This window comes from Microvirga puerhi, from assembly GCF_020089865.1.
GTDB classification, from domain to species: Bacteria; Pseudomonadota; Alphaproteobacteria; order Rhizobiales; family Beijerinckiaceae; genus Microvirga; species Microvirga puerhi.
Genome location: NZ_JAIRBM010000011.1, coordinates 1 through 113,490 on the forward strand (window position 1 = coordinate 1; position 113,490 = coordinate 113,490).

At 61.6% G+C, this 113,490-nt stretch carries 106 protein-coding genes and 2 pseudogenes (1 of these 108 only partly in view); 65 read left to right on the top strand and 43 right to left on the bottom strand.

The features are described 5' to 3' along the window. Positions 1 to 319: 319 nt before the first annotated feature. From K9B37_RS15055 to K9B37_RS15065, 3 genes are all read right to left on the bottom strand, one after another. Positions 320 to 1,492, bottom strand: a complete 1,173-nt coding sequence (locus K9B37_RS15055; RefSeq protein WP_224314154.1) for a flagellin N-terminal helical domain-containing protein — start codon at positions 1,490 to 1,492, stop codon at positions 320 to 322. A gap of 633 nt (positions 1,493 to 2,125) precedes the next feature. Further along, complete coding sequence (locus tag K9B37_RS15060; protein WP_224314156.1) at positions 2,126 to 3,301, bottom strand: flagellin N-terminal helical domain-containing protein; 1,176 nt, start codon at positions 3,299 to 3,301, stop codon at positions 2,126 to 2,128. A gap of 486 nt (positions 3,302 to 3,787) precedes the next feature. After that, the gene (locus tag K9B37_RS15065) at positions 3,788 to 6,073 is read right to left on the bottom strand and encodes a DUF1217 domain-containing protein (RefSeq protein ID WP_224314158.1); all 2,286 of its coding nucleotides are present in this window, start codon (positions 6,071 to 6,073) and stop codon (positions 3,788 to 3,790) included. A 345-nt stretch (positions 6,074 to 6,418) separates the two neighbouring features. Between K9B37_RS15065 and K9B37_RS15070 the strand changes: the two genes are divergently transcribed. From K9B37_RS15070 to K9B37_RS15085, 4 genes are all read left to right on the top strand, one after another. Further along, the gene (locus K9B37_RS15070; protein ID WP_224314160.1) at positions 6,419 to 8,110 is read left to right on the top strand and encodes a methyl-accepting chemotaxis protein; all 1,692 of its coding nucleotides are present in this window, start codon (positions 6,419 to 6,421) and stop codon (positions 8,108 to 8,110) included. 581 nt (positions 8,111 to 8,691) lie between these two features. Then, positions 8,692 to 9,660 carry an HlyD family secretion protein gene (locus tag K9B37_RS15075; protein WP_224314395.1) on the top strand — a complete coding sequence of 323 codons (969 nt, stop codon included), beginning with the start codon at positions 8,692 to 8,694 and terminating at the stop codon, positions 9,658 to 9,660. After that, positions 9,660 to 12,386, top strand: a complete 2,727-nt coding sequence (rbbA, locus tag K9B37_RS15080; protein ID WP_224314162.1) for a ribosome-associated ATPase/putative transporter RbbA — start codon at positions 9,660 to 9,662, stop codon at positions 12,384 to 12,386. The genes K9B37_RS15075 and rbbA overlap by 1 nt, the downstream gene beginning before the upstream one ends. Before the next feature lies 1 nt (position 12,387). After that, a complete protein-coding gene (locus tag K9B37_RS15085) occupies positions 12,388 to 13,572 on the top strand; it encodes an ABC transporter permease (RefSeq protein ID WP_224314164.1) in 1,185 nt (394 codons plus the stop codon). Between the two features lie 242 nt (positions 13,573 to 13,814). On the opposite strand, the gene K9B37_RS15090 is transcribed toward K9B37_RS15085, so the two are convergent. Both K9B37_RS15090 and K9B37_RS15095 read right to left on the bottom strand, forming a co-directional pair. Next, positions 13,815 to 14,297 (bottom strand): nucleoside deaminase, encoded by a 483-nt coding sequence (locus tag K9B37_RS15090; protein WP_224314166.1) that lies wholly within the window; start codon positions 14,295 to 14,297, stop codon positions 13,815 to 13,817. 25 nt (positions 14,298 to 14,322) lie between these two features. Next, positions 14,323 to 15,348 carry a putative antibiotic biosynthesis monooxygenase gene (locus tag K9B37_RS15095; RefSeq protein WP_224314168.1) on the bottom strand — a complete coding sequence of 342 codons (1,026 nt, stop codon included), beginning with the start codon at positions 15,346 to 15,348 and terminating at the stop codon, positions 14,323 to 14,325. Positions 15,349 to 15,827: 479 nt separating this feature from the next. On the opposite strand from K9B37_RS15095, the gene K9B37_RS15100 reads away from it, so the two are divergent. Then, positions 15,828 to 16,493 (top strand): AraC family transcriptional regulator, encoded by a 666-nt coding sequence (locus K9B37_RS15100; protein WP_224314170.1) that lies wholly within the window; start codon positions 15,828 to 15,830, stop codon positions 16,491 to 16,493. 90 nt (positions 16,494 to 16,583) lie between these two features. Here the strand turns inward: K9B37_RS15100 and K9B37_RS15105 are convergent, their stop codons facing one another. From K9B37_RS15105 to K9B37_RS15140, 8 genes are all read right to left on the bottom strand, one after another. After that, the gene (locus tag K9B37_RS15105; RefSeq protein WP_224314172.1) at positions 16,584 to 17,414 is read right to left on the bottom strand and encodes an inositol monophosphatase family protein; all 831 of its coding nucleotides are present in this window, start codon (positions 17,412 to 17,414) and stop codon (positions 16,584 to 16,586) included. Positions 17,415 to 17,503: 89 nt separating this feature from the next. Then, positions 17,504 to 18,262, bottom strand: a complete 759-nt coding sequence (locus tag K9B37_RS15110) for an inositol monophosphatase family protein (protein ID WP_224314174.1) — start codon at positions 18,260 to 18,262, stop codon at positions 17,504 to 17,506. A gap of 87 nt (positions 18,263 to 18,349) precedes the next feature. After that, positions 18,350 to 18,973, bottom strand: coding sequence for a protein-tyrosine phosphatase family protein (locus K9B37_RS15115; RefSeq protein ID WP_224314176.1), 624 nt, complete (start codon positions 18,971 to 18,973; stop codon positions 18,350 to 18,352). A gap of 98 nt (positions 18,974 to 19,071) precedes the next feature. After that, positions 19,072 to 20,199 (bottom strand): ABC transporter ATP-binding protein, encoded by a 1,128-nt coding sequence (locus K9B37_RS15120; RefSeq protein ID WP_224314178.1) that lies wholly within the window; start codon positions 20,197 to 20,199, stop codon positions 19,072 to 19,074. 35 nt (positions 20,200 to 20,234) lie between these two features. Next, the gene (locus K9B37_RS15125) at positions 20,235 to 21,473 is read right to left on the bottom strand and encodes an ABC transporter substrate-binding protein (protein ID WP_224314180.1); all 1,239 of its coding nucleotides are present in this window, start codon (positions 21,471 to 21,473) and stop codon (positions 20,235 to 20,237) included. Positions 21,474 to 21,521: 48 nt separating this feature from the next. Further along, the gene (locus K9B37_RS15130) at positions 21,522 to 23,357 is read right to left on the bottom strand and encodes an ABC transporter permease (protein ID WP_224314182.1); all 1,836 of its coding nucleotides are present in this window, start codon (positions 23,355 to 23,357) and stop codon (positions 21,522 to 21,524) included. Between the two features lie 231 nt (positions 23,358 to 23,588). Beyond that, positions 23,589 to 24,638 (bottom strand): LacI family DNA-binding transcriptional regulator, encoded by a 1,050-nt coding sequence (locus tag K9B37_RS15135; protein ID WP_224314184.1) that lies wholly within the window; start codon positions 24,636 to 24,638, stop codon positions 23,589 to 23,591. A 136-nt stretch (positions 24,639 to 24,774) separates the two neighbouring features. After that, a complete protein-coding gene (locus K9B37_RS15140; protein WP_224314186.1) occupies positions 24,775 to 26,481 on the bottom strand; it encodes an SMP-30/gluconolactonase/LRE family protein in 1,707 nt (568 codons plus the stop codon). A 103-nt stretch (positions 26,482 to 26,584) separates the two neighbouring features. Here K9B37_RS15140 and K9B37_RS15145 point away from each other — a divergent pair, with 103 nt between their 5' ends. The 7 genes from K9B37_RS15145 to K9B37_RS15175 are packed head-to-tail and all read left to right on the top strand — an operon-like array spanning position 26,585 to position 33,432. Next, positions 26,585 to 27,844: an ABC transporter substrate-binding protein gene (locus K9B37_RS15145; protein ID WP_224314188.1), complete on the top strand. Its 1,260-nt coding sequence runs from the start codon at positions 26,585 to 26,587 to the stop codon at positions 27,842 to 27,844. 55 nt (positions 27,845 to 27,899) lie between these two features. Next, positions 27,900 to 28,814 (top strand): carbohydrate ABC transporter permease, encoded by a 915-nt coding sequence (locus tag K9B37_RS15150; RefSeq protein ID WP_224314190.1) that lies wholly within the window; start codon positions 27,900 to 27,902, stop codon positions 28,812 to 28,814. After that, positions 28,811 to 29,674, top strand: coding sequence for a carbohydrate ABC transporter permease (locus K9B37_RS15155; protein WP_224314192.1), 864 nt, complete (start codon positions 28,811 to 28,813; stop codon positions 29,672 to 29,674). The genes K9B37_RS15150 and K9B37_RS15155 overlap by 4 nt, the downstream gene beginning before the upstream one ends. Before the next feature lie 10 nt (positions 29,675 to 29,684). After that, positions 29,685 to 30,425: an SDR family NAD(P)-dependent oxidoreductase gene (locus K9B37_RS15160; protein ID WP_224314194.1), complete on the top strand. Its 741-nt coding sequence runs from the start codon at positions 29,685 to 29,687 to the stop codon at positions 30,423 to 30,425. Between the two features lie 4 nt (positions 30,426 to 30,429). After that, positions 30,430 to 31,605, top strand: a complete 1,176-nt coding sequence (locus K9B37_RS15165; RefSeq protein WP_224314195.1) for a mandelate racemase/muconate lactonizing enzyme family protein — start codon at positions 30,430 to 30,432, stop codon at positions 31,603 to 31,605. Between the two features lies 1 nt (position 31,606). Further along, positions 31,607 to 32,359 (top strand): SDR family NAD(P)-dependent oxidoreductase, encoded by a 753-nt coding sequence (locus K9B37_RS15170; protein ID WP_224314197.1) that lies wholly within the window; start codon positions 31,607 to 31,609, stop codon positions 32,357 to 32,359. A 17-nt stretch (positions 32,360 to 32,376) separates the two neighbouring features. Next, entirely contained in the window at positions 32,377 to 33,432 is a 1,056-nt protein-coding gene (locus tag K9B37_RS15175; protein WP_224314198.1) for an ABC transporter ATP-binding protein, read from the top strand. A 230-nt stretch (positions 33,433 to 33,662) separates the two neighbouring features. Here the strand turns inward: K9B37_RS15175 and K9B37_RS15180 are convergent, their stop codons facing one another. The 6 genes from K9B37_RS15180 to K9B37_RS15200 form a co-directional block, all read right to left on the bottom strand. Beyond that, positions 33,663 to 34,994, bottom strand: a complete 1,332-nt coding sequence (locus K9B37_RS15180; RefSeq protein ID WP_224314200.1) for an HlyD family type I secretion periplasmic adaptor subunit — start codon at positions 34,992 to 34,994, stop codon at positions 33,663 to 33,665. After that, on the bottom strand, positions 34,995 to 36,767 hold the full coding sequence (locus tag K9B37_RS15185; RefSeq protein ID WP_224314202.1) for a type I secretion system permease/ATPase: 1,773 nt from the start codon (positions 36,765 to 36,767) through the stop codon (positions 34,995 to 34,997). It lies immediately after the preceding gene. A gap of 461 nt (positions 36,768 to 37,228) precedes the next feature. Continuing rightward, complete coding sequence (locus tag K9B37_RS24650) at positions 37,229 to 37,357, bottom strand: hypothetical protein (protein WP_255616627.1); 129 nt, start codon at positions 37,355 to 37,357, stop codon at positions 37,229 to 37,231. 1 nt (position 37,358) lies between these two features. Continuing rightward, positions 37,359 to 38,408: a cytochrome d ubiquinol oxidase subunit II gene (cydB, locus tag K9B37_RS15190; RefSeq protein ID WP_224314204.1), complete on the bottom strand. Its 1,050-nt coding sequence runs from the start codon at positions 38,406 to 38,408 to the stop codon at positions 37,359 to 37,361. A gap of 9 nt (positions 38,409 to 38,417) precedes the next feature. Continuing rightward, positions 38,418 to 39,854 carry a cytochrome ubiquinol oxidase subunit I gene (locus K9B37_RS15195; protein ID WP_224314206.1) on the bottom strand — a complete coding sequence of 479 codons (1,437 nt, stop codon included), beginning with the start codon at positions 39,852 to 39,854 and terminating at the stop codon, positions 38,418 to 38,420. A 270-nt stretch (positions 39,855 to 40,124) separates the two neighbouring features. Then, positions 40,125 to 41,273 carry a DNA topoisomerase IB gene (locus K9B37_RS15200; RefSeq protein ID WP_224314208.1) on the bottom strand — a complete coding sequence of 383 codons (1,149 nt, stop codon included), beginning with the start codon at positions 41,271 to 41,273 and terminating at the stop codon, positions 40,125 to 40,127. Positions 41,274 to 41,430: 157 nt separating this feature from the next. Between K9B37_RS15200 and K9B37_RS15205 the strand changes: the two genes are divergently transcribed. The 8 genes from K9B37_RS15205 to K9B37_RS15240 all read left to right on the top strand — a co-directional run bounded on the left by K9B37_RS15205 (position 41,431) and on the right by K9B37_RS15240 (position 49,680). After that, positions 41,431 to 42,600, top strand: coding sequence for a glycosyltransferase family 4 protein (locus K9B37_RS15205; RefSeq protein WP_224314210.1), 1,170 nt, complete (start codon positions 41,431 to 41,433; stop codon positions 42,598 to 42,600). Then, a complete protein-coding gene (locus K9B37_RS15210; protein ID WP_224314212.1) occupies positions 42,597 to 43,247 on the top strand; it encodes a class I SAM-dependent methyltransferase in 651 nt (216 codons plus the stop codon). The genes K9B37_RS15205 and K9B37_RS15210 overlap by 4 nt, the downstream gene beginning before the upstream one ends. 121 nt (positions 43,248 to 43,368) lie before the next feature. Then, positions 43,369 to 43,899 carry a Fur family transcriptional regulator gene (locus tag K9B37_RS15215; protein ID WP_224314214.1) on the top strand — a complete coding sequence of 177 codons (531 nt, stop codon included), beginning with the start codon at positions 43,369 to 43,371 and terminating at the stop codon, positions 43,897 to 43,899. Between the two features lie 63 nt (positions 43,900 to 43,962). Next, positions 43,963 to 45,252, top strand: coding sequence for a flavodoxin-dependent (E)-4-hydroxy-3-methylbut-2-enyl-diphosphate synthase (ispG, locus tag K9B37_RS15220; RefSeq protein WP_224314216.1), 1,290 nt, complete (start codon positions 43,963 to 43,965; stop codon positions 45,250 to 45,252). A 190-nt stretch (positions 45,253 to 45,442) separates the two neighbouring features. Beyond that, complete coding sequence (locus tag K9B37_RS15225) at positions 45,443 to 47,371, top strand: potassium transporter Kup (protein ID WP_439651737.1); 1,929 nt, start codon at positions 45,443 to 45,445, stop codon at positions 47,369 to 47,371. Positions 47,372 to 47,442: 71 nt separating this feature from the next. Beyond that, entirely contained in the window at positions 47,443 to 47,985 is a 543-nt protein-coding gene (locus tag K9B37_RS15230) for a GNAT family N-acetyltransferase (protein WP_224314218.1), read from the top strand. A 64-nt stretch (positions 47,986 to 48,049) separates the two neighbouring features. After that, positions 48,050 to 48,649 (top strand): class I SAM-dependent methyltransferase, encoded by a 600-nt coding sequence (locus K9B37_RS15235; RefSeq protein WP_224314220.1) that lies wholly within the window; start codon positions 48,050 to 48,052, stop codon positions 48,647 to 48,649. Positions 48,650 to 48,762: 113 nt separating this feature from the next. Beyond that, positions 48,763 to 49,680, top strand: coding sequence for a DMT family transporter (locus tag K9B37_RS15240; protein ID WP_224314221.1), 918 nt, complete (start codon positions 48,763 to 48,765; stop codon positions 49,678 to 49,680). Positions 49,681 to 49,791: 111 nt separating this feature from the next. Here the strand turns inward: K9B37_RS15240 and K9B37_RS24930 are convergent. Beyond that, positions 49,792 to 50,169: pseudogene (locus K9B37_RS24930) on the bottom strand (GNAT family N-acetyltransferase); the annotation flags it as partial. A 2-nt stretch (positions 50,170 to 50,171) separates the two neighbouring features. Beyond that, the gene (locus tag K9B37_RS15250; protein WP_224314223.1) at positions 50,172 to 51,098 is read right to left on the bottom strand and encodes a polyprenyl synthetase family protein; all 927 of its coding nucleotides are present in this window, start codon (positions 51,096 to 51,098) and stop codon (positions 50,172 to 50,174) included. Here K9B37_RS15250 and mtgA point away from each other — a divergent pair. From mtgA to K9B37_RS15265, 3 genes are all read left to right on the top strand, one after another. After that, complete coding sequence (mtgA, locus tag K9B37_RS15255) at positions 51,097 to 51,876, top strand: monofunctional biosynthetic peptidoglycan transglycosylase (RefSeq protein ID WP_224314225.1); 780 nt, start codon at positions 51,097 to 51,099, stop codon at positions 51,874 to 51,876. The two genes, K9B37_RS15250 and mtgA, sit on opposite strands and share 2 nt — an antisense overlap. A 154-nt stretch (positions 51,877 to 52,030) precedes the next feature. Further along, positions 52,031 to 52,216 (top strand): 50S ribosomal protein L32, encoded by a 186-nt coding sequence (gene rpmF / locus K9B37_RS15260; RefSeq protein ID WP_224314227.1) that lies wholly within the window; start codon positions 52,031 to 52,033, stop codon positions 52,214 to 52,216. Between the two features lie 193 nt (positions 52,217 to 52,409). Continuing rightward, positions 52,410 to 54,047: an EAL domain-containing protein gene (locus tag K9B37_RS15265; protein ID WP_224314229.1), complete on the top strand. Its 1,638-nt coding sequence runs from the start codon at positions 52,410 to 52,412 to the stop codon at positions 54,045 to 54,047. Between the two features lie 41 nt (positions 54,048 to 54,088). On the opposite strand, the gene phaR is transcribed toward K9B37_RS15265, so the two are convergent. Then, entirely contained in the window at positions 54,089 to 54,676 is a 588-nt protein-coding gene (phaR, locus tag K9B37_RS15270) for a polyhydroxyalkanoate synthesis repressor PhaR (protein WP_224314399.1), read from the bottom strand. A 244-nt stretch (positions 54,677 to 54,920) separates the two neighbouring features. On the opposite strand from phaR, the gene K9B37_RS15275 reads away from it, so the two are divergent. The 3 genes from K9B37_RS15275 (at position 54,921) to yddG (ending at position 57,958) form a co-directional block, all read left to right on the top strand. After that, positions 54,921 to 56,099: an acetyl-CoA C-acetyltransferase gene (locus K9B37_RS15275; RefSeq protein ID WP_224314231.1), complete on the top strand. Its 1,179-nt coding sequence runs from the start codon at positions 54,921 to 54,923 to the stop codon at positions 56,097 to 56,099. A gap of 171 nt (positions 56,100 to 56,270) precedes the next feature. Then, positions 56,271 to 56,996 (top strand): acetoacetyl-CoA reductase, encoded by a 726-nt coding sequence (gene phbB / locus K9B37_RS15280; protein ID WP_224314232.1) that lies wholly within the window; start codon positions 56,271 to 56,273, stop codon positions 56,994 to 56,996. Between the two features lie 89 nt (positions 56,997 to 57,085). After that, on the top strand, positions 57,086 to 57,958 hold the full coding sequence (yddG, locus tag K9B37_RS15285) for an aromatic amino acid exporter YddG (protein ID WP_224314234.1): 873 nt from the start codon (positions 57,086 to 57,088) through the stop codon (positions 57,956 to 57,958). Here the strand turns inward: yddG and K9B37_RS15290 are convergent. Together K9B37_RS15290 and gloB are read right to left on the bottom strand one after the other, a co-directional pair. Then, on the bottom strand, positions 57,939 to 58,691 hold the full coding sequence (locus K9B37_RS15290) for a GNAT family N-acetyltransferase (RefSeq protein ID WP_224314235.1): 753 nt from the start codon (positions 58,689 to 58,691) through the stop codon (positions 57,939 to 57,941). The two genes, yddG and K9B37_RS15290, sit on opposite strands and share 20 nt — an antisense overlap. A gap of 76 nt (positions 58,692 to 58,767) precedes the next feature. Beyond that, positions 58,768 to 59,535 carry a hydroxyacylglutathione hydrolase gene (gloB, locus tag K9B37_RS15295; protein ID WP_224314400.1) on the bottom strand — a complete coding sequence of 256 codons (768 nt, stop codon included), beginning with the start codon at positions 59,533 to 59,535 and terminating at the stop codon, positions 58,768 to 58,770. 126 nt (positions 59,536 to 59,661) lie between these two features. Between gloB and K9B37_RS15300 the strand changes: the two genes are divergently transcribed. From K9B37_RS15300 to K9B37_RS15315, 4 genes are all read left to right on the top strand, one after another. Further along, entirely contained in the window at positions 59,662 to 60,432 is a 771-nt protein-coding gene (locus tag K9B37_RS15300) for a class I SAM-dependent methyltransferase (protein ID WP_224314237.1), read from the top strand. A 131-nt stretch (positions 60,433 to 60,563) separates the two neighbouring features. After that, a complete protein-coding gene (locus tag K9B37_RS15305; protein WP_224314402.1) occupies positions 60,564 to 60,986 on the top strand; it encodes a YciI family protein in 423 nt (140 codons plus the stop codon). A 108-nt stretch (positions 60,987 to 61,094) separates the two neighbouring features. Further along, positions 61,095 to 61,520 (top strand): VOC family protein, encoded by a 426-nt coding sequence (locus tag K9B37_RS15310; RefSeq protein ID WP_224314239.1) that lies wholly within the window; start codon positions 61,095 to 61,097, stop codon positions 61,518 to 61,520. A 136-nt stretch (positions 61,521 to 61,656) separates the two neighbouring features. After that, entirely contained in the window at positions 61,657 to 62,919 is a 1,263-nt protein-coding gene (locus K9B37_RS15315) for an RNA polymerase sigma factor (RefSeq protein ID WP_224314404.1), read from the top strand. A gap of 8 nt (positions 62,920 to 62,927) precedes the next feature. Here K9B37_RS15315 and K9B37_RS15320 read toward each other — a convergent pair whose 3' ends face one another. Continuing rightward, positions 62,928 to 63,554 (bottom strand): TetR/AcrR family transcriptional regulator, encoded by a 627-nt coding sequence (locus K9B37_RS15320; RefSeq protein WP_224314241.1) that lies wholly within the window; start codon positions 63,552 to 63,554, stop codon positions 62,928 to 62,930. 109 nt (positions 63,555 to 63,663) lie between these two features. Here K9B37_RS15320 and K9B37_RS15325 point away from each other — a divergent pair, with 109 nt between their 5' ends. The 4 genes from K9B37_RS15325 to K9B37_RS15340 all read left to right on the top strand — a co-directional run bounded on the left by K9B37_RS15325 (position 63,664) and on the right by K9B37_RS15340 (position 67,775). After that, on the top strand, positions 63,664 to 64,065 hold the full coding sequence (locus K9B37_RS15325) for a DUF2306 domain-containing protein (RefSeq protein WP_224314243.1): 402 nt from the start codon (positions 63,664 to 63,666) through the stop codon (positions 64,063 to 64,065). A gap of 114 nt (positions 64,066 to 64,179) precedes the next feature. Beyond that, positions 64,180 to 65,133, top strand: coding sequence for an acetyl-CoA carboxylase carboxyltransferase subunit alpha (locus K9B37_RS15330; protein ID WP_224314245.1), 954 nt, complete (start codon positions 64,180 to 64,182; stop codon positions 65,131 to 65,133). Between the two features lie 64 nt (positions 65,134 to 65,197). Then, a complete protein-coding gene (locus K9B37_RS15335) occupies positions 65,198 to 66,283 on the top strand; it encodes a D-alanine--D-alanine ligase family protein (RefSeq protein WP_224314246.1) in 1,086 nt (361 codons plus the stop codon). Positions 66,284 to 66,452: 169 nt separating this feature from the next. Continuing rightward, complete coding sequence (locus tag K9B37_RS15340; protein ID WP_224314248.1) at positions 66,453 to 67,775, top strand: L,D-transpeptidase family protein; 1,323 nt, start codon at positions 66,453 to 66,455, stop codon at positions 67,773 to 67,775. A 57-nt stretch (positions 67,776 to 67,832) separates the two neighbouring features. Here the strand turns inward: K9B37_RS15340 and K9B37_RS15345 are convergent, their stop codons facing one another. From K9B37_RS15345 to secA, 4 genes are all read right to left on the bottom strand, one after another. Beyond that, positions 67,833 to 68,306 (bottom strand): EVE domain-containing protein, encoded by a 474-nt coding sequence (locus K9B37_RS15345; RefSeq protein WP_224314250.1) that lies wholly within the window; start codon positions 68,304 to 68,306, stop codon positions 67,833 to 67,835. 10 nt (positions 68,307 to 68,316) lie between these two features. Further along, positions 68,317 to 68,688 carry a VOC family protein gene (locus K9B37_RS15350; protein ID WP_224314251.1) on the bottom strand — a complete coding sequence of 124 codons (372 nt, stop codon included), beginning with the start codon at positions 68,686 to 68,688 and terminating at the stop codon, positions 68,317 to 68,319. Between the two features lie 117 nt (positions 68,689 to 68,805). After that, complete coding sequence (locus K9B37_RS15355; RefSeq protein ID WP_224314253.1) at positions 68,806 to 69,495, bottom strand: helix-turn-helix transcriptional regulator; 690 nt, start codon at positions 69,493 to 69,495, stop codon at positions 68,806 to 68,808. A gap of 137 nt (positions 69,496 to 69,632) precedes the next feature. After that, positions 69,633 to 72,428 carry a preprotein translocase subunit SecA gene (gene secA, locus K9B37_RS15360; protein ID WP_224314255.1) on the bottom strand — a complete coding sequence of 932 codons (2,796 nt, stop codon included), beginning with the start codon at positions 72,426 to 72,428 and terminating at the stop codon, positions 69,633 to 69,635. A 249-nt stretch (positions 72,429 to 72,677) separates the two neighbouring features. On the opposite strand from secA, the gene K9B37_RS15365 reads away from it, so the two are divergent. After that, positions 72,678 to 73,565, top strand: coding sequence for a peptidylprolyl isomerase (locus K9B37_RS15365; RefSeq protein WP_224314257.1), 888 nt, complete (start codon positions 72,678 to 72,680; stop codon positions 73,563 to 73,565). A 104-nt stretch (positions 73,566 to 73,669) separates the two neighbouring features. On the opposite strand, the gene K9B37_RS15370 is transcribed toward K9B37_RS15365, so the two are convergent. Further along, entirely contained in the window at positions 73,670 to 73,885 is a 216-nt protein-coding gene (locus K9B37_RS15370; RefSeq protein ID WP_224314258.1) for a hypothetical protein, read from the bottom strand. 184 nt (positions 73,886 to 74,069) lie between these two features. Between K9B37_RS15370 and argJ the strand changes: the two genes are divergently transcribed. After that, positions 74,070 to 75,311 (top strand): bifunctional glutamate N-acetyltransferase/amino-acid acetyltransferase ArgJ, encoded by a 1,242-nt coding sequence (argJ, locus tag K9B37_RS15375; protein ID WP_224314260.1) that lies wholly within the window; start codon positions 74,070 to 74,072, stop codon positions 75,309 to 75,311. A 10-nt stretch (positions 75,312 to 75,321) separates the two neighbouring features. On the opposite strand, the gene K9B37_RS15380 is transcribed toward argJ, so the two are convergent. Further along, positions 75,322 to 75,618 (bottom strand): hypothetical protein, encoded by a 297-nt coding sequence (locus K9B37_RS15380; protein ID WP_224314262.1) that lies wholly within the window; start codon positions 75,616 to 75,618, stop codon positions 75,322 to 75,324. A 293-nt stretch (positions 75,619 to 75,911) separates the two neighbouring features. Between K9B37_RS15380 and mutT the strand changes: the two genes are divergently transcribed. Both mutT and K9B37_RS15390 read left to right on the top strand, forming a co-directional pair. Then, the gene (gene mutT, locus K9B37_RS15385) at positions 75,912 to 76,325 is read left to right on the top strand and encodes an 8-oxo-dGTP diphosphatase MutT (protein WP_224314264.1); all 414 of its coding nucleotides are present in this window, start codon (positions 75,912 to 75,914) and stop codon (positions 76,323 to 76,325) included. A gap of 10 nt (positions 76,326 to 76,335) precedes the next feature. Then, positions 76,336 to 77,268: a DMT family transporter gene (locus K9B37_RS15390; protein WP_224314266.1), complete on the top strand. Its 933-nt coding sequence runs from the start codon at positions 76,336 to 76,338 to the stop codon at positions 77,266 to 77,268. Between the two features lie 3 nt (positions 77,269 to 77,271). Here the strand turns inward: K9B37_RS15390 and K9B37_RS15395 are convergent, their stop codons facing one another. Then, positions 77,272 to 77,985 carry an alanyl-tRNA editing protein gene (locus K9B37_RS15395; RefSeq protein ID WP_224314267.1) on the bottom strand — a complete coding sequence of 238 codons (714 nt, stop codon included), beginning with the start codon at positions 77,983 to 77,985 and terminating at the stop codon, positions 77,272 to 77,274. A 121-nt stretch (positions 77,986 to 78,106) separates the two neighbouring features. Between K9B37_RS15395 and K9B37_RS15400 the strand changes: the two genes are divergently transcribed. Beyond that, positions 78,107 to 78,610, top strand: a complete 504-nt coding sequence (locus K9B37_RS15400) for an Mpo1 family 2-hydroxy fatty acid dioxygenase (RefSeq protein ID WP_224314269.1) — start codon at positions 78,107 to 78,109, stop codon at positions 78,608 to 78,610. Between the two features lie 7 nt (positions 78,611 to 78,617). On the opposite strand, the gene K9B37_RS15405 is transcribed toward K9B37_RS15400, so the two are convergent. Both K9B37_RS15405 and K9B37_RS15410 read right to left on the bottom strand, forming a co-directional pair. Beyond that, complete coding sequence (locus K9B37_RS15405) at positions 78,618 to 78,983, bottom strand: DUF427 domain-containing protein (protein ID WP_224314271.1); 366 nt, start codon at positions 78,981 to 78,983, stop codon at positions 78,618 to 78,620. 70 nt (positions 78,984 to 79,053) lie between these two features. Next, positions 79,054 to 79,932, bottom strand: a complete 879-nt coding sequence (locus tag K9B37_RS15410) for a methyltransferase domain-containing protein (RefSeq protein WP_224314273.1) — start codon at positions 79,930 to 79,932, stop codon at positions 79,054 to 79,056. A gap of 142 nt (positions 79,933 to 80,074) precedes the next feature. Between K9B37_RS15410 and K9B37_RS15415 the strand changes: the two genes are divergently transcribed. The 7 genes from K9B37_RS15415 to nhaA all read left to right on the top strand — a co-directional run bounded on the left by K9B37_RS15415 (position 80,075) and on the right by nhaA (position 84,818). Then, positions 80,075 to 80,818, top strand: coding sequence for a ComF family protein (locus K9B37_RS15415; protein WP_224314275.1), 744 nt, complete (start codon positions 80,075 to 80,077; stop codon positions 80,816 to 80,818). A gap of 40 nt (positions 80,819 to 80,858) precedes the next feature. Continuing rightward, positions 80,859 to 81,116, top strand: coding sequence for a glutaredoxin 3 (gene grxC / locus K9B37_RS15420; RefSeq protein ID WP_224314277.1), 258 nt, complete (start codon positions 80,859 to 80,861; stop codon positions 81,114 to 81,116). 13 nt (positions 81,117 to 81,129) lie between these two features. Beyond that, entirely contained in the window at positions 81,130 to 81,993 is an 864-nt protein-coding gene (locus tag K9B37_RS15425; protein WP_224314279.1) for a carbon-nitrogen hydrolase family protein, read from the top strand. A gap of 48 nt (positions 81,994 to 82,041) precedes the next feature. Continuing rightward, positions 82,042 to 82,485 carry a DUF1178 family protein gene (locus tag K9B37_RS15430; RefSeq protein WP_224314280.1) on the top strand — a complete coding sequence of 148 codons (444 nt, stop codon included), beginning with the start codon at positions 82,042 to 82,044 and terminating at the stop codon, positions 82,483 to 82,485. Between the two features lie 32 nt (positions 82,486 to 82,517). Next, complete coding sequence (locus K9B37_RS15435) at positions 82,518 to 82,940, top strand: hypothetical protein (RefSeq protein WP_224314282.1); 423 nt, start codon at positions 82,518 to 82,520, stop codon at positions 82,938 to 82,940. 79 nt (positions 82,941 to 83,019) lie between these two features. Next, entirely contained in the window at positions 83,020 to 83,541 is a 522-nt protein-coding gene (locus K9B37_RS15440) for a metallophosphoesterase family protein (protein ID WP_224314284.1), read from the top strand. Between the two features lie 53 nt (positions 83,542 to 83,594). Further along, on the top strand, positions 83,595 to 84,818 hold the full coding sequence (gene nhaA, locus K9B37_RS15445) for a Na+/H+ antiporter NhaA (RefSeq protein ID WP_224314285.1): 1,224 nt from the start codon (positions 83,595 to 83,597) through the stop codon (positions 84,816 to 84,818). Here the strand turns inward: nhaA and ubiG are convergent. Next, the gene (gene ubiG, locus K9B37_RS15450; RefSeq protein ID WP_224314287.1) at positions 84,791 to 85,534 is read right to left on the bottom strand and encodes a bifunctional 2-polyprenyl-6-hydroxyphenol methylase/3-demethylubiquinol 3-O-methyltransferase UbiG; all 744 of its coding nucleotides are present in this window, start codon (positions 85,532 to 85,534) and stop codon (positions 84,791 to 84,793) included. The genes nhaA and ubiG overlap by 28 nt on opposite strands. A gap of 143 nt (positions 85,535 to 85,677) precedes the next feature. On the opposite strand from ubiG, the gene K9B37_RS15455 reads away from it, so the two are divergent. The 7 genes from K9B37_RS15455 (at position 85,678) to K9B37_RS15485 (ending at position 95,360) form a co-directional block, all read left to right on the top strand. After that, positions 85,678 to 86,916, top strand: coding sequence for an aspartate kinase (locus K9B37_RS15455; RefSeq protein WP_224314288.1), 1,239 nt, complete (start codon positions 85,678 to 85,680; stop codon positions 86,914 to 86,916). 91 nt (positions 86,917 to 87,007) lie between these two features. After that, complete coding sequence (ptsP, locus tag K9B37_RS15460; RefSeq protein ID WP_224314290.1) at positions 87,008 to 89,275, top strand: phosphoenolpyruvate--protein phosphotransferase; 2,268 nt, start codon at positions 87,008 to 87,010, stop codon at positions 89,273 to 89,275. After that, positions 89,275 to 90,354, top strand: a complete 1,080-nt coding sequence (prfA, locus tag K9B37_RS15465) for a peptide chain release factor 1 (RefSeq protein WP_224314292.1) — start codon at positions 89,275 to 89,277, stop codon at positions 90,352 to 90,354. Before ptsP ends, prfA begins: the two co-directional genes overlap by 1 nt. Beyond that, positions 90,351 to 90,764 (top strand): FosX/FosE/FosI family fosfomycin resistance hydrolase, encoded by a 414-nt coding sequence (fosX, locus tag K9B37_RS15470; RefSeq protein ID WP_224314293.1) that lies wholly within the window; start codon positions 90,351 to 90,353, stop codon positions 90,762 to 90,764. Before prfA ends, fosX begins: the two co-directional genes overlap by 4 nt. Then, entirely contained in the window at positions 90,761 to 91,621 is an 861-nt protein-coding gene (gene prmC, locus K9B37_RS15475) for a peptide chain release factor N(5)-glutamine methyltransferase (RefSeq protein WP_224314295.1), read from the top strand. Before fosX ends, prmC begins: the two co-directional genes overlap by 4 nt. Positions 91,622 to 92,021: 400 nt before the next feature. Beyond that, complete coding sequence (locus tag K9B37_RS15480) at positions 92,022 to 92,960, top strand: DUF4167 domain-containing protein (protein ID WP_224314296.1); 939 nt, start codon at positions 92,022 to 92,024, stop codon at positions 92,958 to 92,960. A 189-nt stretch (positions 92,961 to 93,149) separates the two neighbouring features. After that, positions 93,150 to 95,360, top strand: a complete 2,211-nt coding sequence (locus K9B37_RS15485) for a patatin-like phospholipase domain-containing protein (RefSeq protein WP_224314297.1) — start codon at positions 93,150 to 93,152, stop codon at positions 95,358 to 95,360. A gap of 5 nt (positions 95,361 to 95,365) precedes the next feature. Here the strand turns inward: K9B37_RS15485 and K9B37_RS15490 are convergent, their stop codons facing one another. The 3 genes from K9B37_RS15490 to K9B37_RS15500 all read right to left on the bottom strand — a co-directional run bounded on the left by K9B37_RS15490 (position 95,366) and on the right by K9B37_RS15500 (position 96,840). Beyond that, on the bottom strand, positions 95,366 to 96,148 hold the full coding sequence (locus tag K9B37_RS15490; protein ID WP_224314300.1) for an MOSC domain-containing protein: 783 nt from the start codon (positions 96,146 to 96,148) through the stop codon (positions 95,366 to 95,368). Between the two features lie 98 nt (positions 96,149 to 96,246). Then, entirely contained in the window at positions 96,247 to 96,519 is a 273-nt protein-coding gene (locus K9B37_RS15495) for a hypothetical protein (protein ID WP_224314301.1), read from the bottom strand. Beyond that, on the bottom strand, positions 96,520 to 96,840 hold the full coding sequence (locus tag K9B37_RS15500) for a hypothetical protein (RefSeq protein WP_224314303.1): 321 nt from the start codon (positions 96,838 to 96,840) through the stop codon (positions 96,520 to 96,522). A 180-nt stretch (positions 96,841 to 97,020) separates the two neighbouring features. Between K9B37_RS15500 and clpB the strand changes: the two genes are divergently transcribed. Beyond that, the gene (gene clpB / locus K9B37_RS15505; protein WP_224314305.1) at positions 97,021 to 99,645 is read left to right on the top strand and encodes an ATP-dependent chaperone ClpB; all 2,625 of its coding nucleotides are present in this window, start codon (positions 97,021 to 97,023) and stop codon (positions 99,643 to 99,645) included. A gap of 73 nt (positions 99,646 to 99,718) precedes the next feature. Here the strand turns inward: clpB and K9B37_RS15510 are convergent, their stop codons facing one another. Then, a complete protein-coding gene (locus K9B37_RS15510) occupies positions 99,719 to 100,009 on the bottom strand; it encodes a GIY-YIG nuclease family protein (protein WP_224314307.1) in 291 nt (96 codons plus the stop codon). Positions 100,010 to 100,186: 177 nt separating this feature from the next. Here K9B37_RS15510 and K9B37_RS15515 point away from each other — a divergent pair. The 6 genes and pseudogenes from K9B37_RS15515 to K9B37_RS15540 all read left to right on the top strand — a co-directional run. After that, positions 100,187 to 100,294: pseudogene (locus K9B37_RS15515) on the top strand (transcriptional regulator); the annotation flags it as partial. Positions 100,295 to 100,452: 158 nt separating this feature from the next. After that, positions 100,453 to 101,337 carry an alpha/beta hydrolase gene (locus K9B37_RS15520; RefSeq protein WP_224314309.1) on the top strand — a complete coding sequence of 295 codons (885 nt, stop codon included), beginning with the start codon at positions 100,453 to 100,455 and terminating at the stop codon, positions 101,335 to 101,337. Positions 101,338 to 101,423: 86 nt separating this feature from the next. After that, complete coding sequence (locus K9B37_RS15525; RefSeq protein WP_224314310.1) at positions 101,424 to 102,152, top strand: DUF4142 domain-containing protein; 729 nt, start codon at positions 101,424 to 101,426, stop codon at positions 102,150 to 102,152. Between the two features lie 142 nt (positions 102,153 to 102,294). Next, positions 102,295 to 102,855: a hypothetical protein gene (locus K9B37_RS15530; RefSeq protein ID WP_224314312.1), complete on the top strand. Its 561-nt coding sequence runs from the start codon at positions 102,295 to 102,297 to the stop codon at positions 102,853 to 102,855. A gap of 203 nt (positions 102,856 to 103,058) precedes the next feature. Next, complete coding sequence (locus K9B37_RS15535; RefSeq protein WP_224314314.1) at positions 103,059 to 104,147, top strand: TRAP transporter substrate-binding protein; 1,089 nt, start codon at positions 103,059 to 103,061, stop codon at positions 104,145 to 104,147. 88 nt (positions 104,148 to 104,235) lie between these two features. Beyond that, positions 104,236 to 104,400 (top strand): hypothetical protein, encoded by a 165-nt coding sequence (locus K9B37_RS15540; protein WP_224314316.1) that lies wholly within the window; start codon positions 104,236 to 104,238, stop codon positions 104,398 to 104,400. A 60-nt stretch (positions 104,401 to 104,460) separates the two neighbouring features. Here K9B37_RS15540 and K9B37_RS15545 read toward each other — a convergent pair whose 3' ends face one another. After that, positions 104,461 to 105,330: a DMT family transporter gene (locus K9B37_RS15545; RefSeq protein ID WP_224314318.1), complete on the bottom strand. Its 870-nt coding sequence runs from the start codon at positions 105,328 to 105,330 to the stop codon at positions 104,461 to 104,463. 184 nt (positions 105,331 to 105,514) lie between these two features. Here K9B37_RS15545 and K9B37_RS15550 point away from each other — a divergent pair, with 184 nt between their 5' ends. Beyond that, on the top strand, positions 105,515 to 106,405 hold the full coding sequence (locus tag K9B37_RS15550) for a YihY/virulence factor BrkB family protein (RefSeq protein WP_224314320.1): 891 nt from the start codon (positions 105,515 to 105,517) through the stop codon (positions 106,403 to 106,405). A gap of 81 nt (positions 106,406 to 106,486) precedes the next feature. On the opposite strand, the gene K9B37_RS15555 is transcribed toward K9B37_RS15550, so the two are convergent. Together K9B37_RS15555 and K9B37_RS15560 are read right to left on the bottom strand one after the other, a co-directional pair. After that, positions 106,487 to 108,436 (bottom strand): bifunctional 2',3'-cyclic-nucleotide 2'-phosphodiesterase/3'-nucleotidase, encoded by a 1,950-nt coding sequence (locus K9B37_RS15555; protein ID WP_224314322.1) that lies wholly within the window; start codon positions 108,434 to 108,436, stop codon positions 106,487 to 106,489. 74 nt (positions 108,437 to 108,510) lie between these two features. Further along, positions 108,511 to 109,665, bottom strand: coding sequence for a trans-sulfuration enzyme family protein (locus K9B37_RS15560; protein ID WP_224314323.1), 1,155 nt, complete (start codon positions 109,663 to 109,665; stop codon positions 108,511 to 108,513). Positions 109,666 to 109,735: 70 nt separating this feature from the next. On the opposite strand from K9B37_RS15560, the gene K9B37_RS15565 reads away from it, so the two are divergent. Next, positions 109,736 to 110,245, top strand: coding sequence for a TspO/MBR family protein (locus tag K9B37_RS15565; protein WP_224314325.1), 510 nt, complete (start codon positions 109,736 to 109,738; stop codon positions 110,243 to 110,245). Positions 110,246 to 110,249: 4 nt separating this feature from the next. Here K9B37_RS15565 and hpt read toward each other — a convergent pair whose 3' ends face one another. Next, the gene (gene hpt, locus K9B37_RS15570) at positions 110,250 to 110,816 is read right to left on the bottom strand and encodes a hypoxanthine phosphoribosyltransferase (protein WP_224314327.1); all 567 of its coding nucleotides are present in this window, start codon (positions 110,814 to 110,816) and stop codon (positions 110,250 to 110,252) included. A 312-nt stretch (positions 110,817 to 111,128) separates the two neighbouring features. On the opposite strand from hpt, the gene ftsE reads away from it, so the two are divergent. The 3 genes from ftsE to K9B37_RS15585 form a co-directional block, all read left to right on the top strand. Beyond that, a complete protein-coding gene (gene ftsE / locus K9B37_RS15575; protein ID WP_224314329.1) occupies positions 111,129 to 111,833 on the top strand; it encodes a cell division ATP-binding protein FtsE in 705 nt (234 codons plus the stop codon). 4 nt (positions 111,834 to 111,837) lie between these two features. Further along, positions 111,838 to 112,806, top strand: coding sequence for a cell division protein FtsX (locus K9B37_RS15580; protein WP_224314331.1), 969 nt, complete (start codon positions 111,838 to 111,840; stop codon positions 112,804 to 112,806). Between the two features lie 137 nt (positions 112,807 to 112,943). Further along, positions 112,944 to 113,490: the 5' portion of a YdcF family protein gene (locus K9B37_RS15585; protein WP_224314333.1), read on the top strand. 155 nt of this gene lie beyond the right edge of the window; the window shows 547 of its 702 coding nt (coding positions 1–547); the start codon lies at positions 112,944 to 112,946; its stop codon lies off the right edge, out of view.

Below are 113,490 nucleotides of genomic sequence, written 5' to 3' on the forward strand. Positions count from 1 at the left end.
AAGACTGTTCGCGCTCACGCGAACGACAGAGGCCCGGTGGAAACACCGGGCCTTTTTCATGCCGTCATGCCGCAACGCGCGTCTTGGCATAGGTAGGCACGCGTGCCTCGAAATCGGCAAGCCATGCGATAGGCTTCGCGCAACACGTATTGTCAGGCAACTGTGCCTCCTCACTCCCCGGGGCAGGTGTCGCTTCATCATGTTGTTTCCGAACACCATGTGGCGCAATGGTCTTTGAGACGAGCTGTCTAGAACAAAGAAAGCCGCGCCCCGAAGGGCGCGGCCAGTGATTGCGCTAGAGTCCTTGTCGGACGCGATCTTAGCGGAACAGCGACAGAACGGTCTGCGTGCTGCCGTTGGCGATGCTGAGCGACTGAACGCCAAGCTGCTGCTGAACCTGCAGAGCCTTCAGGCGGGTCGACTCTTCTTCCATGTCCGCATCAACCAGCGTGCCGATCGAACGCTCGTTCGCCTTGATCAGCGAGTCGACGAACGTCGTCTGCGAAGCGATCTGCGACTTGTTCGCACCAAGCGTCGTCGCCGCCTCGGTCATTGCACCCAGGGCCTTGTCGACCGCCGCCACGAAGGCGCGCAGCTGAGAGAGGTCCTGGTTCTGGATGTTGGAAATGTTGATCTGATCGACCGCCACCTCGTAGTGCTTGTAAGCGCCGTCCTCGTCCTTGCCGAGAACGCCCCACTCCTTGTTCAGGATGCCGCCTTCGCCGTCGACCGCCGCAACAGCAGCCTTGTTGGCCGTGTCGATGGCGTCAGCGTAGTCTTTCTTGGCGGTGTTGTAGGTGGTCTGCGCCGTGTCGAGAGCGGTCTTGGCAGCAGCGTCCTTCGTGCTGGATTCCCAGGTTGCCTGAGCGGTCTTCCAGGTGTCCTGAGCCGTCGTCCAAGTGGTCTTGTCGGCCGTGATGTCGGCATCGGCAGCAGCCGCTGCGTCCGCAGCCACGGTCTTCTTGTCGTACAGCTTCGTGTCGTCGACCGAGATCGTGATCGTGTCGACTGCAACGTTACCGTTCTCACGAGTAAACGACGCGACGATCTTACGGTCGGAGACGTAGTTGCCGGCATTTCCGTCAGTGGAAAGCCAGTTTTCGCCCGACACCACCGAAGCGTCAGCGGTCTGCTTCAGCTCCTTCAGCTTGGCGTCGATTTCGGTCTGGATCTTGGCGCGGTCGACGTTCGGCGACAGAGCAGCCGTCAGTTTCGACTGGATGTCCTTCAGAAGGTCGATCGAGCGATTCATGCCGTTGAAGGCGGTATCGACCGAGTTCGCACCGAGGCCGAGAGCGTCCTTCACCGCACCGAGCGAGCCGTTGTCGGCGCGGATGGTGGTGGCGATCGACCAGTACGCTGCGTTGTCCGAAGCGTCACCCACCTTCAGACCGGTGGAGATCCGGCTGCTGGTCTGGTCGAGTTGTCCTGCGATGCTTTTCAGCGTCGTCAGGGCGGTCATGGCAGAGGTATTCGTCAGAAGGCTAGACATGTGAGTTGTCCCTAAGAATGCAACACGTTTTGGCGGGACATACCGGACTTGCACCGGTATAGCAGGGTTGCGTCATGCAATTGAGCGTTCCCGAAGGATCGATGCTCAACCTGCTATATACTCAGAGACAGCGGCATCAGAAGCGGCTGGTAGAGGTCCGAAGACCCTCTAAATGTGTCAAACAGGCTGTATCTTGTCAATCCGAGGCCCTGGACGGCCCGGAACTTGGTAAATGAAAGCTTATGATCGGACTGTCCTTGAGGCCGCCAGCGACCCACGTCGCAACTAAACCGAGTCGCGCCATATGCCTGTCACACCTTCTGACTGGCGATGATCTCTCGGATTAACGGATTCTTAAAAACTTTAATTTCACCGCGATGAGAATGCCGAAGAGATCCAACCTTTGAGAGCTCATCGAAGGAGCGTCGCAATGTGCTGACTGCGAGGCGGGTTCTGTATCGGAAGGCGCCAATCGGCAAAGTCAGGAATGCAGAAGAGCTCATTGATCCGATAGCGATACGAACTTGCTTCCTTAGCTTTACATGAAACGCGAGTACAAACTGGAGCGGGTCTGCAAAAAGCAAGGGCCACGCTTCACCGAAGCGTGGCCCCTTCGTAAGATGTTGACAGCGCTTAGCGCTGGAACAGCGACAGAATGCTCTGCGTGCTGCCGTTGGCGATGCTGAGAGCCTGAACGCCAAGCTGCTGCTGAACCTGCAGAGCCTTCAGGCGGGTCGACTCTTCTTCCATGTCCGCATCAACCAGCGTACCGATCGAACGCTCGTTCGCCTTGATCAGCGAGTCGACGAACGTCGTCTGCGAAGCGATCTGCGACTTGTTCGCACCAAGCGTCGTCGCTGCGTCGGTCATCGCACCCAGAGCCCGGTCAACCGCCGCAATAAAGGCGCGCAGCTGAGAAAGGTCCTGGTTCTGGATGTTAGCGATATCGATCTGGTCGATCGCCACCTCGTAGTGCTTGTAAGCGCCGTCCTCGTCCTTGCCGAGAACGCCCCACTCCTTGTTCAGGATGCCGCCTTCACCGTCGACCGCCGCAACAGCAGCCTTGTTGGCCGTGTCGATGGCGTCCGAATAGGTCTTCTGAGCGGTGTTGTAGGTGGTCTGCGCCGTGTCGAGAGCGGTCTTGGCGGCAGCGTCCTTCGCGCTGGAGTCCCAAGTCGCCTGAGCGGTCTTCCAGGCGTCCTGAGCCGTCGTCCAAGTGGCCTTGTCGGCCGTGATGTCGGCATCGGCGGCGGCCGCTGGGTCCGCAGCCACGGTCTTCTTGTCGTACAGCTTCGTGTCGTCGACCGAGATCGTGATCGTGTCGACGCTGATTTTGCCGTCGATACGGGTGAACGAAGCCACCACCTTACGGTCGGAGACGTAGTTGCCGGCATTTCCGTCAGTGGAAAGCCAGTTTTCGCCCGACACCACCGAAGCGTCAGCGGTCTGCTTCAGCTCCTTCAGCTTGGCGTCGATTTCGGTCTGGATCTTGGCGCGGTCGACGTTCGGCGACAGAGCAGCCGTCAGTTTCGACTGGATGTCCTTCAGAAGGTCGATCGAGCGATTCATGCCGTTGAAGGCGGTATCGACCGAGTTCGCACCGAGGCCGAGAGCGTCCTTCACCGCACCGAGCGAGCCGTTGTCGGCGCGGATGGTGGTGGCGATCGACCAGTACGCTGCGTTGTCCGCAGCATCGTTGACCTTCAGACCGGTGGAGATCCGGCTGCTGGTCTGGTCGAGTTGTCCTGCGATGCTTTTCAGCGTCGTCAGGGCGGTCATGGCAGAGGTATTCGTCAGAAGGCTAGACATGGAGTGTCCCCTTAGATGTGTAGAATGACGGGGACAGACCCAGACATGGGCTATCCCTCAGGCTTCATTGCTAGGGACATACCGGATTCACACCGGTATAGCAGGACAGCATCATGCCATTGAGCAGACCCACGAGGTGGCCGGGTCAACCTGCTATTTGCTCCCTTCTATGACCTGAAGCTTGCGTGAAGCTGACCTCATTTGCAGGCCCTCTCGTGAGGCCGTCACTTAAGCCACTACAAGCAAACCATGTATGCCCTCTGCCATGTCCCAGAGCGCAGTGCTTGAGAAACGACCAAACAAACTTGGAAAACGTTCGGGTCTCGATGAGTACAACTTCTCAAGCTCGGTCTATTTCTCAAGAAGACCAACGCTGCTAATGGCATTATGCCCCTCGGACCTCTGACCGAAGGGTAAGAATTACGCAATGCTTTATGGCAAGACTAACCCGACAGGATCGAATCTGCTATTTCCGAATGCCGCGCTTCAGTAATAGCGAGACGCCCGAAGTTGGGAGAAACTTACCATGGCATCGACACTTATGTCGCTTCCGTCGCCGCCTTGAAAGAGTGCCATTACTGGCGAGGAGGCAGTGCCATTCTCTAGATCGTATCGAACACTGAAGCGTCCGAGGAACTTTTCAAGTTTCTCCGGATCCTTGAAGTCCGCAAGATTGAGCCGATTCTTGAGAAGTTCTGCCTGTTGGTCGATCGGCGCTTGCGCCATTTCGTCGGGCAGTCCAAGAGCCTTGAACACAACCTGCTGAAGCGCACGATCCGCTAGGATGCCATAGACCGATGTAAGGCCGGGTGCCTTTCGCTGAAAATATAAGGCGAGGCGCAGTCCATCGTTCTCCTCTCCGGATTGCTTCTCGAGAGTCTGGCGCGTATGCAACTCGATGATGTTCAAGACGCTCCGCAAGGACTGCGCCTGCCCCCCCGATCGCTGCACAATATTTCCGTCAGCGTCGAAATTGAACGATGCTGCCAGTTGTGCATAGCGCTTGTCCTGCAGCTTATTGGCAAAGCTTTCCGGATCATCGAGATCGCTTTTCAGAAGCCGCTCCATAAAATCCGCTAGCGTATCCGGCAACGTAACGCCGAATGCACTCATAACATATGTCAGCAGGCGCTTATCCTTGAGCAGATCATCCAGTGAGGAAACGCGATCGATCTGCTCTCGATAATAGGCTGTCTCAGCCTTCGCGTCATCCAGGGTCTGGCCACGGTCCGTCGCACCTACAAGGTAGGCACTGGCCGTGGCAGAGATCTCACCTTCTGATTGAGCCACAAGCGCTGCCCGGATCTTGCCGTCAGCGCTAAAGTTGAAAGCGTCAGCCAAACCGATGTAGCGGCTATCTCTCGTCTGATTGGCATAGCTCTTTGGATCGGACAGATCGCTTGTCAGAACCTGACGAATGGTCGACTTCGACTCTGTCTTTGGATCAAGCCCGAACGCCTCCAGAACATAGTCATAGAGAATGAAATTATTGAGCAATCCATCGACATCTTCGACAGTACCAATCATATTCTTATAGAATGCTGTTCTGCCGCTGTCCTTTTGCTGATCGGCATCGTCATAAGCCGCCATATACGTGACCGTCACCTCGGCAAGTTCATTACGTCCCAGCATCGTTTGGCCCGCAAGCACTGTCCCATCGGCCTGGAAATTGAACAGCCGTGCAAGCTTCCGATAAATGTCGTTATTGGACTGATTGGCAAAGCTCTGAGGATCGTTCAGATCACTTGTCAGCGCCTTGGCGATACTCTCCCTTGCCGCAGTACTGTCTTCAATGCCGAACGCCGTTTCGAGGTAACTCAAGAGCCTACCGTCGCTCATGAATTCCGTAACCGAGGTGATCTGAGGCGCCTTGCTCTCAAAATACTCGGTGTTCCATTGCGCAGCCAAAGGAGTGACACGGCTTGACGAGGAAAGCACATAGGCCTCAGTTACGGACTTGATCTGAACTTCCGTTTGTGCCGGCGTTCCGATGGGAAGGGTACCGTCCGTTCTGAAGTTAAACGAGCTTGCGAGTGTCTCAAGCGCCTGGACAACCTCAGAATAGGCCGGATCCTTGATAGAGTTAAGATAGCTTGCCGGATCAGAGGGATCGCTCGTCAGGACCTGTTTCATGATCCGCGCGGAATAATAGGTCGGATCGATCCCAAATGCCTTGAGAGAATACTCAACCAAACGCCTATCGTTGGCGAAGTCGTCGACGTTCGTAATCTTGCCGACGGCCGACTTGTAATATTCCGTCTCGCTCTCGACAGCGTTTGCTTTATTGATGATCTGCTGGTTGTAGAGGCCGATCATATCGTCCTCTTGCCTGTCCGTCTGCACATCGGGCTTAGCGAAGGAAGTTCCATCCGGCGAGAATTGGAAAGCCTTTGCGAACCCGCGATAGCGCTCGTCCGACAGTCTGTTGACGAAACTATTGTCGTCGCTCAGATCGCTCTCTAGCACCTTCTTCATAAACGCCTTGGCATAGATCATATCGTCCAGGCCGAAGGCTTCCATAGCGTATTTATACAGGCGATGATCTGCGAGGAATTCTTTGACCGAAGTAACTTTGCCGATGTTCTCTTTATAATATTTGGTCTCGCGCGCGACAGCTGCTTGGCCCGAAACCCGGTCAAGGCTCTGCTGGAGATTCTTGTTGAGCAGCTTGTAGTCCAAATATGTCGAAAGCATCACTATCCCGGCGATAGATCCCTGAACGGTATCAAGTATACGTCCGCTCCCTTGCCCGAGGCTGATGCCGAAATCCAATGATAGAACGTCTCAGAAGACTCAGGTGAATTGGCATGAAATGCCTGAGCCGAGGCAGGAAGTTAGCAAGACGATTGCCTCTCCGTCTTGCTGCGAACAAAGTTCATACTCTCGTAAGCGTTCTACTTGAACAGAACGTTCACGTAATCCAAGCTCGATGCCTTTGAATGTAATCCTATCTGCATTCGCGCCAATCAACCGTCATATTTACTTACCGACTCCAGCAAAAGCATCACATCTTTAAGAGTATGTTCACGCCGCCTGGAGATATTGAGTCGCCTGACTTGTCGCGCCTGTGGGGGGCGCGTGCTTCCTGCAGCGTAGCGGGCAGGCCACTGACATCAAATGAAAACTCTCAATAATCTCGGACTTCTCGTGAAGCTGGTGATTCCGGCCATAATTTTCGTCGCAATCACGATCAGCCTGATCGTTCTCGCAAGATCCGGTCTTGAGCATATGGCTCAAGATACCCGGGAACTTGTCGAATACGAAGCGGCGCGCCTCAACCTGATCCTGCAGATCAACGCCGAAGTTAACGAAGCGACGATCCAGGAAAAGAACATTATTCTCTACCATGAGCCAGAGCTCATTCAGTCGGCAGACAAAGTTTTCAATCAATACAAGACGCTCGCTCTCAAACATGCTGACGAGCTCATTCAGCGTGCCGAGAACCCTGAGATGGAGACAGACTTCAGGCAGATTAAAGAAAAAGTGGCTAATTATTTCGGTTTCTTAGATAAGAGCGTCGACCGCGCAAAAGTGAACGACGACCAAGGAGCGCTCCTTATTTCGAACGGCGAGGGACGCGACATACGCATTAATCTCCGTAACTTTCTCACAGAGCGAGTCGAAATTGGCAGAAAGGCGCTCGAAAAAGCGAAAGACGACGCTGACACTCTTGCCTCGAGAACGTCGTGGGACTTGATCTGGTCGGCCACAGCCGGAATTCTGATTGCCATCGGTTTGATCGCCGCGATCACAATCTACGGGATTACGCGGCCGCTTACAGCAATCACTGGGATGATGAGCCGTTTGGCCAACGGTGATTTAGCTATTTCTATTCTTGGCACGGAACGAAAAGACGAAGTGGGTCAATTGGCCCGATCCTTGCAAGTCTTCAAGGACAACGCCATTGAGGCTCGCCGTCTTGCCGCCGAGCAGGAAGTGGAGAATCAGGCAAAAATGCGCAGAGCCGAGGTTCTCGATCAGCTGACAAAAACATTTGAGCGCAACGTTTCGGCTCTGACGCAGGGATTGTCGTCAGCCGCAACCGAAATGGAATCGACTGCGCAGTCCATGACAGCTGTCGCCAACCAGACGAACAATCAGTCTATTACCGTCGCCTCTGCCGCCCAACAGACGTCGGCTAATGTGCAGACCGTTGCGGCAGCGACCGAGGAGCTGTCCATCTCGATTCGAGAAATCGCCTCCCAAGTCGCGCAATCTTCGGAAATCGCAGACAGGGCCGTTACGGGAGCGCAACGGACAAACCGGACGGTGGAACAATTGGCGACGACGGCAGATAAGATCGGCGACGTCGTTCAGTTGATCAACAATATTGCCTCCCAGACGAATCTGCTCGCGCTCAACGCAACGATCGAGGCCGCCCGGGCAGGCGAAGCAGGCAAGGGCTTTGCTGTGGTTGCTTCAGAGGTGAAGGACCTCGCGGGCCAAACGGCGAAGGCGACGGAAGAGATTTCGCGACAGATTGGCTCCGTCCAACAGGCGACGCAGCAAACAGTTTCGGCCATCCAGGAGATTGCTCGAACGATCACCGAGATGTCTCAAATCTCCGTCGGGATTGCTGCAGCTATGGAAGAGCAAGGTGCAGCAACGGCCGAGATCGCACGCAACGTACAGGAGGCCGCGCGGGGCACCGAGCAGGTAACGGGCAGCATCGGGGACGTGCGTCAAGGAGCTGGCGAAACAGGTGCCGCAGCATCGCAGGTTCTTGGCGCTGCGCAGGAACTTTCGCAGCACTCCGAGGAACTCAGCCGAGAAGTGACTATCTTCCTCAGCGACGTCAAAGCTGCCTAACGGCAATCCTTCAATCATCTGCATAGATAGAGCGTTCTTCGGTGTAGAAAGCCGGCCCTTCGTTGAGAATGCGACATCTAAAAACTAGAGGTGATTCCATCGAATTGGAGTCACCTCTTTATCTAGATAGCATAAACAAATGTGACGGTGATCAGAAGCAACGGCCTTGTCGCACGGCAAGTCGAGTTTTCACTTGTCCTTAGCGTCTCGCCTCATCGCACTCAAGCAGTCGGACTTCGGTGAAGCATAGTCCTGAAGACAAGGCCTTCATCAGTCCCATTCTCAATTGTGCATGGGGTTTTTCCCTGACACCTCTCCGGGTTTCACCCGATGGTGGAACCTTAGAATACAGGTCATGCTGTAAACTCGCCGATGTTCAGGTAAGCCGATAAATATTTTCCTGGCTCATGAACAGAGGTCACGAACAACCAGAATCGGGACAGATGTCCATGAATCGGATGTTCAGGATCGCCTTAGGGCGGTTCTGCAGGAACGATTTGGATCAATGTGCTGCCAAGCCGCCATGCGGCGTGCCGATTGTCGCCTTGACTATTCTGGCGTTCATCGGCTTCACTGTTGTTCTGATATTTCCAGGAAGTATCGTTGAAGCCCAAGCCCAATCTCGCCTCAGGACGTTAATTGACCGCCTGCGGGGTGCGTCGATGCCGGAAGGTATTGTCAAAACGAACGGCCGCATCGAGGCAACACAGGTCGACGTCTCTGCCAAATATGCCGGCCGCCTTGCTGAGGTGACTGTCAAGGAAGGCGACGAGGTAAAGGCCGGCCAAGTTATAGCGCGCATTTCTTCGCCTGAATACGAGGCGCAGCTCCGCGGTGCGCGCGCACAAGTCCTGAAGGCCAAGCAGTCTCTTGCCGAGGCCGAGGCATTGATCGCTCAGCGCAGAAGCGACCAGGTCTTCGCCCGCACAGATGTAGAGAGGGGCCAGCAACTCGTCGACAAGGGCTACCTGACCCGTCAGATATATGACCAGCGTATCGCGAAGGCCGATGCGACCGATGCCGCACTCCGTGCAGCAGAGGCCCAACGCGAGCAGGCACTGTTCTCGATCAGAACGGCGGAAGCAGAGGTCGAGCAGATTGAGGCAATATTGGTGGACCTGACACTCGTGTCACCGCGAGACGGCCGAGTTCAGTACCAGCTGGCCCGCGCCGGAGAAGTCGTCAACGCAGGGACGCGCGTCGTGACAATCCTGGATCTGAAGGATGTCTATATGACGATCTATCTTCCCGCCGCCCAGGCCGGCCCCCTCGCCCTCGGCGACGAGGCCAGGATGGTTCTCGATCCAATCCCACAATATGTCATTCCCGCGACCGTGAGCTTCGTGGCAGCCGATGCCCAATTCACGCCAAAGAGCGTCGAGACAGCCGAGGAGCGTGAAAAGCTCATGTTCCGAGTCAAGCTCCAGGTGGATCCTGACGTTCTTGCACGCTATCATCGCAACGTGAAAACCGGCGTTCGCGGGGTCGGCTTCGTCCGCATCAGCCCGACAATCGCTTGGCCGCCCGAACTTCAAGTGAAGCTGCCCTGATGCACGTTGCCGTCGCCAAGCTCGAAGGAGTTTCGCACAAATACGGTGCGACGATAGCACTCGACAATATCACGATCGACATTCCATCCAGGTGCATGGCAGGGTTGATTGGCCCTGACGGTGTCGGAAAGTCGACATTACTTGCGCTTATCGCGGGTGTCCGCCGCATTCAGAACGGCACTGTGTACGTTCTCGGCGGCGATATGGAGAACCATTCGCACCGCATGGCTCACCAAGCCGGCATCGCCTATATGCCCCAGGGCCTCGGCCGGAATCTCTATCCAACACTTAGCGTCTTCGAGAATCTCGATTTCCATGGACGCCTCTTCGGTCAAGGTGCACATGAGCGCCATCGCCGAATCGAAGAGCTTCTTAGCGCAACGGATCTCGCTTCCTTTCGGGACCGGCCAGCCGCCAAGCTGTCAGGAGGCATGAAGCAGAAGCTCAGCCTGTGCTGTGCGCTGATTCATGATCCGGACCTGCTTATTCTCGACGAACCGACGACGGGTGTGGACCCCCTCTCCCGCAGGCAGTTCTGGGACCTCATTAACACGATTCGCGCTCGGCGCCCGCAGATGAGTGTGATTGTGGCCACAGCCTATATGGACGAAGCGCAACACTTCGACTGGCTTGCGGCAATGGACGATGGCAAAGTTATTGCCACAGGAACGACGGCCGAGATTCTCGAAAAGGCCGGCAAGGGCAATCTGGAAGCAGCGTTCATCGCACTATTGCCGGAAGAGAAACGGGCTCAGCATCAGGATGTGGTCGTGCGGCCACGCCTTGAGAGCGACGATAGCGTCCCGGCCATCGAAGCAGAAGGCCTGACCCGTCGTTTCGGAGATTTCATCGCCGTGGACCATGTCAGCTTTCGCATCGGCCGCGGAGAGATCTTCGGCTTCCTTGGTTCGAATGGCTGCGGCAAGTCGACCACAATGAAAATGCTGACAGGATTGCTGCCGCCGACCAGCGGATGGGCCAAGTTGTTCGGCAAGACAATGGAAGCAGATGACATGGAAACCCGCCGCAACGTCGGATACATGTCGCAAAGCTTCTCACTCTACGGTGAACTCACCGTACGGCAGAATCTGGAGCTGCACGCGCAGCTCTACCATCTTCCACGGGGAGAGGTCGGAGGGCGCATCGCCGAGCTGCTCGATCGTTTCGATCTTGCATCCGTTGCGGATATACGGCCAGAGGGCTTGCCGCTAGGCATCAAACAGCGTCTCCAGCTTGCGGTCGCCGTTCTTCATGGACCCGCCATGCTGATCCTGGACGAGCCAACCTCGGGCGTGGATCCGATTGCCCGTGACGCGTTCTGGCGCACATTGATCGATCTGTCCCGCGACGAGGATGTCACAATCTTCCTCTCGACACATTTCATGAATGAGGCTGAGCGGTGCGACCGTATTTCTCTCATGCACGCCGGCAGAGTGCTGGCAATCGGTACGCCACCTGAACTAGTACGTAGACGTGAGGCGTCTTCCCTCGAAGACGCTTTCATCAGCTATCTTGCGGAAGCGGCTGGGATCGACGGCACGCGAACAACTCCGCAGCAGACTCTACCTGCGCCCCCAGCTGCCCCCAACCCGAAGTCACGCCGCTTCGATCCAGGCAGGCTCTGGGCGTGCATCCGTCGCGAGACGATGGAGCTTCTGCGCGATCCGATTCGACTCGCATTCGCTTTCGCAGGCCCGCTTATTCTCATGATTGCGTTCGGGTTTGGTATTTCGTTCGACGTCGAGAATTTGCGGTTCGCAGCCTACGACCAGGACAGGACGCCGGAGAGTCGTGAGCTTATCGAGGCATTTGCGAGCTCCCGTTACTTCGATGAGCGGCCGGCAATCGCCAGCTTGGACGATCTCGATCGCAGGTTCCGCAGCGGCGATCTCCAACTTGCAATCGAGATACCGTCAGGCTTCGGCCGTGATCTGCAAAGCGGGCGCACAGGGGAAATCGCGGTTTGGCTCGACGGCGCCATGCCGTTTCGCGCGGAAACCACCAAAGGTTATGTGACTGGCCTTGCGGCCCAGTATGGGAAGGAGCTGATCGGGGGGCGGCCGGAAAGCACAACGGCAAGCCCAGTCAATATCGAGACGCGATTCCGGTATAATCAATCCTTCAAGAGCGTCAACGCGATGGTGCCGAGCGTCATTATGCTGATGCTCATCCTTATCCCGGCAATCATGTCGGCAATCGCCGTTGTCCGCGAGAAGGAAACTGGATCGATCGCCAACTTCCGATCGACGCCGATGACGAAGCTCGAATTCCTTTTCGGCAAACAGGTTCCGTATATTGCTGTGGCAATGATCAGCTTCGCCCTCCTGGTCATCCTGGCGATTCTTCTCTTCGAAGTCCCTATTAAGGGATCGTTTGGCGTTCTTATCGTGGGAACGCTGGCTTATGTTGCGGCAACGACCGGCTTCGGCCAACTCATATCGACCTTCACCCGGACGCAGGTTTCGGCGGTATTCGCGACAGCCATCCTGTCTATCATTCCAGCCATCAACTTTTCGGGTCTCCTCGTACCAGTCGCTTCGCTATCCGGTAGCGCACGCCTGTTCGGCTTGGGATTCCCACCTGCGTGGTATCAGCCGGTCAGTGTCGGGGCCTTCACCAAGGGCCTTGGATGGGATGAGCTATGGATCAACCTTGTCGTCCTGACTGGCTTCTTCATTCTCTTTCTCATGGTGGCACAACTCCTTCTTCGGAAACAGGAGGTCTGACATGCCTCACGATCGCTCCACCGCGTCGGAACGATACCGGCATGCCAAGTGGTCGGCGTTGGGCACGCATATAGCCAATATCTATCGCCTCGCCATTAAAGAACTGCGGAGCATACGAGCCGACCCGATCATGTTGATCCTTGTCATCTATGCGTTCACTATAGCGGTCTATACGGTCGCGACTGGAGCCTCGACGGAAGCGGACAACCTCACGATCGGTGTCGTCGACGAAGACCATTCGGATCTCTCGCGACGGCTTCTCGATGCCTTCACCCCGCCTCTCTTCAAGCGTGCCACCTTAATCCAGGCAAGCGAGATCGATTCTCAGATGGATGAAGGCCGACTCGTCTTCGTGTTGGAGATCCCGCCAGCCTTTCAGTCGGATATTTTGGCCGGCAAAGAGGCGTCTCTTCAGTTGAATGTCGATGCCACCGCTATGACCCAAGCGGGAAATGGAGCGGTCTATATTCAAAATATCGTTACACAGGAGGTCGCCAATTTCCGTGCTGGCCGAGAGGCGACGATGGCGTTGCCGGTGAACGTCGTGATCCATGCGAAATTCAATCCCAACCTGACCTCGAGCTGGTTCACGTCGGTGATGCAAGTGATCAATAGTATCACCCTACTGACGGTCATCCTCGCGGGGGCAGCTCTCATCCGTGAGCGTGAGCAGGGTACCGTGGAGCATCTCCTCGTCATGCCAGTCGTGCCTGCGGAGATCATGTTGGCAAAAGTCTTTGCGAACGGTCTTGTAGTCCTCGTGGCTGCCATGCTTTCGTTGGTGATTGTCGTTCAATGGTGGCTTGCCGTCCCAATCGCGGGCTCGCTCATGCTGTTTCTTTTTGGAGCGGCGCTTTATGCCTTCACAGTCGCCGCCTTAGGCATCATGCTTGGAACGGTCGCCTCAACTATGGGGCAGTTCGGCCTTCTCGCCATTCCTGTATTGGTCGTTATGCAATTGCTGTCAGGGAGCAGCACACCTATGGAAAGCATGCCGATCTGGCTGCAATACGCCATGCAGGTTGTCAGCCCGACCCCGCATTTTGTCGCCTTCTCGCAGGGTGTTCTCTATCGTGGGGCAGACTTGTCCATCTTATGGCCAAGGTTGGCGGCAATCGCCGTGATCGGAAGCGCATACTTCGCTTTTTCTCTCTCACGCTTTCGCAAAGTCATCTTCGGAAGCTGAGACGAAGGTCGGGACACGAATTCGTCTTGGGTCTCACCTCGGCGAAATTCGCTAAGCGCACCGAGGATAGCGCCACGATTTATCGTCATGGATCGCCATCGCACAGACCTGGTGGCTGCCGGGTCGACAGCCGGCGACAAGCCAAGGCTGCGCTTTGGCAAGATTTACATAGCAGCCGGCGCCTCACCTCGAGAACGGCCAACGCAGCTCATCATGTACATATCTTCCGCTGTTCATCGTAATTAATATGGCACACGATCTGCTTTGTTTTTGTATTTCTTCCAAACTTCAACTGCTTCGGGCTGCATGATCTGGACGCATTTAATGGACCGCTCGGAGATTGGCTTGCGAAGCTCTCCATAGATCTTGCTGTCATCGAAATCGCCATATTCGAGAGCGTCCTCATTGGTTGACGCGTAGAAGACCCGCTCAATCCCGGCCCAATAGGCGGCCGCCATACACATTGGGCAAGGCTCAGCGCTCGTATAGAGGACCGCGTTGGGAAGCTTGAAGCTGCCCGCTTTCTTACAAGCGTTGCGAATTGCTTCGATCTCTCCGTGCCACGTTGGATCATTCTCGGCCACCACACGGTTTGCGCCTTCCCCGATGATCTCTCCATCGCGAACGATGACGGTGCCAAATACGCCACCCGCGCTATCGATAATCGACGTCTTCTCCGATAGAGCGATTGCACGTGCCATAAATTTCTTGTCGTCTTCAGTCATTTTGGTCTCCTCGTTCCTGTCCCAGCTAAATTGGGAGAAGCTGCATGAAAATAAGAATTTCAATGGAATAGAGACTAAGGACCGATGCAAGTCCAAGCATCTCCATCCTCCAGCGACGCGCTGGCGCCGGCTTCAGCCACCATCTCAAACAGGCAATAGCAATGGCCATAAGGGGCCATGAGACGAGGGCAACGCTGAGAGCATTGCCGATGAAGATCGCGACCGGCAGATGCATTGATGCGAGGTGCGGGCTCAGAAACATCGTCTCCAACATCACCACCGGGAAGAGCACGAGCAGAACAAGCATTGTCTGCTTCCAAGCCGGTGGTGACGCTTCACCTGAAGAGTTCGAGAACCAGGATGCGAAGCCATTCTCAATGCGGTGGCTCTTCCATGCGAACGGCTCGTAGTCTGGGCTGGCGAGAAGAGCCTTACGATCCTTGGAATCGAGCCATGCATCCAGTTGTGCTGGTGTCGCGAACCTGACCAAGGTCATCCAATATGGCGCCGCATTTGAAATGGGAGCCTGAATAAGGGTACCCATATAGCCCGGAAAGGTGGCTTGCCTTTCCTGGGCTCTCTGTGACCAGGACAAGAACTGCGTGAGCCGGCCCTGCTCGACGACTGTCGTGATGACTTCTGTCACGGAGGAAAGTGAGTGAAAGTCGGGGGCGGGTTCATCAGAGAGCGCTGGAGCATCCGGCTTTTGGAAAGCGGCAAGGTCGGAGAACAGTTTGGCTTTCTCGCTTGACATACGCCAGCGATCCAGGAGCGTCGGTGAGACAAATCTTTGAATGATCTGCCACTCTGCCGAGTCGGCCCGGACGGGTATCAGCTCAATGCTGACAAAACCCTCAAACGCAGAAATCGCACGCGTAAACCTCGATTGCCACGCTGCAAAGCGTAGCTCAGAGCCGGAAATTACTTCAACCTTTGTAATAATGCTCGTTATTTCGCCTGGCAAGGGCTGATATCTTTCCAATTGCTTCTGACGAAGCGGCATCATACGTTGCAGCTTCGTCAACTCGTTGCTTTCAGAAGTATTCCGCATCTTGAAGTCGGTGAAGCTGATGGCTTTGATGAAATATGAGCGATGCTTTACTCAATAAGGCGTTGTATAGCAAGGTGTTAGGCTTGTCGTCCCAGTTACAATCTAACATTTTTGATCGAGTGTCTCCGCTCGATATAGGGGCGACCGGCAAAGGACCCGGTCACCTCGAAATACGATCGACGGACAGCGTGGCCTCCCGGCATGCCCTAGCCTACTGGCGGGAAGGGGTCCTACGGCGCATCGAGGCACTCGGAGGACCGACAGATGGTCAGCCATTTCGTGGCAGACTTATACATGTTACTGGGGTAGGCGCCGATTTCGTCGAGCATGCAACCGACACAGTTTCTGCCCGACGAGACCTATCCCGTCTTAAGCGAGACGGTTGTGACGACATTAGCATCAGCCTGCTCGCGTCAGGCCGATCCGCAACCCTCGTCCATGGTAGCATTCACCATCTGCGTGCCGGCGACGTTTATGTCATGGACTATTCTCAGCCTATGGAGATCCTTCGGCCCAGGCACCGCGACATCAGCTTGATCTGTTCGCGTGAACGAGTCGCCAACGCATTGGGATACGATCCCTCTAAGCTCGCAGGATTTCGTCTGCCGCACCGCGGCATCGGCGCCCTATTGCGATCCCATCTACGACTCATGGCTGCCGAGGTCACGCGCTTGACAGCCGAACAGCGAGCCGTCGCACTTTCGAGCGCGGTCGAAATGGGCCTTGCTGCTCTGCAAGCAGAGTTAAGGAAAGTCGATCATGAATGCGTGCCGGATGGCCTTTATCAAGCCGCCCGTCTCATCATTCGCCGCGATTGTGGAGATCCCGAGTTTGACCTAAGAGTTCTGGTGAGAGAACTCGGCTGTTCTCGTGCAACACTCTACCGTCTATTTGCCGAACGTGGCGAAAGCGTCGCCGCTACGATCTGGTCCACACGAATCGAGAATGCTTACGCCATGCTCACCACATCCGTGCATCGTTATCTCCGAGTTGGTGAGGTTGCACAACGCTGCGGCTTCACTGACCAGTCGACCTTCAATCGAATGTTCAAGCGGCGGTATGACGTGACGCCTCTAGACGCATCCCGAATGTCCGCCGCGCGTGAAGTCGCGGATCTCGATAGCGCGCCAAGTTTGCGCGGCTAGAGATCTGCGCCCCGCTCTTAAAAGTAGTTAGATACATCCGCTCCTCAAGGACTCAGGACCCTAAGTTAACCCGCTGCGCCAAAAAATGCTCTAGGCGTTGCCAAACAGTGCCTCATGCATACGCTTCCAGCTTTCTGCATCGGGAGCGCATATGATGCCACCCTCGTGGCGAGTGGGTCGGTAAGGTGAACCATCAAAACATGCGGAGTAGCCACCGGCCTCCTGATGGAGCAGCCAGCCTGCTGCGTGGTCCCATGGCATCAGCTTCGAATGGAAAAGAAAGTGACAATACCCGGCGGCCGCCATCCGATACTCATGCGCTGCGCAGCGATAACACGCGACCGTTCCAAAGCCTGCAAGGTTTGCCGCTATTCTGGATCGCACCGGCTCCGTCATATGATGCCAGGATGCGCAGCCTGACATATCTCGGATGGGTGCCGCGGGTGCAACCCGGAGATCAATACGGCCGCCAACGGAACGCTCAATCCAGGCCCCCTCCCCGCGAAGGGCTATCGCAGTGTCTTTCCCAACCGGATCATGAATCCAGCCGGCAACGACCTCTCCTCGAATGACAGCCGCTACCATCACCCCGAACAGTGGAAGGCCTGAAGCGAAATTCTTCGTGCCGTCGACCGGATCGATCAGGAACGCAAGCTCCGCATTGTCCATCTTACTAAGCAACGACGGGTCACGCTCTGTCGCCTCTTCACCGATCAGAACTGCTTTTGGAAAGGCCTGCCTCAACCCCTTGGCGATCATTCGCTCTGCGGCCTCGTCGGCGTCCGTCACAAGATCCATTGCCGACGATTTCTGCCGGACTTCATGGGCCGAGAGGTTTCTGAAGCGGGGCATGATCTCCACCCTCGCCGCTTCGCGGAGGAGTTGATCCACAGCTTCGGCATCATGGGCTGAGAATAACATATAAGATTGCCTTCAAACGTTCCGACGAATTTTCCTCAGCGAAGATCCGGTGAGGAACCATCGAACTTCGGGATCTAACGAGGAGGGGGTTAAACTATTCCCATGAGTTGGACGAGGGGACTCTTCAGACCGGACGTGCAGCCTAGAACGATATTGCCATCGCGCAACCCCGACTGATCGAGAAAGTCATTTGCCCAGCCGCCAGCCTCTTCGATCAGGAGCAATCCAGCCAAAGCGTCCCAAGAGTTCATGTGTAGCTCGCAATAGCCGTCGATCCGGCCCGCGGCCACATAGGCCAAAGCCAAAGCTCCGGAGCCACCGCGACGGACACCTGCCCCATCCGCCAGGATCCTGCCGACGAGGTCAACATACTCGCTGAGCGGAAGCCGTGTCGACCAGCCTGCCTCAATAGTAGCGGACTGCATGTCATCGAGACCACTAACATGGATCGGCTCGCCGTTCAGAGTTGCGCCTCCGCCACGTTCTGCCACGAACAGCTCATCATGCATTGGGTCGTAAATAATTCCAATCTGAGTCTGGCCATCGCGGACATAGGCAATGGAGATGCAGAATTGCGATATTCCGCGTACGAAATTCGCCGTGCCGTCAATCGGGTCCACCACCCAGACGTCATGATCGAGCGATCCCCCACCCTCCTCGCCGAAGAAGGAGTCCTTCGGGAAACTCGCCAGTAATCGACCGCGCACCAAACGCTCGACCTCTGAATCCACGGCCGAGAGATAATCCTGACGGCCTTTGAGATTGATGCCGGTTATACCAGGGCGTCCGTTGAACCGGCGACGTGCTAGGTTTCCCGCTTCTCGGGCTACCGCGCAGGCAACAGACAATCTCAGGTCACGTCTTCCTGCAGCGGATACAGAAGTGTGTTCCGCGTCCCTGACTGGGATGGAGGCTGGCATGGTGTGAAGTCCTGCTTATCGGTTGGAGGACGCGTGTTGCGGCGTCTGATGCTTTTCAAGCTCGATCCGCCGGATCCACGTGGCTGCATGGCGCGCCGCCTTAATCAGCATCGGCTTCGGCGTCTCCATCCATTCGTCGGGGTGAAGCTCACGTGTGGCACGCAGATGATCGATGGCTGCCTCTAGCGTGGGAAACCGGTCCGGCAGCTGGATGTGAATATACAAGGCTGCTAGAATTACTGAGCGGCTACGCCCGCCCCGGCAATGGAGCAGCACATTTCCACGGCGACGATGCGGATAGGTATAACGGTCAGGCAATCGCTGATGCAGAGCGCCATCGAGCAGATAATAGCCAGCCAACAACATCGTGTCCGGATTACCCGCATCGTCGATGAGGCCGAGCTTATAATTTCGGACCGGTCCATGAGGCGATGCGATGTCGGAGGCGCCGACGCCAGCCGTATAATTGATATCCAAATTGACGGCGCAGTTCACGACAATGGCGATGTCGTTACCTTCAAGCAATGCCTTATCCGACGCCGCGTTAGCATCGCCGACGAAGAGCTTCACGCCGAACGGTGGGAGATCATCGACGATGAGGCTCATCGGAGGACGTGGGTAATTGAATTGGGTCACCATCGAAATTTGTATCCTGGACTTTACACTCGCGCCTTTGCGCCCTTGATGGCGCGCGCATTTATAGGCTCAACTGCGCCAACATTGAGCGGATAACAGCTTCAGGCTGCGTGGCAGGCTCCGACAACAGATTGTATCACCGGAAATCGGTTTCCGCTGTCCTTGTCGAAGAAAGTAAGCTTGTCCGCAGGAAACTCGATCCAAATATTCTTTCTGGACAGAGAGGTCTCGAAGCGCGGAATAAGCGCTGTAATGCGACATCCTTTAACAGACAACGCAATGATGGTCTGTGATCCAGTGGGCTGGACGATGTCGACCTCCGCCGGCAGGCTGAACGGACCTTGTCGCTCGACGATCGAGATATTCTCCGGACGGATCGCAAACGTAACCGGTCCCTCCGAACACTGCAGACCCGCAGGGAGGGAGATGTCCATATCCTGGAACCGAAGAATTCTCTCACCTCCCGCCGTGCTCAGCGTCCCGTCAAGAAGATTGATCCGGGGGTCGCCGATGAACTCGGCGACGAAGAGATTGGCGGGATCGTGATAGATTTCGTAGGGCGAACCCTGCTGCTGGATGACGCCATCCTTCATCACAACGATTATATCGGACATGGTCAACGCCTCGACCTGATCATGCGTGACATAGACGGTGGTGGCCTCCAGCTCGCGATGCAGACGCTTCAATTCGGTGCGCATTTCCGTTCTGAGTTTTGCATCGAGGTTCGATAGCGGCTCATCCATGAGCAGGATGGCGTTGCGTGCGGCGATCAGGCGAGCCACGGCGACACGCTGCTGTTGCCCACCCGACAATTCCGACGGATAACGGTCCGCAAGTCCGGTCAGCTGGACCTTCGTAAGTGCCTCAGTGAGGCGCTCCTTGATCACATGCGAGGGCTGCTTTGCCTCAGACAGAGCCAGAGTGATGTTCCTGCCGACTTTCATATTTGGCCACAGAGCATAACTCTGAAAAATGAAGCCGAGCCCCCGCCGCTCTGGTGGAACGAAGACCCCAGTCTGGCTGGAATAGACTGTCTTGCCACCGAGCACGACCTCGCCAGTGGTCGCCTGCTCAAGGCCGGCGATGACGCGCAGGGTCGTGGTTTTGCCGCAGCCCGACGGCCCAAGCAGGGTCACGAAGCTGCCCTTCGGAATGTCGAGATCGAGGCTCGGAAGGGCCAGATGGCTTCCGTACGACTTTGTGATGTTTCTGAGGGTAATTTCAGACATGGGCACTCTCTCGTGCGGAAGCCATTCGGATCGGATTATCGGCTCGTCTCAGCCATCCAGAAATCACTGATCTTCGCGATGTTGTCTTTCACGAATTCAGGCGACGCTGTGAGCTTCCTGGCCTTAGGCCACATCTCACTGTAGGGCGGCGGTGCGACGTCGCTCCGTGGAGAGAAGGTGCCGACCTGATAGAAAGCGGCCATTCCCTGCAGCAGCTCCAACGACTTCCCAGATCGGAACGGCGCCTTGAGTTCCGAGCTGATATTCAAGTCCTTGCTCCCCATCAGGAACGCCACGAAAAGCTTCGCTGCATTGGGATGCGGCGCTTGTCCGGCAACTGCCACATAAGTTGGATAAGAGAAAAGCGCCGATGGCTGCAGATCATACGGAACTGCGTTGGCATAATTGTCGCTCTGGTTCTTGGTCAGATAGTGAATCACCGAGAATGCCATCGGCGACTTGGCCTGACCGCGGAGGCCGACTGCCGTCGCAATCTTCGAGCTATTATCGGAGATGACGATGTCGTTGGCGATCAGCCGATGCAGGAACTCGTAACCCGCATTCTCGACACCGGAGGAAAGCTCGAGCTTCTTGCCATAGTGCTGCTCATAGGCCTTCTGCATTTCGTCAGAATGTTCCACGATGGCGGCCAGCATCATCAGTGTGGTCAGAGAGCCCGCCGGCGATTTCATGGAGAAGCGCCCCTTCCACTGCGGCTCGGTGAGCTCCCACAATGTCTTGATCGGCGGCTGCGGATGAGCTTCCGAATTGTAGAAGACGCCGTAGGCCTCGATCACGTGTGTGAGCAGCGGTTCGCGGTGCTCGGCGGGAATCCTGTCCACTAGATAGGCCGGCACGTAATTGACGATGCGGTGATTGGGGAGCAGGTCGAACACCATTTGCTCGGTGCCACCAGAATAGACCACGTCAGCTGCATAGACGCCTGCCTGATGCTCACGGACGACTTTCTCGATTGTCTTTTCCGAACCGAGATCATAGGCCTTGACCTTGATTTCTGGATAGAACTTCGCGAAATCCTCCGCCACCTTCAGCATCGTCCCGGTGGAGGAATAGACGACGACTTCGCCTTCCTTCTTCGCGTTAGCAACCACCTCATCCCATTTCTCGTTCTTCTGATAAGAACCGAGCTGACTTTTCTGAAGCCAAGCATCCCACTTGGGATCGGACTGCTGCCCTAGAGCCGGCGCCGCCAATGCAAGGGTCAAGGCTCCGGCCGCGAGCCAAGCTCTGGCATTGCGGAATGTCGGTATCATGATTGATTTCCTCCGTTCATTTATTATGCATCGGTCTGGTTGGAGCAGTTATGCCGCCCCGATCCGAGCTTTCGTTGACAAGGCACGGATGGCCAGGTTGACCACAATCACGATAGCGACGAGCAGCACGGTCGCGACGCCGACGAGTTGAGGCATATCCTGGTTCTGATAGTTGTAGATGACGCCTGCCAGCACGTTGGTCGATGGTGTGACGAGCAGGATGATCAGCGACAGTTCCCGCATGATGCTGATGAAGCTGAGGAGCATGCCGGAGAGAAGCCCGCCAGCGGCGATGGGTACGATGATTCGGATCATGCGACGAATCCAGCCAATGCCTTGGACGCGTGCCGCCTCCTCTAGCGACTTGTCGATCTGAAGGAGCGCCGCGATTCCGGTGCGTGATGTAAAGGGCAGGGTCTTGACCGAACAGATCAGGACGAGCAGCGCGAAGGTGCCGTAGAGAGCTGGGATTGGTCCGAACGGACGGGCGAACATACCGATATAGATCGCCCCGAATGCGAGAGCTGGGAAAATGTAAGGCAGGAAGGCCACCATCTCCAGTGATCTCGACGTCAGCGAGCCGCGCGTTCTCACCACGACATAACCAATCAGGAAGCCGAAGATTCCTGTCGTCATTGCGGTGAGGAAGGCCAACTTAACGCTGTTCCAGGTCGCATCAATGATGTTGCCATTGTCGACGAGGGCGGCTTGCAATGGATCTACCCCCTCGCCTCCTCCACCGATCCAATAGTGCAGGGTCAGATTGCTGAGGCTGTAATTGCCTGCGGTCTTGATCAACGACTGGAGAACCAGCAGCACCAATGGAAATGCAACGGCCGCGGTCATGAGGAGCATGACGAGTATGAAGAGCGGCCAGCGCCAACGCCCGAGATCGATCTCCTTGCTGCGGAATCCTTTGCCGGAAAGCGTCACAAAGCTCTTACGGACTCCGATGAGACGTTGATTGATGAAAATGAACAGACAGGCAAGGACCACCAGCACCAGCGCGAGCAGAAAGCCATCACCTGCATTGCGTGTCCCCATGGCGGCATAGATCTGTGTCGGCAGCACGAAATAGCGCACCGGCATTCCCAGCACCGCAGGCGTGCCAAAGGACCCGACCACGCGGATGAACGTCATCACGACCGCGGAGCCGATGGCTGGCAGCAGAAGCGGTGCAGTGATCCACAGAAGCTGCTTGATGCGAGAGAGGCCCGCCATCGCGCCTGCCTCTTCAAGCTGACTGTCGACGCTCGTGATCGAACTCGAGACAGACAAATAGGAATAGACGTAATAGTGAAGCGAGAGACAGATGATGATCGGAACGGGGCCGTACGCGATCCAGTCTGGTGGTTGCACGCCAAAGAAATACGCAAAAGCGCCGGATGCTCCGCCGATGCGATCATTCTTGAAGAATGTGATCCAGGCCAGCGCCATAACCCAGGAAGGCAGCATGTATGGGATCATTACCAGCGTGTGCAGAAAATTCCGGAAGGGGATGTTCGTGCGCACGATCAGCCAGGCGAGGCTGATGCCGAAGGCGAGACAGATGATCGTGGCGGCAAATGCCGTGACAAGCGAATTGAAGAAGGGCTTGTAGAAGAGCGCCCAAGAGAGACGACCGGCAAAAACGCGCTCGTAGTGAAAGAGCGTGAACTCACCGGGCTGAGCCTTAGGCAGATAGGCACGGTCATAGGGCTGAACGGTGAGCGTCTCGCGGACCAGTTCGAACAGGGGCACAAGAACCAGTGCTCCCAGCATGACCGCCAGCAGAACGCCTAGAATGCGCTCAGGCTGTGTCAGGAAACGCCGAATACCGCCTAGAATGGCTTTTGTTGACGATATGTCGGACGCAGTTTGTGCTTGTGTCACCGAACCCGTCATTCCGTCACATCCTCCCCAGAGCCTGGTGCCGGCTCGAAAGCGCTCCTCATCCGCGACCGATCTTTGGATGCTCTCGCCCGTTCCTGGGCGCACGGCTCGGTTCGCGATCGTCTCCCCGTACACGCCACGCGGCAAACCGCCTGTGTGGAGAGCAAGGAGAACTTACGGAAGCTTTGCACACGTGTGCAAAGCTTGCAAGAGACATTCTGAAAGACCCGAAAGGCGAGAGGATCAGCTCATCGGGCGGACGGTGGCTCGCTCGACGAGTTCGACCGGGAGAACCTCATGCACGAGCTTGGTCTCCTTCCCGTGCATCTCCCGCTCGATGGCGGCCAGTACCGACCCGGTCAGATCGCTCATCGATTGTCTGACGGTTGTCAGGCGATAACTGGCCCATGCTGATTGCGGGATATCGTCGAAGCCGATGACCGAGAGATCCTCGGGAACGCGCCGACCCATTTCCCTTGCACCGTCGAGAAAGCCGAGCGCCAGGAGATCGGTGACGCAGAAAACACCATCGAGCTCATGGGAAGTGAGGAGACCCTTGGCGGCCTCTATGCCGGTCTCATATGTCGTTTCGCCCGACGCCCAAACGGCCGATTTGATCCCGGCCTCCTCGATATGTTCCACGAAAGCGAGGCGGCGACGGACTTGGGTGGGTGTTCGAGCGCCACTCCCAACGACACCGATGCGCCGGCAACCAGCCCGGAGAAGCCTCTCTGCTGCGACCCGCGCGCCGCCGAGATCATCGCTGATGATTGTATCTGCTTCGGCGTCATCGGCCTGCCGATTGACCAAGATCACCCGCACGCTGTTGGCCACACACTCGTCGATGATGGCCGAAGGCGGCGAACCGGACATCACCACAATGGCCCGCACGCGGAACTCAAGAATAAGCTCGATGAGCGGTGTGATGCCCTGCTCCGCCTCGGCCGCATTCAGGAGGAGGCACTGCATGCCCCGATTGAGAAGGGCCAGGCTCAACTCGTCCAGCTGTCGCGCCATGAATGGCAAGGACAGATTGGCGCCGACAACACCAACAAGGTTGGATTGATCGCTGATTAAGCTCCGGGCAAGACGATTGACCCGGTACCCTAGGGTTTTGGCGGCTTCCTGGACCCGATGCCTGACATCGGCCGAGACACTGGCGCCCGGCGTGAATGTGCGCGATACGGCCGAGCGGGAGACACCGGCGAGACGGGCTACATCTTCCGCGGTCACAAAGTTGCGCGTCGCTCGGTCGCGTTTCAGATGGTCTTCATGATCTGAAGACGCCACCATCGAGTTTGCTCCGGTCGGTCCAGGTTCTAAGTGGGTTCAACACCTCGAACCTCACGCCGGAAGTCTATGCACACGTGTTCATCTTAGGCAAGCAGAGTGGCCCCGAATCGGCTCTGCTTTGCTGTGATCGAGCATTTCAAAGCGCAGTCGCGCCGACCCAATGGAAGGGCTTTTCGGCGATACCTTTGACTCCCGCCTCGAGAGATAGAACGCTGCCCGATAGCGGCGCCTCCGCCAACTGTTGGGATGACAGACGAATGCGGGCTGAGGTGATGAACAACGTGCTCATGTCGGTGCCTCCGAATGCGCAACTCGTCGGACGCGGCACCGGCACGCTGATCGTTCGATCGATCGTTCCATCCGGAGCATAACGGATGACCTGCCATCCGTCCCACTGAGCACTCCAGACGAAGCCCTCCGAATCCACTGTGAGGCCATCCGGCACACCCATGTTCTCCGGCGTTTGAACGAAAACTCGGCGATTGTAGATGCGGCCTTCGTTAACATCGAAATCATACACATAGATCGTTCGCGCCAAGGTATCGGTGAAATACATCAACCGATCATCGGGACTCCAGCCGAGGCCATTCGATATGCCGATATTAGCTTCCATGCGGTGCGCACTCCCGTCCGAGTCCAGACGATAGAGACTGCCTTGCCCCGGAACGACCGTCATATCCATCGTACCAGCCCAGAAGCGGCCCCGGCTGTCGCATTTGCCATCGTTGAAACGATTGCCGGGCTTGTCGGCTTCTGGATCCGTAATGCGGGTCTGCCGGCCTGTCGCGGGATCGAACAATGAAAAACCGCTCTGCGCCGCGATCACAAGACCGCCCGCCGAGCACTCTGCGAAAGCCCCGACAATCTCCGGAAGTGCAACGACCGAGTTACTCCCTGCCTGAAGGTTCGAGATGTGCAAGGCAGGCGCGAGGATGTCGACCCACTGCAGCGTACCGGACGCCGCACTCCAGTACGGCCCCTCGCCAAGGAAGGCGCTTGAACGAACGGCGCAGGAAATCGATTGATCGTTTGTCATGTTGATCTTTGGTGGTTGACCAGGTTGCGTGAAAGCTGCTTGCCCAGTGACGCGCTGCGCCGAGCGAATAAGGTCGGGGCCGAGTTCATGCAACCGCTCGACATTCATGCGGAACGAAGGGCCGATGACAGCGATGATGCCGATCGGGCGGTTGGTACGATCAATGATGGGAACGGCAACCGAGCGCAGCCCCTCCTGCCACTCCTCATCATCGATTGCATAACGGCGCGCCTTCGTCACATCGAGTTGGGTCCGCAGAAGCAGAGGGTCCACGATCGTCGAAGATGTGCGAGGTGTAAGCTCCACTTGACCGAGCAAGGCATTGACTCGCCGCCCATCTTCGAAGGCAAGCAGCGCCTTGCCAGCCGCCGTGCAGTAGGATGGGAGTCGCGCTCCTTCCCTCAATTGCGTCTGTAGCGCAGATTGACTCGAAACAATCTGTTGGCAGACGATAGACGCGTCATCGGCCGTCGCGAACATGACGAGCTCGCCGGTGAGAGCATGAAGCCGGATGAGCTCCGGCTCGGCCAGCGCCTTGAGATCCAGGTCTGCCGTCGACCATTTCGCGTACTCAACCATGCGCCATCCAAAACGATAACGAGAATCGCGGGCATCGAGTCGGAGCGTTCCGTGGTCCAACAGCGCGGCAAGGATGCGATGAAGTGTTCCCTTCGGGAGGCCGGTGACCTTGGCGATCTCCGTGAACGACAAACCTCCTCCCGCTTCGGCCAAAGCATCCAGGATGCTCAAACCTTTCTGAAGCGCTGCAGTGCCGCGCGCTGCCGCGCTCTCCTCGCCCGACCTCATTCCAGACTCCCTTGACACCCTCGGCTGAACGAATCAGTATCAGTTCTACGATATAAAACAAGTTCTACATCATAGAACAAATCCGACAACAATGGAGGAAAGCATGCTCAAGATTACGAGACGCGCGGTGATGCTCACGGTGTCGGCACTCACCGCCGCCGGGGTCGCCTTTTCGGCAGAAGCCAAAACGAAAATCACCTATTGGGCATGGACCGAGCATGTTGCGGCCGCCAATGCCGTGAAGGCCGAATTCGAAAAGCAGAATCCGGACATCGAGGTCGAGATTTCCAATCTCAACCCCTTCGACCTTCAAGACAAATTCCTGGTCGCCATGGCGGCTGGCGTCGGTGGGCCCGACGTCGCCCTGATCCTCCAGCGCCGGTTCGACGCCTATATCGCCACGGGCGGTCTTCTTGATACGACAAAGGAGATGGCACCCTTGAAGGAAAGCTATCCGCCGGCTGTCTGGTCCACCATCGCGTACGATGGCAAGACCTATGGGATTCCCTACGACCAGAATCCGTCGGCGTTCTTCTATCGCGCCGACATCTTCGAGGCGAACGGGATCAAGGTTCCTCTCGAGACGTGGGAGGATTTCGTTGCTGCCGGAAAAGTCCTCGCCCAGAAGGGGATTTTCATCACGCATGTTTCGGCGCCCAGTGGCGTTCCGGGCGTCGCGAACCTCGTCGAATACCTGCAGTCACGAAACGCCGAAATCTTCGACGGGTCTGGGAAGGTCGTCAAAAACAATGCTTTGGCGCGCGAGACCTTGCGCTTCTATTACGATCTCGTTCGCACCCACAAAATCGCATTCGAGTCCCGCAACAACGCTCCGGAGTTTTTCCAAGCCGTCAAGGACGGGCGTATCGCAGGCTATGCCGTGCCATCTTGGGCGGTCTTCCGCCTGCAAAAGGAGGCGCCTGATCAGAGTGGAAAATGGCGAGCGATGCCTTGGCCGAAATGGGGGAAGGATGCGCCTGCCACGACAGGAGCCTGGGGCGGCAATGTCCTCGCCATTCCGAAGTCGACAAAGAATCGCGAGGCTGCGCTGAAGTGGGCGATGTTCATCGGCGCAAATGAAGTCACGCAGACTCGCATCTGGGAGGAAGGACATCTTCTCCCAGCCTTCGAGCCGGCACTGAAGTCCCCTGTCCTGGCGAAAGGGGAGGAATATCTCGGCGGCCAATCGATCTACGAAGCCGCCCTGAAGCCGCGGACCCTGAACAACTTCAACTACTACGACTGGGGAAAGGCCGAAGTCATCATCGGGAACGAGCTCGATTTGATGTTCGGCGGCAAGAAATCGCCCGAGCAGGCGTGGGATGACATCGAGAAGCAACTGATCTCGCAGCTCCGCAGGTAACCACTGCTGCGGCGGCTCTGCCGCCGCCATCTCTTCAAATCGGGGCCAAGTCAAAATGACTGCCGCAATTGCGCACACGATCCACAAAGCCGGACATTCCAGGCGACGCCTCCGGCGTGCGCTCATCCCCTACCTTTTTCTTGCCCCCTTCTTTCTGACATTCCTCGCCTTTTGGTTGGGACCCATCATCGCATCTTTCGTTTATTCGTTTACGGATTGGCGCGGCGTCCTCCAAGCGCGGTTCATCGGATTAGCCAATTACGAGCGGATCTATGAGGATCCCCGATTCTGGCTCGCGCTGCGCAACACCGCCTTCTACGGACTCGTCTATGTGACACTCCTGAACACGTTAGCGCTGGCCCTGGCGCTAGCGATCGATAGCACGTGGCTGCGCTTCAGGAACGGCATCAAGATCGGATTCTTTCTTCCCGTGACCATCAGCCTCGTCGTGGCTGCCGTCATGTTCGAGATGATCTTTGCAAACGGCGTCGGCCTCCTCAACATCACGCTCAAGGCGTTAGGGCTGCCTCAGCCCGATTGGCTGGGAGATCCAAAGGTGGCGATCTGGTCAATCATTATTCTGCGCATCTGGCGCGCACTTGGCTATTACGCGGTCATCTATTTCGCGGGGCTGCAAGCCATCCCCTCTGACGTCAAGGAAGCGGCGCGTCTGGACGGATGCCGACCCTGGCAAGTGACGTGGCACATGACGCTACCGCTCCTCAAGCCCGTGATCCTGTTCTGCATCATCATGTCGACGATTTGGGCGCTTGAGCTCTTCGACGAGGCCTGGGTGCTGACGAAGGGTGGCCCTGCTGACAGCACTCTGACGATCGTCATCTATCTCTATCAGGCAGGATTTCAGTATATCGAACTCGGTTACGCGGCAGCCGTCTCATATGTCCTCACCTTCCTGATCGTGATCGCGGCGATCGCGCAAAAACTGCTGATCGGACGGGAGCAGCAATGATGGAGCTTGCCAAGAATAATACTCGGCATTCAAAGAGGCGCGACTCCTTCGCTCTTCCGATCGGATCCTATCTCGGGACATTGCTGGTTCTTGGGGTGCTGGCTATCGCCATGACGCCTGTTCTGTGGGCCATCCTCTCAGCCTTCAAGACGAGAAGCGACATCTTTGCAGGCGACGTCTGGCCGCGGACATGGTCGATCGAAAACTTCCGCGACCTTCTCGCGAAGACGCTCTATCTACGCTGGATGTTCAACAGCCTGTTCGTCGCGATCATCAGCACCGTGCTCGGCGTCTTCTTCTGCTCGCTCGGCGGTTACGCATTCGCAAAATTTGAATTTCCCGGAAAAACTGTTCTCTTCTGGATTGTGATCGCTTCGGTCTCGATTCCGGCCTTCACGACGGTTATCCCTCTTTTCGGCTGGCTCGCGCGCCTGGGACTGCTCGATACCTACCTCGTCCTCATTCTGCCCTTTGCGGCAAATGCCTTCGGAATTTTCCTGATGCGCCAATACTGCATCGGCGTTCCGAATGAACTGCTGGACGCGGGTCGCATTGATGGTTGCGGCGAGTTCCGCCTCTACTGGGCCGTCGTCCTTCCGTTGCTGCGGCCGGCTCTCGGTACCGTCGGGATCCTGATCTTCATCGCATCGTGGAATAGCTACATCTGGCCTTTGGTCATGATGCGTACGGACGACATGCTCACTCTGCCGGTCGGTGTCGCATCCCTCAAAGGCGATCAGCTTCCCGAGTACGGAATGCTGATGGCGGCCTCTGTCCTTTCCAGCCTTCCGATCATTCTGGCCTTTCTCATCATGCAGCGCCAGTTCATTGCAGGGCTCACTCAAGGCGCAGTCAAATAGGGATCATGACATGCTTTTGGAGTTGGATGGTAAGGTTGCGCTCATCACGGGCGCTGCACGAGGAATTGGCTTTGAAACCGCGAAACGCTTTGCAGCCGAAGGCGCGCAGGTCATGCTCGCGGATCGTGATGCACAATCCCTCGCCGCTGCCCGCGAGAGCATACCAGGCTCGGCGAGTGCCGTCGTGGATCTGACTGTCGAAAGTGCGGCTGAAGAGCTCATGCAGGCCACGTTGACGGCCTTCGGGAGGCTCGACGTTCTTGTTAACAACGCAGGGATCAGCGAGCCGGCACCCATCGCGCAAACCACGCCTGATTCATGGCGGCGGGTCATGTCCATCAATCTCGATGCACTCTACCTTCTGTCGCGTGCGGCCATGCCTGCCCTGGCGAACACAAAGGGCACAATCGTCTCCCTTGCCTCGTTCGCCGGAAAGCGTGGCACATTGTTTGGGGACAACACGTCCTATTCTACGTCCAAGGCCGGGGTCATCGGCTTTACGCGCGCTCTCGCGATCGAGGCCGCGCGAGTAGGCATCCGCGTGAACGCGGTGGCGCCTGGACCCGTCGCAACTGACCTTATCAAGGCGCTTTCGTCGGACCAACTGAAACGGGTCACTGACTTCGTGCCGTTGGGGCGCATGGCAGATACTTCCGAGATTGCCGATCTCATTCTCTTTCTCTCGTCCGCACGGGCCGCGTACATCACGGGTGAAGTGATCAACGTCAACGGCGGCCTGTACATGGATTGATAGTATGGCGTTTCAGGACTCTCCTCTGACGATCACGTCCGTCAGACACTGGCTGATCTATATTCCGTTCGAGCATCCGATCGTGTGGGGATCCGGCAAGCGGCCCGGGAGCACGCGCCTGGTCGTGGAGATCACGACGGCGAGCGGCATAAAGGGCTATGGCGAGACGATCGCCCTCCTCGATTTCGTTCCAGCGGTTTTCGAGAAGGTGGTTGCACCGCTTTTGATGGGCCGGAACGCCGCTGATGTCGAGCGTTTCCATCGTCACGTGCTGGGCGCCGGCTATTATCACCATCAGCGAGCAGCCGTTATGGCTATGGCGGCAGCGGAAATGGCCATGTGGGACGCCGTGGGGCGTCATGCCCAGCTTCCTCTGCATGCCTTGTGGGGTGGCGCCTATCGCAACGAGATCGAACTATCGGCTTATCTGTTCGTCGCTGATCCGACCGGATGCGCGGAGATGGCATCGAGGTTTCTCGACCAAGGCTACACCACGTTCAAGCTCAAGATCGGACACGACTTCCAGAGTGACATCAAGCTGGTCGAGGCCGTGCGCCGGACAATCGGGGATGCCATTCCCTTGCGCGCCGACGTCAACGGAGCATGGACGCCCGGAACAGCGAAGCGACTGCTTGAGAGGCTCAAACCCTACGATCTGGCTTATATCGAACAACCGCTCGTGCTGCACGACCTCATTGGCCATGCAGAACTACGCAAAGTGCAAACCACGCCGGTCGCTCTTGATGAATCAGCCTATACCCAGGGTGATGTCGGCAATATCGTGAGGATGAGCGCCGCAGACGTCATCCTTCTCGATCCACATGAGGAGGGCGGACTTTGGCATTGCTTGAAATCCGCAGCCATTGCAGAAGCCGCTGGTCTTCCGGTAACGCTTCACAGCGGTGGCGAGCTCGGATTGTCGCAAGCGGCCTATCTTCACCTGGCAGCGTCAATCCCCAACATGTCGATCGCCATAGACACCGAGTACTACTATCACAGCACCGATATCATCACGGAAGCGCACGTGATCAGGAACGGACGTCTCCCCGTTCCCACGGGACCGGGCCTCGGCGTCACGCCTGATCTCGATCGACTCGAAAGCCTGCGCACGACGAAAGTGATCGGCGCGTATCTTGATCCGGATCGGCCAGGCTGGTTCGCAGAAAAGCCGAAATACTGAGATGAGCACCACAGATCGCTTTGCATCCCGAATTGCCGTCGTCACAGGCGCGGCCCAAGGAATCGGACGCGCGATTGCCGACAGGCTCGCTCGGGAGGGAGCTTTCGTTTACGCGGCAGATAGGCAGCCTGAGAAAGCATCGACAAGCGGCCTCCAGCATCTCGTGGAATGCACGCTCGACGTGACGGACCCGGCCAGTATCGCTGCCTTGTTCCACGAAATCGAGGATCGCCATGGTCGTTGCGACATGCTGGTTAATAACGCCGGCATTCCGGGGGAACTTCCCCTCCATGAAATGACATTGCCTTATTGGAACAACGTCTTTGCCGTCAATGTCACCGGGCAGATGCTGATGTGCCAAGCGGCAGCCCCACTGATGTCCCATCACGGCAGTATCGTGAACCTGTCATCGGTCGCCGCGCACCTGGGCTTTGCGGATCGTGCTGCCTATTGTGCCTCGAAGGCGGCTGTGTTGGGTTTGACCAGAGCTCTTGCGGTCGAGCTCGCACCCAACGGAATTCGGGTGAATTGCCTGTGTCCTGGCACGGTACAGACTCCGTGGATCGAGCGGCTTGTCGGCAACGACGCAGGGGCCGAAGAACGACGCACAAGCCTCGCCACGCGACAGGTTCTCAATCGTATTGGCGCGCCCGAGGAGATCGCCGCGGCAGTGGCCTTTCTCCTTTCCGAAGAAGCTTCTTTCATCACTGGCAGCGTCATCATGGCCGATGGCGGAATGCTTTCGTCACGCTGAACCAGTTTGGAGCAGTCATGGCCCACGTTGTTTTGAACAAGCTGAGCAAGTCGTTCGGGAGCACTATCGTATTGCCGGAGGTCGACCTTGAGATTGCCAACGAGGAGTTCGTCGTCCTCGTCGGGCCCTCCGGATGTGGCAAGTCAACCCTTCTTAGAATCATTGCCGGACTTGAAGAACCATCCGCAGGAACGATCCAAATCGGCGACAGGATCGTGAATGATATCGATTCCCGCGATCGCGACATCGCGATGGTATTTCAGAACTATGCCTTGTACCCCCACAAGTCGGTGTTCGAGAATATGTCATTCGCCCTTACATTGCGCGGCCTAGACAGGAAGGCAATCCGTGCGAAGGTAGAGGATGCGGCTCAAATTCTTGGGCTTCGCAATCTCCTCGATCGCTATCCGCGTCAGCTCTCCGGTGGCCAGCGTCAACGTGTTGCCATGGGTCGCGCCATCGTGCGCGATCCTCAAGTCTTTCTGTTCGATGAGCCGCTCTCCAATCTCGATGCCAAGCTCCGTGTTGCCATGAGAACCGAGATCCGGTCTCTCCACCAGCGGCTTCGCGCGACCTCCATCTACGTGACGCACGATCAGGTCGAGGCCATGACGATGGCGGACCGCATTGTGGTGATGAATGGCGGCCGGATCGAGCAGATCGGCTCCCCGATGGATCTCTACGACCGGCCCGCAAACACCTTCGTCGCAAATTTCATCGGCTCGCCGGCCATCAATCTGCTGCGCGGCCGCGCCGGAAACGGGGCCTTCCGAACGAACAAGGGAACCGATCTTCCCATCGGCCCGGCACCTACGAATGTGAATTCCGGTGCCCTGCTCTATGGCATCCGACCCGAGCATCTTGAGATTAATCAGGATGCCGGATTGCCCTTCAAGATCGAGATCGTGGAGCCGACGGGCTCACAAGTCATCCTCTTCGGCGATCTTGCCGGGCATCCGGTCTATGCTTTGTTCGGCGATCTGCGTGGTGTGAAGGTCGGCGATACCCTTCGCCTTGCTCCGCAACCGGAGAAAGTGCACCTCTTCGACGAAACGAGCGGCATACGCCTCTGATGCATCGGTGGGGAAGGAAATGGCGCCTCTGCCAGATGTCACCTTGCGGTTCATCTGATTGCCAATATCACAATCCGGTCGGGTGAGCAGCCGCAGCGACACATGCTCAACGTCATCAATGCGACACGGTGTGAGAGGCGTATGGTTACACTGTCGGCTCACGTCATGCGGGGTGAGCTTCTCACCCCGCATGACGTAGTTGAACGGATTTCTGTCGGCCGCAGAGCTTTTTAGTGTTCCCTGAAGGCTCTGGCGATCTGCTCTTCCATGGGCTTGAAGAAGTATTCGAGCGGGGTGCGCTTGTTCACCTCCACGAACACCTCCGCCTGCATGCCGGCGATCAGCTTCAGGTTCTCCAGACGCTGGATCTGGTCTGCCGGCAGATCGACCCGGATCGTGTAGAACGACACGTTCGTCTGCTGATCCCGCGACACGTCCGCCGAGATCCGGCTCACCGTGCCGTGCAGCTCGGGGATCATGCGCTGGTTCGAGGCATGCACCCGCACCGTCGCGTTCTGCCCGATCTTCAGCTGGTCGATGTCGTTCGGCATCACCTTGGCCTCGAGCTCGAGCTTGTCGTTCGTCGGAACGATCAGCATCACCGGCTCGGCCGGCGAGATCACGCCGCCGATCGTGTGCACGTTGAGCTGATGCACGAAGCCGGCGCTCGGCGCACGGATGTCGGTGCGTTTGAGCTGATCTTCGGCCGCAACCCGGCGCTCGGTATACTCTGCGATGCGGCCCTGATAGTCGCGCAGCTCTTTCAGCGCGTCCGCTCGCATCTCCTCGTCGACCTGGATGATCTGCAGCGAGGTTTCGGCGATCTTGCCTTCGGCCTGTGCGACCGCTGCAATCAGCTGGCCGCGCTGGCCCTCGATGCTCGCCGCATCACGCTCCAAGGCGTTGAGGCGCGGCAGCTGCACCAGATTTTTCTGGTAGAGCTCACGCACCCCCTTGAGCTCTTCCTTGATGAACTCCGCCTCGCGGCTCTTGGCCTCCTGCTGCGCCTTGAGACCGGTGATCTCGTCCTGGGACTGCGAGATGCGCTTGCGCAGCTGATCCTTCTGCGCGTCGCGCGCCGAGCGGCGGGCTTCGAACAGGGTCCGCTCGGAGGCCATGATGGTCTTCACCGCCGGCTCGTCGAGACGTCCGGCAAATTCCTCCGGATCCGACACCGCACTCGCGCCGTCGCGCTCGGCTTCGAGCCGGGCCCGGCGGGCGACGAACTCATCGAGCTGCTTGGTGACAAGCAGCAGGTTGGCCCGCGTCACCGTCTCGTCGAGGCGGACCAGAAGATCGCCGGCGGCAACCTTGTCGCCCTCATGCACCTTCAGCTCCCCGACGATGCCGCCGGTGGCGTGCTGCACCTTCTTGACGCTGGTGTCGACCACGAACTGGCCGCCGGCCACGACCGCGCCCGATAGGGTTGCGGTGGCGGCCCATAGACCAATGGTGCCGCCGAACAACACGATCATCGCAGTTCCGGTGATCGCCGCCCGGCGCAGGGCCTTCTGATGGATCGAAGCCTTCGGCTTGGCTCCCTGGAGGATGAGCGTGCTCATTTAACCAACCTCTCGCAGATTGCCGGCGGGTCCCGTCTGCGGCCGGACGGCAGCAGCGGGAGCAGGCGTGGTGTTGCGCTTCATGACGGATTGCAGAACCTCGTCCCGCGGGCCCATGAGCTTGATCCGTCCCTCTTCCATGATAGCGACCTGATCGACCTGGCCGAGAGCGGCCGGGCGGTGGGTGATGACCACCACGATGGCGCCGCGCTGGCGCACCGACAGGATCGCCCGGTTCAAGGCATCGTCGCCGGCGCCGTCGAGGCTGGCATTGGGCTCGTCGAGCACCACCAGGAACGGGTTGCCGTAAAGGGCACGGGCGAGCGCCACGCGCTGGCGCTGGCCACCCGAAAGGGCGGCACCACCCTCACCGATGCGGGTGTTGTAGCCCTCCGACAGACCGAGGATCAGCTCATGTGCGCCTGCCATCTGGGCCGCGGAGATGATGTCGTCGGGCTTCGCGTTGGGCTGGAAGCGGGCGATGTTCTCGGCGACCGTGCCGTCGAACAGCTCCACGTCCTGCGGCAGGTAGCCGATATGACGCCCGAGCGCATCGGCCTCCCATTGGTCGAGGGCCGCACCGTCGAGACGGATCTCGCCGCGGATGGTCGGCCACACGCCGACGAGGGCGCGGGCCAGGGTCGACTTGCCCGAGGCGCTGGGGCCGATCAGGCCGAGGCCCTGGCCGGCCTGGAGCTGCAGCGACACGGCGTTGACGATCGGCTGCTGCACGCCGGGCGCGCCCACATAAACCTCCTCCACCGCGAGGCTCGCCTTCGGGGCCGGCAGGCCAAGAACCTGCGCCTGCGGCGGGATCAGCGACATGATGTGCTGCAGGCGGCGATAGCCCTGGCGCGCGGCGGTGAAGCCCTTCCAGTGCGCCACCGCGATCTCGATCGGTGCCAGCGCACGCGACATCATGATCGAGGCGGCGATCATCAGGCCGCCCGACATCTGGCCCTCGATCACCAGATAGGCGCCGAGGCCGAGGATGGCCGACTGGAGCACCATGCGGAACACCTTGGCGAAGGCGCTGATGCCGGAAGCCGCCTCGCTGGCGCGTAGGCCATCGTTGACGTGACGGCAATGCACCTCGTCATAGCGCTTGGCCAGGAAGCCGAGCATACCGAGCGCCCGGATCGCCTCCGCATTGCGACGGCTGGTCTCGGCCATGGCATGACGCTCGGCCGAGCTCTTGGTCAGCTCGTAGGACGGCGCCTTGCTCTTGGCATCGGTATAGAGGGTGAGAATGATGATGCAGACACCGCCGACCACCGACATGACGCCGAGCCAGGGGTGGATCATGAAGCAGCCAAGGAAAAAGATCGGCATGAACGGCATGTCGAACAGCGCCGTCGGGCCGAGGCTGGAGAGAAAGCCGCGGATCTGATCGAGATCGCGGATCGGCTGCATGCTCTCGGTCTGCTTGGCGCCGCGCAGCGGCATCTGCGCCACGAGATCGAAGACGCGGTGGGAAAGCTGCTCGTCGAAGCGGGCGCCGATGCGGGCGAGCATCTTGCCGCGCAGCATGTCGAGACCGCCGGACAGGACGTAGGCCGCGAGCACGATGAGGGAGAGCCCGATCAGGGTCGGAATGCTGCGGCTCGAGAGCACCCGATCGTAGATCTGGAGCATGTAGAGGGAGCCCGTGAGGGCCAGAAGGTTGACGACCGCGGAGAACACGGCGACGCCGATGAATGATGGGCTGCACGCTTTCAGAGCGTCATAGACCTCTGTGCTGTCTTCCCGGTGCCTTTTTGATGCCTGCGTCATCTCTCGTCCCATGAAGCGGATCGATCGGAAACGAACCGCGCCTTTGCGTTACGGATACCTCCCGCTCCGAACTGCCGTCCGGGGCGGTGGGCGATGCCATCTCGCGATGGCGACGGGGTGCGGGCTAACGCCGTGAAACTTTCGCGAGCGCCTTCAGCCGGCGCCTTTTGAGCAATCGATTTCACGTCAGGAGGAAGCCCCCGGCATGGTGTTTACCTTACGCCACGCCTTTTGTAACCCTATTCCATGTAATTATGTCAACGAAAAGGCGCACAATCAGTGAATAAAATTTCCCCGATAGGGCAATGGAACGGGGGTTTATCCTTTTATTACAGCGACTTGGGCAATGATTCTCGGCCATCGGCTGAATTGACAAGTCGTCGCAGCCTTTCGACAAAAGGCTGAGAAAGCCTCCTGACGGTTGCGGAAAGTCGGTCCTCGGCGAATCTCGCCGGATCCGCTCAATGGGGGATGAGGCTGCGCAGCCCGTAAACCACAGCTGCGAAGGTAGCGAGGCTCGCGAGATAGAGCAGGCCGAACCACGCCACTTTCTTCAGGCGCCCCTCGGACGGTCTGGGCTGGGTTGCCATCCTAGTGATATCCGTAGCCGCCGGCCCGGATCTCCTCGGACACCTTTCCGCGAAAGACGTAATAGGCATAGGCCGTGTAGGCGAACGTCACGGGCATAACGATGGCAAAGCCCACAAGGGCGAAGAGCTGCGAACTCACCGTATTGGCAGCCTGCCATACGGTCAGGGACGGCGGGACGATATATGGAAATAGGCTGACCCCCAGGCCGAGATAGCCGAGGAGGAACAGTGCAATCGCCAGAAAGAAAGGTCGAATATGCCGGCCGAGCTCGAGATCTCGATAGATCTGGTACGCCACATAAGCTGTGATCAGTGGGATCGGCGCGAGAAGAACGATGTTCGGCCAGGAGAACCACCGGGCTTCGATTTGCCTCCCCAGGAACGGCACCCAAACGGAGACCAGCAGCATCGCGACGATGGTGGCGATCAGGAAACGGAACGCCATGCGCCTGGCCCAGATTTCGAGTTCGCCCGTGGTTTTCATCACGCACCAGGTCGCACCAAGAAGACCGTAGCCGCAGATCAGACCAAGGCCGGTCAACACACTGAACGGCGTGAGAAAATCGAGAGTACCACCTGTGAATTGCCGTCCGTCATGGGCGAAACCTTGCACGAAAGTGCCGAGAACCATTCCTTGCGCGAAAGTCGCAACGAGGGATCCATAATGGAAGGCGTTGTCCCATAGGAATTTGGAGCGCTCCGACTTGAAGCGGAACTCGAAGGCGACACCGCGGAAAATGAGTGCGATCAGCATCACGATGATCGGCACGTAAAGTGCCGGCATCAGAATTGCATAGGCAAGATGAAACACGGCGAACAGGCCGCCGCCTCCGAGAACGAGCCATGTCTCATTGCCGTCCCAGATCGGCGCGACGGAAAACATCATTCGATCGCGCCAGTTCTCGTCACGAGCGCTCTTGAAGAGGATGCCAACGCCAAGATCGAATCCGTCGACGATGACATACATGGCGACGGCCACCGCGATGAGGCCCGCCCAGATCAACGGCAACCAGAAGGAAAGTCCTTCGTACTCTGTCCCGAATCCGAACATGAGTGCCTCCTATTCCGCCGGTTGCGGCCGATGGGGATTTCGGTGATCCAAGCCCTCATCGGGCACGGAGAAGGGCCGTTTCGACTTCTTTAGCAGAGTAGCCTCTTCGAGATCCTCGATCGGCTCCGGCCCCCTGCGCAAGAGCTTGGCGAGGTAGTAAGAGCCAAATCCGAAAATGAAGGTGTAAACGACGATAAAGGTTATGAGCGATGCGCTCACCGCAGTCGCGGAGACGGGAGATACCGCATCGGCAGTTTTCAGAAGCCCGTACACCACATATGGCTGTCGGCCGATCTCCGCAGTAAACCAGCCGAAGAGCACCGCGCCGAAGCCTGATGGGGTCATCAGCATGGCCGCTGTGAGAAACGACCGGGTGGTGTAGAGACTGCCCTTCCAGCGCAGATAGAGACTCCACAGTGCCAGCCCCAGCATCGCAAAGCCGATGCCGACCATGATGCGGAAAGAGAAGAAGACCGGCAGGACGGGTGGCCGCTCCTCCGCCGGCACATCCTTCAGCCCCGGCACGATGCCCTCGAATGTATGCGTGAGAACCCAACTTCCAATTTTCGGTATGCCGATCTCGTAACGGTTCGTCTCCGCCACCTCATCCGGAATCGCGAAGAGGCGAAGCGGCATGTTGGCCTGACGCTCCCAGTTGCCTTCGATAGCCGCAAGCTTGGTGGGTTGATGTTCGAGTACAACAAGGCCGTGAAGATCACCGATGATAATCTGGATCGGCACGAAGATCGCCGCGAACCACAACGCCATGGACATGGAACGGCGCGCGCCCGCGAGCTTTGCCTCAGGCGCATCATGAGCATGCCGCAAGAGCATCCAGGCCGACATGCCGGCGACCGCAAATGCCGTGGTCAGGTAGGCAGCCATGACCATATGCGCGTAGCGCAATGGGAAGGACGGATTGAAGACAATCGCGAACCAATCCACCGGCACGGCCTTGCCGTTCTCGATGGCATGGCCCGTCGGGGTCTGCATCCATGAATTGGCGGAAAGGATCCAGAAGGCGGAGATCAATGTGCCGAGCGCGACCATGCAGGTGGCGAAGAAATGCAGACGATCGCCAACCTTCTCCCACCCGAAAAGCATGATGCCAAGGAAGGCTGCTTCCAGAAAGAATGCAGTGATGACTTCGTATGCAATGACGGGCCCGAGGACATTGCCGGTAAATTCGGAATAACGCGACCAGTTGGTGCCGAACTGATAGCTCATGACGATGCCCGACACGACGCCAAGTCCGAAAGAGATGGCGAAGATCTTCACCCAGAAGCGGAAGAGGTTGCGGTAAATCGGATTGCCCGTTCGCAGCCAATTGAACTCAAGCGCGACGAGCCAGCTCGCGAGACCGATGGTGAAGGCGGGAAAGATGATGTGGAAGGAAATCGTGAAAGCGAACTGGATCCGTGACAACATCAAGGCGTCGAGTTCCATGGTCGCGCTCCTTCCAACCGTATACTTAAGCTTGTAGGGCGGAGATGGGAAAAAAACCAGGGCGCCGAGATGCGGCAAAGAGGATCAGGTCGGCGCACTCGATCTCGGACGCACCTTTCTCAAACAGAGATGAGACAGAAGAAGTGAGGTAGAGCCATCGTTCCGCGCCGTTCGTTACCCCCGTATGCGTTATGACGCTTCGCAAATTCGTCGTCGCAATAGGCAACAACCTGACGCATTTGGATCAAGCAAGCATATCTATGATCAGGTTCACACTGCGGCGGACTGTTTCGAGGACCTGGATTGGCCTTCCGCTCGGCGTGGCTGCTTCGCCACGGTCTCTGCCGAAAGTCGGCTCTTCAGGAGCGACAGAACCGCCGCCTCTTCCGGTTTAAGCGATGCAAGTTTACCGCGAAGCTCGGCTTCGACCTCTCCCTTGATCTCGAGAAGGAGAGAACCCTCAAGGTAGCACGAGAAGACCTCAGGATGGACATAACACTTCCGGCAGATCGCTGGAGTATTGCCGAGCAGGGCGGAGACTTTCTCGATCGCCGAACGGATGTTTTTCTTAGCCGCGGCCTCACTGTCGAATTCCTCGAACTCGGAAAGCGCAAGCGCGGCCAGAACCGTTCCAGCCCAGGTGCGAAAGTCTTTTGCGGTCACGTCGCGCCCGGTGATTTCCCTCAGGTAGGTGTTCACATCGGCCGAGGTGACCGATTGCCGGTTTCCTTCTTCGTCGAGATATTGAAAAAGGTGCTGACCGGGCAGGTCTTGGCAAGCCTTTACGATCTTGGCGATGCGTCGATCCTTGACCTTCAGATTCCAGGTCTTGCCACTCTTGCCTTTGAACTGGAAGCGCAGCTCGCTGCCCTCGACCTTCACATGTGGATCGCGCAGCGTAGTGAGACCGTAGCTTTTGTTCTGCTTGGCATAGTCGGAATTGCCGACGCGGATCAGCGTGTCCTCCAGAAGATGCACCACCGTCGCAAGCACTTTTTCGCGCGGCAATCCGCGCAGCGCCATGTGCGCATCGATCGTCTTGCGGATCTCCGGCAATGCCTTCGCGAAGTCGATCATATGCTCGTACTTCGTGCTTTCACGCACTTCACGAAACGCCGGGTGATAGCGGTACTGCTTACGCCCACGGGCGTCCCGGCCCGTTGCCTGGATATGACCGTTGGCTTTCGGACAGATCCACACATCCGTATAGGCCGGTGGAATGACAAGGGATCGAATACGCTCGAGGGTCGCCTTGTCTGAGACCTTCCCGCCATCCGGCCGCATATAGGCGAAGCCTTTGCCGGCCTTGCGCCGATGGATACCCGGCTCCTCGTCCGACACATAAAGGAGACCGATCGTCTCTGCCGCGTCGCGGGGATCGATGACATCGTCGGAGGTGGTGTGCGAATCGAGAAGCATGCTGCGTCCGCGTTCAATGGCGCCTCGTCAACAGGAGCGGGTCTGTTCCGGTTCCGCCTGCGAGCCTCGCCCTTCGTCGCATCTAACCTCAATAAACAGGAGGTTTCCTGGCGCGGAAAATGCCCTAGAAGAGCCTCATCGTTGTTTTGGAACGCCCGTGTCCCTGCCTCAGCCTCCATCCGCCCCCCTCTCCTCCAGCCTTGCCGGGCGAAAGCTCGCCTTCATCGTCACGGAGGATTGGTTCTTCGTCTCACATTTTCTGCCTATGCTGCGTGCCGCGAAGGAACTCGGGCTTGACGTGACGGTCGTGACCCGCGTGCGTCAGCACCGCGAGACCATCGAGACTGAGGGGGCGCGGGTCGTGCCGTTGGACGCGGAACGGCGGAGCCTCAATCCCATGGCGGCTGGCTATGCCGCCGGCCAACTCGCTGCCGTTCTGAAGAGCGAGAAGATCGACCTCGTCCACTGCATCGCACTGCGCAGCATCCTCGTGGGCGGCACCGCGGCATCGATGGCAGGAATCGGCAGCCGAATTTATGCCCTCACGGGCCTCGGCTTTCTCGGGGCGCGAACCGACATCGTCGGTCGTCTCGCCCAGCGTGCTGTTCGGCTGCTCATCCGTGGTCTTCAGACGGCACGGACCCGGTACATTTTCGAGAACACGGACGATCCGCGCCTCCTTGGTCTCAATCCGACCGATCCGCGGGTCACCATCGTCGGCGGCGCCGGAATTGATCCGGACATCCTGAAGCCCGAGCCCCTTCCCGCTTCCCCGCCCCTCAAGGTGGCGGTGGTTGCACGAATGCTGTGGTCGAAGGGGATCGACGTCGCAGTGGAAGCCGTTCAACGGGCCCGCTCCCGCGGCGCTGCCATTGAGCTGTCCCTCTATGGGGAGCCTGACCCGTCCAATCCCAAAGCGATCCCGGACACGACGCTGAGGGCCTGGAGCGAAGAGTCTGGCATCGTCTGGCACGGCGCGACGCGTGACGTTGCGGCGGTCTGGCGCGATCATCATGTTGCCTGCCTGCCGTCGCGGGGCGGAGAGGGCCTGCCGCGCACGCTCTTGGAGGCAGCCGCCTGCGGCCGCGCCATCGTGACAACGGACGTTCCAGGATGCCGGACCCTGGTACGAGATGGGATTGAAGGCCGGATCGTCCCGCCCAACGATGCGGAAGCACTCGCGGAGGTCTTCGTTGCCTTGAGCGAGCGGCCCGATCGCATCGCGCAGATGGGCGAGGCGGCGCGCGCGCGCGTCCTCGACGGCTTCACCGAGCGGCAGGTCATGAATGCCGTCAAGCGGCTCTATGCCGAGGTTCTCGCACCATGATCGCGGATCGCGCGGCATTCATTCGTGCGGAAACCCACTTGCTGCCGGTGCCGTACGCGCCCGAGATCCGCCTTCATGTGGCGGATGAGGCAACGGCCCTGTGGCAGAAAACCGAAGAGGAACTTGGGGCCATCGGCCTGCCGCCGCCCTTCTGGGCCTTCGCATGGGCCGGTGGACAGGCCCTCGCGCGCTACATCCTTGACCATCCCGAGACGGTGCGGGGAAAGCGCGTCCTCGATTTCGCCTCCGGATCCGGTCTCGTGGCCATCGCGGCCAAAAAAGCGGGGGCCGCAGAGGTAACGGCCTGCGATATCGACGATTTCGCCGTCGCGGCCATTCGGATCAATGCCGAAGCCAATGGTGTTGCGATCGAGGCGGCGCAGGAGGATCTCATCGGCGTGGATCGCGGCTGGGACACCGTCCTTGCCGGAGATATCTGCTATGAGCGCGATCTGGCCCGGCAAGTAATCGACTGGCTCTTCGCCCTCAATACACGTGGCGCGACCGTTCTGATCGGCGACCCGGGACGCAGCTACCTGCCAAAGGACCGGCTTGATAGCCTCGCCCGGTATGAGGTCCCAGTGACCCGCACCCTGGAGGACGCCGAGATCAAGAAGAGCAACGTCTGGCGGTTCCGCATGGCGTAGGCGGCGGGCTGAGAAACTTGGCAAAACCCCCTATGAAAAGGTAGCGCTATAACCTATATAAACGAAGTGGATCCCGACTCTGGCGGTTCGGGGCCGCGTCCCTTTCATCGAGGCTCGCGCCATGATCATGTCCGGATCTGCTTCCCGTTTGCCCATCCTTCAGGAGGAGCCCTGCGCGCACGCGCAGCGCCAAGCCGAGCGGGCCGCACGGGCACTGGCTCAGAGCGAAGCGATCTGCCGCGCTCACCGGGTTCGCCTTACCCCGATACGACGCCGGGTCCTCGAGGCGCTCTATGCCACCCACAAGCCGATGGGAGCCTATGAACTCGCCGAGTACCTGACGCCGCCCGGCGGCCGGATGGCGCCGATCACCGTCTATCGGGCCCTGGATTTCCTGATCGAGCAGGGATTGGTGCACAAACTCGCCAGTCAGAATGCCTATATCGCGAGCTTCCATGTGGACAATGCGCCCGAGACGACGGCATTCCTGATCTGCGAAGCCTGCGGCGGCGTGGATGAAACGACCTCGGCGGAGCTGACCTATGCAGTCAATTCGCTGCTGAATCGGGAGGGCTTCGGACCCCGCGCCAAGCTTCTGGAAATCATGGGGCGATGCGCTCATTGCGGCGGCGATGCGATAAGCCGCGCTTGACGGATAGAAGATTCGGCATCAGCTAAACGGCGGCAGCCCGAACGCTGCCGTTCAGGATGACCGATGTCTGCAATCCCAACGTCCTCCGGCGACCCAACCTCCTTCGAAGACTGGGCCGGGCCGGCCCCTCGTCACCACACCGTCGGTGTGCAGGTCGGGTCCGTCATGGTCGGCGGGGACGCTCCTATCGTCGTGCAGTCCATGACCAATACCGACACGGCCGATGTGGATGGCACGGTCGCTCAGGTCGCTGCCCTCGCCCGTGCCGGGTCGGAACTCGTCCGCATCACGGTCGATCGCGACGAGGCGGCAGCGGCGGTCCCAAGGATCCGCGAGCGGCTTGATCGGCTCGGCGTCACCGTGCCTCTCGTGGGCGACTTTCATTATATCGGCCACCAACTGCTGGCGGAGCATCCCGGCTGCGCCGAAGCCCTCGACAAGTACCGGATCAACCCGGGCAATGTCGGATTCAAAGAAAAGAAGGACAGGCAGTTCGGCGCCATCGTCGAGATGGCGATCCGGTATGGCAAGGCCGTGCGCATCGGCGCCAATTGGGGCTCCCTCGACCAGGAGCTCCTGACGCATCTGATGAACGAGAACGCCGCGTCTCCCCGACCCCGCGACGCCCGCGGGGTCACCCGGGAGGCGATGATCCAGTCGGCCCTGCTCTCCGCCGCCCGCGCCGAGGAGATCGGCCTCGCACGGGATCGGATCATCCTCTCCGCCAAGGTCTCCGCCGTCCAGGACCTGATCGCGGTCTACCAGGAGCTTGCCCGGCGTTCGGACTACGCCATCCATCTCGGGCTCACGGAAGCCGGAATGGGGAGTAAGGGCATTGTGTCCTCCTCGGCGGCCATCGGCATCCTGCTACAGCAGGGGATCGGCGATACGATCCGCTTCTCCCTCACGCCGGAGCCCGGAGGCGATCGGACCCTGGAGGTCAAGGCCGCCCAGGAGCTACTCCAGACTATGGGCTTCCGGACCTTCGTGCCTCTCGTTGCGGCCTGCCCCGGTTGCGGGCGCACGACCTCTTCCGTCTTCCAGGAGCTGGCGCGGGACATCCAGAACTGGATTTCCACCTCGATGCCCGAATGGCGCAAGACCTATGCGGGCGTCGAGAATCTGAACGTCGCCGTGATGGGCTGCATCGTGAACGGACCGGGCGAGTCGAAGCACGCCAATATCGGCATTTCCCTCCCCGGCACCGGCGAGCAGCCGGCGGCGCCTGTCTTCATCGACGGCCGCAAGGCCATGACCCTGCGCGGCCCGACCCTTGCACAGGATTTTCAGAAGCTCGTCCTGGACTATATTGAGCGGAATTACGGTCACGCCGGGCGGGATGCTGCCGAATAGGCGTCGATAGGGGCTCCGGTACAAATGGAACCGGAGTCCAAATTCCGTTTTACGCTTTGGCGCGATGTGCTAGAGAGCCCGCCGCGCCGGCATGGACGGCCGCCGCATCCGATAAGGAGGGCCGCCCTTCTTAGTCGTCAGAGCAGTTCAACGAGGGCCGTCTGCGGATAGATCCGCAAAAGATAACCATATGGTACAGCACGCTGTCGCTCCCGGGCATGCGGATTCCGCAGCTCCAGAGGCCTCCCTCCCTGAATCCCATCACAAGGTGAGCTTCTGGACGCTCATGCTGGGCGCCATCGGCGTTGTGTTCGGTGATATCGGTACAAGCCCTCTTTACGCCTTCAAGGAATCTGTTGCCGCAGCGTCAGCCGGCGGACCTGTGACGCGAGACATCATTCTCGGCGTCCTGTCCCTGATCCTGTGGTCGCTCGTACTCGTCGTGACGGCGAAATACGTGTTCATCCTGCTGCGCGCCGACAACAAGGGAGAAGGCGGAACACTAACCCTTGTAGCCCTGGCGCAACGGGCCCTCGGTCGGCGGCGCGGCATCGTGCTGATGCTGGGGATCGCCGGAGCGGGCCTGTTCTACGGCGATGCGGTCCTGACTCCCGCCATCTCCGTCCTCTCCGCGGTGGAAGGCTTGAAGCTCGCCACGCCGGAACTCGACCCCTATGTGGTGCCGATCACCCTCGTGATCCTGGCTGCCCTTTTCATGGTTCAGAGCCGGGGGACGGGTCGGGTCGCCGCCTTCTTCGGCCCGATCATGCTCGCTTGGTTCGCGGCCCTTGCGGTGGCTGGCTTCATGCACATCGCTGACGACCCCACCGTGATGTTCGCCATGAACCCGATCTATGCGGCAACGTTCTTCCACAACCATCCCACCGTGTCCCTGGCGGTCCTGGGCGCCGTCTGTCTGTCGGTCACCGGTGCGGAAGCTCTCTATGCGGATCTCGGCCATTTCGGTGCCCGGCCGATTCGCAGCGCCTGGCTCTACCTCGTCTTTCCCGCGCTGGTGATCAACTATTTCGGCCAGGGCGCGCTCGTTCTCTCCCATCCTGAGGCCGCCGAGTCGCCGCTCTATCGGTTGGTGCCTGACTGGGCCCTCCTGCCGATGATCGGCCTTGCGACGCTCGCGACCATCATCGCGAGCCAAGCGGTGATCACGGGGGCTTTCTCCCTGACGCGCCAGGCGATCCAGCTCGGTCTGCTGCCGCGGCTCGAGATCCGGTTCACGTCGGAGACCCACCAGGGGCAGATCTACCTGCCGCGGGTCAACATACTGTTGCTGTTCGGCGTCATCGTGCTGGTTCTGATCTTCGGCTCGTCGAGCAATCTCTCGCACGCTTACGGCGTCTCCGTCTTCGGCGCGATGGCCGTCGATGCGATTCTCGCCATTCTGGTGATCTGGAAGGGATGGCGCTGGTCGCTGGCCCTGACGCTCCTCGTGATGCTGCCCTTCCTGTTCATCGACTTGGCATTCTTCGGCGCCAATCTCCTGAAGATCTTCACAGGCGGCTATGTGCCGGTCATTCTCGCGGCCGCTCTCATGACCCTCATGTGGACCTGGGTGAAAGGCACGACCATCCTGTTCGAGAAGACCCGCAAGATCGACGTGCCACTCCTCGAACTCGTGAGGATGCTGGAAAAGAGCCCGCCGCACCGCGTCAAAGGCACCGCCGTCTTCCTGACCAGCGATCCCGATACGGCTCCTGCCGCTCTCCTGCACAATCTCAAGCACAACAAGGTGCTGCATGAGAAGAACGTGATCCTAACGGTCCGCAACGAGGACGTACCGCGCCTGGAAGACGAGGATCGCGTCCAGATCGAGCACGTGGGCGATTCGTTCTGGCGTGTTCAGATTGCTTATGGCTACATGGAAACGCCTAATATCCCACGTGGCCTCGCCATCCTGCGCAAGCAGGGCTTCAAGTTCGACATCATGGCGACGTCGTTCTTCCTGTCGCGGCGCTCCATCCGCCCAGCCGCCCAGTCCGGCATGCCGCTTTGGCAGGACAAGGTCTTCATCAGTCTCGCCAAATCGGCCAGCGATGCGACGGACTTCTTCCAGATCCCGACCGGACGCGTGGTCGAGGTCGGCACGCAGGTGACCGTCTAGGAGCGACCATATAGGATTGTTGTCATTCGACTGGCGCGATCTCCGTGTCGCGCCGCCACGACGATGCGACCATGACGATTACCCTTATCCGCCCCAACCTCGCCGATCTTCCGGGCTACGAACATGCCCTCGCTCAGGGCTGGTCTCCCAATACGGACCAGGACGTGAGCCAGGAACAGCTGGAACGATTGCGGCATGACCGTGCGCAATTCCTGCACGATCTCTACAACAGTCCGACCATTCGCCTTCCCGACGGCCGGGAGGTGCCTCGGCTCCCGGCACACGATTTCTGGATCAGCGACGGTGAGTTCTGCGGGCGCATCGGCTTTCGCTTCCAACCGGGTACGGAGACGCTACCACCAACCGCACTCGGCCATATCGGCTATGCGGTCGTGCCCTGGAAGCGCCAGCGCGGCTACGCCACGCAGGCCCTGCGGCTCATCCTGCCGGTGGCGCGGGAAGAGGGTTTTGCGCGCGTGGTGATCACCTGCGATGAGACCAACGAGGCCTCCCGAAAGGTCATCCTCGCCAACGGAGGCATCCTCGACGGCAGGTTTCCACATGCGAGCCTTACGGGAAAGGTGAAGCTTCGCTTCTGGGTCCCGACCGTATAATGATGCATCGTCACAAGAGCCAGTGTCCTAGAGACAGAGCAGCGGCTTATTTGCGGGAACATCCATGCCGAGCCATGACGCTATCACCCTGAACTTTTATGCGGGCGAGGCGGAGATCTATGCCGCACGTGGGCAGGAAGCTAATCATCGGCGGATCGACACGTTCCTGAAGGCGCTGCCGGCGGGCGGCACCATTCTGGAACTCGGATGCGGCGGCGGACAGGACAGTGAAGCGATGCTGGCGCGCGGTTTCGATGTGACGCCCACCGACGGCTCTCCGGAAATCGCAAGAGAAGCCGAAAAACGTCTCGGTCGCCCCGTGCGTGTTCTGTTGTTCGAAGATCTGGATGCGCGAAACGCCTTCGACGGCATCTTTGCGAATGCCAGTCTCCTCCACGTGCCGCGAAAGGATCTGCCGCGCATCATCGAACGTGTTCACGCAGCTCTGAGGGCCGGCGGCGTCTTTTACGCAAGCTTCAAGGCGGGACTGCAGGAAGGGCGGGACAGATTCGATCGGTATTACAACTATCCATCCCTGGGTTGGCTGCGATCCGTCTACGATGCCTCTCGCTGGAGGGCTCTGACCATCGAGGAGGAGATGGGCAGCGGATATGACGATGAACCCACGAACTGGCTGCACGTGATGGCTGTCAAGAAAACCTGATGCATAGCACCGCCGCGCCGGATGCCGCATCGTTGCGCCCTAAATTGAGCGCGTGAGCTTGACCCCCTCGGTCGTTCACCATACCCACGGTGCCTCTCACGCAAGGATGTCCCGTGGCCGTCGCCTCTTCTCCCGCTCCCCGCTTCCGCTTCTTCTTCAGCCGGAGCGAGGCTGTCCTGGTGGGAATCACCGTGATCTGGGGCGCCACCTTCCTGACCGTTCAGAACGTCCTGGCCGTCAGCGGTCCGCTGTTCTTCGTCGGCCTGCGATTCGGAACTGCGGCCCTGTTCATGGGTCTCCTCGCCGCTCCGGTCCTGCGGGGGCTGACCTGGAGCGAGGTGAAGGCAGGGGTTCTGATCGGCGTCAGTATCTTTCTCGGCTACACGCTCCAGACCTACGGCCTTCAGACCATCCCGAGCAGCAAGTCCGCCTTCATCACGGCCCTCTACGTGCCGATCGTGCCGCTGCTGCAGTGGCTCGTCCTGCGTCGCCCGCCGGGCGTGATGTCGTGGATCGGGATCGGACTGGCGTTCGGCGGTCTCGTGCTGCTCGCCGGTCCCGAAGGGACCTCGATCGGACTGGGCAGGGGTGAATTGCTGACCCTCATCAGCGCGATCGCGATCGCGTCCGAGATCATCCTCATCGGCAATTATGCGGGTCGCGTGGATGTACGCCGCGTCACCGTGGTGCAGCTCGCAACTGCCTCGCTCCTGGCCTTCGGAGGCATGGCCCCGATGGGAGAGCCGATTCCCGGCATGTCGTGGCTGTTGATCCTCAGCGCGGTCGGTCTCGGCGTTGCCAGCGCCGGCATCCAGCTCGCCATGAACTGGGCGCAGAAGACCGTGTCGCCGACCAGGGCGACCGTCATCTATGCCGGCGAGCCGGTCTGGGCCGGAATCGTCGGTCGCATCGCCGGAGAACGCCTGCCCGCCGCGGCCCTGATCGGCGCCGGCCTTATCGTCGCGGGCGTGATCGTCAGCGAGCTCAAACCTCCGCGCTGGGCGAAAGAGCGCCGCTCGGCAGAGGCGTGAGAGCGCGGTTTTCCCATTCGGGGCGCAGGATCGACATAGTACCTGGGAGATACGGGTGCCATCCGGCTTCGCATAAGCCTCGCGCAGGGTACCGTCCTCGCGAAAGCCGAGGCTGCCATAGACCGACCGCGCCCGGCCATTATGGACGAAGACATCGAGCCACAGGCGATGGGTATTCGGTTGCGCGAATGCGAAATCCATCACGAGGGACAGGAAACGCTTTCCGAACCCGTGGCCCGGCCGCTGCACGGCGATGCGCTTGAGGAGGACGTTGCCGAAAGGATCGTCGAGATCCCGCAGGATTGCGAAGCCGTTGGGCCGGCTCTCCTGTTCGCCGATGAGATAGGCGCTGCCCGACTTCTGGCGCTCGGTCCGATGCTGGCCCTCCTCCCAGCGTCCGACGAGTTCCGCGTATCCCTCGCCACGCTCCGTCGCCATGATGAACGGCAGATCGGACTTGTGGGCACGTCGGATCGTCACGGCGCTCATGATCAAACTTCCCGCTCGGCCACGAAGCGTACGGCCTCGCGCAGGGTCTCGGCTGCGGGTCCGAAGACCCCAAGCGCCTCTTGCGCCTCCGAGACGAGGCGCCGGCACTCCCGCTTGGCACCCTCCATGCCGAGATGATCGACGAGGGTGGCCTTGCCCTTTTCGAGATCCTTGCCGGTGCGCTTGCCGAGTGACTCCGCGGAAGCTTCCCGGTCGAGAATGTCGTCCGCCACCTGAAACGCAGCACCGAGGGCCCGGCCGTAGATCCGTAGAGCCTGCCGCCTCTCTTGGTCGGCCCGGCCGAGAATGGCCCCTGCCTGCACCGAGAAGGTCAGGAGCGCACCGGTCTTCATCATCTGCAGAAGCCGGATCTCGTTCTCGCCAAGCTCTGCCACTCCGTAACGGCCTTCCGCCGCGAGATCGAGCTGCTGCCCGCCGACCATGCCGCCGAGGCCGGAGGCGCGGGCGAGGCCGAGCACCAGATCCGCGCGCACGGATCCATCCGCATCGGTGGCTGGATCAGCCAGGACCTCGAATGCCAGGGTCTGCAAGGCATCGCCGGCAAGGATCGCCGTCGCCTCGTCGAACGCTTTATGCACGGTCGGGCGCCCCCGCCGGAGATCGTCGTCGTCCATGGAGGGGAGATCATCATGGACGAGGGAGTAACAATGCAACAGCTCGATAGCGCTTCCCGTTCGCAGCGGCCCCGCCCCACTTCGAGAAAACAGGCGCGCCGTCTCGATGGTCAGAAAGGGCCTGAGCCGCTTGCCGCCGCCGAGGGCGGCATGCCGCATCGCGGAAATCAGGCGTGCGGGCCTTGCCATCTCGCCCGAATGCGCTTCGTTTGATAGCAACGTTTCGAGGCAGGCCTCGACATCCCTTGCGACATCGGACAGTCGCGTCATGAAAGAGCCGGTGGATGACATCATGTTCAGCCTGAATACGGGCGCCGAAAGTGGGCGGCCCGAGGAGAGCGAAAACGTGGGCCCTGAGCGGGAAGCGGCACCCCGGCGTAAGCCGTCGACCGCCTTCCGATGGCTTCGCCGCCTCGTGGGGCTCGGCCTCGGGCTCATCCTCTTATGGGCGGCGGCCGTGTTTTGGCTAGGCCTTTTGTATGGGAGCCTCCCGCCGGTCTCCACCCTGATGCTCGGGCGCTGGCTGACCTTTCAGCCAATGGAACGCCAGTTCGTGACCCTCGATGAGATCTCGCCTCAGCTGTCGCTCGCCGTCCTGACCTCCGAGGACGGCCGCTTCTGCGATCATCATGGGATCGATTGGGATGCCCTTCGCGACGTGGTGGAGGCCGCCGACGAGGATGGCCCCTCCCGAGGCGCTTCCACGATCCCTATGCAGACCGCCAAGAACCTCTTCCTATGGCCGGGGCGCTCCTATCTCCGCAAGGGCCTGGAACTGCCGATCGCCCTCTATCTCGACCTCATCTGGTCGAAACGGAAGATGATGGAGAACTATCTCAACGTCGCCGAATGGGGCGAGGGCGTTTTCGGCGCCGAGGCGGCTGCACAAAGGTATTTCCGCAAATCCGCCAAAGCCCTGACCCGACGGGAAGCCGCCCTTCTGGCAACGGCTCTGCCGAATCCGCTTGCACGCAATCCCGGCCGTCCGCGCGCGGGGCACCAAGCCTTGGCAGTGCGGCTGATTGGGCGTATGGAGGTGGCGGCCCCGTTCAGCGACTGCCTCAAGGGCTGAAGCTTCATGACGCCGCAGCTCGATCCGTCGAGGCCTGCACGGTTTGGGGCTAGATATTTCCTCAAATACCTTGTATGAGGCGCAACCTCATCAAGTTCCCAAGTGAGCGTTTCCCGGTTCGAGCGGGCGCTCCGCTATTGACCGGAGACGAGAAATGGCCGTTCCAAAGAGAAAAACGTCGCCGTCGCGGCGCGGCATGCGTCGCTCCGCCGATGCCTTGAAGGCCCCGACCTATATCGAGGACAAGGATTCCGGCGAGCTGCGCCGTCCTCACCACGTCGACCTGAAGACCGGCATGTACCGGGGCCGTCAGATCCTCAAGGTGAAGTCGGAAGCTTAAAAAGCTGCGACCTGCACAGCATTGAACCGGCGCCACAAGCGCCGGTTTTTTGTTGTTGAAGGGCCTCCATAAAAGCCTGCCTTTTTACAGTTCATTAAGCCTCAAGCCCGATCCTGAACGCCGGTGTCGAGGGTGTCGACGGGGCGTTCTTCATGCTCCTCCGCCCTTCGTGTGCGTATCGAGGATCGGTGTCATGACGGGGAAGCGGCAGGGGCGTGCTGGGTTTTTCAAGGGAGCATCCCTTGCCCGGCATGCGCAACCTGCGGCCGATCCGCAAGCCGCCCTCGCTGCCCTTTCGGCCACCGTTTACGACTGGGATATCGGAACCGACACGCTCACCTGGGGGCCGAATGCCGGGGCCGCTCTCGGCCTGCCGCCGGATGCCCTGCCTCGCTCAGGACAGGCCTATGCGGCTCTCGTAGAGCCGGATGGGGGGCTGTCGGACCGGCTGGCCGCGGTCACGCAGCTCGGAGCCGAGACGACCTACGAGCTTCGCTATGCTCTGCGCTTCGGCAATGACCAAGTGCTGATGGTGCAGGATTCCGGCCGCATCGAGGTGGACGGCGAGGGTCGCCCTCGCCATGCCCGCGGCCTTCTGCGCGCGGACCAGGCGGCCGGCGATCTGCTGCCGGGCGCGATCCGGCTCCGTTCGAGCCTGCTGGCGCGCCTGAACGGCAATATCGCGGAGGCCCTCCGGTTTTCCCATTCCATCACCCTGATCGTCGGCCGCGTCGCGGGCGAAGAGGATGCGCCGGATCTCGACCTCCTCGCCCACTATTTCCGGCCCATGATGCGTCGGCGCGATTCGCTGAGCGCCCTCGGCACCGACCGTTTCGCCCTGGTTCTGGCCTCCTGCGCGGCCTGGGATGCCATGAGCGCGATGAAACGCTTGGCCGGTTTGGCCGCCGAGCACGACGTGCAGGTACAGCTGGGCGCGGCCTCGGCGCCGGATCATGCCCTGGAGGCGACGGATCTGCTACGGCACGCCGAACAGGCGCTTCATGAAGCTTCCATCGGCAATGAGGCCGTTGTCCTGTATCGGCCCCAGCGGCACTCGCCCTCCCCGGCCACGAAAACGGGAACGGACCCGCTCGATCTCGTCCATGCTCTGAACGACCGTCGCATCGCGCTTGCTCTGCAGCCTGCCATCGATGCGCAGACACGCAATGCCGTCTTCAGCCAGGCCCATGCCTCCCTCACGCCCGAGACAGGTGGCCGAGACAGCATTCTCGGCCATGTCCCGCCGCTCAAGGGAACTAACCTGCCGCTTCTGGTCGCTGGCCGCCTGCTGGAGCTGACGGCAGACCATCTGTCTCGCCAGCCCGACGCGCGCGTGAGCCTTGCCATCGCGCCCGCGGCTCTGCGGGACGCAGAATGGTCGACGATGCTCGCAGCCCACCTGGGCGCGCGTCCCGGCATCGAATCCCGCCTCCTGATCGAGGTTCCTGAACGCATCCTGCGATATCCCGGCGGCACCCGCGGGCGCCTGGACGCCATGAAGGCGCTTGGCGTGGGGATCGTCTTGTCCGGCTTTGGCTCGGGCTATGCCTCGCTGGCGCAATTGAGACACCTGCCGATCGACCTTCTCAAGATCGACGGTGCCTTCACCCAGGTTCTCGGTCGCTCCACGGACGAGCGGCTCTTCCTGCGGCGTCTGATCGACATCGCCCAGCATCTCGGCATCGGGACGGTTGCAGATGGCGTCAGCGACGAGGGAAGCGCCCAAAAACTCGCCGAATGGGGCGTGGACTATCTGCAAGGGCCCCTCGCGGGCGACGTCGAGGCTCTCGCGCTGCCAGGGCTGACGCCGCTCAGAGTGCGGCGCGCCTAGAACGGCGGCCGTTTCGGCTGCCCAGCGTCACGGGACCTCTCTTACTTGCGGGCTAGCTGATCGAGCTTGGCCTGCATTTCGGCCATCTGCCGTTTCAGATCCTGGAGTTCGCTGCCCCCCTCACCCTCCGACTCGGACTTCGACGTCGCGTCCGCGCCGTTCCGCTGGGCGAAGGGTGTGAACATACGCATGGCCTCCGAGAAGAAGGCCATGTTCTTGCGAACCTGCTCGTCCATGGATTGAAAGGCGGACGGCCCGAAGGCCTGCGTCATCTGCTCCCGCAGCTTCTGCTGTTCGCGCGACAGGTTCTCCATAGAGAATTCGAGGTAGCTTGGAACCAGGGATTGCAGGCTGTCGCCATAGAACCGGATCAACTGGCGCAGGACCGTGACGGGCAAAAGGTTCTGCCCCTCCTTGTTCTCCTGCTCGAAGATGATCTGCGTCAGGACCGAGCGGGTAATGTCCTCGCCGGACTTGGCGTCGAAGACGACGAAATCCTCTCCCTGGCGGACCATGCCGGCCAGATCCTCGAGAGTCACGTAGGTGGAAGTCCCGGTGTGATAGAGGCGGCGATTGGCGTATTTCTTGATTACGGTCGGTTGCTTGTCGGTCTGTTTGTCCGTCGCCATGGAACCCGATACGTCCTGATTGAATGCGAAACCCGGCGAGCCGGCATTCCCTGTCACATGGGACTCGGGACGTCAGCCATCGCGTCAACCTACAAGTGTTCCGTCGCGCGATCAAAGCCCTAAAAGTCTAAAGGCGATCCTTCTCTTGCTCCTTATATACAAGCCGGGCGCTTGACTTCCTTCCGTACGGCGCTTTGATCGGAGCCCAAAGGGGCTTCCTGCCCCAACAGCACAGGAGATCGGAATGGCCCGGGACAACATCGTCATCGTCGGCGCAGCGCGTACAGCGGTCGGCTCGTTCAACGGCGCCTTCGGCAACACGCCCGCCCATGAACTCGGCGCTGTGGCCATCAAGGCGGCGCTGGAGCGTGCCAAGGTCGAGGCCGGAGAGGTCGACGAAGTGATCCTCGGTCAGATCCTCACTGCCGGACAGGGCCAGAATCCGGCTCGCCAGGCAGCCATGGCCGCAGGCATCCCGCAGGAAAAGACGGCCTGGGGCCTCAACCAGCTCTGCGGCTCGGGCCTGCGCACGGTTGCCATCGGCCTGCAGCAGATCGCCAATGGCGATGCCGACATCATCGTTGCGGGCGGTCAGGAATCCATGTCCCAGGCCCCTCACGCGGCCTATATGCGCAGCGGCACCAAGATGGGCGACTTCAAGCTCGTCGACACCATGCTCAGGGATGGCCTGATGGATGCCTTCCACGGCTACCATATGGGCAACACCGCCGAGAACGTCGCCCAGCGCTGGCAGCTGACGCGCGAGGAGCAGGATCAGTTCGCAGTCTCGTCGCAGAACAAGGCCGAGGCGGCCCAGAAGGCCGGCCGCTTCAAGGACGAGATTACACCGTTCACCATCTCGACCCGCAAGGGCGACATCGTGGTGGACCAGGACGAGTACATCCGCCCCGGCACGACCCTCGAGGCTGTCGCCAAACTGAAGCCAGCCTTCTCGAAGGACGGGACCGTGACCGCCGGCAATGCCTCCGGCATCAATGACGGCGCGGCCGCCCTCGTTCTCATGACCGAGGAGGAAGCCAAGAAGCGCGGGCTCACCCCGCTTGGCCGCATCGCGTCCTGGGCGACCGCCGGCGTCGATCCGGCCGTGATGGGCACGGGTCCGATCCCGGCATCGCGCAAGGCCTTGGAGAAGGCCGGCTGGAAGGTCGGCGACCTCGAACTTATCGAGGCGAACGAGGCCTTCGCGGCCCAGGCGCTCGCAGTGAACAAGGACATGGGCTGGGATCCTTCGATCGTGAACGTCAATGGCGGCGCCATCGCCATCGGGCATCCGATCGGAGCGTCGGGTGGCCGGGTCCTCGTCACGCTGCTCCATGAAATGGGCCGCCGCAACGCCAAGAAGGGACTTGCAACCCTCTGCATCGGTGGCGGCATGGGCATCGCCATGTGCATCGAGCGCTGAGCATCAGCCTTAAAGAGCAGCGCGCATCTCCGAATAATTAAGCAAGCCCCTTCTAGGCTCTGCTCCGAATCCTAGGCTATGATTTAAGGCGGCCGGCCCAAACCGGACCGCCTTAAAAGGACGGGCTGCATGAAAGACCCGTCCGGAACGGCTTATGGGAAGGAGACGAGGATGGCGCGTGTTGCATTGGTCACGGGCGGGACCCGTGGCATCGGGGCTGCGATCTCACGAGCGCTAAAGGCGGCCGGGTATACGGTCGTGGCAAATTACGGCGGCAACGACGAGGCCGCATGGAAGTTCAAGGCCGAGACCGGCATTCCCGTCTACAAGTTCGACGTGTCCGATCATACCGCCTGCGAGGCAGGGATCCGCACCATCGAATCCGAGTTCGGGCCGATCGATATTCTCGTCAACAATGCAGGCATCACCCGCGACGGGATGTTCCATCGCATGACCTTCGACCAGTGGTCGATCGTCCTGCGCACCAATCTCGATTCCATGTTCACCTGCACGCGCCCGGTCATCGAAGGCATGCGCGAGCGCGGTTTCGGCCGCATCATCCTGATCTCGTCGATCAACGGTCAGAAAGGCCAGATGGGCCAGACGAACTATTCTGCCGCCAAGGCGGGCGTGATCGGTTTCGCCAAAGCGCTGGCGCTCGAGAACGCCAACAAGGGCGTGACCGTCAACGTCATCGCTCCGGGCTATATCGCCACCGAGATGGTGCAGGCGGTGCCGGAGGAGGTTCTGAAGACGAAGGTCCTGCCGCTCATCCCCGTGGGACGGCTCGGCGAGGCGGAGGAGATCGCGCGCAGCGTGCTGTTCCTCGCCGGCGAGGATGCGGGCTTCGTTACGGGATCGACCCTCACGGTCAATGGCGGTCAGTACATGACCTAACGGAGGCTTACGGGCAAAAAGCACCTCCGGCCGCCGACTGCCACCCGAAAGCTCTCCCCAGCCGGAGAGCTTTCGTTTATGCCCGCCTCATGACGACACGCACCGCCACCTCGATCGGCTTCACCGCCATTCTGCTCTGGTCGCTTCTCGCCCTGCTTACGGCAGCGACCGGACGGATCCCCCCGTTCCAGCTCGCCGCCATGACGTTCCTCGTCGGCGGCTTCGTGGGGGTCGCAAGCTGGATACGGCGACCCCAAGGGCTCAAGGCCCTGCATCAGAAGCCGGTTGTCTGGGCCCTCGGCCTCGGCGGGCTGTTCGGCTATCACGCCCTTTACTTCGCGGCCCTGCGGCTGGCGCCGCCAGCCGAGTCAGGCCTCATCAACTATCTCTGGCCGCTGCTGATCGTACTCTTTTCCGCATTTCTTCCAGGGGAGCACCTGCGCCGTGCCCATGTGGCCGGAGCGCTCCTCGGCTTCGCGGGCGTGATCGTGCTCATCGCAGGACGGGGAGCCCTCGATGCGAAGACGGAGTACCTGCCGGGCTATCTGTGCGCCTTCATCGCAGCGTTCATCTGGGCCGGATACTCGGTTCTGTCGCGCCGGTTCGGCGAAGTGCCGACGGACGCGGTCGCCGGTTTCTGCCTCGTGACCTCAGGCTTGAGCCTCGTATGCCACTGGCTCTTTGAAACCACGGTCTGGCCGGAATCGACCCAGCAATGGCTGGCGCTTCTCGGCCTCGGTCTGGGGCCGGTGGGGCTGGCGTTTTATGTCTGGGACATCGGCATGAAGCGCGGCGACATCCGCCTCCTCGGCGTCGCGTCCTATGCGACGCCTGTCCTCTCGACGCTGCTTCTCGTCGTTGCAGGCTATGCCGAACCCTCGATCACCCTCGCCTTGTCCTGCGGGCTCATCGTGCTCGGCGCCCTCGTTGCAACGCTCATCCCTAGGCTCCGCCGGGCATGACCCGGTGGGTATAGCGATAGGTCGGAGTGAAGTTGAGGGTCCGATAGAGCGATACCGCGATCTCGTTCTCTTCGCGCACCTGAAGATAGGCCGAATGCGCCCCCTCGCGGCAGCCCCAGGCCATCAGGCTCGCCACGACCCGGCGTCCGAGCCCGATTCCGCGCAGGTCCGGAGCGACCACGATGTCGTAAAGGCCGACATAGCCGCGCTCGACGACACCAAGTCCCCAGGCCACCGGGCGCTCGTCCAGACTGAGAGTCGCGAAGGCGGCCTTCTGCCGGATGCGTGACACGATCTGGATCAGCGTGGCGTCATCCGCCTTGTCGCCGCCATAGGACAGCGCCGCTTCGCGTACCCATCGTTTCGAGACCTGGGGCTCGATCATCACCTCAGGGTCTGGCTCGCAATCGCCGCTCATCGGTGCGGTCAACACGAAGGTCGGCTCGATTTCCGTGAAGCCACGCGCCTTCAGCATTCCGTCGACGGATGAATCCTGGAGACCAGTGAGTCGGAAGGTCGGCCGGACATTCGCATCGAGAAACCGCACGATCATATAATCGATCAGATTATCGTCGAGCTTCGCATCCGGCATGAACGGCGTGGCGGAGTTGGCCCGCTTGCTGTAGCCGTTGGCAAGACGCAGGATCCATCCGTCATAGGCCTGGTAGTCGAAGGCCGGCCAGGCATTCATGAGTCGGCTCTCGAGACTGAGAATGGTATCGTGGTCGCTCATGATATCGCGCTCTCTGGCCTCCACCGCTTTGAAAAGCGTCGTGTGTAGAGAAGGATCCGTCCTCGATCCCTTATCGTCAGAACCGGTTCTTCCACTCGCGCAGCGCCTGGAACACCTCGACCGGCGGCGCGCCCTCTTTTCCCACCGACCGCGCCAGTTCGGGCCTGTCGGCGCGCAGGAAAGGGTTTGTCGCCTTCTCGGCTCCGATCATCGAGGGAATGAGAAAACGCCCCTCGGCTTTGGCAGCCTCCGCTTCCTTCATGCGCTCCTTCAGAGCGGCATTGTCCGGATCGGCTGCCAGCGCGAAGCGCCCGTTCGAGAGCGTATAATCGTGACCGCTATAGACGCGCGCATCCTCCGGCAGGGCCGCGATGCGCTGAAGCGACGCCCAGAAAGTCGGGTATGTTCCTTCCAGCAGGCGCCCGCAGCCCAAAGTGAAGATCGTATCGCCGGCGAAAATGACCCGGTCCGCCGCGAACCAGTAAGACACGTGATCGTCGCAATGGCCCGGCGTTTCCCAGACATCGGCCCGCAGGTCGCCCACCTGCACGAAATCGCCCTCCCGCACGAACATGTCGGCATCGGGAACGGCGTCCTCGGCTTTGAGGGGAGCGATCACACGACAGTCGAAGCGCTCCTTCAAGGGCGCGATCGCCGCCACGTGGTCCGCGTGCCGATGCGTGACGAGAATATCCGACAGGGACCAGCCGGTCTGCTCAAGCGCCTTCAGGATCGGCCCCTCCTCCGGAGCGTCGATGGCGGCGCAGGCGCCCGTCTTGGGATCATGGACGAGAGCACCGATATTGTCTTCGCGACAAAGGAAGGCGTGAATCTGGATCGACATGGAGGGACCTTGGCTTGATGCGTCACGGGTTATCATGGGACAGTCCGCAAAGGAAACCAGATCCCGTCCGCGCGGAGGTTCGGATGTTTCGAAGATAGGGTCGACGGACGGGGCAACGGGCTTGGCATGAGCATCGACATCACGGACCTGCGCAGCTTCTACGCCAGTCCCCTTGGCATCGTCACCCATCGCTTCGTGGGCCGGGTGATCGGGCGCTTCTGGGGGCCGCTGACCGGTTTGCGCGTCCTCGGCCTTGGCTATGCATCTCCCTACCTGACCGCCATGCGCGCCGATTGCGAGCGGGCGCTTGCCTTCATGCCGGCAAGCCAGGGTGTCGTGAACTGGCCGAGCACCGGCGCATCCGCCTCTGCTCTGGTAGATCCTCTGATCATGCCGTTGCCCGATGCCTCGATCGATCGGGTGCTCGTGGTCCATGCCTTGGAAACCGTCGAGAGCCCGACCGAGCTTCTTCACGAAATCTGGCGGATCCTGACACCGGGCGGGCGGATCATCGTGGTCGCTCCGAATCGGCGCGGTCTCTGGGCCCGCATGGACACGACGCCCTTCGGCCACGGCCAGCCCTACAGCCGCTCACAGCTCAAGAGCCTCATGCGCCAAACATGGTTTTCACCCGAGGGCTGGGCCGAGACTTTGTATGTCCCTCCCCTGCGCAACCGTTTTCTGCTTCAGACCGCCCAGGCCTGGGAGCAGATCGGCCACAGCTTCTCGCTGCCCTTCGCCGGCCTGCATATCGTGGAAGCGACGAAACAGCTCTACCGCCCCGGAGCGGTTCGAACCGTCCGCCGCATGGCCCGAACGACTCCGGTTTTCGTACCGGCCCCGGCGCCTGCTTCGCGCGTCCGGATCGATCCCAAGCCTTTGGCTCCCAAGCGATAAATTGCCTGACACCGGCTGCACTTCGTCCAGCCGCAAAAAAAATTTTGGACGTGATGTCGATTCCGCCGATCTTCGTTCGTCGTGTGGGCAGTAAGGCTGGTGTGGCCTTCGTGAACAAAGGGAATGAGACAATGCGCGTGATGGTGATGGTGAAAGCGACGAAGGACAGCGAAGAGGGGATCATGCCCTCGACCGAGCTTCTCGAAGCCATGGGCAAATACAACGAAGAGCTGGTCAATGCGGGCATCATGCTGGGTGGAGAGGGCCTCAAACCCTCGAAGCTCGGCAAGCGCGTGGCCTTCGATGGACCGGGCCGCACCGTCGTTGACGGACCGTTCGCAGAAACGCGCGAGCTGGTTGCCGGCTACTGGCTCTGGGAGGTCAAGGACATGGCCGAAGCGGTGGAATGGGTGAAGCGCTGCCCCAATCCGATGCTCGGCCCCAGCGAGATCGAAATCCGTCCGATCTACGAGATGGCCGATTTCGGCGAGGCTGTGACGCCGGAAATTGCCGAGCTGCACGATCGGACCCGGGAAAAGGCGGCCAACCGCTGACGCTTCGCGAATACGGGGCGCGGCCGCCACTCGCCGCGCCTCGATATCCGAAATGTCTCTGACACAGGTCCTGACATGCGTTCAGGGCCGAACCAAAGGGGGTGCACAATGCCCAAAATGATCTTCATCAATCTGCCGGTAGAGGATCTCGCGGCCTCGACCCGCTTCTATCAGGCGATCGGATGCCAGAAGAACGAGCAGTTCAGCGACGAGAACGCAGCGTCGATGGTCTGGTCCGATACCATTTTCTTCCATCTCCTGACCCACGATCATTTCTCAACCTTCTCGCCGAAGCCGATCACCGACACGCAGAAGACCGCGGCGATGCTGATCGCCCTGTCGCGCGACAGCCGAGAGGAGGTCGATTCGATCGTCGAAGCCGCGGCGACCGCGGGCGGGAGGGCCGATACCCGTGAGCGCCAGGATATGGGCTTCATGTATGTCCGCACCTTCGAGGATCCCGATGGCCACGTATTCGAGACGATGTGGATGGACGCCGCTGCCATGGCAGGGCAGCAGACGGAACCAGCCTGACGCCAAATGAGAGGACTGGAGCCGCAACGGTTCCAGTCCTCGCTCCTCCGGTCCGACGCAATCACGTCCGCCAGGACCTGCGCACCGATCGCTGCCGTGACTTGCCTTGCGCCGCGCCCAGCCCTTTAGTGGGCACGTGGCGGCAACGGAAACCCATCAGGCGATCGAGACGGTCTTCAGGATCGAACAGGCGAGGCTCATCGCGGGCCTGGCCCGGATGGTGCGCAACATCGACCTTGCCGAAGAGCTGGCGCAGGACGCCCTCGTCACCGCCCTGTCCGAATGGCCGAAAGCCGGCATTCCCCAAAATCCCGGCGCCTGGCTGATGGCGGCGGCCAAGCGTCGGGCCATCGACGGATTCCGCAGAGACAAGATGCTTGCGCGCAAGCATGCCGAGATCGGCCGCGACCTCGAAGACGCGCATGAGACTGGTGTCGAGGCGCTCGAGGCGGCCCTGGACGACGATGTCGGCGACGAGCTTCTGAGCCTGATCTTCACGGCCTGTCACCCGGTCCTTTCGCCGGAGGCACGGGCAGCTTTGACCCTGCGCCTGATCGCCGGGCTGACGACGGAGGAGATCGCCCGCGCCTTCCTCTCCAACGAAGCGACCATCGCCCAGCGCATCGTTCGAGCCAAGAAGACACTCGGCAACGCCGGCCTGGCCTATGAGGTGCCTCGCGGACCGGAGCGACGCGAGCGCCTCGCGTCGGTGCTGGGAGTCATCTATCTGATCTTCAACGAGGGCTATGCGGCCACGATCGGGGAAGATCTGGTTCGTCCCATCCTATGCGCCGAGGCTCAACGCCTGGGACGCATTCTCGCCGGCCTGATGCCCGGAGAGCCCGAGGTCTTTGGCTTGCTTGCGCTCATGGAACTTCAGGCGTCTCGTCTCGCCGCCCGCCTGGGTCCGGACGGTGCTCCAATTCCCCTGACCGAGCAGAATCGCGGGCGATGGGACCGGCTTCTGATCCAGCGGGGACTTGCCGCCCTGAACCGAGCTGAGGCCCTGGGCGGCGCAAAAGGACCCTATGCACTGCAGGCTGCCCTCGCCGCCTGTCATGCGCGGGCTCACACGGCAGCAGAGACGGAGTGGAAGCGAATTGCGGGCCTCTACGACACTCTGCAGGAGGTCATGCCGTCGCCAGTGGTCGATCTCAACCGAGCTGTTGCCTACAGCATGGCCTTCGGCCCCGAGGCCGGCCTGACGCTTCTCGATGAAATCGAGCAGACCGAGGCGTTACGCACCTATGCGCCGCTGTCCGCCGCGAAAGGAGATTTTCTGTTCCGAGCAGGCCGGCTCGGCGAGGCCAAGCAAGAGTTCGAGAGGGCTGCCTCCCTCACCCAGAACGCGCAAGAAAGAGCCTTTCTCCTCAAGCGGGCCGCGGGCTGCGACGGCTGAGCCTCACTCTATCGATCGAGGGCCGCGAAGGCGTCCTCCAAGGAGAGCTGCCGGTCGGCCACCAGATGAGCCAATCCATGCGCGAGAGCCCAGGCCCGCACCGGATCGCCACCGGTGCCCTGGCCCGACGCAGCCGTTGTCCGGAGGGCTTCGAAAGCCGCCGCCGCAGCCTGCCGCAACTCCGGATACGGGGATTTGTCGAGGCTTCCACCGAACATCAGCTGGAATTCGGGCCGATGGTCGAGCGCAAAGCGGATATAGGCTTTTCCCATCGCGGTTAGTCTGCCCTCCGGAGTGTGTTCCGCAGCGGACAAAAGCGCATGACGCAGGTCATCGAAACCTGCCGCGGCGATTGCGGCCAGCAACGCCTCTCGGCTTGCGAAATGCCGATAGGGAGCATTGTGGGATACCTTCGCCCTGCGAGCGACAGCCCGCAGGCTCAAGGCATCGGGACCGGACAGGGCCACCATCTCCCGCCCTGCGACGATGAGCATGCGCCACAGGTCGCCATGGTGGTAGCGCGTCGCATCGCGGCTATCCTCGGCGGCGGCGATTTCCTTTCCCGGCGCTCGGTTCACCGATATGTGGCCTGCCTTGCTGTCCATCGCCCCTTTCGCCTCCGGTGCCTTCGCCATTTCGCCAGACGGCCTCCGTGTTCTTTGTCCTCTATGTTGACACTATCAACATCTTCCATATGTTGCTGCTGTCAACATCTACCGCTGCTCTTTCGGAAGGACGCCTCCCATGTCGCTCGCGCCTTCGGCGACAGCCTCGCCCGTGATCCTGTTTCATGCCGGTGCGGCCCTGGCGGCGCTCGGGCTAGGATTTCATCAGATGCTCCGTCCGAAGGGCACCCTTCCGCATCGTGTCGTCGGCTGGACCTGGACGATCCTCATGGCAGGGGTCGCGCTCAGCTCCCTGTTCATCCGGTCCCACTGGCCGAAGGTCGGGCCTTTCGGGCCTATCCACATCCTTGCGGCGATCACGTTGCTGATCCTGCCGCTCGCCGTTCTTCATGCCCGCCGCGGCCGCATCCTCTCGCATAAGCGGACCATGACGGGCCTGTTTTTCCTGGGTCTCGTGGTGACCGGGTTTTTCACGTTGCTGCCTGGACGGCTCATGAACCAGGTGCTCTTCGGGCCCTGAGATCAGGCCTTACCGTGACGTTCCCTTGACTTGGCGCCGCCAAATCGCCAGTGTCCGCGCGGTCCGGCGGGACCGACAAGGTCGGCGCCGGTTTTTCATTTTCATTAGAGTCTGATGCGCAGTTATCTCGATTTCGAAAAGCCGGTCGCCGAGCTGGAAGCCAAGGTCGAAGAACTCAAGGCCCTCGGCGAGAACCGGGATGCCGTCTCGATTGCCGACGACATCAACCGCCTGGAAACCAAGGCCGCGGATGCCTTGAAGGACCTTTATGCCAAGCTCACGCCCTGGCAGAAGACGCTCGTCGCCCGCCATCCGCAGCGTCCCCACTTCGTCGATTACTGCGCGGGTCTCATCACCGATTTCACGCCGCTCGCCGGCGACCGCAAGTTCTCCGAGGACGAGGCCATCGTCGGCGGCTTCGGCCGGTTCAAGGGCCAGTCCGTCTGCGTTCTGGGCCAGGAGAAGGGCTACAACACCGAAACCCGCATCCGACACAATTTCGGCATGGCGCGCCCTGAGGGGTATCGCAAGGCCGTCCGCCTGATGGAAATGGCCGACCGTTTCGGCCTCCCGGTGCTGTCCTTCGTGGATACTGCAGGTGCTTATCCGGGCATCGAGGCGGAGGAACGTGGCCAGGCGGAAGCCATTGCCCGGTCGACGGAGAGCCAGCTCGGCCTCGGCGTTCCCAATGTCGCCCTCGTCATCGGCGAGGGTGGATCGGGCGGCGCCATCGCGATCGCGACGGCCAACAAGGTGCTCATGATGGAGCACGCGATCTACAGCGTCATCTCTCCCGAGGGTGCGGCTTCGATCCTCTGGCGCGATGCGGCCCGTGCCCAGGACGCAGCGACCAACATGAAGATCACCGCCCAGGATCTCCTGCGCCTCGGCGTCATCGATGGGATCGTGTCCGAGCCGATGGGCGGTGCGCACCGGGATCCGCAGGCCGCCATTGCCGCAGCCGGCAGCGCCATCGAGGAAGCCCTCACCGATCTCGGCAATATGGGCCCGGCGGAGCTGCGCGACCATCGGGCGGAGAAATTCCTCAATATCGGCCGCAAGCTGTAAGGCAGCCCTTTAACAGGGTTTCAACCTCTCCGGCCTTACTGCAGAATAGACCGGAGGATGAACGATGAATCACGCGCGTAGAACGGTCGGGCTTTTGTTCGGCGGATGTTCGGCAGAGCACGACGTTTCGAGAATGTCCGCTGCGAACATTCTTCGCGCGCTCGATCCGTCGAAATACGACATCGTTCCCATCGGCATCCGCCGGGACGGGCGGTGGTTCCTTGGCAATTCGGCGGCTGCCGACGCGAGATCTCTCGAAATCCCCTCTCATGCCCCGGAAGTCGTACTCCTCCCTGGCAGCGACGGCGATCTGATCGCTATCCACGGGAATTCCGAGACTGTGCGTCTGGATGTCGTCATCCCGGTCCTCCACGGACCGAACGGCGAAGACGGCTCCGTCCAAGGGCTCTTGGAACTCGCAAATGTCGGCTATGTCGGCTCGGGAATCATGGGTTCGGCCGCCTGCATGGACAAGGATATCGCCAAGCGGCTGTTGCGCGACAGCGGCCTTCCGGTTGTTCCCTTTCTGTCCATGACGCAACGCACGCGCATGGATTACGAGGCAGCGAGCGCGATCCTCGGCAGCTCCGACCTGTTCGTGAAACCCGCCAATATGGGATCCTCCGTCGGCGTCTCTCCGGCCCGCTCCGCCGCAACCTTCGAGACTGCCTGCGATCTGGCTTTTCAGCACGATTCCAAGATCTTGGTAGAGCGCAGCGTCTCGGGCGCCCGGGAAATCGAGTGTTCGATTCTGGAGGGGGCGGCCGGCGAACTGCGTGCGTCTCCGCTGGGCGAGATCGCCCCGGCGCAGAGCCACGGATTCTACAGCTATACCGCCAAGTATGAGGACGACTCGGGCGCGGACCTGCGCATTCCGGCGGATCTCGATGCGGCATTGACGGACCGGATCCGCGAACTCGCTCTCGAGGCCTTCCGCGTACTCGGCTGCGAAGGATTGGCCCGGGTCGATTTCTTCGTCGATCCGACCAATCAGGACGAGATTTACGTCAACGAAATCAACACCCTGCCTGGGTTTACCGCCATCAGCATGTATCCCAAGCTGTGGGAGGCCGCGGGTCTTTCCCAACGCGAGCTGATGGACGTTCTGATCGACCATGCGCTGGCCCGACGGAGCGGAAAGCGCGGTTGAGAAGACGGGGTGGATGCCGGCGCCCCGTGGTGCATCGGAGGCACATTCCGTTCACTATAACTCCGTAACGGCAGCGCTTGCGGTAAGCTCAAGTTAAGGCTAACAATCTAGGCCTATCGGGGAACCGTTCGGGCAGCCCGGGCGGATCAAAAAAATTGCGGGGTCCCCTATGATCAAGCGTGTCGTATTGGCCGCGAGCCTGACGCTCGCGCTCGCCGCCTGCCAGGATGATGGCTTCTCCCGAAGCTCCACGCGCCACCTGACGCCGATTCCGGCTGCCACCATGGCGCTCATGTCGAGCAAGGGGATGTCCAAGAACGATCCCATTTTGATCCGAGCCTTCAAGAAGGAATCGGAGATGGAGATCTGGAAGCGCGGCACGGACGGCCGCTACGCGCTTCTCAAGACCTATCCGATCTGCCGCTGGTCGGGCCAGCTCGGTCCCAAGGTGCGGGAAGGCGACCGGCAGGTGCCGGAAGGCTTCTACACGGTGACGCCGTCGCAGATGAACCCCAACTCCGCCTATTACCTGTCGTTCGACACCGGTTATCCGAACGCTTTCGACCGGTCGCTCGGGCGCAACGGCGGCGATATCATGGTGCATGGTTCCTGCTCGTCGCGGGGCTGCTTCGCCATGACGGACCAGAACATCGCGGAAATTTACGCCATCGCCCGAGAGGCCTTCGCCAGCGGCCAACGAGGCTTCCAATTCCAGGCCTATCCTTTCCGCATGACCGCCCAGAACCTGGCGCAGCATCGGCTCGATCCCAATATCGGCTTCTGGAAGAACCTGAAGGAAGGGTCCGACTACTTCGACGTGACGAAGGAAGAGCCGCGGGTGAGCGTGGCCGGCGGACGTTATCAGTTCATCGCCTCGGGCGAGAACGCCGTTGCGGCCATCGACGAGAAGCAACGGAAGGACGAGCAGGACGTCGCAGACCTCGTGGCGCACGGCGAGAAGCCGGTGAAGCTCGTCTATCATGACGGCGACTCGCACGAGTCGTTCCGCTCGGCCCTCGCCAACGCGGTCGACACGGACGGCTCGCTGGTGGTCGATGCCCGCGGAAAGTTCGGCGCTGTCAGCCGCCCGGAGGGGCTGTCCTCCGGACCGCAGCAGGTCGCTCTCGACGAGACTACCGGCAAGGCCAAGGTCGAGACGCCGTCGACGGCTCTCGCCTTCGCTTCCATGAATCAAGATCGGATGCCTGCTGCCCCAGCCAAGGTGACCGCGCCAGCAGCGGCACCAACAGCGAAGGTCGGTACCGCATCTCCAGCGGCCGCACAGCCTGCGGCCCCGACCTCCGCCGCGAACAGCTCCGACACGCCGTTCTACAAGCGGATGTTCAACGGCATCGGCGATCTCTTCAGCTCTTCGTCGGCCCAGCCGGCCGCGGAGACTGCACATGCTCCGGCCCAGAAGCCGCCAGCTGCCACGTCGCAACGTAAGGCGCAGGTGACGAGCCCGATCAACGTCGCGGCGGCCGTCAACTGAGCCGCCACAAAGCCACACACTTCGAAAGGCCCGCCGTTGACGGCGGGCTTTTTGTTTTCAAGGCACAGGTTCGTCCTGCAACCACGGCCGAAGCTTCCCTGCTACTTCAGGCAAGACCGCACCCGTGGCGGCGGCGATCAGACCGATGTCACATTCGGTCAGAGGCAGGAGCCCGAACCTGAGCTGATAGCCCCAATTGCGACGGCCGGCCGTCAGATGGAGCGTGTCGAGGAGCGGCAGGATCGGCGCCTCCACCGCTGGAAGCCACTGAACATCGCGTCGATAGGGATGAAACCCTCCGCCCATATCGACCTGATAAGGTTCACCATCCGCAACGATTCCGATCGCCGTGAAGGCTTGCAGGCGGTCTCCGCCCTGGAAGGTAACCGTTGGCGAGTAGTAGACGACGACGTCGCCGGGCCGAATGCGGCGTAGAGGCGATGCCTTGCCGTGACAGATCTGCATGAAACCTGCTGCCCGGCCACGCCGGACATGCGTAGCGCAGGCAACTGCGAGCCATTGGTTCCCCATGGTCCGCTCCTCAGGCGCCAGCGGGCGCGAAAACGCGCAGGCGATGTCCGTCCGGATCCAACGCCGTGAACGTCACTCCGAAATCCATCGTCGTGGGCTTTTGAAGAATGGCGACTCCGCGCCCCGTCCATCGGGTGTAGGTGGCCAGCACCGCTTCTTCATCTCCAAACGAGAATGCGACTTCGCTGGCCCCCGGCGAGGCCGTGACCTTCGGCTCGGCCGTGTGACGCGACCACAGGCCGAGCATGAGGCCGGGACTGAGGGCGAACATGGCAAAGGTAGGAGAGGCTTCGATGGGCTCGGATCCCAGAAGGTCCGTATAGAAGCCGGCGCTTTTTTCGGGGCTGTCGACGAACAGAAGGATGTAGTGTGATTGCGACATCGATGGTCTCCCTGGTGATGCGAAACCACCATAGGAGGCGCTGCTGTCAGTTTTTGGCAGCAGCGCGCATTCCGGCTTCTCTTTGGCTGCGCCGAAGATTGTTCTCGAAGGCGGCTCTCATGGAGATCGAATGTTTTCCGCCTCCCGCCACGCCTTCAGAAGAGCCATGCGGCGGCGTAGATAGCGTTCCGGCCGCGGCTCCATGGCCGCGATCCGGTCGGTCCGAAAGTGACGAAAACCCTGACGCAGCTCGCACCAGGCGATGAGGACACGAACCCTGTCGAAGAACCCGAGCGCAAAGGGCCAAACGGTGCGACGCGACTCCACCCCGCCCTCATCGCGATAGACAATGTCGAGCTTCCGTTCGCTGCGGATTGTCTTGCGAAGAACGCCGAGATCCACATCGCCTGTCATCAAAGTCGGCCCTGGCCCGATCAAGAGCGTCGAGGCGTCGAGATCGTTGCGCAGATCCTCCGGAAGCACGGCGGCAATCTTCGCCAGCGCATTGCGGGCGGCCGCTGCAAGGTGTTCATCGCCACGCTGGCTTACCCACCGGGAGCCTATGACAAGCGCCTCGATCTCTTCCTCTGAGAACATGAGCGGCGGAAGCATGAAGCCGGGCCGCAGGATGTAGCCGATCCCGGCCTCGCCCTCGATCCCGGCGCCCTGCGCCTGAAGCGTCGCGATATCCCGATAAAGAGTGCGGATGCTCACGCCGAGCTCATCAGCCAACACCCTGCCGCTGACCGGCATCCGGTGCCGGCGCAGAATCTGGATGAGGTCGAGGAGACGTTCGGTGCGGGACACAGGTTATCTTGGCAGATGATGTTGCCAAATCCTGGCAGGAATGGAAGCCAATCGCCAGACCGGCTGCGCTGTGACGAACCGAAACAAAAAGCCCGGCGCGGGCCGGGCTCTCATCGTTTCGTTTCCGAAGGCCGATATCAGGCCACGAACTGCCCGTGGCAATGCTTGAACTTCTTGCCCGATCCGCAGGGGCAGGGTTCGTTGCGGCCGACGCGCCCCCAGGTGGAGGGATCGTTCGGATCGCGAGCCTGCGTGGCTCCGCTGGCGGCGGAAGCGACAAAGCCAAGAGCAGAGCCGGCGGCGGCCAGATCGAACTCGTTCTCGCCAGTGGCAGGGTCGAGATGCTGGGCGAACATCGGCGGCAGAGTCTCGGGCTCCGGCTGCTGGAACACCACCTGGATGCGCATGAGCTGCCCGGTCACCTGCTCGCGCAGGCGGCTGACGAGATCGTTGAAGAGCTCGAACGCCTCCGACTTGTACTCGTTGAGCGGATCGCGCTGGGCATAGCCGCGCCAGCCGATGACCTGACGCAGATGGTCGAGAGTCACCAGGTGTTCGCGCCAGAGATGGTCGAGGCTCTGGAGAAGGACCTGCTTCTCCACGTAGTTCATCACCTCGGCCGTGTTCTCCTCGACGCGCTTGGCATAGGACTCGTCGGCCGCCTTGTGGATGCGCTCGCGGATCTCGTCGTCAGCAATTCCCTCTTCCTTGGCCCATTCGTCGATCGGCAGATCGAGATTGAGGAAGTTGGCGACGCCCTCCTTCAGGCCTGCGACGTTCCATTGCTCTGCATAGGCATGCTCTGGAATCGTGCGGGCCACGAGATCGTCGATGACGCCGCGGCGCATCTCGTCGATGGTGTCGCGGACACTCTCCTCGGCCATGAACTCCTTGCGCTGCTCGAACACGACCTTGCGCTGGTCGTTCATGACGTTGTCGTATTTCAGGATGTTCTTGCGGATGTCGAAGTTGCGCGCCTCGACCTTCGCCTGCGCCCGCTCGATGGCCTTGTTGATCCACGGATGGATGATGGCCTCGCCTTCCTTCAGGCCGAGTTTCTGGAGCATGCCGTCCATCCGGTCGGACCCGAAGATGCGCATCAGGTCGTCCTGGAGCGACAGGTAGAACTTGGACCGGCCGGGATCGCCCTGACGGCCCGAGCGGCCGCGCAGCTGGTTGTCGATGCGGCGGGATTCATGGCGCTCCGTGCCGAGCACGTAGAGACCGCCGGCGGTAAGCGCCTTTTCCTTGAAGGCCGCGATCTCCTCGAGGATCGCCTTCTCCTTGGCGGCACGCTCCTCGCCCTCGACGCCTGCCAGCTCACGCTCGAAGCGCATCTTGGCATTGCCACCGAGCTGAATATCGGTGCCGCGGCCGGCCATGTTCGTCGCGATGGTGATCGCGCCGGGCACACCTGCCTGAGCGACGATGAACGCCTCCTGCTCGTGGAAGCGGGCGTTCAGCACGGCGAAATGCTTCGTTGCCTTTCCTTCGCGAGCGGCCTTGTAAAGAGGCTCGAGCGCCTGGGGGTCCTCGAAATCGATGAGCTTGAAGCCGTCCTTGATCAGCAGGTCGGCGAGATATTCGGATTTCTCGATCGACGTGGTGCCGACGAGGATCGGCTGCCCGCGAGCGGCCGAAGCCTCGATGTCCCGGATCACCGCCTTGTAGCGCTCATCGGCGGTCCGATAGACCTCGTCGTCCTCGTCGATGCGGGCGACGGGCCGGTTGGTCGGAATCTCGACCACTTCGAGATTGTAGATTTCCAGGAACTCGTCCGCCTCGGTCGCGGCCGTACCGGTCATGCCGGCGAGCTTGTCGTAGAGGCGGAAGTAGTTCTGGAACGTGATCGAAGCGAGGGTCTGGTTCTCGGGCTGGACCTGGACTCGTTCCTTGGCTTCGAGGGCCTGGTGCAGGCCCTCCGAATAGCGTCGGCCCTGCATCATGCGGCCGGTGAACTCGTCGATGATCACCACCTCGCCGTTGCGGACGATGTAGTCCTTGTCGCGCTGGAAGAGAGTGTGAGCCCGCAGCGCCTGGTTCATGTGATGGACGAGGGTGGCGTTATGGGCATCGTAGAGATCGCCCTCGGTCAGGAGACCCGCCTCGCGCAGAAGGTCCTCGATCTTCTCGGTGCCTCCTTCGGTGAGCGCCACCGTGCGCTGCTTCTCGTCGACCTCATAGTCGCTCTTGCTCAGACGCGGGATCACCACGTCGATGGCGTTGTAGAGCTCGGAGCGGTCGTCCAGGGGACCGGAGATGATGAGCGGCGTACGGGCTTCGTCGACGAGGATCGAGTCCACCTCGTCGACGATCGCGAAGTTATGGCCCCGCTGGACCATCTGCGCCATCTCGTACTTCATGTTGTCGCGCAGATAATCGAAGCCGTATTCGTTGTTGGTGCCGTAGGTGATGTCGGCCACATAGGCCTGAGCACGCTCGACATCGTCGAGGCCGTGGACGATCACGCCGACGGACAGGCCAAGGAAGCGGTAGATCTGGCCCATCCACTCGGCGTCACGGCGGGCGAGATAGTCGTTGACTGTCACCACGTGGACGCCCTTGCCAGCGAGGGCGTTGAGGTAGACCGGCAGGGTTGCCACAAGGGTCTTGCCTTCACCGGTCCGCATCTCGGAGATGGAGCCTTCATGGAGGACCATGCCGCCGATGAGCTGAACGTCGAAGTGGCGCTGGCCGAGGGTCCGCTTGGCGGCCTCGCGGACCGTGGCGAAGGCGGGAACCAGAATGTCGTCCAGGGTCTTGCCGGCCGCGAGCTGGGCCTTGAATTCCTCAGTCCGGGCGCGGAGCTGGTCGTCGGTGAGGGCTTCGAGCTCGGGCTCCAACGCGTTAATAGCCGCCACCTTCGGCCGATAGGACTTCAGTCGGCGATCGTTGACCGAACCAAAGATTTTCTTCGCGAGTGTTCCGAACATCGAGAGCCTTCAGACTTCTGGGATTCTGGAGAAACGTTAATTTGAGCCGCGTTATAGACTTAATTATGCAGGAGCGCATCTAAAAGACTGCGCCAAGACGGCACAGTTCCCAGGCTCACTCCGGCAACCCATGTCGACCGTCAGTCGGGCCGGCGGGGGTGTGCCATAGATAGGCTATTGCTTGCAAACCGCAATGAACTCGGTCATCGCTCCAGGCGATTGTGGGCGAATCCCATGAGAGGATCAGACATGTCAGTTTCAAAATCGCTTCGCGTGAGCCTTCTGGCGCTCGGCGTAGCCCTGCCCCTGACCGGGGGCCTGGCTCTGGCGCAGGGTGCCGCACCCGCTGCTGCCCCGGCCGCAGGCGCCCAGCAGAGCAACAAGGTCGTCGCCCGCGTCAACGGCCAGGACATCACGGAGGCCGATATCGCAGTGGCCGCGGCGGACCCCGCCCTGCAGCTTCCCAGCATCCCCGACGACCAGAAGCGCGAGCTCCTGACGAGCTATCTCATCGACTTGAAGCTCGGCGCCAAGGCGGCGGAAGCCGCCAAGGTCGGCGACAGCCCGGAGGTTGCCCGCAAGCTCGCCTATACCCGGGACAAGACCCTCCTCGACGAGTATCTCGACCAGCAGGCCCGCAAGTCGGTCACGCCGGAAGCCGCCAGGAAGCTCTACGACGAGACCGCCAAGACCATGACGCCGGAGCAGGAGGTCCATGCCCGGCACATCCTCGTGGACAACGAGGAGGACGCCAAGAAGGCGGCCGCCCGCGTGAAAGGCGGCGAGGACTTCGCCAAGGTGGCGAATGAGCTGTCGAAGGATCCGGGCTCCAAGTCGGACGGCGGCGATCTCGGTTTCTTCACCAAGGACCGGATGGTCGAGCCCTTCGCGGAAGCCGCGTTCAAGCTCGAACCCGGCCAGATTTCCGATCCGATCAAGACCCAGTTCGGCTGGCATGTGATCAAGGTTGAAGAGAAGCGCAATAAGCCGGTCCCGTCCTTCGAGGAGATGAAGGACCAGGTAAACGCCTATCTCGAGCGCAAGGCCCAGCAGGACCTCATCGTCGGCCTGCGCAAGGATGCCAAGATCGAGAAGCTGGACGACAAGGGCAACCTCGTCGAGCAGAAGAAGCAGTAAATCTTACGATATCGAGGCAACATGGGGCGGTCCTTCGGGCCGCCCCTTTTCGTAGGCGGAGCCCATCGCTCTCTTGATGGGGAAGCGGCGGCGCAAGTCCTACGTCACTTGTTCGTCCGTCCGAGCTTGTTCGGATCGACGCCGCCTTCGCGCGTCGTATCGTTCTCAACGTCACCTTCGAAGGTCGAGACACCTTCGATCAGGCGAGGATCTTCGCCCGTCATGAAGGCCCCCTTCGAGGCACCGATGCCGGGATCGGCGCGCTGGTCGATGCGCTGACGTTCGCTCGCCGTCGTTTTCGGATGCTTGCTGCGGGTCATCGGAAACTCCTCTTCCGTTCCGGTCTCAACGGCGTGTCTATCGCCCCGTTCCTCCGGCTGCGGTTGTTCCAAGACGCCTCCCCCAAGACGCCTCCCCAACGAAACGCGGGCTTGACAAAAAGCCTTGAAAAGCCACAGGTCGCCGGTCTCTCAGGCCTTCCTTGCCACCTTCGTGGGTACCTCCATGTCCAAGACCGTCTCGCCCCTCGCGCCCAAGACTTTTCCGACGCTTCCCGAAATCGAAGGCGTGCGGATTGCGACCGCAGAGGCGGGCATCCGCTACCGGAACCGCACGGACGTGCTCTACGTGGAACTCGGCAAGGACACCGCGGTGGCCGGCGTCTTCACGCGCTCGAAATGCCCTTCGGCTCCGGTCGATTGGTGCCGCAAGAACCTGGAAAAGGGCACGGCCCGGGCGCTCGTGGTGAATTCCGGCAACGCCAATGCCTTTACCGGCAAGAAGGGGGCCGAGGCGGTGAAGATGACCGCCGATATCGCCGCCAAGGCTGCGGGCTGCCGCGCCTCACAGGTCTTTATCGCCTCGACCGGCGTGATCGGCGAGCCGCTGGACGCTACGAAGTTTTCCGGTGTCCTGGAGAAATGCGCCCAGAAGGCCTCGCCCAAGGCCTGGGTCGACGCCGCTAAGGCGATCATGACGACGGACACCTTTCCGAAAGTCGCGACGCGGACGGCCACCATCGGTGGCGTCGAGGTCACGATCAACGGCATCGCCAAGGGGGCCGGCATGATCGCTCCCGACATGGCCACGATGCTTTCCTTCATCTTCACGGACGCGCCTCTTGCTGCGCCCGTCCTGCAGGCTCTCCTGAAGAAGGGCGCCGACAAGACCTTCAATTGCGTGACCGTCGATAGCGATACCTCCACATCGGATACGCTGCTGTTCTTCGCCACCGGCGCAGCTGCAAAGCGTGGTGCGCCCACGGTGTCTCTGCCGAGCGACCGCCGCCTCAAGGAGTTCCGGCAGGCACTGGAAAGCCTCCTCTGCGATCTCGCCCAGCAAGTGGCGCGCGATGGCGAGGGCGCGCGCAAGCTGGTGACCGTGAAGGTGACGGGCGCCACCGGCGCGCAATCGGCCAAGCGCATCGCCATGGCGATCGCCAACTCCCCGCTCGTGAAGACTGCGGTGGCCGGAGAGGATGCCAATTGGGGCCGCGTCGTCATGGCCGTCGGCAAGGCCGGCGAACCAGCGGAGCGCGACAAGCTCGCGATCTGGTTCGGTGACATCCGCGTGGCCGTCAAGGGCGCGCGCGATCAGGCCTACGACGAGGCCAAGACCTCCGCCTATATGAAGGGCGACGAGGTCACGATCCGCGTGGATCTCGGCCTCGGCCGCGGCGAGGGCACCGTGTGGACCTGCGACCTCACCAAGGCCTACGTCGAGATCAACGGCGACTACCGGAGCTGATGGCGTATCGTCAGGGAATGACTGTTACCTTGCGCTTGATGACCACACGCATCGGTCCGCCATACTGGTTCGTTCCAATATACGCATAGGCGAATTCGTCCGCTCCCTGGTAGCCGGGCTTGGCGACATAGTACGGCGTCGTTCCACGCACGCCCGCGAGTCCCACCTTCGGCTTCTGGGTGATGACCACCTCGTTGATGGCGCCGTCGATACCGCTGATACCGAAGCCACACCCTTTCCCAGCCTTCACAGTCAATTGGCCTTCGAGCTCGGCGATCTGCGAATTGAAGTTCATGGGAGGGACCATGCAATCGTCCGCACTTGCTCCACTTGCGCTCAGGAGCAAGCCTAGCAAGCCGGCTCCGACAACAAGACTCATTTTTGCCATAAGACACCTACCTTTCGTAGGAAATTTAGCCGCAGGAAACTTAGCGATTTCTCAATCGCAATGATACAACATGTAAAGATGATCTGCCCCGGCAATGGGCGAGGTCTTCATGGCTTGGTTGTCCTGTGCTAGAGCGCACACGCTTCCTCGACTTCTGGAGAGGATCGCTCAATTCCTTCCTTGATCCCGATCAGCCAACCGGACGACCAGACGTGCCTCCTCTCAAGCTCACCCTCGTCGTCGCCGTCGCCCTCGTGGACACGGACAACCGGATCCTTCTGGCGCAGCGGCCGGAGGGCAAGCAGCTCGCGGGTCTGTGGGAGTTCCCGGGCGGCAAGCTGGAGCCCGGCGAGCGCCCGGAGGAGTCGCTGATCCGCGAGCTCCGCGAAGAACTCGGCATCACGGTCAAGGAGGCCTGCCTTGCCCCCCTCACCTTCGCGAGCCACGCCTATGAGAGCTTTCATCTCCTGATGCCGCTCTACATCTGCCGCCGCTGGGAAGGCTTCGTGCAGCCGCTCGAAGGACAGACCTTGAAATGGGTCAGGCCGCATGAGCTGCGCGCCTATCCGATGCCGCCGGCGGACGAACCGCTCATCCCGTTCCTGATCGATCTCCTCGGCGCCTGAGCCTCCCGCCATGTCATCCTCGGAATCGGCCGCAGCCACGCCTCTTCCACCCGTAACCCAGGGTTTCCTGATATCGAGTCTTCTCGGCTGCTCGATCCTGTGGGCAAGCGGCTTCCTCTTCATCAAGCTCAGTGGCGACACTAGTCCCTTCGTCATCGCCGCCGTACGCGGGCTTCTCGGCGCATCCTCCCTCGCCATCTTCTTCAAGCTCCAGGGCAAGGCGCTGCTGCCCCGCCCCGAGGAGCTGAAGGACTGGCTCTTTCTCGGCACCTTCAACGGCTGGGCTCCCAATGTCCTCGTGTCCTACGCGCTGACACAGATCACCACCGCCTCCGCGGCCATGGTGCAGGCGGCCGGGCCTCTCATCGTCGCCGTCATCGCCCATCTGCTGTTTGCAGACGAACGGCTGACGCGTCGGCGCTTCCTCGGCGTGCTCGTAGGATTCGTGGGCATGGGAATTCTCATCGGGCCGGCGGCCTTCCCGGAGAGCGGGATCAGCCCGATGGGTTCCCTCGCCATGGTGGCGGTCACGTTGAGCTATGCGACTGCCAATCTCTACGTCCGGACGATCAAGCGGGCAGATCCGTCCCGGCTGGCGCTCGGCCAGCAGGTCTGCTCAGGCATTCCAGCCACGATCCTGGCGCTGATCATCTCCGGTCCCGGAGCCTTCGCGGTCGTCCCCTCGCATCTGGGCCCTCTGCTCGCTCTCGGCATCATCGCGACGGCAGTACCGATGCTGATGTTCATGCGCATGATCCGCAGCGCCGGCCCGACCCGGGCCTCGATGGTCGGCTATCTCCTGCCCGTGTGGACGGCGCTGCTCGCCGTCCTTTTCCTCGACGAGCATCTCGGCGCGCGCGAATGTCTCGGCGGCGCCGTCATCCTCTCGGGCGTGGCGCTCGTGACCTTCAGCGGACGCCGCAAACCTGCCGTCGAAGCATAGCGATCAGGTCGCGAAACCGACCTTGATGCGCCGGTTCTGCCGGCCCTTGTTGTCGACCTTCAGAATGGTGACCGGGCGGGCCGCCCCCGTAGATACGAGATGCGTGCCGCCGCATCCCTGCCGGTCGAGATCGCGGATCTCCACGATACGGACCTGTCCGTCAGATCCGCGCGGTGGCGACACGGCCTTGCTGCGAAACAGGCCCGGCACCGCAGCGGCCTCATCCCAGGACATGCGGAACGCACCGACCGGGAGATCCTGCCGGATCACGTCGTTGATCGCCGCATCGAGACAGCGCAGGCGATCCGCATCAGCTCCGGGAAGGTCGAAATCGACCCGGAACGTCCCATCGGCCGAGAGCTGCGCCCCCGTGAGCAGAGCGCCGCCGAAATCACGATAGACGAGGCTGTTGGCGACATGCGCGAGCGTATGCAGCTCGCTCATGAGGCTGCGGAACACGGGATCGACCGTGACACGGACCGTGCCGTGAATCTCCGCATCGCCTTCGATCTCATGCCAAGCGCCATTCTCGGCGATCCGCACTGCGGTGACAGGCGCCTGCCCATCGGACCACGCGAGAACGGCCCGGTCGGGCAGCTGCCCACCACCGCCCGGAAAAACCGGCGATTGCGCCAAGAGCACGGCGCCCGGCCGGGCATCGAGGACATTAAGATCGAGGCTCAGGACTTCGGGATGGTCTTGGCAAAGGAGGTGCATGGGGAAGCCCCGTGTTGATGGGACGGCACTGTGACGTTCCGACAATCCGTCCGCAACAGAAGAGGCCTTTTCCTGCTCAAGTTCTCGGCTACACTCTTGCAAAATCGCGGAGGGAACGTCCATGGCTACCCTGTTCGAGCGCCAGCTTGAAACCTATTCCGGCTATCACCGCGACCACCGCAACCGCGCCACGCATTTCCTCGGGATCCCGGCCATCGTCTTCTCCCTGTTACTGATCTTGAGCCTGTGGCGACCATCCGTCGGCGGGCTCACGATCTCGGGTGCCTGGATCGTCGGGGTCCTGGCCATGCTCGGATGGATCGCCCTCGACCGGACCGTCGGGCTTGCCATGGCGGTGGTCGTGATCGTCATGGCGCTGGTCGCAGATGCGATAACGCACAGTCTCGGAGCGGGAGCGGTGTGGACGCTCTTTGCCGTCCTGTTCATCGGTGGTTGGGCGCTCCAGTTTCTCGGCCATGCCTTCGAAGGGCGTCGTCCCGCGCTCATGGACAACCTGTTCCAGGCCTTCATCGGGCCGATGTTCATCATGGCTGAAGTGCTGATGGCTGTAGGCCTGCGTCGTGATCTTGCCGCCTATACCGGCCATGAGACTCGATCGCCGTAAGGATCCCTCAGTCCGCGAATTCCTCAATGGCATCGACGCGGTTCGGGAAGAAGGCGAGATAGCCTGCAATCTCCCTGACCGCCGAGGACGGCTTCTCGTAGGACAAAGCCGCATTCTCCCGCACCAATCCCCCCGCCGTCACCGTGAAATAGGACGCGTCGCCCTTGTAGGGGGAATGGGTCTTGTGATCCGTCCGATCCATCAGGTCCATCCGCGCATCCTTGCGAGGGATGTAATGCATGGGTTCGAGGGAGCCTTCCCGGAGGGTCAGAGCCTCGGTGGTCTCGGCGACGATGAAGCCTCCGAGCACCACCCTGATCCGATGTGGGTTCTGGCTGATCGTGATCGGATGATCGGGATCGGGGGTCTTCATGCGGCTCTCCAGACCGGCCTTCCATCAACATAGGGCACGCACAGGCTGCCCCAAAGACCCGAGGGCCTTCTTACTCCTGCCCCTTCTCCCCCGTCGGTTGCTCTTTCACGCCGAGCGCATCGGCGAGGCGCATCTTGGCCGAACCGGGTCGCAGCGGCTTCTGCTGACTTTCATGGGGCGTCCAGCCGGACAGCCAGATGATCTCGAAGGTCGCGGGCACCCGCCCGTCCGGATCGGCGAAGCGCTCCACATAGATCTCCGCCGCCCGCATCAGCGTCCCACGGCGCAAGGGCGTCTTTCGCCGGTCGTGGAGGGCATTCGTCAGGCCCATCTGCCGCAGATCCCGCATGAGAGCGAAGGGATCGCCGTAGCGCACGCGCACCGTTTCCGAATCCGCCACCGGCAGGGCAAAGCCGGCCCGCTGCAGCAGGCCGCCGAGATCCCGCACGTCGGCGAAAGGAGCGACGCGGGGACTGACGCCTCCCTCGAGTTCCGCTTCGGCCTGAGTGAAGGCCTGCCGCAGCTCGGTCAGCGTCGCCCCGCCGAGAAGTGCACCCATGAAGAGCCCGTCAGACTTCAGGACCCTCCGGATCTGGACGAGCGCCCCCGGCAGATCGTTGACGCCCTGAAGCGACAGAAGCGAGATGGCGAGATCGAACTGGGGCTCCGATACAGGGAGGTTCTCCTCATCGCCCTGGATGCTTTCAGGCTCCGGCAAGGGAGCAATGCGCACCACCTGTTCGGAGCGGCCACGGCGCAGGAACTCGGCCGCCACCGGCGTTGGCGTGCCGACATCGAGAGCAAGCGGAAAAGTCCGCAGCACCGGAGCGAGGCGCTCCTCGAGATCCTCGACGGTGCGGGCCAGGAGAAAATCGGCATAGCCGGTGCGCATGGCCCGTTCGAGGCGGCGGCGGACGAGGGAGCGATCGAAGACGAGTGGAGCTTTCATGGAACGCCCGATATGGCGCGAGATGCTCCACGAGCCAAGGACTTCTTCGTCTTTCCCCTCCGACCGGAGAGATGTACCGGCGGGTCGCGGAGCCTAATCTCGTCCTGCGATGCGGACCGTCGATCGACCCGAACCCTCCGGAATGCGCTGGCGCGTGCCCCTCGCGCCTCTGGCGCAGATGCTGATCGGCCTCCTCTATCCGCCGACCTGCATCGCCTGTAGCGCGGCGACCGGCATTCCCCACGGCCTGTGCGCCGATTGCTGGTCGGGCATCGGGTTCATTTCCAGGCCATATTGCGAACGTCTCGGCACGCCCTTTGCCGTCGATCTCGGCCAGCCGCTCCTCTCGCCTGCCGCCATCGCCGAGCCACCGGTCTTCGGCCGTGCCCGGGCGGTCGCCCGCTACGATGGCACCGCGAGCCTCCTGGTGCATCGCCTCAAATATGCGGACCGGCCCGAACTGGCTCGGGCGATGGGCGTGATGATGGCGCGCGCCGGCGCGGAACTTCTCCGGGAGGCCGACGCGCTCGTCCCGGTTCCGCTCCACCGCTGGCGTCTATGGCGCCGCCGCTTCAACCAGGCCATGGCTCTCTCAGACATCGTCTCGCGAGAGAGTGACGTGCCCTGCGATCCCTTTCTGCTGGCCCGCGTGAAGCGGACCCGTCAGCAGGTCGGGCTGACCCGTGCACAGCGGCAGGAAAACCTGCAGGGCGCCTTCCGAGTGCCGCCCGAAGCACGGGCGCGGCTAAAGGGCCGCCGGGTCGTTCTGGTGGACGACGTCCTGACTACGGGCGCTACCGCCAACGCGGCCGCGCGGGCGCTCCTGCGCGGCGGGGCAGCTACAGTCGATGTGATCGCCTTCGCACGGGTCGTGACGGATGCGTAAGGGCCGCCTATATGAAGGCCTCCGAACCGAAAGGCTTCCGATGCCCCCGATCACGATCTACACTAAGAGCTGGTGCCCCTATTGCTCCGCCGCAAAGAAGCTCCTCTCCGACAAGGGCGCCGCCTTCACGGAGATCGACATCGAAGCCGAGCCCGCGAGGCGCGCCGAGATGATCCAGAAGGCTAGCGGCCGCACCACCGTGCCGCAGATCTTCATCGGCGAGCGCCATGTGGGCGGCTGCGACGATCTTTATGCCCTGGACGAGAGAGGGCAACTTGAGGCTTTATTGGCGGCCTGACGGAGACCGACCCATGACCGCCACCCGCTTCACCGCCGCCTGCGTCCAGATGCGCTCCGGGCGTGACGCCCTGGAGAACCGTGATGCCGCCGTCGCCCTCGTTCGCGAGGCGGCCGACAAGGGCGCCGATTTCGTCCAGACCCCCGAGATGACTTCGCTTGTCGAGCGGGACCGCACGTCTCTGTTCGACAAGGTGGGGCCGGAGGAGACGGATCCGACGCTGTCCGCTCTGCGCGAGGTGGCCCACGAACGCGGGATCGTGGTGCAGATCGGTTCCGTGGCGGTCAAGGAAGGCGACAAGATAGCCAACCGTGCTTTCCTGATCGGCCAGGACGGCGGGATCATCGCGTCCTACGACAAGGTCCACCTCTTCGATGTCGATCTGCCGAACGGCGAAAGCTGGCGTGAATCGGCCACCTACACAGGCGGCAACAAGGCCGTGCTGGCCGAGACGCCCTGGGGCATGCTCGGCATGTCCATCTGCTACGACGTGCGCTTCGCGGCCCTTTACAGGGCGCTTGCCGAAGCGGGCGCATCCTTCCTGTCCGCCCCGGCCTGCTTCACGAAGCAGACGGGCGAGGCTCATTGGCACGTGCTGCACCGAGCGCGGGCCATCGAGACAGGCTCCTTCATGATTTCGGCCGCACAGGGTGGCCTCCACGCGGACGGCCGCGAGACCTTCGGGCATTCGCTCATCGTCGATCCGTGGGGCCGGATTCTGGCGGAAGCCGGCACCGAGCCCGGTGTGATCCTGGCGGAGATCGATACCGGGCTCGTGGCGGATGCCAGAGGGCGGATCCCGACCCTCAAGAACGCCCGCCCCTTCACGGTCGAGACCGCGTCAGCGGCCCCGGCCAAGCGAGCCGCGAGCGCCTGAGCCGCTGCTCTTGGACAACCGACCTCTCATCACCATCTCCCGAAGGACATGATCAAGTATGCCTTGGCCTGCGAGCAGGCCCACGAATTCGAAAGCTGGTTCCCCTCGAGCGAAGCGTATGAGACGCAGCGCAAACGCGGCTTCGTGACCTGTCCCTATTGCCGGTCGCCGAAGGTGGAAAAGCAGATCATGGCGCCATCCATCGGCCGAACCGACAAGGGACATGCCGAGGCGACGGAGCCAATGCCGGTCGCCATGCTGTCCGAGAAGGAACAGCAGATCCGCGCCATGATCCGCGCGGTGCGGGAGCACGTGATGCAGAATTCCGAGAACGTTGGCAAAGCCTTCGTCGAAGAGGCCCGAAAGATCCACTACGGCGAAGCGGAGGAGCGCGCCATCTATGGCGAGGCCGATCTGGCCGAGGCGCGTGCCCTCGTGGAGGAAGGCATCGACGTGTTGCCCCTGCCGACAGTGCCGGACGATCGGAATTAGTCCGCTTTCATCACCTTTTCGGAGCCTCGCAGATGCCACAATGCAACCGGTTCGGCCTTGCCGTGGCAATATTCCTCGGGTTCACCGGAGGCGTCGCGGCGCAGGAAAAAGCCAACACGACCTGCATCTGGAGCTTGTTCAAGATGGTTCAGGCCTTCGAAGCAGCCTGTAACCCGGACGAGGCGACGGAATATCGGAAGACACTGGACGAGGGCGTCGCAGCTCTTGAGCACCGCACGGAGGAGCTCGGGACATTGCCCGATATGACTTCTGTTGCCGAGAATATCCCAAAGCTCATCAAGAATGAGATTGGGAAAGATGCCTCTCAGTGTTCTCGCGGGCATGTCTTCGATATGGCACAGCACGCACGGGCAATGGGCGCAGAAGGGCTGCGGGCGGAATTTGCCAGAATCGTCGCCGTATCGAAGGAAAACCAACTCAACGGCTGCCTTTGACCTTTCCCCGGAATGACGCATTTTGACCTGGATCGGCCGGGCCTGACGATGCGGCTCGGGCAGGTTTCAGGGGCTCTGCTTGACGGTCTTCTTCACCAGCGACACCCATTTCGGCGACCCGCGGGTGCTGCGCATCGACAAGCGCCCTTTCAAGACGATCCCCGAACATGACGAAGCCCTGATCGCCCGCTGGAACGAGGTTGTTGGGCCGAAAGACGAGGTCTGGCATCTCGGCGATTTTGCTCTGCACGTGAAGCTTGCGCGTATCACCGAGCTGCTGGAGCGCCTGAACGGGCGCAAGCATTTGATCACCGGCAACAATGACGGGCCCGAAACGGTTTCCGCCGTCGGCTGGGCAAGCGTGCAGCCCTATGCGGAATTGAATCTCGATGGCTATGGTCTCGTGTTGTGTCACTATGCCTTCCGGACCTGGAAGAATATGGGCCGTGGCTGGATTGATCTGCACGGCCATTCGCATGGCAAGCTGAAGCCGCAGACACGCCAGTTCGATGTCGGCGTCGACGCCCGGGACTACCGACCGGTGACGCTCGACGAGATTCTCGGCTCCTCCCGACTTCGTCATCGCCGGCCCGCCGGTTGAGGGTTTCCGCCGCGAGCCATTCGCTTTAGGACCCTAGGGGAAGGGAGACGCGAATGGGTCAGGGACAGCATCGGAAGACACCTGCTACAGGCATGCGGCGCATCTCGCTCATGCGTCGGTTCTTCGACAGCGAGGCCTCCGGTGGCATTCTGCTGATGGGTGTCACCATCCTGGCGCTGGTGGTCGCCAACTCGCCCCTGTCAGGCGCCTATTTCGGCATTCTCAAGACCTATGTGCTGGGCCTGAGCGTGCAGCACTGGATCAACGATGCCCTGATGGCGGTGTTCTTCCTGCTCGTGGGTCTCGAGATCAAGCGTGAGTTCCTCGACGGACAGCTCTCGACCTGGCCGCGCCGCATCCTGCCGGGCATCGCGGCCCTCGGCGGCATGGTGGTGCCGGCGCTCGTCTATATCGCCGTCACCTGGACGGATCCGGTCCTGCGTGCCGGATGGGCCATTCCGGCAGCGACCGATATCGCCTTCGCCCTCGGCGTCCTGAGCATTCTCGGGGCGAGAGTGCCGACCTCGCTCAAGATCTTCCTGACGGCGCTTGCCATCCTCGACGATCTCGGCGCCATCATCATCATCGCGCTGTTCTATACCAGCGATCTCGCCGTGCCGATGCTCGGCCTTGCAGGCCTGTGCCTCGCAGCGCTGATCGCGCTCAACCGCTTCGGGATCGCGAGAATCCTGCCCTATCTGGCGATCGGCGCACTGATGTGGTTCTTCGTGCTCAAATCCGGCATCCACGCCACCCTGGCCGGCGTGGCCCTTGCTCTCACGATTCCGCTCCATCCCGAGCCGAAAAAGACGCGGGCGGAGGATTCGCCTCTTCATCGCCTCGAACACGCGATCCAGCCCTGGGTTGCCTATGCGATCATCCCGATCTTCGGCCTCGCCAATGCCGGCCTGTCCTTCGAGGGCTTCTCGCTGTCGTCCCTCGTCTCGCCGCTGCCGATGGGCGTGGCGCTTGGGCTCTTCCTCGGCAAGCAGATTGGCGTCTACGGGGCCATACTCGCAGCGGGGCGTCTCGGCCTGGCCGACCTGCCGGCCGGCGCATCGCGGCTTCAATGCTACGGCGTCGCGCTTCTATGCGGCATCGGCTTTACCATGAGCCTCTTCATCGACGCGCTGGCATTCGGAGGACGGAATGATCTCATCGATTCCGCCAAGATCGGCGTGCTCGCCGGCTCCTTCCTGTCGGCGCTCTGCGGCTTCCTGGTCCTGCGCTTCGCGCCGCGGCCTGCGCCTCAGCGGCGGGCGGCGGTGAGCATGTAGTTCACCGCCATGTCGCGCGAGAGCGACCATGTCCCGGTGAGCGGATTGTAGGCGACCCCGGTCTGATCCGTCACCGTGAAGCCCGCGCCGTCCAACGCCGCCGCGAGCTCCTCCGGGGTCACGAATTTCTCCCATTCATGGGTGCCCCGCGGCAGCCAGCCGAGAACGTATTCCGCCCCGACGATCGCAAGCGCGAAGGAGCGCAGGGTCCGGTTGAGGGTCGCCATGAAGAGGGCGCCGCCGGGCTTCACGGCCTGTCCGCAGGCCGCCACGAAGGCCGGCACGTCGGCGACATGCTCCACGACTTCCATGGCGAGCACCAAGTCGAAGGTCTCGCCCCTGGCCGCCACGGCCTCGACCGTCTCGTTACGGTAGTCGATGGCGAGGCCGCCCTGTTCCGCATGAAGCCGCGCGACCGAGACGTTCGTCGGCGCCGGATCGAGCCCCGTCACCCGGGCACCCAGGCGAGCCAGAGGCTCCGAGAGAACGCCCCCGCCGCAGCCGACATCGAGAATCGTGAGGCCCTCAAGGGAGCGGGCCGAGCGCGGATCTCGCCCGAACCGGCGACAGGCTTCGTCCCGGATATAGGCTAAGCGCACCGGATTGAACCGGTGCAGGACCTTCATGGGCCCTTTCGGATCCCACCAGGTCGCGGCGATCTTCTCGAAGCGGGCGACCTCGGCCGGGTCGATGGTGGTGCTGGCGCCGTCGGCCATGGGACCTGCCTCTCGGAAACGTGCTCAAACGATGTAAGAGACATATCCGCCGCGTTGACAGCGCGCTACCCCGCAGTCATGTAAGGGCGCCTCCCGCTCTGGCGACGAGGCGCTTCCGATCTCCCACACGGCCCCCAGATCCCATGCCTCGTCTCGTCATGAAGTTCGGCGGCACCTCCGTCGCCAATGTTGAACGCATCCGCAATGTGGCGCGGCACGTCAAACGCGAGGTCGAGGCGGGCTACGACGTGGCGGTCGTCGTGTCGGCCATGTCGGGCAAGACGAACGAGCTCGTCGGCTGGGTCAAGGACGCCTCTTCCTTCTATGATTCCAAGGAATACGACGTGGTCGTCGCGTCCGGCGAGCAGGTCACGTCGGGCCTTCTCGCCGTCGCGCTCCAGGAAATGGGTCTCAAGGCGCGCTCCTGGCAGGGCTGGCAGATCCCGATCATGACCTCGGATGCCCATGGCTCTGCGCGAATCGCCGCCATCGACGGCACCGGCATCCTCCAGGGCTTCAGCCAAAGCCGGGAAGTGGCAGTGGTCTCCGGCTTCCAGGGTCTGCACCAGCCTACCCAGCGCGTCACCACTCTCGGACGCGGTGGATCGGATACCAGCGCGGTTGCCCTGGCCGCGGCCATCCAGGCGGAGCGCTGCGACATCTATACGGACGTGGACGGCGTCTACACCACCGATCCCCGGATCGTGAGCAAGGCGCGCCGTCTCGACAAGGTTTCCTACGAGGAGATGCTGGAAATGGCTTCCCTCGGGGCCAAGGTGCTGCAGGTGCGCTCAGTGGAGCTCGCCATGATGCACCGGGTCCCGACCTATGTGCGCTCCAGCTTCGACGATCCCGCCGCGCCCAAGCTCGGCACCCTCATCTGCGACGAGGAAGATATTATGGAACAGCAAGTTGTCACGGGCATCGCCTATTCGCGGGACGAAGCGCAGATTACGTTGCGGAATGTCGCGGACAAACCCGGCATCGCCGCCTCGATCTTCGTGCCCCTGGCGGATGCCAACATCAATGTGGACATGATCATCCAGGTCGTGTCCGACGATACGACGACGACGGACATCACCTTCACGGTTCCGGCAGCGGACTACGAACGGGCCTGTTCGGTGCTGAACCAGCATAAGGACGAGATCGAGTTCAAGAATCTCCAGGGCGCCACGGACGTCGTGAAGGTCTCGGCCATCGGCGTCGGCATGCGTAGCCATGCGGGCGTGGCCGCGAAGGCGTTCAAGGCCCTGGCCGATAAGGGGATCAACATCCGGGCGATTACGACCTCGGAGATCAAGTTCTCCGTTCTGATCGACTCCGCCTACACGGAGCTTGCGGTGCGCACGCTCCACTCGCTATACGGCCTTGATCAAGCCTGATTGACTGCCAGTCCATGAGGCTGCGACACTCATCATAAAAGCCGGCGGCCCGCCTGTCGGCTAACCAACCAGGACGGGAATACGAGAGCCCATGCCTAGCGCCCCCGGCGGTCCGCGCCTTCTGCTGCGCCGCCTCCGCGAGATCATGGCGGAGCCGATCGGAGCGCAGGATCGCCTCGACAAGATCGTCGTCCTGATCGCCGCCAACATGGTGGCGGAAGTCTGCTCCGTCTATGTGATGCGGGGCGACGGGGTGCTGGAGCTGTTCGCCACCGAAGGTCTCAACCGCGAAGCGGTGCACCGGACCACCATGCGTTCGGGCGAGGGCCTCGTCGGCCTCATCGCGGCAACTGCCGAACCGCTCGCCCTCTCCGACGCCCAGAGCCACCCGGCTTTCTCCTACAAGCCCGAGACCGGGGAAGAGATCTATCACGCCTTCCTCGGCGTGCCGCTCCTGCGGGCCGGCAACACCCTCGGCGTCCTCGTCGTCCAGAACCGCACCTACCGGATGTATGCCGAGGAGGAGATCGAGGCGCTTCAGACCACTGCGATGGTGCTGGCCGAAATGATCGCCGCTGGCGAATTGCAGGCGCTTGCCCCGGTCGAGACCGGCATCGCCCTGCGCCGCCCGGTCTATCAGAAGGGCATTGCTCTCGCGGACGGCGTCGGCCTCGGCTACGTGGTGCCGCACGAGCCGCGGGTGATGGTCAAGAACCTGATCGCCGAGAACATGGAGGCCGAGCTCCAGCGTCTCGACCATGCCATCGCGGACGTGCGCACCTCGATCGACGAGCTGATCGAGCGGGGCGACGTAGCCCATCATGGGGAGCACCGGGAGGTCCTGGAGACCTTCCGCATGTTCGCCCATGACCAGGGTTGGCTGCGGCGGATGCGGGAAGCCGTCACCTCCGGCCTGACGGCGGAGGCGGCGGTAGAGCGGGTCCAGTCCGACAACCGCGCCCGCATGCAGCGCCAGACGGATCCGTATCTACGCGAGCGGCTGCACGATCTCGACGATCTCGCCAACCGCCTGCTTCACCGTCTCGTGGGACGGGATCTCGTGGCGGAGCGGGGCTCCCTGCCGGATAACGCCATCATCGTCGCCCGCTCCATGGGCCCGGCAGCCCTGCTCGACTACGACCGCTCGCGTCTGCGCGGCCTCGTGCTCGAGGAAGGCGGGCCGACGAGCCATATCGCCATCGTGGCGCGGGCCCTCGGTATCCCGGCCGTCGGCGAGGTTGCCAACGCGACGTCCCTGACCGAGCAGGGCGATGCGATCATCGTCGACGGGGCAGCCGGCGAAGTGCAGATCCGGCCGAGTTCGGACGTGGAGGCGGCTTATGCCGAAAAGGCCCGTCTGCGGGCCCGCCGCCAGGAGCAGTATCTCAAACTTCGTGACGTGCCTGCCGTGACCAGGGACGGGGCGCCGATCACGCTGCAGCTCAATGCGGGCCTTCTGGTCGACCTGCCACACCTGGCCGAGACGAGAGCCGAAGGCGTCGGGCTGTTCCGGACCGAGCTCCAGTTCATGGTCGCCGAGCGGATGCCGACGGCCAGCGAGCAGCAATCGCTCTACAGCGCCGTGGTGGCGGCGGTGGGTGACCTGCCGATAACCTTCCGGACTCTGGATATCGGCGGCGACAAGATCCTTCCCTACATGAACGCCATCGAAGAGGAGAACCCGGCTCTCGGATGGCGGGCCATCCGCATCGGCCTCGATCGACCCGGGCTGCTACGGGTGCAGGTCCGGGCGCTCCTGAAAGCCGCCGGTGGGCATGCCCTGAAGATTATGTTCCCCATGGTGGCCACCTGCGATGAGTTCATCCGCGCCAGGGAGATCGTCGAACGGGAGAAGGCCCATCTCTCCCGCCACGGACACACCCTGCCGCGGGACCTCAAGCTCGGCGCCATGCTGGAGGTGCCTTCCCTCCTCTTTCAGCTGAAAGAGATCTGCGCCGTCGCGGACTTCCTGTCGATCGGCTCCAACGATCTGATGCAGTTCCTCTTCGCCAGCGACCGGGAGAATCGCCGGGTCGCCGACCGCTTCGATCCTTTGAGCCCACCCATGCTGCGGGCGCTCAAGATGGTGGTCGACGAGGCCGCCATGAGCAACTGCGAGCTGACCGTCTGCGGGGAGATCGGCGGCCGTCCGCTCGAAGCCATGGCTCTGATTGGCCTCGGGTATCGGTCGCTTTCCATGTCCCCCGCCTCCATCGGCCCGGTGAAGGCCATGCTGCTTTCGCTCGATGCCGGAAAAGTCCGCGCCTTTCTGCTTGATGAGCTGGAGCGCGGCGGGGGCGGCGATACGCTGCGCTCAGCCCTCACGCAATTCGCGGAAACCCATGGTATTCCGATCTGATGATCGCTCCTCCTTCTGACCGCCTGGACGCTATCCTCGCCCGCCACGACATCGTGACGGCAACCCTGAACGCTGCGTCCGATTCCGACACCATCGTGACCCTCTCCCGCGAGCTTTCCGAGCTCGACGATGTGGTCGCAGCCATCAAGGCCTATCGGGCCATGGAGGAGAATCTCGCAGGCCTCCAGGCCATGCTCGAGGATTCCGATCCTGAGATGCGAACCCTCGCACACGAAGAGCTGCCAGGCGCCCGGGAGGATCTGGAAAAGGCCGCGCAGAACCTGCGCCTCATGCTTCTGCCCAAGGACGAGGCGGACGAGAAGAGCGCGATCCTCGAAATCCGCGCGGGCACAGGCGGCGACGAGGCGGCGCTCTTCGCGGGCGATCTCTTGCGCATGTACACCCGCTATGCCGACCTGAAAGGCTGGAAGGTCGAGATGGTGTCCGAGAGCGAGGGCACCGCCGGCGGCTACAAGGAAGTGGTGGCCGAGGTGAAGGGGCGTGGCGTCTTCGCCCGCCTCAAGTTCGAAAGCGGCGTCCACCGTGTCCAGCGGGTGCCCGACACCGAGACGCAGGGCCGCATCCACACCTCCGCCGCCACGGTGGCCGTGCTGCCGGAAGCCGAGGACGTGGACATTGCGATCAACGAAGCCGACCTGAAGATCGACACCATGCGGGCTCAAGGCGCCGGCGGTCAGCACGTGAACAAGACCGAATCGGCGATCCGCATCACCCATATCCCCACCGGCACCGTCGTCTTCGTGCAGGACGAGCGCTCCCAGCACAAGAATCGCGCCCGGGCATTCGCCTTGCTCAAGGCCCGGCTCTACGATGCCGAGCGCACCGCCAAGGACGCGGCCCGCGCGGCGGACCGTAAATCGCAGGTCGGATCCGGCGACCGGTCGGAGCGCATCCGCACCTACAATTTCCCGCAAGGGCGAGTGACCGATCATCGGATCAACCTCACCCTCTACAAGCTGGAGGAGGTTTTGAGCGGCAACGCCCTCGACGAGCTCATCGATGCCCTCATCACGGAGCATCAGGCGGCGCAGCTCGCGGCGCAGGACGAGGCGGCGTGATCGAAGGGTTGAGCCACATCACGCTCATCACCCGCGATCTCGCCCGCATGAGCGCGATCATCGAGACTGTTCTGGACGGCCGGGAGATCTACGCCTCGGGCGACGACACTTTCTCCCTGTCGCGGGAAAAATTCTACATCGTGGGCGGCCAGTGGATCGCCATCATGGAGGGGGAGAGCCTGCCTGCCCGCTCCTACAACCATATCGCATTCAAGATTCCACCGGACGAGATCGATGCCTATCGCTCGCGAATCGAAGCGCTGGGCCTCGAATTTCGCGAATCCCGCCCGCGCGTAGAGGGCGAAGGCGCATCGCTCTACTTCTACGACCACGACAACCACCTCTTCGAACTCCATACCGGCACGCTCGAAGAGCGCCTGGCGCGCTACCGGAAGGGCCAGAGCCGGTGAGCGGCCCTCCTCCGACCCGTGCCCAGGCACTCGCCCAGCTCCGGAGGAGCCTCACTGAAGCCGGTTTCGAGACCGCAGCCCTCGACGCCCGATTGCTGCTCCTCGCCGCCCTGGACATTTCCTCGACTGAGCTGGTGATGCGGCCCGACATGCCTCTTACCGCCGTCGAGACCGAAGCCCTGGCCTCTCTGGCGCGCCGCCGCCTCGCGCATGAACCGGTAGCGCGGATTCTCGGCGTCCGGGAGTTCTGGGGCCTGCCGTTTCGCCTCTCTCCGGAGACTCTGGTGCCGAGACCCGACACCGAGACCATCGTCGAGACGGCCCTCGGTCTCGTTCCTGACCGCCTGGCTGAACTCCGAATCGTCGATTTCGGAACTGGCTCGGGCGCGATTCTCACCGCCCTGCTCCATGAACTGCCCAACGCCCACGGCATCGGGATCGATCTCGCGGAGGGCGCGGCACACATGGCCCAGGAGAATGCCCGCGCGAACGGTGTCGCCGAGCGGGCGCTCTTCGTCGTGTCGAGCTGGGCGGAGGCCCTGAAAGGCTCCTTCGATATCGTGGTCTCGAACCCACCCTATATCGCCTCAGAGGTGATCGAAGGCCTGGACAGGGAGGTCCGCGAGCATGATCCGCGCCTCGCCCTCGACGGCGGTCCGGACGGCCTTGCGCCCTACCGTGTGCTTCTTAGCGAGGCAGAGCGCCTCCTGGCGCCCGGCGGCGTCATGGTGCTCGAAATCGGCTACGATCAGGCCGATTCCGTGAGCCGTTTGGCCGCGGGCCGGGCCCTTGAAGTGGTGCGCCTGGTGCACGATCTATCTGACAACCCCCGCTGCATCGCCCTGAAACGGACATGATCCCATGGGATTTGCGAAGGGCCTCCCCGGGGACCAGATTTCTCGTCCAGCAGGGGATAAAGGCTGAAATATCGCTTGTTGGACCGGGCGGAACCCGCTAGATTTGGGTTCAGAGATCGTCCTCGGTCGACATAAATCGGTGGAGCCCCTCCGCGGGTGAATGCCGGAGACCAAACGATATCAGTCGCGCAGGCAGGGGCACTTTGAACAGCCAGGCGTGATCATTTGAACCCGACACTGAAGGATGGCCAAGGCTTCAAAAGCTGTGGCTTAACGACAGACGGTTGCCACGCGAACGGTGGGCGTAAGCCCGTTCGGTGAGACATTGGCTTGCATCGCGTGGGCTTGAAGAACCAGCGAGGGTCGTAGACCAGAGATGAGACCAGGACAGAACAGGCGCATGCGCGGTCGTAACCGCAACGGTAACAAGGGGCCTAACCCCCTAACCCGGAGCTACGAGTCCAACGGCCCGGACGTGAAAATCCGCGGCACTGCGCAGCATATTGCAGAGAAGTACAGCCAGCTGGCTCGCGATGCGACGGCGAGCGGCGATCCGGTGGCGGCTGAGAACTATTTCCAGCACGCGGAGCACTATTTCCGCATCATCGCCGCCGCCCAGGAGCAGCTGCGCGAGCAGTACGGCTACCAGCAGCGTCCCTTCGACGATGAAGGTGACGATGAGGGCTTCGGCGGCGATCGCCAGCCCTATGGCAATGGCGAGGACACAGACCCGGCTTCTCAGCCGCAGCCCTTCGAGGCACGGCAGGAGAGCGACCGCCCCTCCCGCTTCGACCGCAACGACCGTCTGGATCGGGGTGAACGCCAAGATCGAGGTGAGCGCCAGGAACGCGGCGAGCGTGGAGAACGTCAGGATCGTGGAGACCGCCCTGAGCGCGGCGATCGGCGCGAGCGCTTCCAGCGCGACCGTGGCCCGCGTCAGGACTACAGCCGCGACGACCAGCCCCGCCTGGAGTTCGAGCGCCCTGAGCGCAGCGAGCGTCCCGAGCGCGGTGAGCGTCCCGAGCGCAGCGAACGCCCGGATCGAAGCGAGCGTCAGGAACGCAATGGGCGGGCACCATTCCGCCGCGAGCGTCAGCGTGAGGATGTTGAGGCGCAGGATTCCGGAAGCCTTCCAGCCTTCCTGACGAATCCGGTTCGCCCCACCGTCGCCGAAGAGCCGCCGCAGGCGAGCGCCGTTCCGGCACCGCAGGAGGCTGCCAATGACGAGGACGCCCGTCCCCGCCGCCGCACCCGGCGCCCGCGCCGCACGGCCGGCGAGGAAGCCGGCAGCGAGAACGCCGCAGGTTTCGAGGGCATCGAGACACCGGCCGCCGAGTAAGCTCCAGGCTTGCAAGCAAGATAATCAAAGGGAGGGCCTTGCCCTCCCTTTTTCATGACCGCTGCTCCTCACCGAGAACCGTGCAAGAAACCGCCCTGAATTCCCATGGCGGAGTTCATCAGAAGATTTGATCCCGGCCTCCTGCCGTGAAATCTTTCCTCAAGCTGCCTTCAGCGACGAGGATCCGGCATGGCGGATGCAGCAATCGATCCAGGACGAGTGGCGACACCCGAAACGCTGCTCGATTGCGACGTCGTGATGGCCGGTGGCGTCACGAGCGGGATCATCTATCCCGGCGCCATTGCGGTGATCGCCCGACGCTATTCGTTTCATTCGATCGGCGGCACATCGGTCGGCGCGATTGCTGCAGCTGTGACGGCGGCCGCGGAATATGGCCGCCGGACGGGCGCCAATCCAAAAGCCTTCGAACAGGTCGGCGCACTGCCGAAGAGCCTCGGCGATACGGCCGAAGACGGACACTCGCGCCTATTTCATCTCTTCACGCCTGAGCCGCAGACCAAGCCTCTGCTTGCCCTCGTCACGCCCTTGTTCGGGGGAGGCGGCCCGTTGCGGCAGGCGGCCCGGATCTTCAAGGTGAGCCTGTCGACCTGGCAGGTGGCGGTGTCCATGGCCGCAATTGCGGCCATCGCGCTTGCGACGCTGGTCGCCCTTGCGGCTGCCGGTCGCCCGGTCCTGCTCATCGTTTGCCTGATTGCTTTTCTTGCACTGCTGCTTCTTGTCTGGCTCACCATGCTGGCCGTCGTGCTGGCCCGACGCTGGCTGCCGGCATGGCGTAGAAACGGCTATGGGATCTGCACCGGCAATTGGTCACCCCAGAACGGTGCCGATGCGGCACAGCTCGGCCTACAGGGGCTTACCCCATGGATGAATCGCGTCGTACAGGCTGCAGCCGGACGCGCGGAGACCGATCCGCCGCTGACCTTTGGAGACCTGTGGAGCGCGGGCCAGGGAGGAGCGACGACGGAGGTTGCGGCAGATCCGACTGCACCCCGCGCGATCGACCTCGCGATGATTGCGAGCGATATCAGCCGACACCGCATCGTGCAGCTTCCCTTCCTCGAATCCCCTTCACCGCTCTATGCCGAAGTCAGCGTTCTCGAACGCTACTTCCCACCGTCGGTCGTCGACTGGATGAAAGCGCGCGCCGGAGATTACGATCCGCGCGTGGAAGTACGTCCACGGGTCATTCGCCTTCCGAAGCCTCAAGACTTGCCTGTCATCTTTGGCGCACGTCTCTCTTTAAGCTTTCCCGTCCTTCTCTCGGCCGTGCCGCTCCTGACGCCCGATTTCGCAAGGCCGAAGGACAGCAATGGCCTCCTTCGGCTTCGGCGCGTGTGGTTCTCGGACGGCGGTCTCGTATCGAACTTCCCGATCCATTTCTTCGACAGCCCGATCCCGTCGCGCCCCACCTTCTGCTTCAATCTCGTCTCCTTCGATGCGGAAGTGCCCAATGTCGAATGGCCGGACGATGAAGGCCGCGATCAGGATGGAGGGGTCCCTAAAGTCGACATCCGCGAAGCCGAAAAACCTATTGCCCAGCCGAGAGCTCCGGCTCGTGAAGCAGCCAGCCGTCCGAAGGCGCAGCCAAGCGGCGATCCCCAGCCTGGCGATCCCGTCTGGGGCTTTATCTCGATGACGAAGGGGAACCGTTTCTCGCCGGTGCCCTTCACGGCCTTCGATACGGCTCACGGAACCGGAATTGCGCCCTTTTTCCAGACCTTGCTGAACACCGCCCGTTTCTGGAGCGACAACCAGATGCTGATCGCTCCGGGCGTTCGTGACCGGGTGGTGAACATCGCGCTTCGGGACGACGAGGGAGGCCTCAATCTCGACATGAGCCCGAAGGTCATCGCGGATCTGGACCGGCGGGGATGCGCCGCGGGTCTACTCATCTCCGCCCGCTTCGATCCGCAGGCGCAGCAGGACCCGGAAACCGGAGAGACGAACGAGGAGATCTTCGCGAACCACCGCTGGGTCCGTTATCGCAATTTCATGGCCGCGTTCGAGGACCTGTCGCGTCGTTTCGCACGGTCGCGGAGAACATCGGACAAGGCCGCTCTGGTGCGTGACGAATCTCTTCTGGACGACATGATCGCGGGCAAGGCGAAGGAAAAGCTCGGATATCCTGCTCCGCGCGCCGCGCAGCCGTATTTTCAAAGCGCGACGGACGATTTCGAAAGGCTCGCGCTCAAAATGGCAGCGGCGACCCGTGTCGATCCGAACGCGACCTTCGACAGGCCCCGTTCACCCGGCTTGGCACAGGGACGTCAGCAGGCCGGCGCAGCACCGCGACCGAAAATGCGCGCACGCCTGCGCCCCCTCATCAACAACGATCCGCGTGAGGAAATCGCCGAACTTCCCGACCCGTCGGAAGTGTGAAAGTTCTAAAGCGCCAGCGCCGTCTGTTCGGGCATCAGCGAATCTCCCTCAGCGATGACCCCGTCCGACAGGACTTCCGCGTAGATGCCGCAATCGAAATGCCCGTAAGCTTCCATCAGGCTTTTCGGGATCTGCATATCTCGGATGCCGGTTGCAGGATCCACATTGGTGGCGGCGCAGCGCTCGATGCGCTTCGTCATCTTCATCCGTACGCCAGACCCCGTGGTGAGTACCTGACCGACGAGATCGAACTCGGCCCAGGGATCAAGCCCCTCCACGTGAAGGTTGCCGCGAAACCGCAAGGGATCGACCGGCACGCCGATCGCAGTCTCGATCGCCTGAACGCTGGCGAGATTGATGAGAGAAACGAAGCCGCGGCGGGAATCGGTGAAGCGGAACCCCTCCGGTGCGGCGAGAACCTTGGGTGGTCCGCGGAGTTCGCCTGGCATGAAACGACGGAAGAACGCTTCGATTGCGAGCCGGCCCGCCCGGGTCGACAGATCGCCACGCGCCACCTCGCGCCCGTTCTGCTCGATGAACAGGGTTGTGATCGCATCGAGATACCGCGTCTTGAGCCGCGCGAGGCCCTCGTTGCGCATGAGCATCAGAAACTTGATCTTCGGCTGATGCTGCGGGTCGGCTTCATCGAAGCCCGATGGGCCATTCTCGATGGCGAAAAGCCGATCTCCCGGAAAATAGCCGCCCTTGGTCAGGGTCGCGGAACTGAGCCTCTCGGGCGAGAGACCTTTGACGGGATAGCGCTGGAGGGAGGCGATGCGGATGCTCATCCGCCATCGTTAGAATTCCCTTCGGGCCGAGGCAAGCGATCTCCGGTCCGGCTAGAGAAAAGCCCGCTTTCGCGGGCTATTCCTCCGGAACAGAAACGTCAGGAAGCGTCTCCAGCACGGCCGCCTGCGCTCCGACCCATCTGGGTATTGAAGTCGGATTGACGCGCATGGGCATCGCCGGACTTGCTCTGATTCGGCATGCCTTCATGAGCGGTGCGATGCGGCGGAACGTGGCTGCCGCTGTCGCTTTCCTGCTTCATCCGCAGAGCCTTTTCCGCATTGGCGCGCAACTCGTCGCGCGCCTTCTCGGCCCGTCGCCGCTTCGGACTGAGGCGGGACAGCGCATGGGTCAATCGGGACAGGACCATCATTTACTCCTTGGCGCGCGAGAGCACGTCCTCATCATTGGTCGTTTGTTGTGTCTCGGAATCCTCGGGCCAGACCGGGACCTCGCCGCTCGACGGGATCGTCCCGGTTCCGGTGGAATCTCCATCGTCCTGTTCCAGGCGCCGCGCTGCCGCTTCTTCCGAATTATCGATGAGATCGGCCTTCTGCGTGGTATCGCCGAAGGTCCTCGGGGTCACGGAGGGCTCACGCTCCAGGGGACTTTCAGGAACGGCCATGCCGAGTTCGGCATTCCGGGCCAGATCGGCCCGGGCCTTCTCGGCTTCGGAACGCGGATCGCGTATCATGATCACCTCCTCGGAATCCTGGAGGATCAATGCGAGCCCCGGCTCACGGTTCCCCCTCTTGTTGTGGCCGATCCGCCACACCACTTTAAGCGCAGCGGATGCTTCAGAAGGAAGGTCCGACATCGCAGGGACCTGCCCGGGCCACTCTCACGGACGGACAGGATCCAGGAGGGGTGACAGATGAATTTCGAGAAATATACCGAGCGCGCGCGCGGCTTCGTGCAGGCGGCCCAGAACCTCGCCATGCGCGAAGGCCACCCGCAGCTCGCGCCCGGGCACCTGCTCAAGGTTCTGCTCGACGATCCGGAAGGCCTGTGCGCCGGGCTGATCGACAGGGCCGGTGGGCGCTCCCGCGACGCGCATGCCGCGGTGGAGCAATGGCTCGCCAAGCAGCCCAAGGTTTCGGGCGCCGCAGCGCAGCCTCAGGCTACGCGCGAACTGATGCGCTTCTTCGACAATGCCGAGAAGACCGCCGAAAAGGCAGGCGACTCCTACGTCACCGTGGAGCGCATGCTGCTGGCGCTCGCCCTCGACAAGGACACGGATGCGGGACGCATCCTGGCGCAGGCCGGCGTCACGCCGCAATCGCTCAACGCTGCGATCAACGCCCTGCGCAAGGGCCGCACGGCGGACAACGCAACGGCGGAGAACGCTTACGACGCGCTCAAGAAATACGCCCGCGATCTGACGGAAGCGGCCCGCGAGGGCAAGCTCGATCCGGTGATCGGCCGCGACGAGGAAATCCGCCGCACGATCCAGGTTCTGTCGCGTCGCACCAAGAACAATCCCGTGCTCATCGGCGAACCCGGCGTCGGCAAGACCGCTATCGTCGAAGGCTTGGCTTTGCGCATCGTCAATGGCGACGTGCCGGAATCTCTGAAGGACAAGCAGCTGCTTGCCCTCGACATGGGCGCGCTGATCGCCGGCGCGAAATATCGCGGCGAGTTCGAGGAGCGCCTGAAGGCGGTCTTGAACGAAGTGACGGCAGCGGAAGGCGGTATCATCCTGTTCATCGACGAGATGCACACGCTGGTCGGCGCCGGCAAGGCGGACGGCGCGATGGACGCGTCGAACCTTTTAAAGCCTGCGCTTGCGCGCGGCGAGCTGCATTGCGTCGGCGCGACGACGCTCGATGAATATCGCAAGCACGTGGAGAAGGATGCCGCGCTGGCCCGCAGATTCCAGCCGGTCTTCGTGAACGAGCCCACCGTGGAGGACACGGTGTCGATCCTGCGCGGATTGAAGGAGAAGTACGAGCAGCATCACGGCGTGCGCATCACCGATAGCGCGCTCGTTGCCGCGGCGACTCTCTCGAACCGCTACATCACCGACCGGTTCCTGCCCGACAAGGCGATCGATCTCGTCGACGAGGCTTCCTCGCGCCTGCGCATGCAGGTCGATTCGAAGCCGGAAGAGCTCGACAACATCGACCGCGAAATCGTGCGCCTGAAGATCGAGCAGGAAGCGCTCAAAAAAGAGACGGACACTGCTTCCAAGGACCGCCTTACGCGGCTCGAAAAAGAGCTGGCGGATCTGGAAGAGCAGTCGGCTGCCATCACCGCCCGCTGGAAATTCGAGAAGGACAAGCTCGGCCACGCAGCGGAGCTGAAGAAGCGCCTCGACGAGGCGCGCACCCAGCTCGCCAATGCGCAGCGCGCGGGCGACTGGGCGAAGGCGGGCGAACTCTCCTACGGCATCATTCCGGGCCTCGAAAGGGAACTCGCGGATACGGAATCGAAGGGCGACGGCGCAGGCATGATGGAAGAGGCGGTGACGCCCGACCACGTGGCGCAGGTCGTCTCCCGCTGGACCGGCGTGCCCGTCGACAAGATGCTCGAAGGCGAGCGCGAGAAGCTGCTGCACATGGAGCAGGATCTCGGAAAGCGCGTCATCGGCCAGCGTGAAGCAGTGGAGGCGGTTTCGACCGCGGTGCGCCGCGCCCGCGCCGGTCTGCAGGACCCGAACCGGCCGATCGGTTCGTTCATGTTCCTCGGGCCGACAGGCGTCGGCAAGACCGAGCTGACGAAGACGCTCGCCGCGTTCCTGTTCGACGACGAGACCGCGCTGATCCGCCTCGACATGTCGGAATACATGGAGAAGCACTCGGTCGCCCGTCTCATCGGCGCGCCTCCCGGCTATGTGGGCTACGAGGAGGGCGGCGCGCTGACAGAAGCCGTCCGCCGCCGGCCCTATCAGGTCGTGCTGTTCGACGAGATCGAGAAAGCGCATCCGGACGTGTTCAACGTGCTGCTCCAGGTGCTCGACGACGGACGTCTCACGGACGGCCAGGGCCGCACCGTGGACTTCCGCAACACGCTGATCATCATGACGTCGAATCTCGGCGCCGAATATCTCGTGAACCAGCCGGAAGGCCAGGACACGGATGCGGTGCGCGACGAGGTCATGGGCGTGGTGCGCGCGCATTTCCGGCCCGAGTTCCTCAACCGCGTGGATGAGATCATCCTGTTCCACCGGCTGAAGCGCTCGGAGATGGGCGCCATCGTCGACATCCAGATGGCCCGGCTGCAGAAGCTTCTGGAGGATCGTAAGATCACCCTGACGCTCGATGCGGATGCCCGCGAATGGCTTAGCCAAAAGGGCTACGATCCGGCCTACGGCGCGCGGCCCTTGAAGCGCGTGATCCAGAAGAACGTGCAGGACCCGCTCGCCGAGATGATCCTCGCCGGCGAGGTCCATGACGGCGAGGCCGTCGACATCCACGTCGGCGCGCTCGGCCTCACCATCGGCGACAAGCCAGTGACCAAGGCCGGGGAGAAGGCACCGGAAGGCGTGCGGTTGAACTAAGGTGAATCGGATTTAGTGATACGAATGAAGAGCTCCGCGAGAAACCGCGGGGCTTTCGTCGAATGGATGCGCTCTAACACATCGTCGGATCTAGTTCGATCCAGTCGGCATTGGCGCTTTCGATGAGTTTGATCTTCCAGGCCCTGTTCCAGCCCTTCAATTGCTTCTCGCGCGCAATAGCCTCCGTCACGTCGGCATAGCGCTCCACATAAACCAGCGTCGTCACGCCATAACGCCGCGTGAAGCCTGGAACGGCCAGCGCCTTGTGTTGTTCGACACGCTGCGGAAGGGTGCCAGTAACGCCGATATAGAGCGTGCCGTTTTTACGGGAGGCAAGAATGTAGACAGCGTAGCGTTCATACATCCCCAAGCACCATATGATCACGTACCCTCTTGTCATCCACGGCGAGCGAAGCGAGGGAAGGGGATCCATTCTTTTCTGCGGCCGATCGAGCTGGATTCCCTTCCCCTCCAGCGGCTGCGCCGCTTCCGGCCGGGAATGACAAGAGCGGTCCCGTGGCCGGTATCATGATAGCCGTACGGCCTCGAACAAGGCTACCGCAATCCGACCATCGTCTCGCTCTATGAACTCTCCCAGGCCCTCGGTGTCAGTCCCCTTGAGCTTCTGAAACCCGGCAATCCGAAGTGATCCTTCGCCGAAGTCATGACCGGACTTGATCCGGCCATTCACGGCTCTCCTTCCCTCCATCTCGCAGGACCCACGCCGCTCATCCGAAGGAGCCTGTTCGGAGGGATGTCGGCAGCTGCGCCGTTCAGGCATAGTCACCTCGAGCGGAGCCTTGCGCCATGGAGCAAAGCGAAATCGGTGCCGTTCGTGCTCTCTTGACGTCCAAGCCGCGTCCGGTCGGCTGGACGGAGCGGCGACAACGTCTAGACGAGGTAGGATCGGTCTGGCCCGTTGCCGACGACATCAAATGCACGCCCGTGGACGTGGACGGTGTGGACGGCGAGTGGTCCCTTGCCCCCGGAAGCGATGCGTCGCACGTGCTCATGTATTTCCATGGCGGCGGCTATTGTTCGGGCTCGATCCTCAGCCATCGCCGCCTCGTGACGGAGGCCGGACGCGCAGCCGGCATGCGCACCCTCGCGCTGAATTATCGGCTTGCGCCGGAGCATCCGTTTCCGGCAGCGCTCGCGGATGCTCTGACGGCGTGGCACTATCTGCGGCGGCAAGGCATCGAGGCGAAGCATATCGCCATCGGCGGCGACAGCGCGGGCGGGAATTTGACACTGTCCCTGATGGGCCGCTTGCAGCAGGCGCAAGAGGAGCGCCCCGCCTGCGCGTGGCTCTTGTCACCCTGGACCGATCTGACGATGTCCGGCTCTACCCTCGCCACGAAAGACAGTGTCGATCCCATCATCCATGGCGGCTATCTCCACGAACTGGCCGATGCCTATCTGCCCGACAGCATGGATCCGAAGGATCCCCGCGTCTCACCGCTCTATGCGAATCTTCATGGGCTCCCGCCGATCCTGATCCAGGTCGGATCGGACGAAACCCTGCTCGAGGACGCAGTGCGCCTGACCGCGGCTGCGGGCGCCGCAGACGTCGCCGTCACGCTGGAAGTGTGGCCGCAGATGATTCATGCGTGGCCATTGTGGAACGCGCATCTGGAGCCGGGACGTCAGGCCCTCGCACATGCCGGACGGTTCATGCGTCGCTGTCTGTGACGACGCGGATCCCATGTTGTGACATTTGCCGAAACAATCGCTCCGCGCATGCGTTCGCCCTGTCCGGTCCCAACAGGAGAATGTCGATGTCCCGTCGTCTCGTCGTTGCCGGCCTCGTTGCTGCCATCGGCCTTCCGGCGCTCGCCCAGGGCGTGCAGCAGAACCAGTCAATCCCTTATCCGGTCTCGCCCCAGAACACCGAATCGCAGCCGAACCAAAACATCGGCCAGGGCGCGCAGCAGCGTCAGCAGCGAGTCCAGCAGGGCGGCGCGCCACAGGACACGCAGACGCCAAGCCGCCAGGGACAGGCCAGCGCTCCGTCCCAGATGGGCGAGCAGCAATCGCAGGCCGATGCCCAGTACATCCAACAGACGCTCGCCGCCGGCACCGTGGCTTTACAGACCTCGATCTTCGCGCTCTCGAAGGCGCATGACCCACATGTCAAGCAATTCGCCACTTTCGAGGTGGTGGAGCAGAACACGCTGTCCGACGTGCTGCATTCCATGGCCGAACCGACGACGACCGCCTCGACCACACCGGGAGAGCAGCAGGCGGCCTCCACCGCGCCGAATCTGTCCCAGGCCGATGCAAATGCCATGGAGCGCATGTCGAAGGCCCAAGCCGGTCCGGCCTTCGACAGGGACTACATCGCCCTGCAACTGAAAGGGCACCAGGACCTGCTTTCTATCCATGACCGCTATCTCCAAGGCGGCTCCGGCAACCGCGAACTGACCGACGTGGCCAAGCTCGAGGGCGACCGGATCAAGGAGCACATTGCCCTGCTCCAGGACATCGAGAAGGAACTCGGCCGCTGAGGCTGACCGCAAGGACACTTTGCCTTCAGGCTCGAGCGTTCCAGTCAAAGGACGCGTTTGGACAGGAACCTGCCTTCCGGGAGGGGCGTTGGCCCTTCGGGAAGCGGGCACTCGGCCCGCGCGACAGGAAGAGGAGCTTTTCATGGCGCAGGACAAGCGCGGCCGTCCTCCGGAACCCGATGTGGAAGAGGTTCTCGACGATCTGCAGGCGGAAGAAGGAGGCCAGGATTTCGTGGCAGGCCCGACCCAGCGCAACGACGTCGGCAACACCAAGCGCGCCGCCTCTAAGGCAACCGGCCTCATGGGTGCGTCCAAGAAACTGGATCCCGATCTCGACATCGATCACGTGGACGATGGACGGGTGAGAAGTGGCTCCAGCACCGGCATTCACAGTTTCAGCGAAGTTCCGCCTGAGCGCGGTGCCGCGGAGGCCAGCCTGACCCTCTCCAACGAGGAGATTGCCGACAGCGTACCGACGACGGTTCTCAAGAGCCCTGCCAAGCGGCCCGCTCGAGCGGAGGCTTCAACCGGATCGCCTCCACCGATCTCGCCCGATTCCGGCAGGCAGCGTGTTCCCGCACCGGGCAATGCCGTTTCCGCTCCGAAAGGTACTTTCGTACGCGGGAAGCCGTCGAAGCGCTCGGCACGCGGCGACGCGCAGGCGGAGCCGTCCCTGTCCAAGGGAAGCTCGGAAGAGCGCTGATGAGACGGAGGCTTTGTGGCGACTGAAACGTTGAGAAATCCGGGGCCCGCGCCCCGGATTTCTCTTATCTATGATCATGGCACAGATCATTTGCCCGAGCGAAATTTCCCCTAGGGAAAGCAAGGTGCTACCTCTTCGATTCTGCTGATGCGGCCTCACGTCCGCACCAAAGCCGAGCCATCATCGAAGGAAGAGGAAACCTCATGGATAGAAGAACGGTGCTCAAGGGCGCAAGCCTTGCGGCCGCAACCGGCCTTGCATCGCCTGCAATTGCGCAGACACAGCCGGAGATCCGCTGGCGCATGGCCTCGAGCTACCCGAAGAGCCTCGATACGCTCTATGGCGCCGGCGCTCAGATCGCCAAGCGCGTCGCAGAGGCGACCGACAACAAGTTTCAGATCCAGGTCTTTGCAGCCGGCGAGCTGGTGAGCGGTCTGCAGGTGCTCGACAGCGTGCAGAACGGCGCCATCGAAAGCGGTTACACGCTTTCCAGCTTCTATATCGGCAAGGATCCGACCTTCCAGTTCGAGACCTCCATGCCCTGGGGCATGAACGTGCGCCACCACAACGCCTGGATGGCCTATGGCGGCGGCCTCCAGCTCGTGCGCGAATTCATGAAGGACTACAACATCATGCCGTTCCCCGCGGGCCAGACCGGCGCGCAGATGGGTGGCTGGTTCCGTAGCGAGATCAAGTCCGCGCAGGACCTGAGCGGCCTGAAGATGCGCATCGCCGGCATGGGCGGGCAGATCATGTCGCGCCTCGGCGTCGTGCCCCAGGTGCTGACAGCCGGCGATATCTATCCGGCACTCGAGCGCGGTACGCTCGACGCGGTCGAATTCTCCGGCCCCTATGACGACGAGAAGCTCGGCTTCGTGAAGGTCGCCAAATACTACTACTATCCGGGTTTCTGGGAGGGGTCGGCTCAGCCCTCGCTCTATGTCAATCTCGACAAGTGGAACGGACTTCCGACCTCCTACAAGGCGATCCTCGAGGCGGCCTGCGCGGAAGCTAATGCTCAGTGCGTCATGAAGTACGATGCTGAGAATGCGGAAGCGGTCCGCCGCCTCGTAGCGCAGGGCGCACAGCTGCGAGCCTTCCCGAAAGACATTCTCGATGCGAGCTATCGGGAGGCATACAAGTTCTACAACGAGATCGCGGCCTCAAACCCGAAGTTCAAGAAATTCTTCGATTCCTGGAATGCCTTCCGGGAAAAGGAATACACTTGGTTCCGCATCGCCGAGCTGCCCTTCGATTATTTCGTCTACACGCAGCAGAGTCAGCAGCGCTGATGCTTCAAAACGCCCGAGGGATCGGAATCGCCAGCTCGGGCGTTGTCCTGCCGAGCTGGCGGATAACGCCTGAAGCAGGAGATCGTGCATGAAGGACAAGCCTCATCACCGCGAGTCGCAGCACAAGAAGAGCGACCTCAAGGACAGGAAGCTGCCCGAAAATTCGAAGGAAAGCCTGGATCGCAAGCTCGATGAAGGCGTGGAGGAATCTTTCCCCGCCAGCGATCCGGTTTCCGTGAAGATTACGAAGTAACGTGCCTCGTTTTACGCACAAGAGCCCCGGGTGCCGCCGCACCCGGGGCTTCTCGCGCCTTCAGCTCCGGCTCGCGATGGCGACACCCAGGGCCGCAAATCCCATGCCGATGATCTGGACAAGGGTCAGCGTCTCGCCGAACAGCCCAAAGGCCATCAGCGCCGCAACGGGCGGGACGAGATAGAGCAAGGTCGCAACCCCGACCACGGCGCCGCGCCGGATCAGGTAGAGAAGAAGACCGATGGCCCCGATGGAAAGGCCGAGCACTGCCCAGGCAAGTGCCCCGAGGAGCGGCAGCGTCCAATCGATCCGGCCCTCTTCCGTCAGAAGCACCATCGGCACCGTCACGAGGGCAGCCCCGACATACTGAATCGCAGCGTTGACGCGCAGGTCGAGCGACCCACCGGTTCGCTTCTGCCAAATGGTGCCGCAGGTGATCGACAGCATGGCCAGGAGCCCGACCAGGAGGGCCATCGGTGGCACGCCCCCGTCCCCGAGCTTGGGCAGGATCACCAGTGCCGCCCCCAGAAACCCGATGCCGATGCCGACCCAGCGCCGCGGCGATACGGTCTCTCCGAGGAACGGTCCCGACAGGATTGCGGTGGCAAGGGGCTGAAGCCCAGCGATCAGCGCCATGATCCCGGCCGGAAGCCCATCCTTGACGGACCAGAAGACGCCGCCGAGATAGAAGCCATGCAGAAGCATGCCGGCGATCAGACTATTCCGCCAGTCGCGGGCAGCCCGGGGCCAGGGCGCCCGCGCCACGCCGATGATCGCGAGCAGGACTCCAAGTGCCAAAACATAACGCACCAGCAGGAACGTGAGCGGCTCCGCATGAGGCGTGATGATGCGTGCGACGATGAAGCCCGTGGCCCAGATCACGACAAAGAGGGGCGGCGCCAAGCGCGCGAGGAATGCGTCGGAAGACATGGGCGAGATCGTTCGGTGACCCGGGAGGTTGCTGGCCCTCCGCCGAGGCGGCGACCGGAGAGAAGCCATCCTAGAGACATGCTCTCCCGAGGCCAAGCCTCCGGCCTGGAAAGATTGACCTATCGATTCCCGGCAGAAGCATTCTAAGTTCCCCCGTCTCCGCGTCTCATCTCCGGGGTTGTTGTTGAACCGCCTGCGCCTCACCTACGAAGTCATCACGATCGCCGCCAACCGCTTCCTGCTGCATGACGGCTGGGCCATTGCGAGTCATATCGCCCTGTCGGTCCTCACCTCGATGTTCCCATTTCTGATTCTGCTCACGGCCCTGGCGGGGCTTTTCGGAACGGGGACACTCGCCGACGAGGCGGCCAACATTATCCTCGAGGCGTGGCCGCGGGAGATCGCAGAACCGATTGCCGCGGAGATCCACAACATCCTCACCGGACGGCGCAGCGATGTCCTGACTCTCGGCCTCGTGCTCGCCCTCTATTTCGCGTCGAGCGGGGTCGAGGGCCTACGGGTCGGCCTCAACCGCGCCTATGGACTGCGCGAAACCCGGGCCTGGTGGCTGACGCGCCTCGAATCCCTAGCCTTCGTGATGGGCGGCGCCCTGGTAATGCTGGCGCTGGCCCTGCTCGTCGTGCTTGGCCCCTTCGTGTGGCGAGGCCTGCTGTTCTGGATCCCGGCACTGAAGCCACTCGACAGCCTGATCGGTCTGGTGCGCATCGGAACCGCGACCGTGATCATCGTGGTCGGGCTCATCGTCGCCCATAAGCTCGTTCCTGCGGGACGACGTTCTGTCCTTGCCGTCCTGCCCGGCGTCGGGGTCACGCTGCTCCTGTGGATTCTCGGAGGTCTCGGTTTCGGCTGGTATCTCGAATTCTATCCCGGCGCCTATGCCTCGACCTATGGCGGTCTTTCGACTGCCATGGTGGCACTGATCTTCCTCTACACGCTCGGCGCCATCTTCCTGTTCGGCGGCGAGCTCAACGGTACGATCATCGCCGCCAAACGTGGGCGCCTTGCAGAGATGCACGATTACGATCAGGTCGAGGACGTCGTGAAGCTGCCGTAAAGCCGCGCTGGAACGTGATCTCCTTATCAAAAAAGCGGCCAGGGAATCCCTGGCCGCCGCATGATCTATCCGGGAACGTCCTTAGCCGACGAGACGGTACTTGATGAAACCTTCCGGCGCATCGCCGAGCTTCTCCACCTTGATGCCGGCCGGCTGATATGCCGCCGCATTCGGCCCGGTGGTGAACACCACCGTCGCATTGCCCGTCGGCGTCACGAGAGACCATGACCCATTGGCCTTCGGAGCGATCTCCTTGCGCTCCATGATGTAGCGCATGATGGCGTCGCGGGTGAGATCGGGCGCGTCGAGCACGATGGTGGTGCCATCGTTACCGGGGAAGTTGCCGCCGCCGCCGGCGCGATAATTGTTCGTCGCGACGATAAACACCTGATCCTCCGCGACGGGCTTTCCATCGTAGGTCAGATCCTTGATCCGGTGCGCATCCGGATTGATGAGCTTGCCGTCATTGTCGTAGCGCGATGCCTGCGTGGGATCGATCTTGTACTGCACGCCTGCGATCACGTCGAAATTGTAGGCCGGGAAAGCGGTGTTGATCAGCTCCTGCTCGCCGCTCTTCGACGGATCGATCTGGTTGTAGATGCCGGCCGAGCGCTCAAGCCATTCCCGCACCTGCGCACCCGTCACCTTCACCGCGCGGATCGTATTCGGATAGATGTAGATGTCCGCCATATCCTTGATGGCGAGCGGGCCGGGCTTGATCTCCGTGTAGTAGTTCGGACCGCCGCGGCCGCCGGCCTTGAAGGGAGCGGCTGCGGAGAGAAGCGGCAGATCCTTGAACGATGTCGTCTTGAGGAGATCCGCCACGTACCAGGCCTGGGCCTCGGCGACGATCTTCACGGAAGCATCGTCCGCCACGAGCGAGTAGTAGGAGTGGATCGGAACGCTCGTCGTGCCGACCGCCTCGCGGACATATTTCAGCGTTCCCTCGTGATCGGCCTTCACGGCAGCGACAATCGCCGCATCATTGTCGACCTTGGCGACAACCTTGCGGTCGACACGGTCGTAGATCGGCCGAAGCTCCGTACGGAAATTCGCCACCTTCCAGCCGTTCCCGTCCTTCGCGAGCTCCAGATCGACGACCCCGAGATGGCTGCCCCAGAAACCGGCCATGACGGCAGGCTTGCCATGCAGGGTTCCCGCCTTCACGTCCACGCCCGGAATGTTGTTGAATTCCTTGCCGCCCGGGAATGTGAAGTGCTGATGGCCGGTGAGGATCACGTCGATGCCGTCGACCTTCGCGAGATGCAGGGCCGCGTTCTCTTCGCCGCCCTTGCGCTCGCCTCCGGCGATGCCGGAATGGCAGAGCGCGACGATGATGTCGGCACCCGCCTTCTTGATGTCGGGCACATGCTTCTGCGCGGCATCGACGATATCGATGGTGGTCGCCTTGCCGTCGAGATTGGCCTTGTCCCACTGAACGATCTGCGGCGGGACGAAACCGATGACGCCGATTTTCAGCTTCTGCTTGGCACCGCTCTCGTCGACGACCTCGCGTTCGAGCATCAGCCAGGGCTTGCGCAGGGTCTCGCCGTTGGCTTTGATGACGTTGGAGCAGACGATGGGGAATTTCGCTTCGCCGAGGGAGTTCTCCAGGAACTCGAGACCATAATTGAACTCGTGGTTGCCCAGCGTGCCGCAATCATAGTTCAGGGTGTTCATGGCGGCGACCATCGGATGGACGTCGCCCTTCTTCATGCCGCGCCGATAGGCCACGAAATCGCCGAGCGGCGAGCCCTGGATCAGGTCGCCGTTGTCGAACAGAAGGCTATTCTTGGCCTCTCCCCGGGCAGACTTGACGATGGTCGCCGTCCGGGCGAGGCCCACGGTGTCGTCCGCCGCATCACGATAGTAATCGTAGGGCATGATGTTCACGTGGAGATCGGTGGTCTCCAGGATGCGGAGTTTGACCACCGATTCCGCGCCGAAGCTCCCCTGGGGAAGGGCCGCTACGGCAGCCGCGGCAACGCCGGTCTGCAGAACCCGGCGGCGGGTGATGAGGGACGAAGTCATGATTGTTTCCCTTGGCAAGTAGTTCTTAAGCCGAGGAGAACACGAGTTTTATGACAAGATCAACACGGACCCGTTCAGGCAGCCCGCAGGGCCTCGTCGAGGTCCGTGAAGAGGTCGTTCATATCCTCGATGCCGGTGGACAGACGCAGAAGATCCGGTGGGCACGGGGTCCCCGGACCTTCGATCGAGGCGCGGTGCTCGATGAGGCTTTCGACCCCGCCGAGGGAGGTTGCCCGCTTCCAGAGCCCCACCCGCGCCGCAGTGCGGATCGCCGCCGCCTCGCCGCCAGTGAGCTGGATCGACAGCATGTAGCCGAAGCCGCCATCCATCTGCCGTGCTGCGATGTCATGCCCCGGGTGCTGCGGCAGGCCGGGATAGAGCACGCGGGCAACCTTGGGATGATCACTGAAGCGCTCGGCGAGCAGCATGGCGCTTCTGGCCTGCGCCTCGGCACGCAGGTGCAAGGTGCGCATGCCGCGCATGAGCAGGTAGGCTTCGAACGGCCCGAGAATGGCGCCCTGCATCTTCCGGATGGACACGACCCGTGCCCAGAACTCATCTGCCTTCGCACCCGCGAGAACGCCCGCCACCACGTCGGAATGACCGTTCAAGACCTTCGTCGCCGCATGCATGACGATCTCCGCCCCGAGTGCCAGCGGCCTGGTATGGACCGGCGATGCCGTCGTGGAGTCGACCGCCAGCCGTGCGCCTGCCGCATGGGCGATCTCCGCAGCCGCCGCGATATCGGTGATGGTCCAGAGCGGATTTGACGGCGTCTCGACCCAGACGAGCTTCGTTCGGCCCGGCACGACGGCCTTGCGCAGCGCGTCGAGATCATCGCTTTCCACGAAATCCACATGAAGTCCCCAGCGTGTCGCTTCCGTCATGAGCCAGTTGCGCAGCGCCCAGTACATCACCTTGGAAGCGACAACGTGATCGCCCGGATCGAGCGCCTGGAACACGGCGGTCGCCGCCGCCATACCGGAGGAGAAGAGCAGAGCCCCCGCATCCGCCTCCTCCAGCATCGCCAGCACGGCTTCGGTCTCCCGGACGGTGGCATTGTCCGGCCGGCCATAGACGAAACCGGAGGAATAGGCGTTGTCCTCGTCACGGATATAGGTGGTCGCCACGTGAATGGGCGGCACAACCGCTTTTGTGATCGGATCCACATGGCCCATGGCTTGCGCCGCAAGGGAACGCTTGGACCAGAGCGGATGCGATGACGACATGGGGAACCTCCAGTGAGCTTTACGGTTGCCGCAAGGCAATCCTCATGCCTTTACAGGGAATCGGCCCGTCATGCATCCCGGAGAGACTTCAGCGCCAAGCCGCCCGACACCGCCTGTCCAGCGCTTCCTGATCGCCGTCCTGCCGGTCGCCGCCGCAGGCGTGCTCGGGACGATCGCCACGACCCCGAATATCCCGACCTGGTATGCAGGCCTCGCCAAGCCGGGCTTCACCCCGCCGAACTGGCTTTTCGGCCCGGTCTGGACGCTGCTCTATGCCTTGATGGCCTATGCGCTCTGGCGCATCCTGTCCCTGCCGAGCGATCGGCCAGGACGCCGCACGGCCATAGCGGCGTTCTTCGTGCAGCTCGTCCTCAACGCCCTCTGGTCCTGGGCTTTCTTCGGCGCACATTCGCCGCTGGCGGGTCTGGTGGTGATCGCCGCGCTCCTGATCGCCATCATCGCGACGATCCACGCCTTCTGGCCCCTCGACAGAACCGCCGCCGGCCTCCTCGTGCCCTATCTGGCCTGGGTCATCTACGCGACGGCGCTGAACGCCGCCATCTGGCGGCTGAACCCGTGAGGCGTCAGGCCTGATCAAAGAGATCCGGATTCTTGTCGAGATGATCGACGACCCCGACGAAGGGAAGCTGGCGGTATGAATGGGCGACATCCATGCCGTAGCCCACCACAAAGACATCCGGGCAGGTAAAGCCGACGAAATCCGCATCGATCGACACGGCCCGCTTGCCCGGCTTCTCGAGAAGAACCGTCGTCATGACGCGCTTCGCTCCCCGGGCCATCAGGAGGTCCTTCGCGAAGGTGACCGTCCGGCCGGATTCCAGGATATCGTCGACGAGAAGCACGTCGCGACCGCGGACATCGCTTTCCACATCGCGCAGGATCGCGACCTGGCCGGTGGACACCGTGCCGTCGAGATAGCTCGACAGGTGCACGAACTCGACCTGCGGCTCGAGCCCGGCCCGGTGAAGGGCACGGATCAGGTCGGCGGCGAACATGAAGCTGCCCTTCAGGACGGCAACGACGAGCAGGTTCTCAGGCTTGGCGTTGGCGATTTCCTGCGCCAGATCCTCGATGCGTCTGGCAATCGTCTCTTGATCGAAAAGAACCCGGATGCGCGGTGTACCTGTCATCAATTGATCCGTTCAGAAGAGATTCCGGGCGGCGAAGAACCGGAACCTGGAGTATTTCCCCTTCGTGACCATGACGGCGCGGCGAAGTCAAACAGACTTCCGCCCCTGCGGCCTTAAAGTCCACCGGAAGGATCGAGGCGGAGGTTCATCCGGCTCCGAAGTTCCGCTAGCATCGCCCAAGCCTCGCCTCTCCCCGATCGCGCGGAACTTATGGACTTGCCCGGCGCATCTGGACCATAAGCGAACAGAATCGGAGAATAGGCAGGCCCCTGCCCGCTCGTTTCGACCCCAGCCAAGGATGGCCCGCTGCCCGTGGAAGCGTTTTACGACAATGATTTCGAGGAGGACGCGCCTCCGGTCGTGCATTTCGAGAACGTGGGCGTCCGCTACGGCATGGGCCCCGAGGTTCTGCGAGACCTGACCTTCTCGATCGAGCCGCACTCGTTTCAGTTTCTCACCGGGCCGTCAGGCGCCGGCAAGACCACGCTTCTGCGCCTGATTCTGCTTGCCGTGAAGCCGACACGGGGGCTGATCTCGCTGTTCGGCCAGGACGTGTCGGGCATCTCCAAGAACGCGCTGACGGACGTGCGGCGGCGCATGGGCGTGGTGTTTCAGGATTTCCGCCTCCTCGATCATCTGACGACCTACGAGAATGTCGCCCTCCCCTTGCGTGTCCAGGGCAAGGAGGAGACGAGCTACCGCGCCGAAGTGGTGGAGCTGTTGCGGTGGGTCGGTCTCGGCGACCGGATGCACGTGCTCCCGCCAGTGCTGTCCGGCGGCGAGAAGCAGCGCGCTGCGATCGCTCGCGCCCTCATCGTTCGGCCGGATCTGCTGCTTGCAGACGAGCCGACCGGAAACGTCGACCCGTCGCTGGCGCGCAGGCTCCTGCGCCTCTTCATCGAGCTGAACCGTCTGGGGACCTCGGTCGTGATCGCGACGCACGATTTCAGCCTGATGGACCAGCTCGACGTGCGTCGCCTCGTTCTCGGCGACGGCCGCCTGCATATCGACGAGTAGCGCCATGAATGATCATACGCGCTCGTCCCGTTCACCCGCTCAGAGCAGCGACAAACGCCCTCTCCCGGCCTCGCTGCGCCGCAATGCGCCTCTGGTTCCGGTGGATTCCGCCGGTGGTCAGGCGCTCGCGGCAGTGATTGCGATCCTCACCTTCCTGGCCGCCCTTTGCGCCGGAGGCGCGGAACTCGTGGCCTCGAGCTCCACCCAATGGCGATCGGACATCGCTCGCGAGGTCACGATCCAGGTCCGGCCGAATCCTCAGCGCTCCATCGAGGACGACGTGGCCCGCGCGGTGGCGCTTGCGCGCCAGACCCCTGGGGTCGAGGAGACCCAGGCTTTCTCGAAGACCGAATCCGAGCGCCTTCTCGAACCATGGCTCGGAACCGGGCTCGACTTCAACGATCTGCCGGTCCCGCGCCTGATCGTTCTGAAACTCCAGGTCGACGCCAAGCCTGATTTCACCAAGCTGAGGCAGACCCTGCGCGAACAGGTTCCGGGCGCGAGCCTCGACGATCACGCCCTCTGGGTCTCACGCCTCTCGACCATGGCCAACACGATCATCGGGGTCGGAGTGATCCTGGTGGCTCTGGTCCTGCTGGCAGCAGGACTTGCGGTCACCTTTGCCACCCGGGGAGCCATGGCCGGCAACCGGGAGGTCGTCGAGGTCCTGCATTTTGTCGGGGCCAGCGACGACTTCATCGCCCGGGAGTTCCAGCGGCGGTTCTTCAAGCTCGGCCTGCGCGGCAGCATGGTAGGCGCTAGCGCCGCCCTCGTCATGACCATCGCCGTAGGTTTCATTACCCGGTCCTGGCGGGCGAGCCCCGCCGGCGATCAGCTGGAAGCTCTGTTCGGCTCTTTCAGCATCGGCTGGCGCGGCTATGCGGTGGTGATCCTGATCGCTCTTGCCGTAGCGCTGATCACAGGAATCGTGTCTCGGCTGACGGTGAGACGCTTTCTTAACGGAAATGGTTGATACTCCCCTCGATATAAAGGGTTGCCTCTCCGTTGCCGTATTCTGCATTATCTTCCGCCGAGATGACCTCGCGCACGCAGAACTTGGCGCTCATCAACGCCATGGACACGACAGAGGCCTTGGGTTGGGGCTGGACGATGGCAGAGTCGCCTTCTCTCCCCAGTCGACGGTCGCTGCGCAATCGCCTGCTGCGATATAGTTTGATGGCCGGCTTGGCCGGTCTCTTTGTCCTGTTCGCCGGATTCCTTGCCTTCGTCTATTCCCTCGATCGCTTCGAGCAGAAGCCGGAGACCCGCGCGGACGGCATCGTCGCCATGACGGGCGGTGCCCAGCGCATCGGCGACGCGATCGATCTCCTGGCCCAGGGCTACGCCAAGCGACTTCTTATCTCCGGCGTCAACGAGAAGACGAGCCGCGACGAGATCTTTCGTCTCAATCCCGGCCAGCGGCGCCTGTTCGACTGCTGCGTCGATCTCGACTACCGGGCGCGCAATACCATCGGCAATGCCATTGAGACCCGACGCTGGGCCGAACAGCATCAGTTCGATGCGCTGATCGTCGTCACGTCGAACTACCACATGCCGCGAACCCTGGTTGAGCTCGACCACGCCCTGCCCAATCTGCAGAAGATCCCCTATCCCGTCGCGGCGACGATCGATCCGCACGACTGGTGGCATAACCCCG

Excerpts from the sequence above, each read along its gene's own strand:
- K9B37_RS15510 (WP_224314307.1), bottom strand. The coding sequence starts at position 100,009 with ATGTATGAACGCTACGCTGTCTACATTCTTGCCTCCCGTAAAAACGGC.
- K9B37_RS15225 (WP_439651737.1), top strand. The coding sequence starts at position 45,443 with ATGGTACAGCACGCTGTCGCTCCCGGGCATGCGGATTCCGCAGCTCCA.
- K9B37_RS15125 (WP_224314180.1), bottom strand. The coding sequence starts at position 21,473 with ATGATACCGACATTCCGCAATGCCAGAGCTTGGCTCGCGGCCGGAGCC.
- K9B37_RS15495 (WP_224314301.1), bottom strand. The coding sequence starts at position 96,519 with ATGATGGTCCTGTCCCGATTGACCCATGCGCTGTCCCGCCTCAGTCCG.
- K9B37_RS15555 (WP_224314322.1), bottom strand. The coding sequence starts at position 108,436 with ATGACTTCGTCCCTCATCACCCGCCGCCGGGTTCTGCAGACCGGCGTT.
- K9B37_RS15290 (WP_224314235.1), bottom strand. The coding sequence starts at position 58,691 with ATGAGCGACCACGATACCATTCTCAGTCTCGAGAGCCGACTCATGAAT.
- K9B37_RS15160 (WP_224314194.1), top strand. The coding sequence starts at position 29,685 with ATGCTTTTGGAGTTGGATGGTAAGGTTGCGCTCATCACGGGCGCTGCA.
- K9B37_RS15400 (WP_224314269.1), top strand. The coding sequence starts at position 78,107 with ATGGCTACCCTGTTCGAGCGCCAGCTTGAAACCTATTCCGGCTATCAC.
- K9B37_RS15215 (WP_224314214.1), top strand. The coding sequence starts at position 43,369 with ATGATCATGTCCGGATCTGCTTCCCGTTTGCCCATCCTTCAGGAGGAG.
- K9B37_RS15320 (WP_224314241.1), bottom strand. The coding sequence starts at position 63,554 with ATGGCGAAGGCACCGGAGGCGAAAGGGGCGATGGACAGCAAGGCAGGC.
- phbB (WP_224314232.1), top strand. The coding sequence starts at position 56,271 with ATGGCGCGTGTTGCATTGGTCACGGGCGGGACCCGTGGCATCGGGGCT.
- ptsP (WP_224314290.1), top strand. The coding sequence starts at position 87,008 with ATGCCTAGCGCCCCCGGCGGTCCGCGCCTTCTGCTGCGCCGCCTCCGC.
- K9B37_RS15410 (WP_224314273.1), bottom strand. The coding sequence starts at position 79,932 with ATGAAAGCTCCACTCGTCTTCGATCGCTCCCTCGTCCGCCGCCGCCTC.
- K9B37_RS15140 (WP_224314186.1), bottom strand. The coding sequence starts at position 26,481 with ATGAGGTCGGGCGAGGAGAGCGCGGCAGCGCGCGGCACTGCAGCGCTT.
- K9B37_RS15380 (WP_224314262.1), bottom strand. The coding sequence starts at position 75,618 with ATGGTCCCTCCCATGAACTTCAATTCGCAGATCGCCGAGCTCGAAGGC.
- ispG (WP_224314216.1), top strand. The coding sequence starts at position 43,963 with ATGTCTGCAATCCCAACGTCCTCCGGCGACCCAACCTCCTTCGAAGAC.
- K9B37_RS15455 (WP_224314288.1), top strand. The coding sequence starts at position 85,678 with ATGCCTCGTCTCGTCATGAAGTTCGGCGGCACCTCCGTCGCCAATGTT.
- K9B37_RS15365 (WP_224314257.1), top strand. The coding sequence starts at position 72,678 with ATGTCAGTTTCAAAATCGCTTCGCGTGAGCCTTCTGGCGCTCGGCGTA.
- K9B37_RS15545 (WP_224314318.1), bottom strand. The coding sequence starts at position 105,330 with ATGTCTTCCGACGCATTCCTCGCGCGCTTGGCGCCGCCCCTCTTTGTC.
- K9B37_RS15490 (WP_224314300.1), bottom strand. The coding sequence starts at position 96,148 with ATGAGCATCCGCATCGCCTCCCTCCAGCGCTATCCCGTCAAAGGTCTC.
- K9B37_RS15235 (WP_224314220.1), top strand. The coding sequence starts at position 48,050 with ATGCCGAGCCATGACGCTATCACCCTGAACTTTTATGCGGGCGAGGCG.
- K9B37_RS15560 (WP_224314323.1), bottom strand. The coding sequence starts at position 109,665 with ATGTCGTCATCGCATCCGCTCTGGTCCAAGCGTTCCCTTGCGGCGCAA.
- K9B37_RS15480 (WP_224314296.1), top strand. The coding sequence starts at position 92,022 with ATGCGCGGTCGTAACCGCAACGGTAACAAGGGGCCTAACCCCCTAACC.
- K9B37_RS15130 (WP_224314182.1), bottom strand. The coding sequence starts at position 23,357 with ATGACGGGTTCGGTGACACAAGCACAAACTGCGTCCGACATATCGTCA.
- K9B37_RS15520 (WP_224314309.1), top strand. The coding sequence starts at position 100,453 with ATGGAGCAAAGCGAAATCGGTGCCGTTCGTGCTCTCTTGACGTCCAAG.
- K9B37_RS15165 (WP_224314195.1), top strand. The coding sequence starts at position 30,430 with ATGGCGTTTCAGGACTCTCCTCTGACGATCACGTCCGTCAGACACTGG.
- yddG (WP_224314234.1), top strand. The coding sequence starts at position 57,086 with ATGACGACACGCACCGCCACCTCGATCGGCTTCACCGCCATTCTGCTC.
- K9B37_RS15395 (WP_224314267.1), bottom strand. The coding sequence starts at position 77,985 with ATGCACCTCCTTTGCCAAGACCATCCCGAAGTCCTGAGCCTCGATCTT.
- K9B37_RS15150 (WP_224314190.1), top strand. The coding sequence starts at position 27,900 with ATGACTGCCGCAATTGCGCACACGATCCACAAAGCCGGACATTCCAGG.
- argJ (WP_224314260.1), top strand. The coding sequence starts at position 74,070 with ATGTCCAAGACCGTCTCGCCCCTCGCGCCCAAGACTTTTCCGACGCTT.
- clpB (WP_224314305.1), top strand. The coding sequence starts at position 97,021 with ATGAATTTCGAGAAATATACCGAGCGCGCGCGCGGCTTCGTGCAGGCG.
- gloB (WP_224314400.1), bottom strand. The coding sequence starts at position 59,535 with ATGTCGATCCAGATTCACGCCTTCCTTTGTCGCGAAGACAATATCGGT.
- K9B37_RS15485 (WP_224314297.1), top strand. The coding sequence starts at position 93,150 with ATGGCGGATGCAGCAATCGATCCAGGACGAGTGGCGACACCCGAAACG.
- K9B37_RS15265 (WP_224314229.1), top strand. The coding sequence starts at position 52,410 with ATGACGGGGAAGCGGCAGGGGCGTGCTGGGTTTTTCAAGGGAGCATCC.
- K9B37_RS15070 (WP_224314160.1), top strand. The coding sequence starts at position 6,419 with ATGAAAACTCTCAATAATCTCGGACTTCTCGTGAAGCTGGTGATTCCG.
- mtgA (WP_224314225.1), top strand. The coding sequence starts at position 51,097 with ATGTTCAGCCTGAATACGGGCGCCGAAAGTGGGCGGCCCGAGGAGAGC.
- K9B37_RS15535 (WP_224314314.1), top strand. The coding sequence starts at position 103,059 with ATGGATAGAAGAACGGTGCTCAAGGGCGCAAGCCTTGCGGCCGCAACC.
- K9B37_RS15390 (WP_224314266.1), top strand. The coding sequence starts at position 76,336 with ATGTCATCCTCGGAATCGGCCGCAGCCACGCCTCTTCCACCCGTAACC.
- rpmF (WP_224314227.1), top strand. The coding sequence starts at position 52,031 with ATGGCCGTTCCAAAGAGAAAAACGTCGCCGTCGCGGCGCGGCATGCGT.
- K9B37_RS15100 (WP_224314170.1), top strand. The coding sequence starts at position 15,828 with ATGGACTATTCTCAGCCTATGGAGATCCTTCGGCCCAGGCACCGCGAC.
- K9B37_RS15540 (WP_224314316.1), top strand. The coding sequence starts at position 104,236 with ATGAAGGACAAGCCTCATCACCGCGAGTCGCAGCACAAGAAGAGCGAC.
- K9B37_RS15310 (WP_224314239.1), top strand. The coding sequence starts at position 61,095 with ATGCCCAAAATGATCTTCATCAATCTGCCGGTAGAGGATCTCGCGGCC.
- K9B37_RS15200 (WP_224314208.1), bottom strand. The coding sequence starts at position 41,273 with ATGCTTCTCGATTCGCACACCACCTCCGACGATGTCATCGATCCCCGC.
- K9B37_RS15115 (WP_224314176.1), bottom strand. The coding sequence starts at position 18,973 with ATGGTGACCCAATTCAATTACCCACGTCCTCCGATGAGCCTCATCGTC.
- K9B37_RS15055 (WP_224314154.1), bottom strand. The coding sequence starts at position 1,492 with ATGTCTAGCCTTCTGACGAATACCTCTGCCATGACCGCCCTGACGACG.
- K9B37_RS15230 (WP_224314218.1), top strand. The coding sequence starts at position 47,443 with ATGACGATTACCCTTATCCGCCCCAACCTCGCCGATCTTCCGGGCTAC.
- K9B37_RS15155 (WP_224314192.1), top strand. The coding sequence starts at position 28,811 with ATGATGGAGCTTGCCAAGAATAATACTCGGCATTCAAAGAGGCGCGAC.
- K9B37_RS15300 (WP_224314237.1), top strand. The coding sequence starts at position 59,662 with ATGAGCATCGACATCACGGACCTGCGCAGCTTCTACGCCAGTCCCCTT.
- K9B37_RS15580 (WP_224314331.1), top strand. The coding sequence starts at position 111,838 with ATGAATGATCATACGCGCTCGTCCCGTTCACCCGCTCAGAGCAGCGAC.
- K9B37_RS15145 (WP_224314188.1), top strand. The coding sequence starts at position 26,585 with ATGCTCAAGATTACGAGACGCGCGGTGATGCTCACGGTGTCGGCACTC.
- hpt (WP_224314327.1), bottom strand. The coding sequence starts at position 110,816 with ATGACAGGTACACCGCGCATCCGGGTTCTTTTCGATCAAGAGACGATT.
- K9B37_RS15565 (WP_224314325.1), top strand. The coding sequence starts at position 109,736 with ATGCATCCCGGAGAGACTTCAGCGCCAAGCCGCCCGACACCGCCTGTC.
- K9B37_RS15325 (WP_224314243.1), top strand. The coding sequence starts at position 63,664 with ATGTCGCTCGCGCCTTCGGCGACAGCCTCGCCCGTGATCCTGTTTCAT.
- nhaA (WP_224314285.1), top strand. The coding sequence starts at position 83,595 with ATGGGTCAGGGACAGCATCGGAAGACACCTGCTACAGGCATGCGGCGC.
- K9B37_RS15210 (WP_224314212.1), top strand. The coding sequence starts at position 42,597 with ATGATCGCGGATCGCGCGGCATTCATTCGTGCGGAAACCCACTTGCTG.
- K9B37_RS15185 (WP_224314202.1), bottom strand. The coding sequence starts at position 36,767 with ATGACGCAGGCATCAAAAAGGCACCGGGAAGACAGCACAGAGGTCTAT.
- K9B37_RS24650 (WP_255616627.1), bottom strand. The coding sequence starts at position 37,357 with ATGGCAACCCAGCCCAGACCGTCCGAGGGGCGCCTGAAGAAAGTGGCG.
- K9B37_RS15175 (WP_224314198.1), top strand. The coding sequence starts at position 32,377 with ATGGCCCACGTTGTTTTGAACAAGCTGAGCAAGTCGTTCGGGAGCACT.
- K9B37_RS15105 (WP_224314172.1), bottom strand. The coding sequence starts at position 17,414 with ATGTTATTCTCAGCCCATGATGCCGAAGCTGTGGATCAACTCCTCCGC.
- ubiG (WP_224314287.1), bottom strand. The coding sequence starts at position 85,534 with ATGGCCGACGGCGCCAGCACCACCATCGACCCGGCCGAGGTCGCCCGC.
- secA (WP_224314255.1), bottom strand. The coding sequence starts at position 72,428 with ATGTTCGGAACACTCGCGAAGAAAATCTTTGGTTCGGTCAACGATCGC.
- K9B37_RS15350 (WP_224314251.1), bottom strand. The coding sequence starts at position 68,688 with ATGTCGCAATCACACTACATCCTTCTGTTCGTCGACAGCCCCGAAAAA.
- K9B37_RS15060 (WP_224314156.1), bottom strand. The coding sequence starts at position 3,301 with ATGTCTAGCCTTCTGACGAATACCTCTGCCATGACCGCCCTGACGACG.
- K9B37_RS15170 (WP_224314197.1), top strand. The coding sequence starts at position 31,607 with ATGAGCACCACAGATCGCTTTGCATCCCGAATTGCCGTCGTCACAGGC.
- phaR (WP_224314399.1), bottom strand. The coding sequence starts at position 54,676 with ATGGCGACGGACAAACAGACCGACAAGCAACCGACCGTAATCAAGAAA.
- K9B37_RS15500 (WP_224314303.1), bottom strand. The coding sequence starts at position 96,840 with ATGATACGCGATCCGCGTTCCGAAGCCGAGAAGGCCCGGGCCGATCTG.
- K9B37_RS15340 (WP_224314248.1), top strand. The coding sequence starts at position 66,453 with ATGATCAAGCGTGTCGTATTGGCCGCGAGCCTGACGCTCGCGCTCGCC.
- K9B37_RS15120 (WP_224314178.1), bottom strand. The coding sequence starts at position 20,199 with ATGTCTGAAATTACCCTCAGAAACATCACAAAGTCGTACGGAAGCCAT.
- grxC (WP_224314277.1), top strand. The coding sequence starts at position 80,859 with ATGCCCCCGATCACGATCTACACTAAGAGCTGGTGCCCCTATTGCTCC.
- K9B37_RS15180 (WP_224314200.1), bottom strand. The coding sequence starts at position 34,994 with ATGAGCACGCTCATCCTCCAGGGAGCCAAGCCGAAGGCTTCGATCCAT.
- K9B37_RS15275 (WP_224314231.1), top strand. The coding sequence starts at position 54,921 with ATGGCCCGGGACAACATCGTCATCGTCGGCGCAGCGCGTACAGCGGTC.
- cydB (WP_224314204.1), bottom strand. The coding sequence starts at position 38,408 with ATGTTCGGATTCGGGACAGAGTACGAAGGACTTTCCTTCTGGTTGCCG.
- K9B37_RS15425 (WP_224314279.1), top strand. The coding sequence starts at position 81,130 with ATGACCGCCACCCGCTTCACCGCCGCCTGCGTCCAGATGCGCTCCGGG.
- K9B37_RS15090 (WP_224314166.1), bottom strand. The coding sequence starts at position 14,297 with ATGACTGAAGACGACAAGAAATTTATGGCACGTGCAATCGCTCTATCG.
- K9B37_RS15330 (WP_224314245.1), top strand. The coding sequence starts at position 64,180 with ATGCGCAGTTATCTCGATTTCGAAAAGCCGGTCGCCGAGCTGGAAGCC.
- K9B37_RS15525 (WP_224314310.1), top strand. The coding sequence starts at position 101,424 with ATGTCCCGTCGTCTCGTCGTTGCCGGCCTCGTTGCTGCCATCGGCCTT.
- K9B37_RS15135 (WP_224314184.1), bottom strand. The coding sequence starts at position 24,638 with ATGGTGGCGTCTTCAGATCATGAAGACCATCTGAAACGCGACCGAGCG.
- K9B37_RS15250 (WP_224314223.1), bottom strand. The coding sequence starts at position 51,098 with ATGATGTCATCCACCGGCTCTTTCATGACGCGACTGTCCGATGTCGCA.
- prfA (WP_224314292.1), top strand. The coding sequence starts at position 89,275 with ATGATCGCTCCTCCTTCTGACCGCCTGGACGCTATCCTCGCCCGCCAC.
- K9B37_RS15435 (WP_224314282.1), top strand. The coding sequence starts at position 82,518 with ATGCCACAATGCAACCGGTTCGGCCTTGCCGTGGCAATATTCCTCGGG.
- K9B37_RS15415 (WP_224314275.1), top strand. The coding sequence starts at position 80,075 with ATGCGCTGGCGCGTGCCCCTCGCGCCTCTGGCGCAGATGCTGATCGGC.
- K9B37_RS15305 (WP_224314402.1), top strand. The coding sequence starts at position 60,564 with ATGCGCGTGATGGTGATGGTGAAAGCGACGAAGGACAGCGAAGAGGGG.
- rbbA (WP_224314162.1), top strand. The coding sequence starts at position 9,660 with ATGCACGTTGCCGTCGCCAAGCTCGAAGGAGTTTCGCACAAATACGGT.
- K9B37_RS15530 (WP_224314312.1), top strand. The coding sequence starts at position 102,295 with ATGGCGCAGGACAAGCGCGGCCGTCCTCCGGAACCCGATGTGGAAGAG.
- K9B37_RS15095 (WP_224314168.1), bottom strand. The coding sequence starts at position 15,348 with ATGCGGAATACTTCTGAAAGCAACGAGTTGACGAAGCTGCAACGTATG.
- K9B37_RS15085 (WP_224314164.1), top strand. The coding sequence starts at position 12,388 with ATGCCTCACGATCGCTCCACCGCGTCGGAACGATACCGGCATGCCAAG.
- K9B37_RS15345 (WP_224314250.1), bottom strand. The coding sequence starts at position 68,306 with ATGGGGAACCAATGGCTCGCAGTTGCCTGCGCTACGCATGTCCGGCGT.
- K9B37_RS15335 (WP_224314246.1), top strand. The coding sequence starts at position 65,198 with ATGAATCACGCGCGTAGAACGGTCGGGCTTTTGTTCGGCGGATGTTCG.
- K9B37_RS15370 (WP_224314258.1), bottom strand. The coding sequence starts at position 73,885 with ATGACCCGCAGCAAGCATCCGAAAACGACGGCGAGCGAACGTCAGCGC.
- K9B37_RS15430 (WP_224314280.1), top strand. The coding sequence starts at position 82,042 with ATGATCAAGTATGCCTTGGCCTGCGAGCAGGCCCACGAATTCGAAAGC.
- K9B37_RS15195 (WP_224314206.1), bottom strand. The coding sequence starts at position 39,854 with ATGGAACTCGACGCCTTGATGTTGTCACGGATCCAGTTCGCTTTCACG.
- K9B37_RS15405 (WP_224314271.1), bottom strand. The coding sequence starts at position 78,983 with ATGAAGACCCCCGATCCCGATCATCCGATCACGATCAGCCAGAACCCA.